Source organism: Janthinobacterium sp. ROICE36 (assembly GCF_002869965.1).
Lineage (GTDB): Bacteria > Pseudomonadota > Gammaproteobacteria > Burkholderiales > Burkholderiaceae_D > Janthinobacterium.
The window spans coordinates 1-112,416 of sequence record NZ_PEBS01000004.1 but is presented as its reverse complement, the minus strand read 5'-3'; the positions used below and the strand labels follow the sequence as shown (position 1 = coordinate 112,416).

Below are 112,416 nucleotides of genomic sequence, written 5' to 3'. Positions count from 1 at the left end.
ATGCGCGCGCGCGATTCTTCGGCCAGCTGGCGGCCGACGGCAGGCTTCATGCCTGCGCCCAGACCGGTATCGCCGATCTGGATAATGTTGTGGGCCTTCGATGTCGACAGGGCCTGTGCGTCGGTGTTGGCGGCAATGAACTCCACACCCGACATGCCTTTGTTGATCATGTGCTGGACTGCATTGCCACCCGCACCGCCGACGCCGACGACCTTGATGACGGTACCTAAAGCTGTGTTATCGACCATATCGAACTCCATGATGTGCTCCTATCAGATGCGGTTTCCAAGCGCCAGGCCTCATATTGGTAGGAGAACTGGAGATTGAAAACTGCGGTTAAATATAAAATAAAGTTATGTTTGTATACCTGCGATGCTGCCAAAAAACCTGACCTGCCGGGCCTGAAATACGCCCTTAAAAATTCCCTAAAAACCATTCCTTCATGCGCTGCCAGACTGCCTTCACCGAGCCGTCCTGACGCGTCACGATGTGGCCGCGCAGGTATTGTTTCTTCGCTTCCAGCAGCAGGCCCAATACCGTGGCATAGCGCGGACTGCGCACCACGTCGGCCAGCTGGCCCCGATACTCGGGCGTGCCCAGGCGCGCCGGTTTCAGGAAAATATCCTCTGCCATTTCCACCATGCCAGGCATGATGGAGGTGCCGCCCGTGAGCACGATACCCGACGACAGCACGCCTTCATAACCGGATTCGCGCACCACCTGATGCACCATTGCGAACAGTTCCTCGACGCGCGGCTCGATCACTGCCGCCAGCGCCTGGCGCGACAGGTTGCGCGGGCCGCGGTCGCCCAGGCCTGGCACTTCCAGCGATTCGCCGGGATCGGCCAGGACCTGCTTGGCCACGCCATAGCGGATCTTGATTTCTTCCGCTTCCGCGGTCGGGGTACGCAAGGCCATGGCGATGTCGTTGGTGATCTGGTCGCCGGCGATGGGAATGACTGCCGTATGGCGGATCGCGCCATCGGAGAATACCGCCACATCGGTCGTGCCGCCGCCGATGTCGATCAGCACCACGCCCAGTTCCTTTTCATCGGGCGTGAGCACCGCATCGGCAGACGCCATCGGCTGCAGGATCAGGTCCGATACTTCCAGGCCGCAGCGGCGCACGCACTTGACGATGTTCTGCACTGCCGACACGGCGCCGGTGACGATATGCACCTTCACCTCCAGGCGGATGCCGCTCATGCCGATAGGCTCGCGCACATCTTCCTGGCTGTCGACGATGAACTCTTGCGGCACCGTGTGCAGCAATTGCTGATCGGTCGGAATGTTAACCGCTTTTGCCGTCTCGATGACGCGCGCCACGTCGGTGGCCGTCACTTCCTTGTCCTTGATGGCCACCATGCCGCTGGAATTGAAGCTGCGGATATGGCTGCCTGCAATGCCCGCATAGACATTACGGATCTTGCAGTCGGCCATCAGCTCGGCTTCTTCCAGCGCGCGCTGGATGGACTCCACCGTGGCCTCGATATTGACCACCACGCCTTTTTTCAGGCCCTTCGATTCGTGCTGGCCCAGCCCGATCACTTCGTGGCGCCCGTCGGACATCACTTCGGCTACCACCGCCACCACTTTCGAGGTGCCGATGTCGAGGCCGACGATCAGGTTTTTCGCGTCTTTTGTCATTTCTGTCGCCTAATTTTTTGGGCTATTGCTAAATTGATTATTAAGTTAAGTCGGTTTTTTAATCGGACTGCCATTTTTCTTCTTGATCGGCGCTGCCGGCTTGCCGTCTTTGCCTTCGGCCGGTATCACCAGGCCGGCGGAACTGAGCGCCAGGCCATTCTGGTAGCGCATATCGATCGTGTCGATATTCTCCAGCCGGCTCGCCAGCTGCGGGTAGATGCCCACCAGCCGGTCGACCCGCGCCTTCAGGGTCGTATGATTCTGCTCGCGCCCTAGCGCCACGCTCATGCCATTATCCAGTTTCACGGTCCATGCATAGCGGCTCGACAGCGACAGGGTTTCCGGCACCATCTTCAGCGGTGAAAACCACTTTGCCAGCTGCACATAGGTGGCCAATACTTCCTTCTCGCTGCCATCGGGGCCGGCGAAGGCAGGCAATTCGTGGTCATCTTCGGCTTCGGCCACATTGGCCGTAAACACGTCGCCCTTGACCGACAGCAGGCGTCCATCCTCGCCCCAGGTTCCCAGCGCTTCGTGCTCTTCCAGCGCCACGATCAGCTGGTTCGGCCACTCCCGTCGCACGCTGGCGCGCCGCACCCAAGGCACCGATTCGAACACGCTGCGTACGCTTTCCAGGTTGGTCGTGAAAAAATTGCCCTTGATGCGGCCCAGAGTGCCGCTGCGCAGGGTCAGGTAATTCACGTGGCGCAGGCCCTTGTCGTCCGCGCTTTCCACCTTGATGGTGCGCAGGTCGAACATGGGACGCTGCGACACCCACCAGACGCCGGCTGCCACGCACACGACCAGAACCGCGGCCAGCAAGCCGTTGGCAGTCGTATTGAGGCTTTTAGCGTCATGCCACATATCAGCGCTGTCCCTTGTGCATTTTCAGGCTTGCGCCGGCGACGATTTCCAGGCACAGGTCTTCATAGCTGGTGCCTTCCGCGCGCGCCGCCATCGGCACCAGCGAATGCCCCGTCATGCCGGGCGAGGTATTCACCTCCAGCAAAAACAGCTTGCTGTCGGCCGCGCGCATCAGCACATCGACCCGTCCCCAGCCTTCGCAGCCGAGGGCGCGGTAGGCTGCCACGGCGATGCGCTCCATTTCCGCCACGATTGCCTGGTCCAGCTGCGGCGGGCAGAAATATTGCGTATCGTCCGTGAAGTACTTGTTCTGGTAATCGTAATTGCCTTGTGGCGCGACGATTTCCACGGCAGGCAGCGCGCGCGCCGTGGCGCCCTTGCCCAGGATCGCGACGGTGAATTCGCGGCCCGTGATGAATTCCTCGGCCAGCACCGAGTCATCGAGACCGGCGGCGATGTCATAGGCGGCCTGGAAGGCGCCCGCCTCGCTGACCTTGGTGATGCCGATGGTCGAGCCTTCGTGTGGCGGCTTGACGATCAGCGGCAAGCCCAGTTCCGCTGCGACCTTGGCCAGGTCGGAACTGTCATTGAGCACCGCGTACTGCGGCGTCGGCAACTGGTGCATCAGCCAGATCATCTTGGTATAGACCTTGTCCATGCCCACCGCGCACGCCATCACGCCGCTGCCCGTGTAGGGAATGCCCAGCTGCTCCAGCGCGCCCTGCAGGCTGCCGTCTTCGCCAAAGCGCCCGTGCAGCGCGATGAAGACGCGGTCAAATTGTTCAGCGGCCAGTTCGGCCAGGCTGCGTTCGCCCGTATCGAAGCCATGCGCATCCACGCCATGGCTTTTCAGAGCGGCCAGCACGCCCGCGCCGGACATCAGCGACACTTCGCGCTCGGCCGAACGGCCGCCGAACAGGACGCCGACTTTGCCCAATTGTTTAACGTCGATAGCTGAAGCTTGGTTCACGTCAGGCCTTTACAGTGTGAGATTGATACGTTGTCAGTTGTTGCGGGATGCCGCTGATCGAGCCGGCTCCCATGGTCAGCACGACGTCGCCGTCGCGCGCAACGCTCATGATGGTGTCGGCCATGTCCGTCATGGACTCGACGAAAATCGGTTCAATCTTGCCGCGCGCGCGCAGCGCATGCGCCAGGGCGCGGCCATCGGCAGCGACGATAGGCGCTTCGCCAGCCGCATACACTTCGGACAGCAGCAGTACGTCGGGCGCACCGAGCACCTTGACGAAATCCTCGAACAGGTCGCGCGTGCGGCTGTAGCGGTGCGGCTGGAAAGCCAGCACCAGGCGGCGGCCAGGATAGGCAGCGCGCGCAGCGGCCAGGGTCACTTCCGTTTCCACCGGATGGTGGCCGAAATCGTCGACCAGCGCAAAAGTACCGCCGCTCGGCAGCGCCACGTCGCCATAGCGCGTGAAGCGCCGGCCCACGCCGGAGAACTCGGCCAGGCCCTGCTGCGTCGCACTGTCGGCGATGCCAATTTCGCGCGCGATGGCGATCGCCGAGCAAGCATTCTGCACATTGTGCATGCCAGGCTGGTTCAACACCACGTCGAGATCAGGATAGCCTTCCTGCAGCACCGTGAAATGCATTTCCAGGCCCACGGCGCGCGCATTGATGGCGCGCACTTCGGCGTCTTCCGCGAAGCCATAAGTGGTGACCGGCTTGGTGACGAACGGGATGATGGCGCGTACGTGCTGATCGTCGATGCACAGCATGGCGCGGCCATAGAAAGGCAGGCGGTGCGTGAACTGCACGAACGCCTGCTTGAGCTTTTCGAAATCGTGCTCGTAAGTGTCCATGTGATCGGCGTCGATATTCGTGATCACTTCGATCATCGGCGTCAGGTTCAGGAACGAGGCGTCCGACTCATCGGCTTCGGCCACCAGGTAGTCGCCCGAACCGAGCTTGGCGTTCGCGCCGGCGCTGGTCAGGCGTCCACCGATCACAAAAGTAGGATCGAGACCGCCCTGCGCCAGCACCGAAGCGACCAGGCTGGTGGTCGTCGTCTTGCCGTGCGTGCCGGCGATGGCGATGCCGCGTTTCAAACGCATCAATTCACCGAGCATCACGGCGCGCGGCACCAGCGGGATCTTGCGCGCGCGCGCGGCCGCCACTTCCGGATTGTCTTGCGGGACGGCGCCCGACGTCACGACGGCATCGGCGTCGCCGATGTTCTCGGCCGCGTGGCCGAGCATGACGGTCGCGCCCAGGCTCGTCAGGCGCTGCGTTGCCGCGTTGCTGCCCAGGTCCGAGCCCGACACCTTGTAGCCGAGGTTGACCAGCACTTCGGCGATGCCGCTCATGCCGCTGCCGCCAATGCCGACAAAGTGGATATTGTTTACTTTATGCTTCACAGAGCTAACCTCATGCCAGTTTTTCCAATACGTGTGCGATCGCCTCATTGGCGTCGCGCCTGCCTGCTGTCAGTGCCGCTTGCGCCATCTGCTGGCAGCTGTCGCGCGTCAAGGACGCCAGCATCGCGCTCAGCGACGCCGCACTCATTTCCGTCTGCGGCAAATGAATCGCCGCGCCCTGCTTCGCCATCCATTGCGCATTGTCGCGCTGGTGGCTGGTGGTCGACGCCACCAGCGGCACGAGCACGCTGGCCACGCCGGCCGCCGTCAATTCCGACAGGGTGATGGCGCCAGCACGGCAAATCACCAGATCGGCCTCGGTATACGCCTTGGCCATGTCGTCGATGAAATCGACCACATTGGCTTGCACGCCCGCCTGCGCATACGCGCCATGCAGGGCGTCGATATTCTTCTTGCCCGACTGGTGCGTCACCAGCGGACGCTCGCCCTCCGGCATCAAGGCCAGCGCAGCGGGCAGATTGTCGTTCAGCGCTTTCGCGCCCAGGCTGCCGCCCACCACCAGGATGCGCAGCGGCCCGCTGCGGCCCGCAAAGCGGGACGCCGGCGGCGCCATGGCGAGGATCTCCGCGCGCACGGGATTGCCCGTGACGACGGCCTTGCCCGCAGCGCTGCCAAAATCGGCGGGAAAACCGAAGCAAACCTTTTGTGCCAGCGGCAGCAGCGTCTTGTTCGACAGCAGCAGCGCCGCGTCGGCATTGACCAGCACCAGCGGCACGCCCTTCAGGCGCGCCATCAGTCCGCCCGGCACGGTAACGTAGCCGCCCATGCCCATCACCACGTCCGGCTTGCGACTGGCGATGAAACGGCGGATGGCAAAAAAGCTCGCCAGCATCTTGAAGCCGCCCTGGATGGTGTGCGCCAGACCCTTGCCGCGCATGCCGGAGAATGCAATGGCATCCATGGGAATGCCGCTTTTCGGCACCAGCTCCTGTTCCATGCCATGGGTCGTGCCCAGCCAGCTCACTTCCCAGCCGCGCGCGCGCATCGTCTGCGCAATCGCCAGGCCCGGGAAAATATGGCCGCCGGTACCGGCCGCCATGATCATCAGCCTTTTCGTCGTTTTCAAGTTCGTCACATTGTTCATAGCCGGCCTCCGCGCATCAGGATCCGGTTTTCATAATCGATGCGCAGCAAGATCGCCAGGCCGATACAGTTAATCAGTACGCCCGTGCCGCCATAACTCATCAGGGGCAAGGTCAGCCCTTTGGTCGGCAGCAGGCCCAGGTTCACGCCCATGTTGATGAAGGTCTGCACGCCGATCCAGATGGCGATACCTTTCGCCGTCAGACCCGCGAAGGTCTGGTCGATGGCGATCGCCTGGCGGCCGATATCGAAGGCGCGCTTGATAATCCAGTAGAACATGCCGATCACGATCAGGACGCCCACCAGGCCCAGTTCCTCGCCGATCACGGCCAACAAAAAGTCCGTATGCGCTTCAGGCAGGTAGTGCAGCTTTTCCACGCTGCCACCCAGGCCCACGCCAAACAGTTCGCCGCGCCCGAAGGCGATCAGCGAGTGCGTCAGCTGGTAGGCCTTGTTGAGCGCATTGTCTTCCTGCCACGGATCGAGATACGCAAAAAACCGCTCGCGGCGGAATTTCGACAAGGCGATGATGGTGACGAAAATCGCCGTCAGCATGGCGCCAATGCCGCCGAACCAGATGGCGTTGACGCCGCCCAGGAACAGGATGCCCATGGCGATGCAAACGATCACGCCGAAAGCGCCCAGGTCTGGCTCCATCAGCAGCAGCAGGCCGACAAAGCTGACGGCCAGCGCCATCGGCATGAAGCCCTTGGTCAGCTTGTGCATGTATTCCTGCTTGCGCACCGTGTAATCGGCGGCGTACAGCACCATCACCACCTTCATCAGCTCGGACGGCTGCGGCCGCAGGCCCGGCAGGTTCAGCCAGCGGCGGCCGCCGTTGACCGACACGCCCAGACCCGGTATCAGCACCATCACCAGCAGCACCAGGGTGCCGATGAACAGCCACGGTGCGATCTTTTGCCAGGTGGCGACGGGGATGCGGAACACCAGCGCGCCGACGATGATGGACACGCCGATGAACAGCCCCTGGCGCACGACGAAATAATTGTTCGTGTAGGCGGCAAACTTGCGCGCGTCCGACAGCGAGATCGAAGCCGAATACACCATCACCATGCCCAGCAACATGAGCAGCAGGACGACCCACACCAGTGGCTTGTCATAGTCCATCATCTTCGACTGCCGCGCACGGCTATCCAGCGGCTTGACAGCCGAGCCGGAACCAAAGCGGAAGGGCAGTTGGAAGGCCATCAGATATCCTGTCCGTTTTCCAGGGCGATGTCGCGCACGGCGTCGACAAACACCTGCGCGCGGTGCGCATAGTTCTTGAACATGTCCAGGCTGGCGCATGCGGGCGACAGCAGCACGGCATCGCCGGCCAGGGCCAGGCTGCTGGCGCGCTTGACGGCTTCCGGCAAGGTGGCGCAGTCGATGATATCCACGCCGGCAGGCTCCAGGGCCGTGCGCAAGGCCGGCGCGTCACGGCCGATCAACACCACGGCACGCACATAGCGCGACACGGGTTCAGCCAGCGGCGAGAAATCCTGTCCCTTGCCGTCGCCGCCGGCGATCAGCACCAAACGCTGTTCCGCGCCGCCAAACGCCTTGCCCAGGCCGAACAACGCGGCCACTGTCGCGCCCACGTTGGTGCCTTTGCTGTCGTCGTAGTATTCGACTTCAGCCACGGCCGTGATCAGTTCCACCCTGTGCGGCTCGCCCTGGTATTCGCGCAAGCCGTGCAGCAGTGGCGCGAATGGCAGACCAATGGCGCGGCACAGGGCCAGCGCCGCCAGCGCATTCGAGGCATTGTGCTGGCCACGGATTTTCAGCGCATCGGCCGGCATCAGTTTCTTTGCCATCGTCGGCACCGGTTCCGGTGCCGGATCGTTCTTCCTGCGTTTTTTCTCGATGACTTCTTCACTGGGCACGGCTTGCGCCAGCCAGAAGATGCCCCGTTCATTGACCAGGCCAAAGCTGTCCACCTCAAGCGGCTCGCCCGTGCCAAAGGTGATGGTTTCCGCAAGCGGATCGGCCATGTGCATCACGGCAGCATCGTCGCGGTTCAGGACGCGCACGGTCTGGCCGCCGAAGATGCGTGCCTTGTCGCTCGCATAGGAGGCCATGTCGCCGTGCCAGTCCAGGTGATCCTGCGACAGATTCAAGACCGTGGCCGCATCGGCCTGCAGGCTGAACGTCGTGTGCAGCTGGAAGCTGGACAGCTCCAGTATCCATGCTTGCGGCAAGGTGCTGGCGACGGGTTCCGCTGCTTCAGCTTCTGTATCCACCGGCAGCGGCGCCGGTTCCGCATCGAGCACTTCGCGCAGCACGTCCAGCGCCGCCGGGCTGATATTGCCGGCCACGCGCGTGGCCAGACCTGCGCGTTCGCACAGCAGGCCTACCAGGCTGGTCACCGTCGTCTTGCCGTTGGTCCCCGTGATGGCAATCACTTTCGGCGCATAGCCGCGCTCCGCCTTCAACGCCGCCAGCGCCTGCGCGAACAGTTCGATCTCGCCCCACACGGGGATACTTTTTTCCAAGGCGGCCGGCGCGATTCCAGCCAGTTCGCGCTGCGGCGCCAGGCCGGGGCTGACGGCGACAAAATCGACGCCGTCGAGCAGGTCGGCCGTGAAGGCGCCTGCGATGAATTGCGCCTGCGGTACGGCGGCCTGCAAAGCAGCCAGGCGCTCTGGTGCCTCGCGCGTATCGGCCACGCGCACGGCCGCACCGCTGCGGGCCAGCCACAGGGCCATGGCCAGCCCCGACTCCCCGAGGCCCAGTACCAGTGCGGTTTTAGCGTCGTACATCATCAGCGCAGCTTCAAGGTGGTCAGACCGAGCAACACCAGCATCATGGTGATGATCCAGAAACGCACGACAACCTGCGTCTCTTTCCAGCCTTTTTGTTCAAAATGGTGATGCAGTGGCGCCATCAGGAAAACCCGGCGGCCGGCGCCATAGCGCTTCTTGGTGTACTTGAACCAGACGACCTGGATAATCACGGACAGCGTTTCGACGACGAAGATGCCGCCCATGATGAACAGGACGATTTCCTGGCGCACGATGACGGCGACCGTGCCCAGCGCGCCGCCCAGGGCCAGCGCGCCCACATCGCCCATGAACACTTTCGCGGGGTGCGTGTTATACCAAAGGAAGGCCAGGCCGGAACCGGCCAGCGCGCCGCAGAAGATCACCAGTTCGCCAGCGCCCGGGATATGCGGGATGAACAGGTAGCGCGCATACGTGGCGTTGCCCGTCAGGTAGGCGAACAGGCCCAGGGCCGTGCCCACCATCACGGTCGGCATGATGGCCAGGCCATCCAGGCCATCGGTGAAATTGACGGCATTACTGGTGCCGACGATGACGCAGTAGGTCAGCGCGATGAAGCCCCACACGCCCAGTGGATAGCTGATGGTCTTGAAGAACGGGACGATCAGATCGGCCTTGGGCGGCAAATCCATGGCGAAGCCGGACTGCACCCAGGCGTAGATCAGATTCCACACGTGGCCCGCGTCGGGTTCCGACACGGAGACGGAAAACGCCAGGTAAAAGGCGGCGATGATGCCGATCAGCGACTGCCAGAAGTATTTTTCGCGCGAGCGCATGCCTTCCGGGTCCTGGTGCACCACCTTGCGGTAGTCGTCAGCCCAGCCGACGGCGCCAAAGCCCAGCGTGACAATCAGCACTGGCCAGATGAAGCGGTTCGACAGGTCGGCCCACAGCAGGGTGGAAATGCCGATGGCGATCAGTATCAGCACACCGCCCATGGTCGGCGTGCCGTGTTTTTTCAGATGCGTCTGCGGACCGTCCGTGCGCACGGCCTGACCGACCTTCATGCGCGTGAGCATGCGGATCACGGCGGGACCGGCGCACAGGCCGATCAAAATCGCCGTCAGGGTGGCGAAGACGGCGCGGAAAGTGATGAAGTTAAAGACCCGCAATGGGCCAATGTCGTCCTGGAAATAATGAGCGAGCCAGAGCAGCATGATTAGTGAGCTTCCTTGTTATTGTTGTTTGAACCAATCAAATGCTGCACGGCCCGTTCCATCTTCATGAAACGGGAGCCCTTGATTAATACTGTTGCATCCGAACGGCCGGACAAATGCGCATCGAGCGCCGCCAGCAAGCCGTCGAACTGTTCGAAATACTCCACGACCGTGCCCGATTCCTGGCTGGCGGCAGCCTGCGCCGGACTCACCAGATGGCGCGCCAGGCCGCCCGTCGCTAGCACGTATTCGATGCCTTTGATGGCTGCGTAGGCGCCGATCTCTTCGTGGAACTGCTGCCCCTGCGTGCCGACTTCGCCCATCTCGCCCAGCACCAGGATGCGCGGCGCCGCGGCCTGCGCCAGCACATCGATAGCCGCGCGCGCCGAATCCGGATTGGCGTTATACGTGTCGTCGATGATGGTGGCGCCATTGGCGGCACGTTTTTTCTGCAGGCGGCCGTTCACGGGCGCGAACGCCTCCAGGCCCTGCTTGATATGTTCGATGGCGATGCCCGCACCAACGGCGCATGCCGCTGCGGCCAGCGCATTGCGCACATTATGGTCGCCCGCTGCCTGCAAGCCGACAAAGAACTGGCGCAAGCTGCCGTCCTGCGCGCGCACGCTGACGAACATGTCGCTGCCAAAATCCTCGGCCCCACGGTGCGTGCAGCTCACATCGGCGTCCTTCGACAGGCCGAAGGTGATGACGGCGCGCGCGCCGGCCAGCTCGCGCCACAGGGGAGTGAATTCATCGCCATGCGGGAAGACGGCAACGCCATCGTCGGACAGGGCCGCCAGCGCCGCGCCGTTCTCGCGCGCCACCGCTACCACCGTGTGCATGAATTCCTGGTGCTCGCGCTGCGCGTTGTTGACCATCACCAGGGTCGGCGCGGCGATCCCCGCCAGGCGTGCAATTTCTCCCGGATGGTTCATGCCCATCTCGATGACGGCAGCCTTGTGCCCGGCGTTCAGGCGGAACAGGGTCAGGGGCACGCCGATTTCGTTATTCAGGTTGCCGCGCGTGGCCAGCCGGCCTTCTTCGCCAAAAGCAGCCGCCAGGATGGATGCAATCATTTCCTTGACGGTGGTCTTGCCGTTGCTGCCAGTGACGCCGATGACGGGCAGGCTGAAACGGCAGCGCCAGTGATGGGCGATGCGGCCCAGTGCGAGCAGGGTATCGGCGACCACGATGGCTGGCACCTTGCCACTGTCCCAGCCTGCAGGCAAGCGCTCGACCAGCACGGCGGCGACGCCGCGCGCGGCCACCTGGTCGAGGAAGTCGTGCGCGTCGAAACTCTCGCCACGCAGGGCAACGAAGAGCGAACCGGCTTGGGCGCTGCGGCTGTCGGTGCAGACGCCATCAAAGACGGCGTCGCCTGTCAGCTGCGCGCCGTCCAGCGACGGCATCAGCTCTGCCAGGCCTGCATGCATGAGGTGATCCATCACCATCAGTTCGTCCTCATCATGGTCAGGCGCGCGGACAGGGCCAGCTGCGCATGGTCGGCATCGGAGAACGGCAGCTTCTTGCCCTTGATTTCCTGGTACGGCTCATGGCCCTTGCCCGCCAGCAGGATCACGTCCGGCTTGGCCGCGTGCTTGATGGCCGACAGGATGGCCGCGGCACGGTCTTCGATGGCCTGCGGCTGCGGGCCGTCTGCACGCATGCCGGCGACGATCTGCGCGATGATGGCGTGCGGGTCTTCGCTGCGCGGATTGTCGCTGGTGACCAGCACGTGATCGGCCAACTGCGCGATGGCGCCCATCTGCGGACGCTTGCCCGGATCGCGATCGCCGCCGCAGCCGAACACGCACCACAGCTGGCCACCCCGTTCCTGCGCCACCTGGCGCAAGGCTGCCAAGGTTTTGGCCAAGGCGTCCGGCGTATGCGCGTAATCGATGACGACCATCGGCGCTTCCTGCCCACCCACCTGCTGCATGCGGCCTGGGGCCGGCTGCAGGGATTCGATGCCGTCGATGGCGGCGCGCAGGCCGGTGCCATGCGCCAGCAAGGCGCCCAGCACGGCCAGCGCGTTGCTGATATTGAAGTGACCCACCAGTTGCGTCTTGATCAGCGCCACGCCCAGCGCGCATTCCAGGTGGAAGTCGGTACCTGCATTGCGGCTACGGAACTGGCTGGCGCGCAGCATCAGCACGCCAGGCAGGTCCGGCTGGCTGGCGGCATCCTGCAAGGTATAGCCAATGACCGGATACTCGCCCGTCAGCTTGCCATCCACGTGGCGCGCCAGGCGCAGACCCATGGGGTCATCGAGGTTGATGACAGCCGTTTTCAGGCCGGGCCAGTCGAACAGCTTGACTTTGGCCGCCTCGTAGGTGGCCATGTCGCAGTGGTAATCAAGATGGTCGCGCGTCAGGTTGGTAAACATGGCGACATCAAAATGCATGCCGGCCGCGCGCTCCTGGTCCAGGCCGATCGACGACACTTCGATGGCGACGGCCTTGGCGCCGGCGTCGCGCATGGCGGCCAGTTTACGCGCCAGCAGCACGGCGTCAGGCGTGGTGTAGCCGGTCACGTCGAATTCGATGGCGCCGCGCGGCTTGCACAGGCCCATGCCCAGAGTCCCGATGACGGACGAGGTTTCTCCGAGGCGTGCCAGGGCCTGCGCCAGCCATAGCGCGCACGAAGTCTTGCCATTCGTGCCCGTCACACCGGCGCTGAAAATGGCGCTGTCGGGCATGTTGTAAACAGCATGTGCCACGGGGCCAGCCAGGCGTTTCAGGTCGCCGACCAGCAGATGCGGCACATCCCATGCGGCGTTCCATTCAACGGCATCATGCACGATGGCGACGGCGCCCTGCTGAATGGCGGTATCGATGAATTGGGTGGCGCCCGCGTAGGCGAAAAACACGTCGCCGCGCTGCACGCGGCGCGAATCGGACGTCAGCTGCCCGGACGGGGCAGCCGCTTTGATCCACAAACTGATGTCTTGTATGGTCATGAGTGACTTCACATGGCCTCCGGGCCGGCATTGGCCGGGACCACGATTTCGGTAACGGAGGAATCGGGCGGTACGTTCATTGCGCGCAGCGCGTTGGTCGCAATCGCTGCGAAAGCGGGAGCGGCGACTTGGCCGCCATAGTGGGCAGCGCCGGTCGGTTCATCGATCATCACGGCAATGATGAAGCGCGGCGCCGACATCGGCACCATGCCCACGAAAGAGCCGATGTATTTGCGCGGCATTGCGTAGCGCCCGTTTTCCACCTTGTAGGCGGTACCCGTCTTGCCGCCCACGCGGTAGCCGGCGACCTGCGCGCGCTTGGCCGAGCCGTGCGCGCCGGAGACCACCAGCTCCAGCATGGCGCGCATTTCGGCGGCCGTCTTCGGCTTGATCACCTGCTGGCCCACGGGCAGTTCATTGACCTTCTGGAACGATAATGGAATCGTATCGCCGTCGCGCGCGAACATCATGTAAGAACGCGCCAGCTGGATCAGCGAGACGGAAATGCCGTTACCGTAGCTCATGGTGGCCTGTTCCACAGGGCGCCACGATTTATACGGCCGCACGCGGCCAGCCACGGCACCGGGGAAGCCCCATTTCGGCTGCTGGCCGAAGCCCACCTTGGTAAACATTTCCCACATTTCCTGCGCCGGCATGCCCAGCGCAATTTTCGAGGTGCCGATGTTCGACGACATCTCGATGATTTCGGAGACATTGATTACGCCGTGCGGCTTGGTATCGGTAATCGTGCGATCGGCGATGGTGTAGCGGCCAGGCCCCGTATCGATCAGGGTGGTCGGCTTGACGCGGCCCGTGTCGAGCGCCAGCGAGACCGTGATCGGTTTCAGGGTCGAACCAGGCTCAAAGGTATCGGTCATGACGCGATTACGCAGCTGTTGGCCCGTGAGCTTTCGGCGGTCGTTCGGGTCGTAGCTGGGGTAGTTGGCCAGGGCCAGCACTTCACCCGTGTGCACGTCGAGCACCACGGCGCCGCCAGCCTTGGCGTTGAATTTCTCCACCGCCTCCTTCAATTGCGTGAAGGCGATGTACTGGATCTTGCTGTCGACGGACAGGGTCAGGTCCTTGCCGTCATGCGGTTCGTGGATGAAGCCGATGTCTTCGACGATGTGGCCCAGGCGGTCCTTGATCACGCGGCGGCTGCCGGTGGTGCCGACGAGGGTTTTCTGCTGCGCCAGTTCCATGCTTTCCTGGCCCACGTCTTCCACGTTGGTAAAGCCCACCACGTGGGTCATCACTTCGCCCTGTGGATAAAAGCGCTTGTATTCCTTGCGCTCGTCGATGCCGTCGATGCCCAGCTTGGAGATTTTATCGGCCACGTCCATCTCGACCTGGCGCTTGAGGTAGACGAAGCTGCGGTCCGAATCGAGCTTCTTGCGCAATTCGTTGACGTTCATTTCCAGCAGGCCGGCCAGCGCATTGATTTTCTCGGGCGACGCCTGCAGCACGTCGTCGGGAATGGCCCAGATGGCTTTTACTGGCACGGACGACGCCAGCACCTGGCCATTGCGGTCGGTGATCTTGCCGCGCGTGGCCGGCAGTTCCAGCGTGCGCTCGTAGCGCGCCTTGCCCTGCTTTTGCAAAAACTGCGTCGATACGCCCTGCAGCCACAGGGCGCGCGCGCCCAGACCGGCGAAAGCGAAGAACAGCAGGAACAGCACGACGCGCGAACGCCAGACGGGCAGACGCACTGCCAGTACGGGGTTCTTCGAGAATGGCACGCCTTTCGATGCAGCCACCCGGCCGTTGCTGTTACCGCCCAACTTCATTATTCACCCTCCGTCAGGTATTGCGTACGCGCCGCCGTCAGCGGCGTCATGCTCAGGTCGCGCCGTGCTATCGCTTCGATGCGTTCATGCTTGCCCAGGGTCGACTGGTCTAGCTGCAGCTGCGCCCAGTCGATGTCGAGCTGGCGCGACAGCGCTTGCGCGCGTTCCAGGTCGATCAACAGATGGCGCGACTGATACTGCGCGTTCACCAGCGACAGGCCGCAGCACACCAGCAGGGCCGACAGCACGACACACAGCTTGCCAGTCATCGGGATCCGCCATTGGCAGGGGCTACCAGCGGCAGGCGCTGCGCCACGCGCATCACGGCCGAACGCGAGCGGGGATTCCCCTCGACCTCGGCATCGGACGGCTTCATCTTCAAAATCAGCTTCATTTCCGGCTGCGGCAAGTCCACCGCGCGGATCGGCAGGCGGCGGTCAGGCTGCTCCACGTTCGCCTTCGAGGCGAAGAAGCGCTTGACCATGCGGTCTTCCAGCGAATGAAAACTGATCACGGCCATGCGCGCGCCGGGCGCCAGGCAGGCATACGCCTGGTTCAGCCCGATCTCGAGATCCTCGAGCTCTTTGTTAATGAAAATGCGTATGGCCTGAAAGGTGCGGGTAGCGGGGTCCTTACCCTTCTCGCGGGTCTTGACGGCGCCTGCCACGATGCTGGCAAGCTGTCGTGTGCTTGAAATTGGCTGGACTGCCCGGCCAGCAACAATCGCCTTTGCAATCTGAAAAGCAAACCGTTCTTCCCCATAATCGCGTATCACTTTCTCTAAATTCTGCTCGGTCTCCACCGCCAGCCATTCGGCCGCAGAGATGCCGCGCGTGGTATCCATGCGCATGTCCAGCGGTCCGTCATTGCGGAAGCTGAAACCGCGCGCCGCATCGTCGACCTGCGGCGACGAGATGCCCAGGTCGAGCAGGATGCCGTCCACCTGCTGCACGCCACGTTCGGCCAGGCTGGCCGTCATGGTGGCAAAGCTGTCGTGGACGATCTGGAAACGCGGGTCGTCGATCTGTTCGGCCGTGGCGATGGCCTGCAAATCCTTGTCGAAGCCGATCAGGCGCGCGTCGGGCGCCAGGCGCGACAAAATTAATCGGCTATGGCCGCCGCGACCAAACGTGCCATCGACGTAAATGCCGTGCGCGCGGTCGCCCGACAGATCGAGCGCATCGACCGCTTCATCGAGCAGCACCGTGCGATGCTGAAATTCCGGCACCGTGAGTTGTGTCATTACGGAGCCTTAGAAAGAAAAATTGGAAAGTACATCGGGGGTGCCGGCATCAATCGCCTGCTGTTCTTTGTCGGCCAACTTGGCGGCATCCCATATTTCAAAGTGACTGCCCATGCCGATCATCATGACTTCGCGCGACAGCCCAACGGCGTTGCGCAATTCGGGCGAGATCAGCACGCGGCCTGCCGAGTCCAGCTCGACGTCAACGGCGTTGCCCAGGAAGATGCGCTGCCAGGCGCGCGCCGACATGGGCCAGGCGGCGATTTGCTGGCGGTGGCTTTCCCACACGGGACGGGGGAAAAACAGCAGGCAGCCATCGGGGTGTTTGGTCAGGGTCAAACGGCCTTCGCATTGAATCGCCAGCGCGTCACGGTGCTTGGCAGGGATAGACATCCTGCCTTTGGCATCGAGATTGATTGCGGACGCGCCTTGAAACACGAAAGACCTTTTTTGAGCTTGGGTTGCGACGCTTGTGCATCACGATGAAAAGGGAAAATTTCCCACAAAAACACACTTTTTCACACAGTTGCCCACTTTAGAGGAAGCAAAGATAGTGGTCAAGCGGTTTCCGATTGGCAAAACAGGAATTTTATTAATGAAATTAAGGACTTAGCGCATATCGTTGAAGGAGTCTCAAATAAAAATATATCGATAAATTAGATACTTATGAAAGATAGTGAATGTGCTACCTCATCTGCACACATGTGTTTTCCTACCGTAAACATCGAAAAAAACGAAATCGAAAAATGGAATTTTTTACAGTTAGTTGACATATGACAATAGTTTCGTCATCCAGGCACAACAGCAATTAGCCGCAGAGAAAGACTTGGTTTAAAGCAAAAAAATTGCGTCCATCGCGCGTATCGGCCCTGTTTCGCGGGGCCGGCCTGTCGCAGGAAAACTTTTTTTGCATTGCAGCAATTAATTCGATTCAAGAAACTTTAACCAATTGTTCATTTTATTTGTATATACAACTTTATCTTGAATGCTATCATTTTAGAAACAAAAAAAGCCCCGTCGCGGGGCTTTTTTGGCGGCGCGCAGCAGGCAAACCGCTGCGGCCGATACGCTCCCCGGCAGGCCAGGGAGCAGGAATTCAAGTGAAGCAGGCCGGTAGGCCGGATTTTGTTACGGCGCCTTCCCTTGCAGGTTGGCGCTATGACAGTCATTCCTCTAGGCGCCAGATTACTCGGGCGCTCAAGCTTTCTACCCGCACGCTCCGCGAGCAGCATCATCGCGTGCCTATTTGAAATTGCACCAGGTGGAGGTTACCGCGTTTCACCGTAACTTAATACGCTCGTCTCTGTGGCCCTATTCCTCGCCTTATACCATGGGCTAACTGCGCTTGCGGCTTTCAGCGGACGGCCGTTAACCGTCACCCCGCTCTATGGAGTCCGGACCTTCCTCCCGCCAGCGCATTGCTGCGCCGGCCAGCGACTGTCTGGCCTGCTTCACCCGCCATTGTACCGCGCCGCAGCATGTTTCTGCAAAAGCGCAGTGTGACAGTCGAGGGATTGTGTAATTCGGTGTCGCCATTTCAAAAGCCGGGCCAAATCGGCTCACATAGAATGGGGCAAGCTGCTTGCATGCAAGCGCATGCGCAGCGCTTGCCCGATTTTCTTTGCCACCCCACTAGAATATAAAGAGCCGAACATGACGCAACAATCCCGTACCGGCGGCCAGATCCTGGTCGATGCCCTGCAGATCCACGGTGTTGACACCGCTTTTGGCGTGCCAGGCGAAAGCTACCTCGACGTGCTCGACGCCCTGCACGATTCGGGTATCCGCTTCATCATCAACCGCCAGGAGGGCGGCGCCGCCTTCATGGCCGAAGCCTACGGCAAGCTGACGGGCAAGCCGGGCATCTGCTTCGTCACGCGGGGACCGGGCGCCACCAACGCCTCGATCGGCGTGCACACGGCTTATCAGGATTCCACACCGATGATCCTGTTCATCGGCCAGGTCGGCAATGATTTCGTCGACCGCGAAGCGTTCCAGGAAATCGACTACCGCCGCATGTACGGCCAGATGGCCAAGTGGGTGGCGCAGATCGACCGCGCCGAGCGCATCCCGGAATACCTGGCGCGCGCTTTCCAGGTCGCCACCAGCGGGCGCCCCGGCCCCGTCGTGCTGGCCCTGCCGGAAGACATGCTCATTTCCATGGCGACTGTCGCCGACACGCGCGCTTACCAGCCCGTGCAGGCGTCCCCCTCAGACGCCCAGGTGCGGCAGCTGCGCGCCATGCTGGCCGCCGCGAAACAGCCGCTGGTCTTGCTGGGCGGCACCACCTGGACACCGCAAGCCTGCGCCGACCTGCAACAGTTCGCGGTAGCGAACCACTTGCCCGTCGCCTGCGCCTTCCGTTTCCAGGACTTGCTCGACAATGCCCACCCGAACTACATCGGCGACGTCGGCATCGGCATCAACCCGAAACTGGCCGCGCGCGTGAAAAATGCCGACCTGGTCATCGCCATCGGCCCGCGCCTGGGAGAAATGACGACGGGCGGCTACACCCTGTTCGACTCGCCCGTGCCGCGCCAGCGCCTGGTGCACATCCATACGGATGCCGAGGAGCTGGGCAGCGTTTACCAGGCCGAGCTGATGATCAACAGCGGCATGCCGCAAGTCTGCGCCATGCTGGCCGCCATGGCAGCCGTCGACGCTTCCGTGTGGAAACATACGCCAGCCGAAGCCAGGGCCGAGCTGGCCGCCTACCAGGAGCAGCCGCCCATCTTCCAGGATGGCCAGGCGCCGCTGGATCTGTGGCAAGTGACGCAGGAAATCATGGCGCAGGCACCTCTTGATACCATCCTGACGAATGGCGCCGGCAATTACGCCTCGTGGGCGCACCGCTTCTACCGCTACGGCGGCATGCGCACGCAGCTGGCGCCGACCAACGGCGCCATGGGCTATGGCGTGCCGTCGGGCGTGGCGGCGAAGATCGTGCATCCGGAGCGCACCGTGATCACCTTTGCCGGCGACGGAGAATACATGATGAATGGCCAGGAACTGGCGACGGCCGTGCAATACCAGGCGGGCGTGGTCATCATCGTCTTCAATAACCAGATGTTTGGCACCATCCGCATGCACCAGGAACGCGATTACCCGGGCCGCGTCTCGGGCACAACGCTGCACAACCCGGATTTTGCGGCACTGGCACAGGCGTATGGCGCGCATGGCGAAGTGGTGAATACGACAGAAGAGTTCGCCCCTGCGCTGCAGCGGGCCCTGGCGCACGCCAAGGCGCACAACTTGCCAGCCTTGATCGAGCTGCGCTATGACGGCAACCTGATCACGCCGAACGCGACACTCGCCACCATCCGCGCCACGGCGGAAAAGGCGCAGTTGGCCAACTAAGCCGCTTGCAAGGCGAGAAATAACAAAGGCCCGGTCGATACCGGGCCTTTTTCTTTTTGACAGCGGCAATCGCTCAGGCTGCGGGTACTGGCGCGCCCTCCTCGGCAGGCACGGCCTCGGCCGGAGCTTCCGGCACCGGCGGGCATGGCGTGCAATTTTTCAAGGGACGGCCAAAATCGCGCACGCGGCTCAATTTCATGGGCATGCGCACGTTGCCGCCGCAATAGTCGCCTTCCAGCGTCAGGGTCTGCCCATCCTGGGAAAACTTGCCGACGATGGTGCGCTCTTCATTGTCGGCGCCGGCAATGGTGAAGTCGAAGGCGCCCGTGGCGGTGTCAAGATTGACGTCGTTGGCGACGATGGGCCAGCTCAGGGCGCCCGCCGTAAATTCATAGATGACGGAATCGGCCTCGGCGAAGCGGTGCAGGGTCACGCGCTGGCCGCCGATTTCGCCGCTATCCTTTTGCAGGCACAGGTCCGAGTAGACGGCCACGCCGTAGCGCTCCAGTCCGGCCGGCTTCTTGCCCTTGACGGCGGCGACAGCGGCACCCGTGGCGCCGGCGAGCAACAACGCGGCCAGCATGACCGCCAGGCGCGGCGAGGTGTATGAATTCATGGCATTCCTTTACTTGAGTAACGACGCCATTATAACTGGTGCCGCCCATGCAAAAACGCGCCGCCAGGACTAGCCTGGAGACGCGTTTTCATGCTGAAAGACATCCCCGAAGGGATGCCTGCAGCGGTACTAAGCTTCGCTTGCGCGAATATTAGAACGAGTGACGAACACCAACGTTGAAGGCTTTGTCGCCCGTACCAACATTGCTGTTGTTACCAACGGTGTAGCCAGCGTTGTTTTTGTTCGAGATCTTGGCGTACGAAGCGTAGGTGCTGGTGCGCTTCGACAGAGCGTACGAGTAGCCCACTGCGAACTGGTTCGCATCGGCGTTCAGGCCCGATTTGTCGTTGACGTGGATGACCGAAGCCATCACGGTGCCGGCTGGACCAACTGGTACGGTTGCGCCGATCAGGGCGGTGGTGCTGTCGTCGCTGGTATTAGCCGAAACATAGTTGAACGCATTCAGGTTACCGTTGTTACGGGTGGAGCTGTTTGCGCCTTTGTTCACGCCGTAAGCTGCATACGCTTTCGCTACTGCGAAGTCGTAGTTAGCGGCTACCAGCCAGTTGCGGGCGCTGCCTGCTTCAGCAACGGTCGTGGTCGCGCCCACCTGTTTGTCGTTCGACGTGGTGTTGTAGGCCAGACGTGCGTTCAAAGGACCGTTAGCGTAGCCAACCGACGCGCCGATTTGGCGGCCGATACGGCTCGACACCAGGCTTTCGGTACCGTTGTTGGCGGTGCTGTAAGCAACGTCAGCATCGAAACCGTTGAAGTTAGGCGAGGTGTACAGCACGGTGTTGCTGGTACGGGTCGTGTTCGCTGGGAACAAGTTCTTAGCGGAACCAGCGTAGCCAGCTGCGAATGGATCAGCAACTTTCGACAGGGTGTTGTACCAAGGCGTGTATTGACGACCCAGGGTCAGGGTACCGGTGGTTTTGCTGCTCAGGCCAACGTAGGCTTGACGACCAAACAGGGCTTCGTTATTACCTTGCGCGCCGCTGTCAACATTGAAACCCGATTCCAGAACGAACAGTGCCGACAGGCCGCTGCCCAGATCTTCGGTGCCTTTGAAGCCCAGACGGGAAGCCGAAGCAACGCCGCTATCGATTTTGTTAACGTTGCCGTTAACACCGCCGCGCTCGCTGACGAAACCAGCGTCAACGGTACCGTAGATAACAACGCTCGATTGAGCTTGGGCTACGCCAGTGGCTGCTGCCAGGACTGCCAGGGTGATCAGAGTTTTTTTCATTGCGATTTCCTTTAATTTTGAAGCAAAAAGTAATACAGCCTATGCATCTCGAGCTGCGCTCTAGCAGAGCGCTTTTTATGAGTGAGGGCAAGGTCTCCACCTGCCACATTGCTGTTCCGGTCAGAGGAACATTCATATCGGTATCGGCACGCTATTGCACCGATAAGCTTGAAGCCTGCGTAAAGACCGTCATTCATGCGCCGGTTCGGTGCTCAAAGGGCACCGGAATCGGCACTATAACGACCGTTTCACATTCCATCAAGTTCCAACATGTTACTTCCGGTACCAGGCCAGGTGCTTTTTCAGGCATCCCGACCATCGCCAACCGTACTACGCGACAGAGCCAGTGCCCCTTGCCAACCAATGCATTGGCCTGATTGACCCTTCCATCATAGCGCATGGCTTGTTGGCACCCGTTGTATTAGTGCAACAGTATCAGACGAGTGATTAAAACATCAACATGCTTTACCCATCATTTTCCCTCCAAGACTTACGCGACAAAGCGCACAATTTGTCAGGTGATAATGGATAAACGGGACGAAGCATACACGGCATCGCCGATGTTTGCTGCCAGATGCCCAAAAACGGGAAATAATGCGCGCTGTTTTGGTGCATTGCCGCATTATTCAGGGGCGTAGACGCCAATTCGCACGTCGGCATACGCGTCCAAAAAATAGCCAGAGTGCCAACTAAATTACTGACTTTCCGGTAATTTAAATTGCTCACATTGAAATGTTTTCCAGTTTTTGCCATGCAGGCGTCCGCTTACCGATAGCAACGCATGAGGACGACTCTTGCTTGCAAATTGCGCATCAATTGAAACAAATTCTTACAATGTTGTCTTCTCAATATTTTGACATATTTGTGTCTAAAAAACGACATTTTGACCAAAATCAAGTTTTCCACTGCTCACTTCACACAATTTATTTTTTCTTTTTTTGATTTTTTTGCTGAGAAGCATCAAGAAACAAGCTTAGCGCTGGCTTGCGCGCCGGAGCATGCGCATGAAACCGCCCAGCAGAGGCAGTTTTTCATACAATTCTTCTGCGGCATCCCAATAATCGCGGTGCAAGACTACCCTCCCTTGCGTATCGAAGCGCACATGTGTTGCCCCACGAATACATTGTTCGCCATATACCAGGCGTTTCATGCGAAAACGAAACTCCCACGTCAGGAAGGCTTGCGCCCCCTGCCCCAGGCTTTCCAGCACGACAAACCTCGGCGCATCGACTTGCACAAACATGTGCTCGAAGATGGCCAGGATGGCGGCATGCCCCACCACCTCGTTGAACGGGTCCTTGAAATGGGCATCCGGCGCGTACACGGCGCCCAGTTGGGCCAGGCTTTCAATGCTCAAGTGTTCGTAAAACGCCACCAGGCGCGCCAGCGCGCCTTCCGTCTGCCCCGCATCCTGCCTGGTGGCGCTCATACGCCCGTCACCTTGCGGATCAGCCAAAAATACGCCCGGTACGGTAACAGTCGCGCCAGGCGCAGGGTATTCGTGAAGCGTTTGGGGAAGTGGATGTGAAACTGGCCTCGCTCGATGCCGTCGAGCATGGCGGCGGCGGCATCGCGCGCCGTCATCAGGGCAGGCATCTTGAAATCATTGTCCGCCGTCAGGGGCGTGGCGACAAAACCGGGATTGATTTGATACACATCAATCCCACGCCCATGCAAATCCAGGTACAGCGACTCTGTCAGGTTGATCAGCGCGGCCTTGCTGGCGCCATACGCGAGCGCCTTGGGCAAGCCGCCATAGCCGGCCACCGAGGCGACGATGCCGATGCCGCCGCTGCCCTGGCGCAACAGCCACGGCAAGGCCTGCTCCAGGCAATTGAAGACGCCGCCTACATTCAGGGCCAGCAATCCCTGCGCCGCTTCCAGGTCAAAACTATCGGCGCGCATGGCCTGATAGCCGCCAGCGACTACGAGTATCAGGTCGATATGCGTCCACTGCTGCTGCAAGTCCGCGCAGACGGCCCGCAACTGCGCGGGCTGGGTGATATCGAGCGGCAATGCCTGCGCCAGCGGCTGCCCCTCGCACAGCAGTTCCAGGCTGGCGCGATGACGCGCCGACAAGGCCACGCACGCACCCTGTTCCAGCAGCAAGGTGGCGCACGCGGCGCCGATGCCGCTGGAGGCGCCGATGATCCACACGCGCTTGCCGGCCCAATTGCTAATCTTGCGATTCATGGGGCCGCCTGTGGACGTTTGCTGAACGATAAAGTGACGGCGCCCAGGCTGAAGCCGAATTTGCTCATGGCGGCACGGTTGAGCATGACCTTGTCATCCATCAGGAACATCCAGTCCTCGAAGTCGACATGGTAGAGCGTGCCATCGACGGGCAGCGCCAGCACGTATTGCCAACGCAGCGCATTGCCGGCCACTTCGCCGATGGCCTCGCCGACCACGTCGGGCGCCGTACCGATGAAGCGCCCGGGCGCCGTCTTGCGCAGGGTCCAGACGCGCCGTTGCCGGCTGCCATCCGCGTACGTGAAATCCTCGTCCAGGATGCCTGTTTCGCCCACCCAGCTGGCCCGCATCACCACCGTGAAGCGCTTGACCACCTTGCCCGAGCGATCCTGGAAGATGCCGTGGGCATCGAGCGTGCCATTGAAGTACTGCTGCAGGTCCAGCTTCGGCAATTCCTGTGCGTACATGGCAGGCGTGGGCGGCGTGGAACAGGCGGTCAGCGCCAGCAGCAAGGCGGCTGCCGTCATGCCGCGCCGGCAGCATTTCATGAGGTACATGGTCGATACTCCCTGGTTTCACTATATATATGTTGTAAAGGCGCGCGCCACAGCAACAACGCCGCCAGCAGTTTCAGGGCGCAGGGCAGCAAGGCGTAGGCGACAGACAGGGCCGGCAAGCCTTTGCTGCTGCCCGGCACATAGCCAAGCCAGGCCAGCAGGGGCAAGGCGATGCCAGCCGCCAGTGCAAGGCTCATTTGCACGCCCCAGTTCCACCAGCCGAAATACGCCGCCTCATGCCGCCCGGCATGGCCGGCCGCGCCGATCAGCCCTGCCAGCAAGGCCGGCGGCAAGGCCAGGTCGGCGCCCAGCGCCAGGCCCGACAGCAGGCAGATGGTGGCAAAGCCCCAGGCGGCGCCTGCGTCGAGGCCATAGGCCCAGACAAACACGCTGGCGGCCAGCAGCATGGCGCCACCCCAGGCGCGCGCTTCGCCAAAGCGCCGCGCCAAAGCCACCCACAGGGGGATCGAAGCGGCCGCCGCGCAAAAATACACGATCAGAAACGCCCCCGCGTAATGGCCCAGGCGCAGGTAATCGCCGGCAAAGAACAGGAATAAGGTGGCGGGGATGGCGGCGGCCACGCCATTGACGAGCAAGACGGCGAACAGCCAGCGAAATGCGCGCTGGCGCAACGGGATTTTCCAGCCACTGGCGGCGACCACGTCCCCGGCACTGCGCATGGCCGGACGCGGCGCGCGCGCCAGCAGCAGCGCGCCCGTCGCCAGCAGGCAGACGGCAAAGGCCAGCGACAAGCCGTCATAGCCCAGCACGGAGGTCAGGGCCGCCGCCAGGATAACGCCGAGCAAGCCGCAGCCTTCGCGCACGGCCGCCACCCGCGCCCGCTGCGTGGGCGCCTGGCTCAGCGCCGCGCCCCAGCTCTGGTGCGCGATGCCGGCCAGGCCATAGGCGGTATACACGAGCAGCAAGGCAGCCAGGAACCAGGCCAGGGCAGCCCCATGCGACAACGATGGCGGATGGAACAGGGCGCCAAAGCCCAGCAGCAGCAACGGTAGCGCGGCGCCGACATAGGCGGCATAGCTGCGTCCGCCGCGCGCCATCCAGGCGCCCAGGGCCGGGTCGATGAAGGCGGCGGCGATGCGGGCCGCCAGCAGCACGGCGCCGATCTGCGCCAGATCAAGACTGCTGCGCTGTGCATAAAACGGCGCCACATATATATAGATGGGCAGCGCCAGCATGGCCAGCGGCAAGCCGAACAGGCCATATTGGAACAAGGCCGGCAAGGTCAAAGCGCTGGTCCCGCTACTCATGGCAGTGGCGCCGCACTCTGCAGCAGGGCCGCGCGAAGCTTGGGTGCCGTCGACTCGGGCGACAGCCAGATGGCGAAGAAGGCGCGCGCAAAGTCGCCATCGCTAACGTCGGCCAGCACCTTGCCATCGAGATAAAAGCGCACGCCGGGCGCGATGCCGGCCCGGTAGGCGCCCGCGATGCGCTGGTCTTCCTTGACGTCAGGAAAGATGCGCTGCATGGTGGCCAGCCACGCCAGGCGCTGCGCCCCGGTGCCCGCGCCTATCTTCTGCATCTGTTCGTAGCTGGCCTCGGCGATCTTCTTGCCATCGAGCGCGCGCGCGTAGCGCAATTCCAGCACAAAAGGCGCCGTTGCCGACGCTGCGCCCTGGTAGCCCTGGGCGCCCACCCACAGTTGCGCCCGATAAATACGCATGCCGAACCACGTATACTCGCCCTCCCCCGCCAGCCGCGCTTCGGGCACGTCCATAGTCACAAAGGCCGGGGGCGCGGCCACGGCACCGACCATGCTCAAGGACAGCACAACGGTGGCAAACAGCTGGCGCATGGTCACTCCTTGATCAGGGTAAATTGCATGACATCCGTGTTGTGCGCCTGGAAGGCGGCCTCGCAATACGCCAGGTAAAACTCCCAGGTCAGCAGGAAACGGCCGTCGAAACCCTGTTTTTCCAGTGCCGTGCGCTGGACCAGGAAGCTGGCGCGCCACTGGCGCAGGGTTTCCGCATAATCGAGGCCAAAACTGAAGGCGTCCACCACGCGCAAGCCCTGCGCCTCGGCAGCGCGGCGAAACTCGGCTGGCGATGGCAGCATGCCGCCCGGGAAAATGTATTGCTGGATGAAATCCGTGCTCTTGCTGTAGCGCTCGAACAAGGCGTCGGCGATGACGATGGTCTGGATGCAGGCGCGCCCGCCCTGTTTCAGGTTGCGTGCCACGCAGGCGAAATAGCCGGGCCAGTAGCTTTGCCCCACGGCTTCGAACATCTCGATCGAGGCGATGGCGTCGTACTGGCCATGGCTGTCGCGGTAGTCGCACAGTTGCAAATCGGCCTGTTGTGCCAGCCCCGCGTCCTGAAGGCGCTGGCGCGCATACGTCAGCTGTTCGCTCGACAAGGTCAAGCCCGTCACGTGCGCGCCGTAGTCGCGCGCCGCCGTTTCCGCAAAGCCGCCCCAGCCGCAGCCGATTTCCAGCACGCGCTGGCCCAGCTGCGGCTGCAATTGCAGCTGGTCGGCGATGCGCGCGTATTTCGCCCCCTGTGCCTGTTCCAGGCTGGCGCCTGCACTGAACAGGGCGCTCGAATACGTCATCGACGGATCCAGCCACAGCTGATAAAAGGCGTTGCCGATGTCGTAATGGGCGTGGATATTTTTCTTGCTGCCGGTGCGCGAATTGCGGTTGAGCAAATGCCTGACCTTGTAGACCAGGTTGCCCCACCAGTTGCCATAGATCAGGGATTCGATGTGCGCGCGGTTGCGTATCATCAATTCGATCAAGCCCGGCAAATTGTCGGTGCGCCAGTCGCCCGCGATAAACGTTTCGGCAAAGCCGATGTCGCCCGAACGCAGCACGGCCGAGCACAGGCGCCAGTTGTGCAAGTCCAGGGTGACGGGGTGGCTGCCGTCGCCGTACAGCAAGATACGGCCATCGGGCGTGCGCAGGCGCAGGGCGCCATATTGCAATTTTTCCAGCAGGCGCACAATCATGCGTCCGGTGGCGGGCATATCCGAATGGTCATGCACGGGCACGGGAATGGGCTTGCTGCGCGCATGCATGCCGGTCGGCAGGGAATCGGAGCTCATCGGGTCACCTTTTCTTGTGGGGGAAGGGGTTTGCTGAAAAACGGCACGCGACGCAGCCACAGGCGCAAGGCTTGCCAATGGATGCGCGCCATCACGCCAAACGTCATCAGGGGGTAACGCAACAAAGCCCAGGCGATGGCGCCATCGCGCAGCGGCTGCGCAGTACCGGACAAGCTCGTTTGCAGCAGCGGACCGTCGAGGTCGTCGTAATCGACCCGGGCCAGGTGGCGCTCGCCATCCTTGTCGTGGTTGCGCAGGAAACGGAAACGATAATTTCCTTCCACCTTGCAGAACGGCGATACGTGAAAAATTTTCTTGGCAAGCAGTTCGCTGCCATACGCGATGGCGCCGCCCTGCTCGAGCAAGTACAGATGACGCTCACCGAAGGTATTGCGTACATCGCAGACCACGGCGCGCAGCACGCCATCAGGGCGATGGCAAAACCAGAAACTGACGGGATTGAAGACATAGCCAAACATGCGCGGCATGGTTTGCAGCCAGATTTCACCGCCCGCGTCCGGCACGCCATGCTGGCGCAGCAAGCCATCGATCCACTCCAGCAGCGGCGTTGTGCCATCGCCATGGTCGCTGTCGCGGAAGGCCAGCACGTTGACCCGGTTGCGCGAGATCAAACGGGCGGGAAAATCCTGCACGCCCAGGCTGCGCAAGGGCAGGCGCAGATAGAACATGCCGTAACTGAAAGCATGCGGACGCGGGCGCAGCCGCGCATGACGCACCCGTCCCAGGCACAGCTGGGGCTGCGGCTGCACGGGCGGCGAGAGCTCACGCGGCATGACCGAGCTCCGCCGACGCCATGCCGTTCAACGCTTCTGCCACGGCCAGGCCAGACTTCAAGCCGTCTTCATGGAAGCCGTAGCCCGTCCAGGCACCCGCAAACCACGTGTGCTGCGCGCCCTGGAAGCCGGCCAGGCGCGCCTGGGCGGCAATGGCCGCGCCATCGAACACGGGATGCGCATATGAAAACTCGTCGAGGATGCTTGCCGGAGCGGGCTCGTCGAGCGGATTGAGCGAGACGATGACGGGCGTGCTGAAGGGCAAAGGTTGCAACTGGTTCAGCAAATAATGCACGCATACTTGCGGCGCCTCGCCGTGAGCGGCCGGCCGGCCCTGGTAATTCCAGGCCGACCAGGCACGGCGGTGCTGTGGCAGGCAAGACGCATCCGTATGCAGCACGGCCCGATTGGGCTGGTAGCGCACGGCTTCGAGCACGGAGCGCTCGTCGTCGCGAATATCGGCCAGCAGGGCCAGCGACTGGTCGCTGTGGCAAGCGAGCACAACGTGATCGACATGCTCGACGCCGGCGGCCGTATGCAGCTCGACCATGCGCGCGCCGCCGTGCGGCTGGCGGCGCACGGCCAGCACGGGGCACGCCAGGCGCTGCTGCGGGATGCCCGCCAGCAGTTTTTCCACATACACGCGCGCACCGCCCCGTACCGTGCGCCATTGCGGGCGGTCACTGACTTGCAGCAAGCCATGGTTGTGGCAGAAGCGGATGAAGGTGGCCAGCGGAAAGGCCAGCATCTGGCGCGCCGGGCACGACCAGATGCAGGCGGCCATCGGCAGCAGATACCAGTGACGGAACTCGTCGCCATAGGCATGCAGATCGAGAAACTCGCCCAGCGACATGGCCGGCGCCGGCAAGCTGGCCGTGGCCAGGGCGCTGGCCTGACGGTTGAAGCGCACAATGTCGCGCAGCATGCGCAAGAAGGCGGGGCGCAGCAGATTGCTGCGTTGGGTAAACACGGTGTCCAGATTGGCGCCCGCCCATTCCAGCACGCGGGCATCGGACGTGGTGCCCAAAGGCATTTTCACGGAAAACGACATATCGCTGTCGGCCGCCTCGACACCGAGTTCGTCAAAGAGTTGCACCAGGTTCGGATACGTGGCGTGGTTAAACACGAGAAAACCCGTGTCCACGCCATGCGTGACGCCATCGAGCATGACATCCACAGTATGGCTGTGGCCGCCAAAATAGTCACCCGCCTCGTACAAGGTGACGTCCTGGCCTGCTTGCGCCAGGCGATAGGCACACGACAAACCTGCAATTCCTGCTCCGACGACAGCAATTTTCATGAATACACCTGTGTTAAATTTGTCCTGGACAAAACGAGCCTCATGGATAATCGATGAAATATTGATTTATGTCAATGAGTGCCCTCAGCCGTTCAAAAACTTATACGTCGGCAATTTCTAATCGGATTCAGCTATTTGGTAAGGGGCGGCGGAAGGCGTAAAATGCATGCCACGTTCTTCCGCAAGCGAGCAAAGCCCCCCTGGTATGGATACTGAACTGCAACCCACTTCCGCCTTCAGCATCAGCGATGTCGAACGCGATACCGGACTGGCCAAGGAAACCTTGCGCGTGTGGGAGCGCCGCTACGCCTTTCCCCAGCCACAGCGCGATGTCTTTGGCGAGCGCAGCTACCCGGCCGAGCAAGTGCAAAAATTGCGCATGGTCAAGCGCCTGCTGGATCTCGGTTTTCGCCCGGGTAAAATCATGCAGCACAGCACCTTGCAACTACAGCAGCTGGCCAGCGCGGGCGGCGCGGCGGCACCTGCGCCGCAACCGCAACTGGCGTACTACCTGTCCCTGTGCCGCAGCCACCAGATGGCGGAACTGGGCGATGCCCTGCGCCACGCACTGGCTGTGCTGGGCTTGAAAGCCTTCACCATCGACGTCATCGCGCCCCTGACGAGCCTGGTGGGAGAAGCGTGGGCTTGCGGCGACCTGGCCGTGTATGAAGAGCATCTGTATAGCGAAACCCTGCAGACGGTGATGCGCCATGCCATTTTTTCCCTGCCGCAAGCAAGCAGCCCGTCCACGCGCACGCCGCGCATCGTCCTCAGTACCTTGCCGCAGGAGCGTCATGGCCTGGGCCTGCTGATGGCCGAAGCGCTGTGTGCGGCGGCCGGCGCCCATTGCATGTCGCTGGGCGTGGAAACGCCGCTGCCGGACATCGTCGCAGCCGCCCGCGCGCAGCGGGCCGACATCGTGGCGCTGTCGTTTTCCAGCGCCAGCAAGCAAAAGCAGACGCGCGACAGCCTGCAGCAACTGCACGCAAGCTTGCCGCCAGACATGGAATTGTGGGCTGGCGGACGCAGTCCCGTGTTATACAAGCAGCCGCCGGCGTTCCTGCATGTGCTGGACTTGCGGCAAGTCGAGGAAAGCATCGCCGACTGGCGCCGCCGCCATCAGACGCGCGCCCTGCAAACCCACTGAACCGGCTGGAACGCGGGGCAACTGCGGCGATCTCCGTGGATAGCCGCGCAATGTTGCCAATCGAACAGTAAAGCATGAAGGGCCGGGCGCGCTCTGGTAGAATAGCCCGTAACAACAGTGTCCGGCGCCGCCGGGCCTTAGGTCAGCACCCGCCACCACATATCCATGTTTAGTTTCTTCAAGAAAAAACCCGTCACTCCCGAGGCTGCGCCAGCCGCGCCCCTCGTTCTTCCTGCCGCCACGCCGCCTGCCCCGCCAGCAGTTGCTCCCTCCGCTGCGCCCCTGAGCGGCGCGCCGGCCGAGCTCGTGCCCGTGATCGTGGCCGCCGAACCCGAGAAAAAATCGTGGATGACGCGCCTGAAGGCCGGCTTGTCGAAAACCTCGAACACTTTATCCGTGCTGTTCGTCGGCGCGAAGATCGACGACGCCCTGTACGAAGAGCTGGAAGCAGCCTTGCTGATGTCCGACGCGGGCATCGACGCCACCGAATTCCTGCTCACGGAATTGAAGAAAAAGGTCAAGGAAGACAAGCTGCTGGACGCCGCCGCCGTCAAGGCCGCGCTGAAGGTGCTGTTGATCGACCTGCTCTCGCCGCTGGAAAAACGCTTCGAACTGGGCCGTCACAAGCCGCTGGTAATGATGATTTCCGGCGTGAATGGCGCCGGCAAGACCACCACCATCGGCAAGCTGGCCAAGCACATGCAGTCGAATAATCAATCCGTGCTGCTGGCCGCAGGCGACACCTTCCGCGCCGCCGCGCGCGAACAATTGATGGTCTGGGGCGAGCGCAACAACGTCACCGTCATTTCGCAGGAATCGGGCGACCCGGCCGCCGTGGCCTACGACTCGGTGCAATCGGCGAAAGCGCGCGGCATCGACTTGGTGATGGTCGACACGGCAGGCCGCTTGCCGACGCAGTTGCACCTGATGGAAGAATTGAAGAAAATCAAGCGCGTGATCGGCAAAGGCATGGAGGACGCGCCGCATGAAATCCTGCTCGTCATCGACGGCAACACGGGCCAGAATGCCCTCACGCAAGTGAAAGCCTTCGACGATGCCCTGCAGTTGAGCGGCCTGGTAATCACCAAGCTGGACGGGACCGCCAAGGGCGGCGTGCTGGCGGCGATCGCCCGCGTGCGCCCCGTGCCCGTGTATTTCATCGGCATCGGTGAGAAAATTGAAGACTTGCAGCCTTTCGTGGCTGCCGAATTTGTCGAAGCGCTGCTCGGATAAGCCTATACATGATTGAATTTCAGCACGTCTCCAAGCAATACTCCTCCGACGCCGTGGCGCTCAGCGACATTTCGCTCAATATAGCCAAAGGCGAACTGGTCTTTCTGGCCGGCCCCTCCGGCGCCGGCAAGTCCACCCTGCTGAAAATGATCGCCGCCATGGAGCGCCCCAGCTCAGGCAAGCTGATCGTCAATGGCCAGGACATGGCGAAGATCAAGCCGGCCGGCGTGCCCTTTTTGCGCCGCAACATGGGCCTGATCTTCCAGCAGCAAAAACTGCTCAACGACCGCTCCATCCTGGCCAACGTCATGCTGCCGCTGCTCGTCGTCGGCGCCCACAAGGCGGCCGCCGAGCAACGCGCGCGCGCCGCCCTGGACAAAGTGGGACTGCTGGACCGCGCCATGGCGCGGCCCCTGTCGCTGTCGGGCGGGGAACAGCAGCGCGTCTCGATCGCGCGCGCCATCGTCAACCGGCCGCAGATCATCCTGGCCGACGAACCGACGGCCAACCTGGACCGCGCCAGCGCCAACAAGGTGCTCGACGCCCTGAAAGCGTTTCATTCGGTGGGCGTGACCTGCCTCATTTCCAGCCATGATGAACAGATGCTCGACGCCGCCGCCCGCGTGATCCACCTGAAAAACGGCCAACTGGTGGCCATCGACAAAGCCACGCAGGCGCCCGTCTTCGCCCCGCCCGATCCCGATTTTGCGCCATCCCCCGACCCGGACGATGCGCAGGGAGAACAGGCATGAGAGGCTGGTTCCGTCAACACCGCTTCGCCCTGGGCTCGGCGCTGATTCATTTGCGCAAGTCGCCGGGCGGCTTTGTATTGAACGTGCTGGTCGTCGCCATCGCGCTGTCGCTGCCATTCGCCGGCTTGACCATGCTCGACAATGTACGCCCCATGTCGGAACAGATGTCGGTCGACCCGGAAATCAGCGTTTTCCTGAAGATCGACACGCCGCGCGAGCAAGCCGTGGCCCTCGCCAGCCCCATGCGCAAGGTCGTGGGCGCGCAAAAGGCGAAGATCGTCTTCATCCCGCGCGAACAGGCGCTCGACACCCTGAAAAACAAGAACGGCCTGGCCGACGTGCTCAGCACCCTGGGCGACAATCCCCTGCCTGACAGCTATGTGCTGAAACTCGATGCCTTCAGCAGCGCCAGCGAAGCGCAGGATGTCGATGCAGTGGCGGAACAATTGCGCCAGCTGCCATTCGTGGAATCGGCGCAAGTCGATTCGGCCTGGGTCAAGCGCCTGGCGGCCCTGCTGGGCGTGCTGCGCCTGGTGCTGTTGCTGCTGGCCATGACCTTGGGCGTGGCCGTGATCGCCGTGGTCTTCAACACCATTCGCCTGCAAGTGATGCAGCAGCGCGATGAAATCAGCATCTCGAAATTGATCGGCGCCACCGACACCTTCATCCACCGCCCCTTCTATTACACGGGCGCCCTGCTGGGCCTGTGCGCCGGTGCGCTGGCACTGGGTGCCGTGGCGCTGGCCTTGCAACCGCTCAATACCGCGATTGCCGAGTTTGCCCGCCTGTATGCGTCCGAGTTCCAGTTAGTGCTGCTGGCGCCGCTGCCGATGGCTGGCTTGCTGGCCCTCAGCGCCGGACTGGGCCTGATCGGCGCCTTCCTCTGCGTGCAGCGCCACCTGGCGCGCCTGAACTGACCTTCCTTTCCATGGCGGCGCTCCTGGCGCCGCCATGCGCCCCTCCCCTTGTTTTTTTATATCCACTGCGTACTGTGGTTATCTTGATATTTAGCAAGTATTCTTAAGGCTCGCTTCAGCTTGCGGCCGTAGACTATGTCCCTTGTCGTCAAGAGCCGTGTGGCCCTTTCAGGCGCGGCCAAACAGGTGCACACTGCAGTGTCCATGCACCCTGGCGGCGTTTTTTAGATAAAATATCAACTAGTAAATCGCCATAGCATTTAGGCTATCAGGACGATTAAATGTGCTGATTGGCACTCTCAGGCAGAGAGTGCTAATATAGGGACATACCAACAGCAGCACCGCCATGAGCGCCAGATATAGATGGAGCCGCGATCTGCAAAGTGCAAGACCGAATACGCAAAACCGAACAGACAATCAGGCCACGTCGCGTGACGTGGCCAACTGGAACAAAGCAAGACTACGAGGGAGAAAACATGACTATGATGTCCGCAACGTCCGCATTGGTGCCGACCAAAAATAATGCGCTGGGCCTCGGGTTCACTGGCAATCTGGGCAATATCGACGCCTATATCTCGGCCGTGAATCGCCTGCCCATGTTGACCCACGACGAAGAAATTTCGCTGGCGACACGCCTGCGCGAAAAAAATGACCTGGCCGCCGCGCAAGAACTGGTGCTGTCGCACCTGCGCCTGGTGGTCTCGATTGCCCGCGGCTACCTGGGCTATGGCTTGCCGCATGCCGACCTGATTCAGGAAGGCAATATCGGCTTGATGAAAGCCGTGAAACGTTTCGATCCGGACCAGGGCGTGCGCCTGGTGTCGTACGCCATGCACTGGGTGAAAGCCGAGATGCATGAGTACATCCTGAAAAACTGGCGTCTGGTCAAGGTCGCGACGACAAAAGCCCAGCGCAAGCTGTTCTTCAACCTGCGCAGCCACAAGACGGGCCTGGACGCGATGACGCCGAAGCAAATCGATGCGCTGGCCAAGCTGCTCGACGTGAAACGCGAAGAAGTAATCGAGATGGAAACGCGCTTGAGCGGCCGCGACATCGCCCTGGAATCGCCCACCGACGATGAAGACGACAAGTTTTCGCCGATCGCCTACCTGTCGTCGGAACAAAGCGAGCCGACCAAGGTACTGGAAGCGAAGCAAGTGACGCGCCTGCAATCGGAAGGCCTGGAAACGGCCCTGGGCAAACTCGACGCCCGCTCGCGCCGCATCATTGAGGCACGCTGGCTGGCCAACGACGACGGTTCCGGCGCTACGCTGCACGCTTTGGCAGAAGAGTTCGGCGTATCGGCCGAGCGCATCCGCCAGATCGAAGTGGCGGCGCTGAAAAAAATGAAGGGCGCTCTGGCCGCTTACGTGTAATCGAAAGCAAGAGACGCAATGCAAAAGGCGCCGCAAGGCGCCTTTTAGTTTTACAGTTTGATGTTTATCAACAGATAAACATTGTCAGCCTTTATGCTGCAGCCAAGCCCTTGGTGATCAGCTCGGCGACCAATTCATTCAGATCCGTGTCGCGCTCCTTGGCCAGGGTCTGCAATTGCAACACCAGATCGCTGTTCAGCTTGACGGCGAAGGGCACCAGGCCCAGGGCCTGATCGCGCTTGCGCTGCTCGCGGCGGTCGACGACCACCGCTTCCTTACCGAATGCACCGGCGCCGGGAACATTCATCTTTCCCATCAGTTTCTTGGCATCGCTTTTCGCCAGGGCAGTTTTTTTCATGGTTGTTTCCTGATTTTCAAAACAGCCATTCTACGCAGTAATCGGCGCGCCGCGTGGCCGGCGCATCAATTCATCCTCAGCATGCCTGTGGTGCGCCGGGAAAATATCATTTTGTTATTATTATCCCATGCGCGGAGGCCGCGCCGGGGACGCTCCACCTGAAAGGAAAAATATGCATTACCTCCATGACTCCTATCGTCGCTGGCTATTACCCATAGTCATCGCCTGCCTGGCCGTGCTGGCCGGCTGCGGCGCGGCCGGCAGCGCCGGCGACGCAGAAAACACGCCGCGCAACGTCAGCCACGTGCTCTCGCCGGGCGAACAAGTCGCCATCACGGCCACCGATACCCTGAAACTGGAGCGCGTCAACGACAGCCGCTGCCGCAAGGGCGCCGTGTGCGTGTGGAAAGGTTACGTCAGCTACAGTTTCAGTTTGCTCAACAGCGCGGGCGCCACGGATATCGTGCTGTCCGATTCCATGCCCGGGGCCGCCAGTTCCGTCACCGTCAAGCACCTGACGTTCACCCTGCTCGACGTCGACCCGGCCACGCCGCCCGCCCTGAACGCGGCCGAGCCCACCTATCGGGTCAAGGTGAAGATCACGCAGGGCGCGCTGCCCCGCTAAACGCTAGGCATCGTGGCGCTGGCGGCTGTCGCCGGGCGCCTGCTGCCGCTCAAGCATGCCGTAATCGCGCACCACGCCGGCGATGCGCAGCCGGTAATCATCAAACACGCCGTGCCGGCCGGCCGATTGCGCCGCGCGGTGCGCTTCCAGTTGCCGCCACTGGGGCAGCGCCGCCTCGTCGCGGAAAAACGAGAGCGACAACAATTTACCCGGCTCACTCAGGCTGCTGAAGCGTTCGATGGAAATGAAACCGTCGACCTCATCGAGCAAGGGCCGCAGCGCGGCGGCCAGTTCAAGATACTGCTGGCGCCCTTCGGCGCTGGGTCAGACTTCAAAAATCACGGCGATCATGTCACTTCTCCCGGGAGAAAGACCGGGATGCGCGCGTTCAGCGATGGCAGATAAGACCACGCCAGCGGCAAGCGTTCCAGCGCACCGGCCCACGCCTGCAGGCAGGCCGTGGCGATGGTGTGCGCGATGGACTGGCCCGGACAGACGTGGCGGCCATGGCCAAAGCCTGGCGCCGCAAGCCCGCCAGCATCATGGACGGCGCTGGCCAGCACGACGACGATCATCTGCCCGGCCGGCACGCGCACGCCATTGAACTCCACGTCTTCCGCCGTGTAGCGGCGCGTGTTGTGAATGGAGGGATTATGCCGGCTGACCTCGCGCAGCATGGCCGGCCACTGCTCGGGCGCGGCACGCGGTTGCGTGGACAGTTCCGGTTGCGCGCGCAAGGCCACGACGGCATTGCCCAGCAAGCCGGCCGTGGCGTCGCAGGTCTGCGACAGCAAGCCCACCAGATTGGCCGCCATGCCGCCCGATGCGTGCCAGCCTGCCTGCCCTGCCCCGGCCACGACGTCGTGCAACAAACTGCCGGGCAAGGCCTGCCCCTCGCGCAGCAGCACCGAGAAGCGTTGCAATAGCGCCTCGGCTGCCGCCTGAGCGCCGGCCAGTTGCGCGCCATTGCTCAGCGGCGACAGACAGGCAACAAATTCGCGCGTCCAGGCGGCCAGCGCCGGCCATTGCGCTGGCGCAAAACCCAGCAAGTCAGCCACGGCAAACAGGGGCAGTTCGAAAATCGCATCGTTCAGCCGGGCAGCGCTGCCGGGCAGCTGCGCTTGCGCCAGATGCAGGGTGCGCGCATGCAGGCGCGCCAGGTCCACCCGGTCCAGCGCGCGCGCCAGCACCTGTTTCGGCACGGCATGCCGCTCGCCATCATTCATGCGCACCAGTTCGGCGAAGATCGTGCCGCACGGCGTGCCGGCCAGCGTGTGCGGCACGGCTAGTGCCGGTGGGCGCACGCGGCAAGCGGGATGCGCCAGCACGGCCCGCACGCCGGCTGCGCCCGTCGCCAGCCAGCAGTCGAGTGACGCATCGAAGCGCAGGGCCGGGCCATCGGCCAGGCGGCGATAGTAGTCATACGGCGCCGCGTGGGTGACGGCGGAAAAAGGGTCGGTGGGGTCGATAACAAAGTCGGTGGGCGGCATGCGCATTCCATTGCAGTGAGGTGGGGACACGAGTATGCTGCCCCTTCCACCACAACACTTCGCCCACGAACGAATCATGGATGACAGCCCCCGTCGCCACACGGCCGATGTACGCCTGGCGCAGCTGGCCGGCGCCATCGCCGAACCGGCGCGCGCGCGTATGCTGTGCAGCCTGCTCGATGGCCATGCGCGCACGGCCACGGAATTGGCAGCGCTGGCCGAGGCAGGCGCCTCGACGGCCAGCGCCCATCTGGCGCGCCTGCGCGATGATGGCTTGCTGTCAATGGTGGCGCAGGGCAAGCACCGCTATTACCGCCTGGCCAATGCAGAGGTGGCACGGGCGCTGGAAGCGCTGCTGGTGGTCGCCGGCGTGCCGGCAACGCCCTTTACGCCCACCACGCCGGACCGCTTGCGCCATGCGCGCACCTGTTACGACCACATGGCAGGCACCGTCGCCGTCACCGTGCACGACCAGTTGCACGCGCAAGGCTGGCTGCTGGACGATGGGGGAGAATATCGATTGTCGGAAGCGGGTGCGGCCGGCATGGCGGCGCTGGGCATCGACGTGCCGCAGCTGCAGCTGCAGCGCCGCCGCTTCGCCTGTGCCTGCCTGGACTGGAGCGAACGGCGCGCCCACCTGGGCGGCGCGCTGGGGGCCGCCATTCTGCAGCTGGCCCTGCGCCAGCGCTGGGCCGAGCGCGAACTCGACAGCCGTGCCCTGCGCCTGACGCCCGCCGGCGAGCGGCGCCTGCTGGCCGCATTTACCTGCCCAGAGCCATGTGGCAGCTGAATCCGAGCGGAACATTCGCTACCATCTGCCGCTGGCTGCTGCCGATAGCGGCATCCGGCCTGAGCATGCGCGTGTCCATCGTCGCCGGCATCGCCACGGCTGTCATGCTGCGCCATTGACTGGCGCTCCCCGCCCCGCTTTTGAGCAGACGCCAGGGCGAGGAAGTATTCATCTGCCGGGATAGCGTCCAAGCACCGACAAGTTTGCTAGAATCGCACACGTTTCCGTCCGTATCCCAAGCCATGACTACGCACAGATCGCGCATGCATCCACACTGGTTCACCCCATTTTTCCTCCTTGCACTGCTGAGCGGCTGCACGGTACTCGCCCTGCGCCCCAACAGCGGCGTCGAAAACCGCACGTTTACCGTGCAGGAAACACCGTGCCTGCGCATTGACGCACCCAAGGCGCGCATCCAGAATCCCATGCCCAGCGACCATTTCATCGGCATCGCCCTGTCCGGCGGCGGCAGCCGCGCAGCCAATTTCTCGGCCGCCTCGCTGGAACAGCTGGAGCAGTTCGGCCTCGTCAGCGGCGCCTCGGCCATCTCCGGCGTCTCGGGCGGCGCCATCGCGGGCGGCTACTATGCGCTGCATGGCAAGCAAACGGACTGGCCCTTGCTGCGCAGCAAGCTGAAAACGGATTTCTTCGGCCAGACCATTTTGAAACCCGCCAACCTGACAACGATGTTGTTGACGAACAAGACGCGTACCTCCTTCCTGTCCGACGTGTTCGATGATGTGCTGTACGACAAGAAAACCTACCAGGACTTGCCGCATGACGGCCCCATCTTCCTGGCCAACGCGACGGACGCCACCGATGGCGGCAAGCGCGTGGTGTTTTCCTATGAGTATTTTTACGCCACCCTGCATTCGCCGATCCAGGATATCCGCCTGGCCACGGCCGTGGCCACCTCGGCCGCCTTTCCCGGCGTGTTCGATTCCGTCACCTTCGAGCGTTTCCGGCCGAAAAACAGTTTCGTGCCGGAACTCGGTTCCGAATCGCGCGAATCGCCGTCCTATGTACATCTGTTCGACGGTGGCGCGGCCGACAACCTGGGCGTGGAAACCCTGTGGGACGTGGGCCTGACGCAGCTGTACGGCAACGACATGGCCGTCGTGCCGCCGCGCCTGAACAGCAAGCCCTTCATCCTCATTTCCATCGATGCCAACGCGCCCAATTCCAGCGCCGTCTTTGAAAAAATGTCGGACGAGCGCCAGCCGCTGGACCGCATCTTCAACAAGAATATCTACGATGCCGTCGACGCCCTGTTTTCGCGCCAGCGCAAGGAAAACCTCGTCAAGATGGGCTTTGGGCAAGCCCGCTTCGATACCATCACGCATGAAAACTTTGGCGACCTGAGCCAGAAATTCGTCAAGGGCAAGCGCACCTCGGCCTTTGCCATTCCCGTGCTGTGCCGGCCCCATCTGGGTCAGTACCGCTGCGAAGTGGATGCAGCCGATCCCTTGCCGGGCCAGATCCGCACGCGGCTGGAAGGTTTTGCCTGGCATATTTCCATCGACCAAATCGCCTCGCTGGCGCTGCGCCTGTCCAGCGGCGATGCGCAAGTCGACGGCGCGCGCAAGGAAGAGCGCGCCGCCCTGGTCAAGCTGCAACGTCTGGCCACGCAGACGAAAACCCATCTGAAGCTGACGGGTCCGGAAAACTGCAGCCCGGACGTCTTGCAAGCAGCCCTGTACAGCGCCGCGCGCGTGCTGATCCTCGACGACGAGGAATCGCGCTTCGCCCTGTGCGACTACATGCTGGCGGGCCAGCTGATCAATGACGACACCGTCTGCAAGCAGCGCTATGTGCACGCCGTGCCGCGCTTCGCCATCGAAAGCGAAGATTTGCAGTACCGCAACCTGAGTTCGGATGGCAATTCGGTCAACGTACCCATCCGCTGCAAGAAGTGAGCGCGCAAAAGAAAACCCGCACGATCGCTCGTGCGGGTTTAGCGCAAGGATTCCAAGCGCCCGGTTGACTTAGATCAACCGACTACGCCTGCGCATGTAGCTGCGGCTTAATGCGCCTTCCAGTTCCTGCTCCGTTTTATGCTGGTTCACCGTGTACATGGCCCACAGGGCCGCCGGCGCCCAGCCGATCACAGTGCACTGCAAGATCAAGGCGGCGGCACCGGCCAGCGGGCGCCCCAGCATGAAAAACGTGAGACACGGAAGTAGCAAGGCTATCAGCAATCGCATCACGACATACTCTCCTAAACTTAGAGCAGCGGACAAGGGCCGGTATCCGGTCCGTCCCCCGCCCGCTGCGTACTGCTCCTTATAGATGCACGGCTATCTGCGGCATCAAGTCGTCGAAAGTGCGACCGTTGCCGTTTTCGCCGATGGCGTGCATCTTCCATTCGCCGTTATGGCGGTACAGCTTGGCCATGATCTGTGCCGTGTGAGTTCCTTGCACAGACAGGTTGAAACGCGCGACTTCCTGGTTATTGCTGGCATTCAAGATGCGGCAATAGGCGTTTTCCACCTGCGAGAAGTTCTGGCCAGTAAAGCTGTTGACGGTGAAGACCAGACTTTTCACGTGCGCCGGCACTGCCGACAGATCGACATTTATCTGTTCGTCGTCGCCATCGCCCGCGCCCGTGCGGTTGTCGCCCGTGTGAACGATGCTGCCGTCCTTGCTTTTCAGCTGGCGGAACCAGACGATGTCCGACGTTCCCTTGTTTTCATCGAACATGACGCACGAAGCGTCCAGGTCGACGGCTTCCGTCTTCGAACCGAAACCAAGGAAACCCTTGGTCTTGACGGCATCCCAGCCCAGGCCCATGGTGATACGGGTCAGGGTGGCACCAGCTTCTTTGTCCAGAGAAATCTTCTGGCCTTTGCTCAATTTGACAGACATACGCATTGCTCCTGTTTGGTTAATTGCATCAAGTAATCATTACGCCGGCTTGCTTTGCGTCCAGGCGAGGAAGGCCGCGCGGTTGCGCGAGCACACGAGGATTTTCCCAGTGCCTGAAAACTTCAGCACCATGCCTTCGCCGCTGGTCTGGCTATTGATCAAATTGCCCAGAAAGCCGCCGCTGCTGCCGGTCGTCATGGAAATGTCGTATTGCAGGCGGTTGTCCCAGCACACGACGTGCGAGTTATCGATCACCACGTCCTTGCCAGGCGTCACTTCGAGTATCGACATCGCGCCAAAACCGGACACCGCCAGCTGGCCGCTGCCTGCCGTCTCGGTGATGAAAAAACCACCGCTCTGGGCAAACAGCGCATTGCCAAGGCTTTGCGTGCGCACCTTCAATTCCACGCCAGCACTGGCCGCCACGAAGGCGCCGTCGCTGATCATGTATTGCTGGACGCCCACCTCGAGCACCCGCATCGCGCCAGGCAAAGTGGGTGACAGCAGGCAGTCGCCGTCGCCCCGCATGGCCTCGATATGCTGCTGAAAGAACGATTCCCCGTTGGCAAAGGTGCGCATCAGCGCAGCGCCTATGCCGCCCGTCATCTTGCCTTTCAGCTCAAGATTGGTTTCCATCATCACCATCGCGTTCGATTCACAATAAATCTTCTCGCCCTTGGCCAGCGACACATGCAGGAAGGGATCGACGTCCCCGGTAATATTGAACACTGGCATATCTGTTCCTTCCTCAACGCAGTGATGATGGGAGCGCTCCAGACAGCGGACCGCCCTGATCGTTTACAACTTAAACACCGACGCCAAAGGAGGCGGCGAGTGGGCCCAGGCCGCCCTGGTAGCCCTGGCCGATGGCCTTGAATTTCCAATCGGCGCCATTGCGGTAGATTTCACCGAAGACCATGGCCGTTTCCGCCGAACCGTCTTCCGACAGATCGAAGCGGGCGATTTCCGTGTTGCCATTGGCGTTGACGCAGCGCACGTAGGCCTTCGACACCATACCAAAGTTTTGCTTGCGCGCTTCGGCATCGTGTATCGTCACGCAGACGGCGATCTTGTCGATCTCGGCTGGCACCGCAGCCAGGTCGACGATGACGGTTTCATCGTCGCCATCGCCGGCGCCGGTGGTGTTGTCGCCCGAGTGGGTGACGGAACCGTCGCTCGATTTCAGGTTGTTGTAAAAAATCATGTCGACGTCGGCGCGTACCTTGCCGTCGGCCTTCAGCAGGAACACGGAGCCGTCGATGTCGAACGCGGCGCCATCGGTGGCGCGGGCATCCCAGCCCAGGCCGATGATCATCTTCGAAATGCCGGGGGCTTCTTTGCTCAGGTTGACGTTGCCGCCTTTTTGCAGACTGATTGCCATGATGTATTTCTCCTATGTGGGTTGTGTATGACCAAACACCTGGCGCCCTCCACCGGCCTGACTCCCCAGGCCGGCGGCGACGCTTGCTACAACTTGCCGACAAACGGGTGTATCGTTTGCCGCGCATTCTTTACACTGCTGTTGCCTTGACCGGCTCCAGCGCTTGCGTCTGGCCTTCTTCGAGGGCCATCCTGCGCTTGTAGCGGATCGACGACCACAGCGAGGCGAGAATGAAGGCCACGCCAATCAGACCCGTGAAGATCTCGGGAATGTGGAACTTCATGCTGACCAGCATGATCACGGCCAGGATACCGATCGCATAGTGCGCGCCGTGCTCCAGATAAACGAACTCGTCGAGCGTGCCCTTGCGCACCAGGAAGACCGTCATCGAACGCACGAACATCGCGCCGATTGCCAGGCCCAGCATGATGATCACGACATCCTTGGTGATGGCAAACGCGCCGATCACGCCGTCAAAGCTGAACGATGCATCGAGCACTTCCAGGTACAGGAAGCCGCCAATACCGCCGCGCTTGACGATGTCGCCCATGTTGCCGTCGCCGTTATCGCCTTCCAGCAAGCCACTGATCACATCAACGCCCACATAAGTCAAAATACCCCACAGGCCGGCCGTCAAGACCACCAGCTTCTGGCCTTCGTCGATCATCGACAGGCTGGCCATCAGGGTACCCAGCGCGATCATCACGGAAATCGACGAGATCTTGCCCAGGGCGCCCAGTTTTTCTTCAATACGGCCCAGCCAATGCGTTTCTTTTTCCGCGTCCAGCAAGAAGTTCAGGAACACCAGCAGCAGGAAGATGCCGCCGAATGCCGCCACTTCCGCGTGGTGATTCGTCAGGTGCATCGAATACTGCTCCGGATTGCTCAAGGCCAGATTCCATACTTCCAGCAAGCCCAGGTCCGCCGCTTGCGCCACGATGACCAGCGGGAACAGCAAGCGCATGCCGAAGACGGCGATGATGATACCCACGCCGAGGAACAGGTTTTGCCAGAACTTGTCCCAGTTCTTTAACACGGAAGCATTCACCACCGCGTTGTCAAACGACAGCGAGACTTCCATCACGCCCAGGATCACCGCAATGCCCAATGCCGACAGCATGGTCGACACGCCACCGTGCGTGTAACCCCACCAGGCGGAAATGCCCAGGCAGATAAATGTCACTAGAAATGACATTCTGAAGTGTTTCATCGATAGTTCCCCTTTATCCACATTCAATGGAACGTAGTATAAGGACATGTGGCACATTTAAAAATGGAAGATAATGGAAGCATTACTTCGTAAAAACAGAAGATAGAGGATGCAGCGATGAAAACCACGGGTTTCAATTACCGCCATTTGTACTTCTTTTGGGTGGTCGCCAAGGAAGGCGGCGTGACGCGCGCGGCCGAACGCCTGGGACTGGCCGTGCAAACCATCAGCACCCAGTTGGCCCTGCTGGAAAAGGAACTGGGCAGATCCCTGCTGCAGCCGCAGGGAAGGCGTTTGGTGCCGACGGAAGCGGGCCGGCTGGCGCTCGGCTATGCGGACCAGATTTTCCTGCTGGGCGAGCAGATGCAGGATGCGCTGGCAGATACCGACGCGGAAAAGATGCGCCTGACGGTGGGCATTTCCGATTCCCTGCCGAAACTGATGGCCTACCGCATGCTCGACGCCACGCGCAGCCTGGACCAGCCCGTCAAACTGGTGTGCCTGGAAGACGAATTTGAGTCCCTGCTGGCCGACTTGGCCCTGCACAAGCTGGACCTGGTGTTGACGGACCGCGCCGTGCCGGCCGGCGCCAGCCTGCGCGTGTCCAGCCACCTGTGGGGGGAAAGCGCCATGAAGCTGTTCGCCATCCCCGCGCTGGCCGCGCAATACCGCGACAATTTCCCGCACAGCCTGCACGGCGCGCCCTTTTTACTGCCGGCGCGCAATAACGCGCTGCGCGGGCGCATCGACGAATGGATGGTGCAGCAAGGCGTGCGCCCCGACGTGGTCGGTGAATTCGAGGATAACGCCATGCTCAACGCGTTTGGCCGCAAGGGCCTGGGCCTGTTCTTTGCCTCGGCCAGCCTGGCCGACGAGATCGAGGAGCAATTCGGCGCCGTGCTGGTGGGCGACGCCTCGTCCCTGCGCGAACAGTTTTACGTCATCTCGAACGAGCGCAAGATCATGCACCCGGCGCTGGACGTGATCCTGGCGGCCATCCAGCGCTCGCCGAAGATTCACAAGGAAACCTGATAAATCCATTCGAAAATAACGTTTGAATAATCAATCAAAAGCGATTGTAATGAAGCCTGAGACAAACACGCGCCTGTCCCTCGCCGGAAAGGCGCGATCACCATAAAAAACAGGAGCGGCAGCATGTCCACGGCAGACAAGACGATCGATATACCCGATCTCATCAATAACAACAAGATCGGCTCCTTCCAGATCGGCATGCTGATACTGTGCGGGCTATGCGTCATCATGGATGGCTTCGACGTGCAAGCCATGGGTTATGTGGCGCCCGCCATCATTGCCGACTGGCATGTCAGCAAGGCCAACCTGGGCCCCGTGTTTGGCGCGGGCCTGCTGGGCATGCTGGTCGGCTCGCTCGTCTTCAGCATCACGGCCGACAAGTTCGGCCGCCGTCCCGTGCTGATCGGCTCGACCATCTTCTTTTCGCTGTGCATGCTGGTCACGCCGCTGGCCACCAACATCGAGCAATTGCAGCTGATCCGTTTTATCACGGGACTGGGCCTGGGCGCCGTGATGCCGAACGCCATGGCGCTGGCGGGCGAATACAGCCCCCTGCGCAAGAAAGTCACGCTGATGATGCTGGTCTCCTGCGGCTTTACCTTGGGCGCCGTGCTCGGTGGGCTGTTGTCCGCCGCGCTGATTCCCGCCTTCGGCTGGCAATCCGTGTTTTACGTGGGTGGCGTGGTGCCGCTGGTGATCGGCGTGCTGATGTTCTTCCTGCTGCCGGAATCGATGCAATTCCTGGTATTGAAGAAACGCAAGCTGGACAAGGTGGCGCAGTGGTTGAAACGCATCGACCCGACGGTGACCATCACGGCCGACACGCAATACGTCGTGCATGAAAAGGCACACAAGGGCGCGCCCGTGCTGCAATTGTTTACGGACGGCCGCGCGAAGATGACGATCTTGTTGTGGGTCATCAACTTCATGAACTTGCTCAATTTATATTTCCTGTCGAACTGGCTGCCGACGATCGCCAAGGAAGCGGGCCTGTCCACGGCCAACGCCGTGCTGGCCGGCACGGCCCTGCAAGTGGGCGGCACCATCGGCACCCTCGTCATGGGCCAGCTGATCGACCGTTCCAGCTTCCGCCGCATCCTGCTGCCGTGCTTCCTCGTTGCCGCAGTCGCCATTGCCCTGATCGGCCGTCCCGACGTGTCGCTGGCCTTCCTCTTCATCACCATCTTCATCGCGGGCTTTTGCGTGGTGGGCGGTCAACCTGCCGTGAATGCCCTGGCGGCCAGCTATTACCCGACCACCCTGCGCTCGACGGGCATAGGCTGGAGCCTGGGCATCGGGCGCATCGGCTCCATCATCGGCCCCGTGCTCGGTGGCGAGCTGATCCGCCTGAACTGGCCCAACAGCACGATTTTCCTCGTCCTCGCCATCCCCGCCATCGTCTCGGCCGTCATGGTCTTTTGCATGCGCGGCGGGCCGCAAACGGCCGCCCAAGAGTAAGGTCCCCGGCCGCGCGCCCGCCGCTACCAGGCGGCGTGCGCGGCTAAATTAGGCTATGGTGGCCTTCGTCGTTTAAGATGACGTTTTACCAGCCCATCTTCTGCGCCCCCATGCACAATGTCTTGCTAGTCCTGCTCGCCCTCTTCCTGGTCGCGCTGAACGGTTTTTTTGTTGCCGCCGAGTTTGGCATCGTCACATTGCGACGCACGCGCATCCGCGCCATCGCCAAGACACAGGGATTGCGGGGCAGCATCCTGGCCAAGGTGCATGGCCAGCTGGACGCCTACCTGTCCGCCTGTCAGCTGGGCATTACCCTGGCGTCGCTGGGCCTGGGCTGGGTCGGCGAACCGGCGTTTGCCGGCTTGCTGGAACCCGTGTTCGGCGCCGTCGGCATCACCTCGCAAGAGCTGATACACGGCGTCTCCTTCGTCGTCGCCTTCAGCGTCATTTCCTTCCTGCACATCGTCGTGGGCGAACTGGCGCCCAAATCGATGGCCATCCGCAACCCGGAAGCCGTCGGCCTGTGGAGCGCGATTCCCCTGTATGGTTTCTATTGGGCCATGTATCCGGCCATTTACCTGCTCAACGCCAGCGCCAACTGGGTGCTGCGCATGGCGGGCCTGTCCGGCAAGGGCGGCCACGATGCCCATTACTCGTCCGAAGAACTCAAGCTGATCCTGCGCACCAGCCAGCCCGGCGAGAAGTTTACGCGCGACGAACGCAACATTCTGGCCCAATCGCTCGATTTCGAACAGATGACGGTGTCGGACCTGATGCGCCCGATCAATGAAGTGATCGCCCTGCACGCCTCGAGCACGCTGGAAGAAAATCTCGACACGGTGCTGCGCAACCGCTTCAGCCGCTACCCGTATTTCGACATGAATGAAGACGATGTGCTGGGCGTGGTGCACTTGAAAGACCTGTTTTTTGCCCAGCAGGCGGGCAAACCGATCAGCTCGCTCACGCCGTTTTTACGTCCCGTGGACATCATTTCCGCGCGCACACCGGCGCTGGAACTGTTCCGCCGTTTCCGCGATGGAGCGCCCCACTTCGCCCTGATCGGCGAAAAGGGCAAGCGCCCGCTGGGTTTCATCACGCTCGATAACTTGCTCGGCGCCATGGTCGGCGAAATCCGCGATGAATTCCGCCGCAATGAAAACGACTGGCTCAAGCAAAGCGACGGCACCCTGATCGGCAAGGCCAGCATGCCCATCTTCTCGCTCGAACGCATTCTCGGCATCGATATTGAAAACGAGGAGCTGGGACTGGATGATGTGGAATCGGTGGGTGGCTTGATCATGGTCAAGCTGGGGGATATTCCGAAGCAGGGCCAGCGCATCACCTTTGTCGACTTCGACATCGTCGTCAAGAAGATGAACGGGCCCCGCATCGTGCTCATCAAGGTGATCCCCAAGCAGGAGCGGGATCTGGATGCGGACTTACGCGATTAATCTTTTTTCAAGGTAAGCGTATCTTTGCCCTGCGGCACGGTGGTCTCGCCCAGCGTCCACGTTTGCAGCAGGCTGTACAGCACCGCCAGCAGGGTCGGCCCGATGAAGATGCCGACGAAGCCGAAGGCCAGCACGCCGCCCAGCACGCCCAGCAGCACCAGCAAAAACGGCAGGCTGCTGCCGCGGCTGATCAACATGGGTTTGACCACATTGTCCACGCCGCTGATCAGCAGCGCGCCCCATACCAGCATGAAAATGCCCCAGCCCGTCTGCCCGTCCGTAAACAGCCAGATGGCGGCGCCGCCCCAGATCAGCGGCGGCCCCACGGGGATCAGCGAAAAGATGAAGGTGGCCACGCCCAGCAGCGCCACGGCGGGCACGCCGGCGATCAGAAAACCCACCACGGCCACCAGGGCCTGCGCCAGCGCCGTGCCCAGCAAGCCGTACATGACGCCGCGCACGGTGCGGCTGATGGTCAGGCCCACGCCCGGCGCGCTGTTGCCGATGATGCGGCCGGCGCCCGTCATCAGGGCACGGCTCAGTTGCTGGCCATCGCGGTAGAGGAAGAAGCTGACAAACACGGCCAGGCTGGTCTGCGCCAGGCCCGTGCCCAGCAAGATGCCGCCGGAAGCGAGGAAATGGCGCGCCGGCTCCAGCATGGTCTTACCCAAATTCAATAATTCCTCGCGGTCGTCCAGCAGGCGGCGCACGTAACCATCGACGGTTTCGCCCACCACGGGGATGCTTGCCAGCCAGGCCGGCGGATGCAGGCCGCCCGATTCCAGCGCCGTGCGCAACTGTTCATAGATGCGCGAGACATTGTCGGCCAGGTTGTAGGTGACGAGGGCCAGCGGCAGCACGATGACCAGCACCAGGGACAGGGTCATGATGGCGGCCGCCCAGTTGCGCCGGCCTTTCAGGCGCTCGAGCAGCAGCAGATACAGGGGCCAGCTGGAAATGCCCACGCAGGCGGCAAACAGCATGGCGGCCAGGAAAGGCCGCAAGACGAAAAAGCAGCCTATCAACAAGAAGATGATGGCTGCCAGGCGGGCGTGAGGCTCGAAACGTTTGTCCATGTACCGCATATCCTGAAGATGGCGCCTGGGGGCGCGACCGGGTCAGGATAGCAGAAGTTTAAGATCGTGCGCGATGGCGGCGGGTTTTTCGCCGTGGCGCACGAACAGGCGGATCTTGCCTTCGCGGTCGAATACATAGGTGCCGGCCGTGTGGTCGACCGTGTAGCTGCTATCCGTTTCGCCCTCGACCTTGGCGTAATACACCTTGAATTCCTTGGCCACCTTGGCCGTCGCGGCCGCATCGCCATACAGGCCCACAAAACGCTTGTCGAAGGCGGGCACGTATTGCGCCAGCAAGGCTTGCGTGTCGCGCTCGGGGTCGACGGTGACGAACAGCACTTGCACCTGGTCCGCCTGCGGGCCCATTTCCTGCATCACCTGTGCCATGTCGGCCATGGTCGTGGGGCACACATCCGGGCATTGCGTGTAGCCAAAGAACATCAGCACCAGCTTGCCCTTGTAGTCGGCCAAGGTGCGCGGGTGGCCCGTGTGGTCCGTCAGTGCGAACTCGCGCGCGTAGCCCAGGCCCGTCACGTCCGTATTCTTGAATTCCAGCTTGGTCGCGGCAGGTTTGCCGCAACCGGCGAGGACGGCGACCAGGGCGGCGGCCAACAACAAGGTCAGGTATTTTTTCATGTTCCGAGGGGAATGTAGTGGTCGACCAGCAGGGCCGCGAACAGCAATGCCAGGTAAATGATGGAATAGGTAAACGCTTTGCGCGCGATCAAATCCGTGTAGTGGCGGTACATCTTCCACGCGTAATACAGGAAGCCGGCGTTCAGCAGCACGGCCGAGGCCAGGTAGATCAGGCCGCTCATGCGCACGGCAAAGGGCAGCAAGGTGGTGGCGGCCAGCGCGATCGAGTACAGCCAGACGTGGAATTGCGTGAATTTCAAGCCGTGCGTGACGGGCAGCATGGGCAAGCCCGAGCGCGCGTAATCGTCGCGGCGGTACATGGCCAGGGCCCAGAAATGCGGCGGCGTCCAGACAAAAATGATCAAGACCAGCAGCCACGCCTGCATCGGCACGTCGTTGGCCACGGCAGCCCAGCCCAGCGCGGGTGGCATGGCGCCGGACAGGCCGCCGATGACGATGTTTTGCGGCGTGGCCGGTTTCAGCACCATGGTGTAGATCAAGGCATAGCCAACAAAGGTGACAAAGGTCAGCCACATGGTCAGCGGATTGACGAGGTTGTACAAAATCGCCATGCCCAGGCCGCCGATCACCAGCGCGAACACCACCGTCTGCTTGACGCTGATGTCGCCCATGGCCATGGGGCGGCGCGCCGTGCGGGCCATGCGCGCATCGATTTCACGCTCGGCCAGGCAGTTGACGGCAAACGCGGCGCCGGCCAGCAGCCAGATGCCCAGGGTGCCGAACACCACCGCGCGCCAGTCAGGCAACTCCTCGCTGGCCAGGAACATGCCGATGACGGCGCAAAACACGGCCAGTTGCGTCACGCGCGGCTTGGTCAGCGCCCAGTACTGGGCGATGCGGGGGGAAGGTTTACGGCGGATGGTCTGAGTAGTCATTTATGCGGTACGGGAAAGACTGGCTGGTGCCGTGGGCACTGTCGCGGAGGCGCAAGCGCGCTCAACAGTGCGCGCAACATCGAGTTGGAATTTAGCCTTGTAGTTTAACATGGTCAGCAACAACACGAGCAGCGCCGCCCCGCCGTTATGCAGGACGGCAATCGACAATGGCCAGCTCAGGTAAATCGTCGCCAGGCCCGTGGCTGCCTGCAAGGCCAGCACCAGCGCAAGCCAGCGCGCCGTGCCGCGCAGGGACGGCAGGCTCCACGCGCGCAACACCGTATAGCCGACACCGGCCAGCACGATGAAGGCGAAGTTGCGGTGCACCCAGTGGATGGCCGTCAGCGCCGAAAACGGCAAGTAATGGCCGGCGGCCGTCTTGCCCAGCTCGCGCCACAAATGGAAACCATGCTCGAAATCCATCTCTGGAATGACTTTTCCGCCGCACAAGGGGAAATCCGTGCAAGCCAGGGTGGCGTAGTTGGTGCTCACCCAGCCGCCCAGCGCGATCTGCACGGTCAAGAGCAGCAGCGACAGGACGGCCAGCGCGCGCACGGGACGCAGCACGGCAGCGTCCGCATCGGCGCGCAGCAGAGGTTTGACGGCGTGATCCTGGCGCCCGCCCAGCCACGTCAGCATGGCCAGCAAGCCCATGCCCAGCAGCAAGTGGATGGTGACGATGACCGGTTGCAGCTTCAGGGTCACGGTCCAGGCGCCGAACGCGCCCTGCAGGCAGACGAACAGGAACAACGCCGTCGGCAGCGCCGGGGCGAACTCTGCGCGTTTGCTCTTGCGCCACTGGCGCCACGCCTGCACCATCATCGCCACGATCAGCACGCCGATGGCCATGGCCAGGTAGCGGTGCGTCATTTCGATCCACGCTTTCACCACCGTCACGGGTCCCGTCGGCATCAGGGTTTGCGCCGCCACGATGTGCTCGTGCGCGAGGAAAGGATTGGCCGAGCCATAGCAGCCTGGCCAGTCAGGACAACCGAGACCGGAATCGGACAGGCGCGTAAAACCACCAAACATGATCAGGTCGACCGTCAAAAAGACGGCGATCCACACCAGCTTGCGGTATTTATTGGCGTCTGCGGATACCCACACCATGGTCAAGGGCAGCAGCGCCACCAGCAAACCTGTCAAGCCCAGCTGGGCCAGCGCGGAGAGATGCATCGTCGGCATGCAGACTCCTCAACCGATCGCCGAAGCTTTGAGCAGCTTGGCGATATCTTTCTTGATCTTGTTCGGGTCCGCATCTTTCGGGAAGCGCATCATCAGATTGCCCAAGGGATCGATCAAATACAAATGCTCGCTGCTCTTGCCGCCCGCCTCCACGGGCAACCAGGCTTTCAGGGCGTCATTATTCACGCGCAGCATGCTGGTGCCGTCGAATTCGCGCATCACCAGGGTGTCGAGCGGCTGCGCATCGGTCACCAGCCAGACTCTTTCCAGGCGTTCGCGTTCCTTGCCTTGCATGAGGCGCAATTGTTGCATGTCAAACAATTGCTTCTTGCACGCGGCTTGGCAATCGGACGGTCCCGTCTGCAGCAGCACCCACTTGCCCTTGAATTGCGCCAGCGGAGCGGCCTTGCCGTCGAGTTCCGTCACCTGCAGCTGCGCTTCGGGTATCGGGTGCAAGCGGGGATCGATCAGGGCGCCATAGTTGTTGCGGCCCGTGGGCTTGATGATGTAATACGTAAAATACGAGGCGATGATGGGGAAGGCGCACACAGCCACCACGGCCAGCAGTTTCCAGCGTCCGCTGTTCTGCGTCTGTTTCTCGGGGCTGTCTTGCGTTGCTTCAGGGCTGTTTGTTTGCACGTCGAAATCCTGTAAAGACAAAAAATAAAAAAGCCATCAGTGCCAGTGCGTACCACTGGAATGCATAGCCGCGGTGCTTGTCTGCGCCCAGGTCGGGCGCCGGCCAGTCGCGCACGGGAAGCGCGCTGGACGCTGGCGCCGCAGCCAAATCCATTGTTTGTTCGAGAAGGAAGGGCTGCAAGGCCAGGCCGCTCGTCTGGGCCAGCTGAGCGATATCGGCATTTTGCACGATGGCGTGCGGCGCCAGGGCCGGCGCCGTGCCCAGTTCCATCACGTGACCGGCGTTCAGGCGCGCGATGCCGCTAATGGTGACTGTGCCGGTGGGCGTGGCGTAATCGGGGATGCGCGTGCGCTCGGCATTGTTGCGCGGCAACCAGCCCTGCGCCACCAGCACGTGCATCTGGGAACCGTCGATCTGGAACGGCGTGAGCACGTGAAAACCCGCCTGGCCCTTGTACGGGCGGTTGTCCAGGTACACCGTCCAGGCGGGCACGAAGCGGCCCGTGACGGTGACGCGGCGATATTCGATGGCGTGCGCATCGGCCGGCAGCAAGGGCGCGGCGCTCAAGGCCAAAGGCGCGGCCTGGTTGCCCGCCGCGAGCCGGGCGGCGCGGGCGAGTTTCTCGTCGCCACGGCGCTGCTGCCATTGCGCCAAAGAGACACCCAGGGCCACCAGTAGCAGCATTACAACAAATGGAATCCATCTAAAATGGAAGCGGATACGCATTACAATGAAACCTCCTCAAGCCTGGCGCTACCATCCATGAAAATCCTCGTTGCCATTGCCTTCATCCTGATCCTGGGCAGCCTGGGCTCGGCCCTGTTCTTCCTCATGCGCGACAAGGGCAAGAGCAACCGCACCGTGCAGGCGCTGGCGCTGCGCGTGGGGCTGTCGATCACCCTGTTCCTGCTGATCCTGCTGGCGCATCATCTGGGCTACATCCAGCCGACGGGGATTCATTAAGCCCGCTCTTGCCTGATTGGCAAATTCTTCACACTAAGAAAAAAGCCGTAGCCAGGATCTCCCGGTACGGCTTTTTTTATGGTGCAGGCCGCCTAACAACGGCGCGCGCCTTGCCCCGCCATTATAACCAATACACGACCACGTACAGGCCCAGCCAGACGACGTCGACAAAGTGCCAGTACCAGGCGGCACCTTCGAAGCCGAAGTGATGCTCGGGCGTGAAGTGGCCTTTCAGCACGCGGTACAGGATGACGGAGAGCATGATGGCGCCCAGGGTCACGTGGAAGCCGTGGAAGCCCGTCAGCATGAAGAAGGTGGCGCCGTAGATGCCGGACGTCAATTTCAAGTTCAGTTCGCTGTAGGCGTGCATGTATTCGTAGACCTGGAAGCCCATGAAGACGGCGCCCAGCACGATGGTGGCAAACAGGAACAGGGCCGTCATGGCGCGGTGGCCGGCGCGCAGCGCGTGGTGCGAGATGGTCAGGGTGACGCCCGACGTCAGCAGCAAGGCCGTATTGATGGTCGGAATCCAGAACGGCGTCATGGTGGTAAATTCCTGCACCGTGCCGGCCGGGCCCGTATTACCCCAGTGGGCGGCGAAATCGGGCCAGATCACCTTGTGGTCGAGGTCGGCCAGCCACGGCATGGAAATGCTGCGCGCATAGAACAGGGCGCCGAAGAAGGCGGCGAAGAACATGACTTCCGAAAAGATGAACCAGCTCATGCTCCAGCGGAAGGAGTGGTCGATGCGCTCGCTGTACAGGCCCTGTTCCGATTCGCTGATGGCGTCGCCGAACCAGAAATACAGCACCAGCAGGATACCGGCGATGCCGATGAAGTTCAGATAGGGTCCCCACGACACGTCGTTGACCCAGGCCGAGGCGCCTACCATGGTCAGCAGCAAACTGGCGCCGCCCAGCATGGGCCAGCGCGAGGGGCCGGGCACGAAATAATAAGGTACGGCGGCGTGGTTGGAACTCATCATCATCTCCTCAAAAACTGATACGGTGGTTTTTTATAATTTATAAAACGACGAATTTAACAATCGAAATCAGGATGCCGATCAGGCAAGCCACCACCAGGAAGCCGGCGATGACGATGTGCACGGGATTGAGCTTGGCCGAATCCGTGTCGAAATCGCTCTTGCGGCGCAGACCCGTGAATGACCACACGACGGCGCGCAGCGAATACAGGAACGACGCTTTTTCAGGCTGCTTGGATTCGCCCATGGCACTCTCCTATTGGACGGCCGGCGTCTGAGCCTGGCTCAAACCGGCAATCTCGAAAAACGTGTACGACAGGGTGATGGTTTTTACCTCTTTCGGCAGGGCCGGATCGAGGAAGAACACCACCGGCATCTGCCGCGCTTCGTGGGGTTTCAAGGTCTGCTGCTTGAAGCAGAAGCACTCGACCTTCTTGAAATGCGGCGTGGCACTTTGCGGCGCATAGCTGGGGATGGCTTGCGCGTTGACGACGCGGTTTTGCGTGTTGACCACTTCATACAGAACGGTCACCAGTTCGCCCGGATGCACTTGCATGCTCGACACGGTCGGGCGGAAGCGCCAGGGCCCCTGCGCATTGCCGTCGAACTCGACGGTGATGCTGCGCGTCTTGTCGACCTGCGTATTGTTATCGTAGGCCACCGTGCCATCTTTTTGCGTCAGCACGTTGATGCCCATTACTTCGCAAATCTGCTTGTAGACGGGAATCAGGGCATAGCCAAAGCCAAACATCAGGATGGCAATGACGATCAGCTTGCCCAGCATCTTGCGGTTCAGGCCGCGTGTTTCCTGTTGCATCGGCGTCGTCACGTCAGAGCCACATGTGCTTGACGAATACGGACAGGAAGAAGAAGGCCGCCAGGGCGGCCAAGATCAGCCCGGTACGCAGATTATTCGGTTTTTTACGTTCGGTCATGACAGGCACTTTATTCAAGACGGGCCGCGCAACACGCCGGCCCGGGATACCTTATTTCACTGTCGGCGGCGTTTCAAACGTGTGGAATGGTGCCGGGCTCGGCACGGTCCATTCCAGGCCTTCCGCGCCTTCCCATGGTTTCGCTGGCGCAGCCTTGCCGCCGCGAATGGTCGGCAAGACCACGAAGAACAGGAAGTACACCTGCATCAGGCCAAAACCGAAGCCGCCGATCGAGGCGATCATGTTGAAGTCCGTGAACTGCGCCGGATAGTCGGCGTAGCGGCGCGGCATGCCGGCCAGGCCCAGGAAGTGCATCGGGAAGAAGGTCACGTTGAAGGTGATCAAGGACAGCCAGAAGTGAATCTTGCCGCGCGTCTCGTTGTACATATGGCCCGTCCATTTCGGCGACCAGTAGTAGAAGCCGGCGAACAGGGCAAACAGCGAACCGGCCACCAGCACATAGTGGAAGTGCGCCACCACATAATAAGTATCCTGCAGCTGGATGTCGATCGGCGTCACGGCCAGGATCAGGCCCGTGAAGCCGCCCATGGTGAAGACGAAGATGAAGCCTACCGAGAACAGCATCGGCGTCTCGAACGTCATGGAACCCTTCCACATGGTGGCGATCCAGTTGAACACTTTCACGCCCGTCGGCACGGCGATCAGCATGGTCGCGTACATGAAGAACAGCTGGCTCGTCACCGGCATGCCGGTGGTAAACATGTGGTGCGCCCAGACGATGAAGGACAGGATGGCGATCGAGGCCGTGGCGTAGACCATCGAAGCGTAGCCGAACAATGGCTTGCGGGCAAACGCGGGCAGGATCTGCGAGACGATGCCGAAAGCCGGCAAGATCATGATGTAGACCTCGGGATGGCCGAAGAACCAGAAGATGTGCTGGTACATGACAGGGTCGCCGCCACCTGCCGCGTTAAAGAAAGACGTGCCGAAATGGCGGTCTGTCAGGGTCATGGTAATGGCGCCAGCCAGCACGGGCATGACGGCGATCAACAGATACGCGGTAATCAGCCAGGTCCAGCAGAACATCGGCATTTTCATCAGGGTCATGCCCGGTGCGCGCATGTTCAGGATGGTGACGATGATGTTGATCGAACCCATGATGGACGAGGCACCCATCAGATGCATGGCGAAAATGGCCATGTCCATGCCAGGGCCCATTTGCGTCGACAGCGGCGCATACAGGGTCCAGCCGGCAGCCGTGGCGCCGCCCGGCACGAGGAAGGATGTGGCCAGCAGCAGCGCGGCCGGCGGCAGCAGCCAGAACGAAAAGTTGTTCATGCGGGCAAACGCCATGTCGGATGCGCCCACTTGCAGCGGGATCATCCAGTTGGCATAGCCCACGAAGGCCGGCATGATGGCGCCAAACACCATCACCAGGCCGTGCATGGTGGTCAGTTGATTAAAAAATTCAGGGTGGAAGAATTGCAAGCCCGGGTGAAACAGTTCCGTACGGATCATCAGGGCCAGCACGCCGCCCGACAGCAGCATGATGAACGAAAACCACAGGTACAGGGTACCGATATCCTTGTGGTTGGTGGCAAACAGCCAGCGGCGGTAGCCAGTCGGGTGGTCGTGGGCATGGTCGTGATCGTGACCGGCGTGGTCCAAGGTGCTCGTGCTCGTACTCATATGCGGCTCCTAATTACTTGCGTGCAGCCACGACTTCGGCTGGTTGAACGATGTTCTCTTCGGCCTTGTTCGACCAGGAATTGCGCGTGTAAGTGATTACTGCGGCAATTTCCGTGTCGGACAGCTGTTTCCAGGCGGGCATTTCCGCTGGATACTTGCCGCTCTTTTGCCCGTTCAGCAAGACATGCAACTGTGCCGCTTTCGGACCGTTCACCACGGCAGAGCCGTCCAGCGCTGCAAACGCACCGGGCACGCCCTTGCCGGTCGCCTGGTGGCAGACCACGCAGTTGGCCGTGTACACTTTCTCGCCCTTGACCTTCAATTCGTCGATGGTCCAGACCTTGCTCGGATCATCGGCCAATGCCGCCATTTCTTTTTGTTTTACATCAACCCAGGCCTTGTAGTCATCGTTTGATACGACCTTGACGACGATGGGCATGAAGGCGTGTTCCTTGCCGCACAGTTCGGCGCAATTGCCGCGGAAGGTGCCGATATGGTCGGCCTTGAACCAGGTGTCGCGCACGAAACCGGGAATCGCATCCTGCTTCACGCCAAAGGCGGGCACGGACCAGGCGTGGATGACGTCGTTGGCTGTCAGCACCACGCGGATCTTCTTGTTGACCGGCACCACGACTTCATTGTCGACTTCGATCAGGTAGTTTTCACCGCGTTTTTCCGTCGGCGGCACGCCTGGCGCACCCACTTGCGAGCGCGGCGTGGCCAGGTTGGAGAGGAAGGAAATGCCTTCGCCCTCGCCTTTCAGGTAGTCATAGCCCCATTTCCATTGCATGCCGGTGGCCTTGATGGTGATATCGGCGTTCGAAGTGTCCTTCATGCCCAGCACGGTGCGCGTGGCAGGCAGGGCCATGCCGATGACGATCAGGAAAGGCACGACGGTCCAGGCGATCTCGACGGTGGTACTTTCGTGGAAGGTGGCCGGTTTGTGGCCCAGGGACTTGCGGTGCTTGAAGATGGAATAAAACATGACGCCGAACACAGCCACGAAGATCACCAGGCAGATGATCATCATCAAGGTGTGCAAATCGTAGATTTCATGGGCGATCTGTGTCGCCGGCGGTTGCAGATTCATTTCGAACGGCACGGGACCACCTGTACCGGGATAGGTGCCGGCAGCCGGTGCCGCCGTGGCCCATCGCCCGATGCCAAACGCTGTCAAAGACAGCCCGAGCAGCAACGATTGAAGTCGCTTTGCATGTGTCATGTTTTCCCCAACCACCCAAAAATAATGATATTTTAAACGGCTGCGGATTTCTCCGTACTGGACCGCTGCCGCTCCTCCATGAAAGCAACACGGCCAGAATACGGCCATGTGCGTCAAGCACCAGCGAATTCCATGCTGGCTGCGGCAGCCAAAACGCTGACGGACAACCATGCTGGAACCCTGTTTTTCTTCCCCACCTTGAAATGGCTTCGTGTGGAAGATGGTTACTATACTAATGCAGTAACTTCGAATTAGTCTTGCTTTGTTTTTTTTATTTTGTATGCAGCCCTTGTTTTTTCAAGCTTGGCAAGCTGACAAACAATCAACGATTATAATCAAGTAAACTTGAATCCATCAAGCAATAATCGGCTTTGTGCGCGCCCTTCTCCTGGCCGCCGCGCGCTTTGCAACGCTTACTGCAGCATTGACGCGCGGATGCCGACCAAGTATCGGTTTCTTCAGCCTTTTATGTGGGTTTTCTGGGTAAATCAAATCGGATGATGGCCTCGCCATTGCGCGTCACGCGCGGCGCGGGACGGAAGGCGTGGCCATAGATGACCTCGAAACTCAGGCCCAGCTTGCCGTCGGGACGGCGCATTGCTTCCAGCGCGTCCAGCATGCGCTGCCAGGCCGCCTTGCCCATCAGGCCACGCCGGCGCGTGGTGAGCGGGTTGCCGCCAAAGGCGCGCACGTCCGCCAGCAGTTTTTCCGCCGTATCGTAGGTCACGGTGATGATCTCCATGTCCAGCACGGGCGTGGAAAAACCCGTCTCGACCAGCATGTCGCCAAAGTCGTGCATGTCGACGAAGGGCAAGGCGTGCGGATATAGGTCCGCCTCGGCAAATGCGTCGCGCACTTCGCGGAAGGTGTCGGGACCGAAGCAGGAAAACATCAGCAAGCCATCGAGGCGCAGCGCGCGCCGCCATTCGGCAAACACGCGGTCGGGCTGGGCATGCCAGTGCAGCGCCAGGTTGGACCATACGAGGTCGATGCTGCCCTGCGCCAGCGGCAAGTCGCCCAGATCGCCACACAGCAAATCCAGGCCCGCCTTGGCCGGCAGCAACTTGCTGAGGAACTGGTTCAGGCTGGCCAGTTTCGACGCGGGCGCGCGCGCCGCCTGCATCATCGCTTGCGCTGCATCGAGACCGATAATCTGCGCGGCCGGATAATCCTTATGCAACTGCGCCAGGTCCGCGCCGGGGCCGCACCCGGCGTCAAGCACGCGCAAGGGCGTGATTTTCACCAGTTCCAGGCGCTCGTGCATGCGCTTTGATACTTCGCGGCGCAGAAAGTCCGACGGCGCGATGCGCGCCGGACGGGAAAAGAAATCGCGTACTTGCACCGCATCGATGGGCGCACTCATTTTGGGCGGACTGCTGGGAACTGGCATGTTGAAACCGGTGAGGTGAGATAATGTCGGCAGTGTACATGGAAGGACGCCATCGCGATGCCATGCGCCATCCAGCCCCGCCTTGATGGCGCATGGCAAGCGCTGCGCCAGTGGCTGGGCGCCACGGTGTTGCCGGCGCAATGCGCGCTGTGCGGCATCGGCTGCCCGCAAGTGCTGTGCCCGCCTTGCCGCGCGCAGTACCTGGGACAGTTGCGCCCGCGCTGCCGCCAGTGCGCCAATCCGCTCGCGGACATTGAGGTGGCGCTGCTGTGCGGGCGCTGTTTGCTTCACAGGCCCGCGTATGACACTACCGTCACGGCATTTGATTATGTGGCGCCCGTCGACCAGTTGCTGTTGCAACTGAAATTCGGCGCGCGCCTGGCGCTGGCGCCCCTGTTGGCAGAACTGCTGCATGTTGCCATTCAGCAACAACAAGCGTGGGAAGCGCCGCATCTGCTGTGCCCTGTGCCGCTGGGCCCGGCCCGCCTGGCCCAGCGGGGTTTCAACCAGGCACTGGAAATTGCCCGTCCGCTGGCGCGCCTGCTGCACGTACACTTGCAACCCCGCCTGGCGCTGCGCGTGCGCGAAACGCGGGCGCAAAGCGGCGTGGCGCCGCAGGAACGGCAAGCCAACCTGGCGCACGCCTTCGCCATCGCGCCGGAACACGCAGCGTTATTGCAAGACTGCCATGTGGGCATCGTCGACGATGTGATGAGCAGCGGCCATACCGTCAATGCCCTGGCCACCGCCTGCAAGCGCGCGGGGGCTGCCAAGGTCAGCATCCTGGTCGTGGCGCGCACGCCGCCGCATTAGATAGATTAGTTACCTATATGAGGAGAACATTTTGTTTCACGTTGTTTTGGTAGAACCTGAAATCCCGCCCAATACGGGCAACGTCATCCGCCTGTGCGCCAACACGGGCGCGCAACTGCACCTGGTCGAACCGCTGGGCTTTCCGCTCGACGATGCCAAGATGAAGCGCGCCGGCCTCGATTACCACGATTACGCCAAGATGAAGGTGCACAAGAACTGGGCAGCGTTCCTGGCCGACACCCAGCCCGACCCGGCGCGCATGTTCGCCATGACCACGCGCGGCTCGCGCCCGTTCGGCGACGTGGCCTTCTTGCCGGGCGACGTGTTCGTGTTTGGCTCGGAAACAAAAGGCCTGGACCCGGCCCTGCGCGACGGTTTTCCTGCCGAGCAACGCATCCGCCTGCCCATGCGCCCCGACAACCGCAGTTTGAATTTGTCGAATACGGTGGCCGTTGTCGTGTATGAAGCCTGGCGCCAGCACGGCTACCAGGGCGGGGCTTAACGCAGCGCCAGCTGCGCCGCGCCGCTATTGTCGTCCAACATCACCAGCTGCGTGCGCAGGTCGCGCGTGGCGGCCAGCTTGCCGTTCACGTACAGGTTCGTCTTGACGCCATAGATGCCTTGCGACACGCCGGCCGGCAAGGTCAGCTCGAACGAGTTTTCAAAACGCCCGCCCGATTTGTTGCTGCTGGCCAAGGCTTTCGAGCCGGACTTGAATGGCTGGCCCTGCGGATCGAGCACCACCAGCTCTTCGCGCACGTCGTTGACGCTTTGCGCGCTGCCATTGACCAGTTCCACCACCGACGTGACCTTGAACGGCTGGCCGCGCTTGACGGTCGACGCGCTCAGCTGTGGCGTGTACGACACCACTTGCGGCTCGCGCGGCAGCGCGCCGCGCGCGCGGATATAGTCGCGGTCCGCCTGCGCCGCCGTCTTGGTCTGGCGCGAATTGACATTGATGGCCAGGCAACCGGCCGCCGCCAGGCCGCCGCCGATGGCCGCGCCCTTCAGCGCACCATTCTTGCCGCCCGCCAGCGCACCCAGCAGCGCCCCCACGGCCGCGCCGGCCGCCGCCGTCGTGCCTACGCTGCACGGGTCTTCATCCGTGGCCGCCTGGGTACCACCTTGCGGATAGGCACTGTCCTGGCGCACGCCGTTCGGATTCACTGGCGCCGTGGCGCAGCCGGCCAGCATGGCCGCGATGGTCAGTGCAGCAGTGGCGCGCAAGGTGGTGTGATTCAGCATGGTACCTCCCAGATGACTAATTGGACTAATTGATCGTTGTTTCCGTCTGCAGCACTTGCCGTTCCCGTTCGCGGATGCGGCGCGACAGATTGTCGATGCGCGCATTGCCAGGATCGACGCGGCGCGCGCTTTCCAGATACGTCTTGGCCGCATCAAACTTGCCTTCCAGTAAAGACCGCTCGGCATCGCGCAGGAACGATTGCGCCATCTCGCTGCGCATGGCCGCGCCGCTATCGACGGGCGACGTTTCCAGCGGACGGCGTTCGGCCATCGCTGAACGTTCGACCGCGCGCGCGGGTGCAGGTTCCGTTGGCACGACGCGGGCCGCTGCCGTTTCTACCGGCACAACAACGGGCGCAGGTGCCGCAGCCGCCGACAGCGCTTGCACGTCGGCCTTCAACTGCGGCAATTCCGCCGCTTCGCGGTCGATCGCTTCCAGCCTGGCGATGCCATTCCTTGCCGTAGCCGCATCCTTGCCATCGAGTGCCTGGCGCACCCCCACCAGCACGGACGCGGCTGCCGCCTGCTGGCGCGCCAGTTGCTTGCGCAAGGATGCCACGCTGGCAGCGCCCGCGCAATCGGCGTCGAGCGCGGCGATACCCTTGACGGCACTTTGCAATTGATGGCCATCCATGGCGCGCTCGATGGCGCGCACGCCGCGCTGGCAACTGCCTGATGCGGCGCCCGCCTTGCCGATCGCCGCCTGCAAATCGTCCGCCTTGGCGCTGGACTTGCCCGTACACACATTTTTCGCCGTCGCCAGCTTCTGGCGGGCGCCGTCCAGGCTGCCATTCGCTACCAAAGCGAGGCCGCTGTCGATGGCGTCATTGCAAGCCGCAGCGTTCTTGCCGCCCGGCTTGCCATTCATGTAGACGATGACGGCCGCCAGCACGGCGATACCGCCCAGCCAGCGCAGCCACTTGCGCGGCGGTGACGGCGGTACTGCCGGTGCAGGCGCCGGTGGAAGCACAGGCACGGGCTTCGGCGCGGCTTGCCGCTGCGCCGGTGTCGGCGGCGGTTTCGGCGCAGGTGCCGGTGCCACCGGCACGGGCGGCGGCTTGAGCGCCACTGGCGGCGCTACTGGCATAGGCGCGGGCACGGGTGGCAGCGGTGGCGGCACGGCCGCAGCTGGCCGTGCCGCGCCAGCCACGGCGTGACCGCAGTAGGGACAATGGCTGACAGCGCTGAACAGACCGCCCTTGCATTTGATACAGATATCCAAAACTAATCCTTCATTCCAACGTCATTCCAGCACTCAAGCCAGGGGCGGCGGCATCAACGGTGGCGGCGCGCTGAGGAACAAGGGCGCCAGCTCGGCAAACTGGAGCAGATCGACCCAGGCCGGCAAGCCGGCGCGCCACACCTTGGCGGTGGCCGGCACCACTTGTCCCGCCTGCACATACTGCACGATCTGCTGGGCCGTGAACGGGCCCTGCTGCTGGCCATTGATGCCCAGGAAATACTGGTATTCCACCAGCGGCGGCGGCATGCCGAACGCAGGCGCCGCTGCAGCCGCTACGCTACCGGCCGGGCGCAGCAATTGCTCCAGGCGCCCCGCTTCCAGCATCTCCCCCTTGATCGCGTATTTCAGACGGGGCTGGCCGTCCGCTTCCGGCTCGCGCACTTCCCAGTCGTAGGCATCGCTGTCGGAGTCGCCGATGACATTCGCCCATTCCTTCAAGCGGCCCAGCAGCGCTTGCACCGTGCGGTCGAGCTCATCGCTGGACATGCCCTTGCGGCGCGCCGACTCGCGCAAACGCGCGCCCACTTCGGCTGAAATGGCGCTGCCAAAGCCGATATACGGCAGTTGCGAGCCATCGGCCTGCGCCACCAGCTTCGGCGCATACACGCCCCGTTCATAGTATTTTGCCAGCGCCGCCATGGCCGCCGTCTGCACGGCGTCAAGCGCAGCGAGTTTTTCCTCGATGCGCAGGGCGATATTTTTCTCGTACGAAGCGGGCATGCCGTTCTGGCGGATGGCCCGTTCATTGCCGATGCGGCGCACATCGCCCGGTTCGACGGCAAACTGGTACTGGCCCGGCGGCACGACGCGGCCCGTGTGGCGCGTCAGCACGCCCAGCATGATGGCTTGCAGGAATTCGCCGAAATCTTCCGCCAGGCGCTTCATCTCGTCCGTGTTCGGCGCGATCGGGTGCGTGAATTGCGTTGGATCAATATGCGTGTGGGTCGGCGCCTTGTCGTTGTCGCCTTCCTTGCGGTAGCTGGTACGCCAGCCTTCCAGGCCGCGCAGCACCGTCATCGGCACGCCGGCCAATTCGCAATAGCAGACGGCGCGCCCGCGGATGCCCGTCTCGACGATTTCCAGCTGGCTCACCGTGATGCCCACCTGGGTCGGCACGCACGATTCGAGCTCGGCGCCGAACTTCTCCTTGAAGGCGGCCGCGTTGGCCACGCCGATCACGCACTTGAACTGGTCCGACACGACCGTAAAATCGCCCGCCATATTGGCGTCGATCCACGGCATGGAGCAGGCCAGCAGCTTGCGGAAACGGTCCAGGCGTTCGGATACATCCATCTGTTCCAGCGCCTCGAACAGGGGGTCGGGCGTGCTCGTCGCCCCTTCCACCAGGCCCGCCGTGGCGATCATGTTCTCGGCCATGCGCGTCACCTTGGCCAGGATCAAGCCCCGTTGCGCCGGTTCACCCAACATGGGGAACAGCGCTTTCGAACCGCCCATGTCCTTGAATGCTTCATCGGCCCACTGGCGAAAGGTGGCTGCCGAGGGCAGTGCAATGTCTTTTTCCGTGACAGGAATGACGATCAGGGTCGCGTGTTCCTTGTCCAGGTCCTTTTGCAGGATGATATTGGCCGTTTTGAGTTCCGCCAGCATGGCCAGCACGCCTTCGCGGCCCGTTTGCAACTCGCCCACCAGGCCATTCCATTGCGCGCGCCCTTGCGCATCGACGCCGATACGGTTGCCCAGCCAGCGCGACAGTTCGCCCAGCAGGATGACGGACTCGTCCGCCGCCTTGGCGCGCAAATGGAATTTCAGCGCATTGGCCATTTCCGTGCGCAAATGGTCCATCACCACGCCAGCCTGCTTTTCGCCATTGCTGAGGAAACCGAAGGTGCTGCGCGTCTGTTCCAGGTTGTTCAACAGACGCTCGTATTCGCGCGAACGCACGGCTTCCTTGATTTCGCGGTAGCGCTCGGCATTCGCGCCGATCTGCGCCGTCAAGCCGCTGCCCGGCGCCTCGATGCGGTCCTTGATCTGTTCCACCAGCGACAACACGTATTCCAGGCCGCCGAACTCTTTATTATCAAGATAGCCATACAACTCGTCGCGCACGACTTTCTTGACATCGTCGAGCACTTCGCGGCGACGCTTGCTGATGCGGTCTTCGGTCGTATCGGCCGTGGAATCCTGGTCGCGCACGGCGTCGCGTTCCAGATGCTTCATGGCGTCGCGCACCTGCGCCGGCCATTCGCTGCGCTCAAAACCCGTGCGGATATCGTTGATGCGCGTGTTGACCCGGTTTTCCACGCCGGCCAGCAAGTGACCGTGGCGGTCTTCCAGCAATTCGTCGACGACGCGGAAATCGATGAAGTCGCCGCTGGAGCGCTTCAGTTCGATGCTCTTGTCGGAAAACTCGGGGAAATCGCTGAACGGCGTGCCCTTCAAGAACATATTGGCAGAAAGGAAGTTATCGCGCTGCGTATCGGTGGCGCGGTTGGCGCCCGCATCCGTGCCGCCCACCCCAAAGAACGCTTGCAGCATGGCGCCGGCCCAGCGGTGGGCCCGCTCGTCGCGCGCCGCTTCCTGGCGCGTATCGAGCACGGCCATGCCGAACGAGGAAAAACGCTTCGAAAAATACAGGCGCATGTCGCCGAAGCGGTCTTGCGGCACGGGCGCGTTGTACAGCGAGTTCTTGTGCTGCGCCTGGTTGACGGCGATCGAGCGCTTGGCGCGCGCAAAGTCGGCCGAGGCGAAATCCTCGAACAGCGAATCGGCCACCATGTGGTACACGTCGCTGACTTCCTTGGTGTGCTGCTGGGCAAGATTCCCAGAATCGATGAGGTAAACCTCGCTGTACGGCTCGCGCGTCAGTTCCGGCCTGTCATACGCATCCCAGCGGCCCACATAGCCCTTGTTGCCCATCATCGCCGATTCCAGCTCCATCAGCGCCGCATAGCCGTTGGCCTCGACCCTGTCCTTGTTGGCCTTGGTATAGCCGGTCGGCAAGAACAGCATCAGCTCGACGTCGGCCGCGCCCACTTCGCTGCGCGCCAGCCAGCGCGCCAGCAAGCCCATGTCCAGGAAGGAGCCGGAACCCGTGCCGCCCGCCACGGAACCGACGATGACGATGCGGAAACGGTTCGTTTCCATGCGTAAACCCAGTTCGGCCAGCTGGCGCTCGTGCGACAGGCCCGCTTTCAAGGCTTTCAGTTTCAAACGGATCTTGTCGCGGATCTTGGCATACTTGTCGAAGAAATACAGGCGCGAGACGGCGCGGATCTGGCCGGCGCCACTGCTCATGTCGAAACGCAATTCGCGGATGCGCTGCGGCGTCAGCGGCAACCATTCCTTGATGTGCGGATATTTCTCCAGAGAATCTTCATCGCGGCTGTACTTGTCCATATCGAACGATTCGACCACCTTGTCGTCGTCCGTGAACTTCACCTGGTCGAATTGCAAGTCCTTCGCCTGCGATTCGCCGCTCTCGATCACGGCGCCATTGTCGAGGTCGAAATGGATGAATTGCGCGATGGGAAAGTCCGCCAAGCCCTCGATGCGCGTGCGCTTGCCCGCGCCACCCCACAGGGTGTTGAGGATGCGCCGGCGCACGCGCATCAGTACCTGCATGCCCGTGCCGCCGATGCCGATGAACAGGGTCGGGCGCAGTTCGATGATCTTGTCCTGCTTGCGCTCGCTGGCGCCGCCGGTGATGGTTAGCTTCAGGTTCTCTGTCATGGTGATTCCTTCGATGGTGCGTACGACGGCGTGTTCTTAGCGGCGGCTGGAAGTAAATGTCAACAGTAACGCTACCAGGCCCACCAGCACCAGCGGTCCCATGAACAGTGGCGCGAGGAATTTATGCGCGTTCACGGCGGCCAGCACCACGCCCGTGGCCAGGCTGGCCAGGAAGATGAACAGCCACCAGCCCGAGGCATTGGCCTTGTTGGGCGGCACGCGCTTGGCCACCAGGCCATTCGCATACGCATTCTTGGCAAAGAAAAAGGCGATGAACAACAGCAACAGCACCACGCCGCCGACCAGGGTGTCGCGCGACGAGGTATCGGTGGTGCTGGCAGGATCGAGCGCGGGCGCAGCTTCGGTCATTGCGATGCTGGCGGCAGCGCTGGCAGCAGGGGCATCTGCCGCCGGTGGCGCGGACGCCGGAGCCGGCAAAATAAAACCAGTGTTGTCTTTGGGAGTGTCTTGCGCCATGGTATGCCTCAGTTGAATGGAAGTTTTTTTAAAGAATGGTTGTTCAGGCCAGGCTCAGGGTATGGCCTTCGGCCACGCGCACGATGGCTGGCTTGCCCAGGCCACGCTTGAGTTCGCCGATATCGCGGCCGTCATCATCGCGGATCTGCACGCTTTTGAACGGCTTCAATAACACTTGCCGCTGCACGCCGTCGGCCGTCACCTTGTAACGCGTGGCGCGCGTGCCCAGCAAACCCAGCGCCAGCAAGCCCAGCACGAGCGCCAGGACGCCGCCCAATATCACCAGCACGGGCAGCAGCGGATACTGTATGCGCACCAGCAAGGGGATCGTCGCCTGCGAGGCGCGCACGCTGTCGGGCGGCGTGAACATGTCCGAGATCGGATCGCCGGGGAACAATTCCTGCAAATCCTTGCCAAAGCTGGACGCCAGCGCCAGTCGCTGTTCCGACAGGCCCACCTGCGCCTGCATGGGCAGCAGCACTTGCTTGCCCATGGCGGTGATCGCCTGCGCCGACCACGGCGACGCAATCTGCGCCATCGGCAGCGCAAACTGTACCTGCACGGACTGGCTGGCGCCCGGCTGCAACTGGCGGATTTGATCTGGCGCAACGCGCAGGGGCGCATTCTGGCCCACCAGGCTGGCGTGCACTTTGGCGCTGTCGATCACATACGGGAAAAACATGTTTTGCAAGGACGCCTGCAGCACCACTTGCGGCACCAGATTCGCCGCATCGACGTCGAGCACGATGGTGCGCCCGTCGCGGCCCAGGCTGGCGTGCACGTTGGGACTGTTCTTGACGGATTGGGGCACGATGCGCACGGCATCCTGGTCCACCGGTTTCAATCGCGCGGGCGGGCGCGTCAGCACTTGCGACAGCCGCCCTTCGGCCAGGATGCGGTTCAACGCCTCCGACGCGGGCTGGCCATATGCGAGCGCATACACCATCAAGCCCTTGGCGCTGTACAACTTGCCCTGCACCGGCATGCGCAGCGGAAACACCAGCGTCTTGGTGATCGATGGCTCCAGATGCAGCAAGCGGTAAAAGTCGCGGTTGCGTTCAGCCGTCTGGCTGTCGTTGTTCGGGCTATTCTTGTTATTGGTAAAGATCCACACGATGCCGGGCGCAGACTGGAACGGGCCCGTGATGGTCTTGGTGACGGCTTCCTGGAAGTCCGTGTCGGCCAGCGCGCCGCCGGCGCTCTTGCGCGCCAGGCCCAGGCCGGCCAACTGGCCCGCCACGCCCCCGCCGCCCTGCCCCTGCCCCAGCAGCGACGGCGACACGTGCGCGCCGCTGCTCTGGCTGAAGGCCAGGGTATAGACTTTATCGGACGGCTTCGTGGCGGCCTGCGCCACGGCGCCCACCAGGGCCTTGAGCTGCGAATGCTCATCCGTGTAGAACGGCTCCATCCAGCCCGAGTTTTGCACCAGAAACGCTTGCTGGATGCCGGCCGCATGCGTGGCGGCGGCACTGAAAAACGCGGCGCAGGCCACGCTCAGTAAGCGCGCCTTCATGCCTGCAAGGTCCAGCCATCGATGCGCGACAGCAGCGGGTGGTAAGCCCACAGCATGCGTTCATGGATAAACAGGCGTACGCGCCACGGCTCGCTGACGGCAAAGGTATGAAACACGGTTTCGCGCAATTCATCGTCCTGCACCAGTTGGGCCGCCAGGCGCTCGTTCGAGCGCAGCACGCTGGACAAGCCGGCGCTGGTGGCAAACTTCACGCCAAACACGCTGTTGCCAGCACTCGATTCCAGCAGCGGCATGACGGCCTGGTTCTTGCCGCCATCGTCGCCGTGTTCGGGCTCTTCCCACGGCGCCGTTTTCAGCTTGGTGGCGAAGCGGTAATTGAAGCTGCCCGAACACAGGCGCGGCGCCAGTGCATCGGCCTTCTCGACCTGGCCGCCCAGTTTCACATACACATAGGTGCCGCGGCGGCTTTCAAAGCACAGTTGCCACAAGCCACCATCGCGCGACAGATAGGGGCTGCCGAATTCGAAATGCGGCACCAGCCCTTCGGGCCAGGGCGTAAACGAAGCGGCCACGTTGCCGTCCGGCTGCAGTTGCAAGCGCAACTGGCCGTTGGCGCAGGGCCACACGGCCATGCGGTTGTAGGCCACGGGCACACTGACGGCGCCCAGTTCCACGACGCCGTCGAGCAGCACATCGCTGCCCGGCTTTTGTTGCGCGTCAAGGTTGACGAAGCGCATGCGGCCATCGTCATCGCGCAGCGGCGCCCACAGGCGGTTCTGGAACCAGACGGGCGCGGCCGCGCACGGCGCCTTGCCCACATGCTCGACCACGTAGGAAAGCGAAGGCAGGTCGGGACGGATGCAGGCCAGGCCATGGCTGGTCGGCAAGACCAGCACGCTGTTGAACTCCGGCACCAGCTCGGCGCGCCAGGCGCCGTGGGCCAGGTCCGATTCGGCCAGCAAACCGCCATACTCGGGGTCCAGCGCCAGCCAGCGTTTCGAGGCGGGCAACCAGGCGTGCAAGACGGCCTTGCGCGGATCCAGCGCCAGCAGCGCGGCGGCGCTGGTGCCGAACTGGGCAGAAAAGAATTCGTACTCGCCCGGCGGCGGCATGGGCAGCGAGGCGTCGGCCTGCGCATGCTCTTCGCGCGCGCGCTGGTCGGCCAGTTTCAAGGGCACGCTGGCCTGGCGCAAGCCGGCCGCGCCAGCCGGCGGCACATCGCTGACGGGCTGCGCACCGTAGGGCGGCACCCAGGGCGGCGTGACGGCCGTGTCGGGTGGTATTTGCAAGGCCGCGCCGGAGGCGGGGTCGAACGAGAATTCAGGCGGAAACTGCCGCACGGGCGTGCCGGCGGCTGCGGGCAGGCGCCGCGCATGCATCAGCAGGCCGATATCGGCAGAGCTCAGCAAGGGCGAGACGTTCTGGCCCTCCGCGCTGCGCTGCATGGTCCACGCGCCATCGTCATCGACGTACCAGACGCCAGAGGGCACTGCCCAATCCCCAGAAGTTTTAAGATCCATGTATTTTCTATGACTAGCAATGCATTCAGACGGTGTAACGTGTGCTGGGGCTGACGCAACGAGGTCGCAACCCTGGCAGTTCTCATAGTAACGTCTTTTTATCTGTATGGAAACATTGACGGCGCTCTTCAGCCCTGCTGCGTCCGCACTTTCGTCAACAGCTTCGTGGTCGAGCGGTCGTGCGCGAAATCGATGGCCACGGCCTGGCCGCCATACGCCAGCACGGCCTGTCCTTCAGGAATGGCCGCCATGTCGTAATCGCCGCCCTTGGCATAGATTTCCGGCGCGATCTCCTGCACCACTTCCAGGGCGCTGTCTTCCGAGAACGGCACCACCAGGCTCACCGCTTCCAGCGCGGCCAGCACGGCCATGCGGTCTTCGCAGCTGTTCAGGGGACGGTCATCGCCCTTGCCCAGGCGTTTCACGGAGGCATCGGTATTCACGGCCACCACCAGCGAGGCGCCCAGCGCGCGCGCCTGCGCCAGGTAAGTGACGTGGCCGCGGTGCAGAATGTCGAACACGCCATTCGTCACCACCACCGGTTTCGGCAGGGCTTGCGCGCGCGCATGCAGTTCTTCACGGCCGCACAGTTTGTTTTCAAAATCAGGCATGAATATCTCTTGTTGGGTTAAATATGGTCACCGTCCAGCGCGGCTATCACCTTGCATGTCGCCGCCATCGTGGCGCCAGGCATCGATCAGGGCCAGGATGGCCGGCACCAGCGCCTGCAGCCATTTCCCTTCGCTGCCCAGTCCCGCATTATAGGGGGCGATCCGCTACAATACGCCATCGGCGCTACAGTTTCACGTTTGCGCCACCTTTCATTCATTGCAAGTAAACACTTCCTGTGTTTCAATCAAACTATGACACTGACTGAACTGAAATATATTGTTGCAGTCGCGCGAGCGAAGCATTTCGGCCATGCTGCCGAGGCTTGCTTCGTGGCCCAGCCCACCTTGTCAGTGGCCATCAAGAAACTCGAAGACGAACTGGGCGTAGTCCTGTTCGAACGGGGCGGCGCGGAAATCTCCGTCACGCCCCTGGGCGCGCAGATCATAGCGCAAGCCGAGCGCGTGCTGGAACAGACGGCCGCCATCAAGGAACTCGCCAAGCAAAACAAGGATCCGCTAGCCGGCCCCCTGCGCCTGGGCGTGATCTACACGATCGGCCCCTACCTGCTGCCGCCCCTGGTCAAGGCCATGATAGACCAGGTGCCGCAAATGCCTTTGATCTTGCAGGAAAACTTCACGGTTCGCCTGCTAGAATTACTGCGCCAGGGCGAACTGGACGTGGCCATCATGGCCCTGCCCCTGCCCGACCACGGCATGGCCATGCAGGAACTGTATGACGAACCGTTTGTCGTGGCCATGCCGCGTCAGCATCCGTGGACGGCGCGCGAAAAAATCGCCGCGCAAGATTTGAAATCGGAAACCATGCTGCTGCTGGGCAATGGCCACTGCTTTCGCGACCAGGTGCTGGAAGTGTGCCCCGAAATGGCGCGCTTTTCCTCACCCGGCAACGGCATGCAGCGTACGTTTGAAGGTTCCTCGCTGGAAACCATCCGCCACATGGTGGCCAGCGGCATCGGCCTGACGGTCTTGCCGCGCGCCTCCGTGTCCAATATGCATGCCACCGAAGGCATGCTCGAATACCGGCCATTCGCCGCGCCCGTGCCATCGCGCAGAGTGGTGATGCTCTGGCGCAAGAGTTTTACGCGCAAGGCGGCCATCGATGCCCTGTGCGCGGCCATCGCCAGCTGCGACTTGCCTGGCATCACGCCCTTGTGCGAAGACGCAGCCTAGCGGCCAGGCGTCAAAATAGTACATAGCCATACTATTTGCGATAATCGACCTTTCTCTTCAACAAGATCGAGTCTTCCATGAACAAGCTGGCGCTGTATTTCCGCCTGATACGGCTGGACAAGCCTATCGGTACCGTATTGCTGCTGTGGCCTACCCTGTGCGCGCTGTGGCTGGCGCAGCAGGGCGTGCCGGACTGGCGACTGCTGCTCATCTTCACCCTCGGCACTTTCCTGATGCGCTCGGCAGGCTGCGCCATCAACGACTACGCCGACCAGGATATCGACAAATTCGTCAAGCGCACGGTGGAGCGTCCCATCACCAGCGGGCGCATCAGTGGCAAGGAAGCACTGGCCGTGGCCGGCGTGCTCACCGTGCTGGCCTTCTGCCTGATCCTGCCCTTGAATGCGCTCACCAAGCAGCTGTCGGTGGCCGCCGTCATCATCGCCGCCACCTATCCCTATTTCAAACGCTTCTTTGCGATTCCGCAAGCCTACCTGGGCATCGCCTTCGGCTTCGGCATTCCCATGGGCTTTGCCGCCATCACGGATTCCGTGCCCGTCGTCGCCTGGCTGCTGCTGCTGGGCAATGTCTTCTGGGCCGTGGCCTACGATACGGAATACGCGATGGTCGATCGCGACGACGACTTAAAGATCGGCATCAAGACCTCGGCCATCACCTTTGGCCGCTACGACGTGGCCATCATCATGCTGTGCTATGCCGCTTTCCTGCTGCTGTGGCTGGTATGCGGCTGGCACCTGGGCTTGCGCTACTGGTATGTGGCGGGCTTGCTGGTGGCGGCCGGCTGCGCCGTTTACCACTACACATTGATCCGCGCACGCGAGCGTCTGCCGTGTTTTGCGGCGTTCCGGCATAATAACTGGCTAGGAGCAGCGGTGTTTGCGGGCGTGGTGCTGGACTTTGCTTTCCGCTAATCAATAGTCCTTGCGCTGCGGCAGTTCTTGAGGCGGCGCAAGACTAGCCTGTCCGCTGCTACCTACACTGGTATTTCACTGTGCAGTTTCACTTCCATGAGGTAATACATGAGCTCGATACATACGGGAAAATCCAGCAGCGACAGCATCCTCGCCGACGCCGACAAGGCCCGCGACAAACTGGTCGGCGACTTGAAAACCGTCATCAATGAAGCGGAAGGCTGGCTCGATGGCGCCAAGGATCAGACGGGCGAGAATGTCAAAGCCGTCAAGGACAAGTTCATCGCCACCCTGGAAACGGCCAAGAAAGACTTGATCAAGCTGGAAGAAGACTTGCTCGAACGTACCAAGAAGGCGGCCAAGGCCACCGACGAATACGTGCAGGACAATCCCTGGAAAGCTGTCGGTGCGGGCGCCGTCGTGGGCGTGCTGTTCGGCCTGCTGCTTTCTTCGTCACGCCGCTAAGTAGCACCGACGCAGTACCGACGGCGTGGGCCGTCTCCTGACGCGAAAGGCAGCATATGGCTATCGTGCACCATGTCGCCCAAGTCGCAGCGACTCTCGCCGCCATCGTCCAGACCCGTCTGGCACTGGCGGCCGTGGAAATGGAAGAAGAGTCGCTGCGCTTCCTGTCCTATCTGGCGCTGGCCATGCTGGCACTGTTGTGCCTGTTGGTCGGCCTGGTGCTGCTGGTCTTCCTCGTCATCGTGCTGTTCTGGGATACGCACCGCATCGCCGCCATCGCCATCACGGCCGCCATCTTCATCGTTGGCGCCCTCGCCATCTTGCTGGGCGTGCGCGCCCGTTTCCGCAGCAAGCCGAAACTGCTGTCCTTCACACTTTCCGAACTGAACAAAGACCTGGACGAGCTTCAACTGCTGGCGCGCCGGGAATCGGAGCGGCCATGACAACGCATCCTACCAAGTTGTCGCATGTCCACACGGCCGCCAGCCTGGCGCAGCGGCGCGACGCGCTGCTGGCCGAATGCGCGCTGCAGCGCCTGGCCCTGGGCGTGCAGACGCGCCAGTTGCTGGAACCGTTGACGGGCGGCAATCTGCGCCACACCCTGGCCACGCGCTTCAAATTTCCCCTGATGCTGGGCGGCGCCGCGCTGGGCCTGCTACTGGTGCGCCCGCGCCGCTTCCTGCCCCTGCTGCGGGCCAGCGGCGCGCTGCTCAAGCACGCCACCACCGCCATGCCCGTCATACTGGCGCTGGCGCAGCGTTTCAGCAAGAAAGAAACGCCGCCTTAAATATTTTTTGCCTGGCTGCATCCAAATGGCAGGCCCATGCGTAGTAATGACATCAACCAACCGGTTGAGCCAACTACCAGGAGTTCGCCATGCTTGCCTTCACCGCCCCACGCCACGCCATTCCCGCCCTCACTATGCTGGGCGCCGCCCTGCTGCTGAGCGCCTGCGCCCCCATGAACGCGCGCTATTCGCAAGAACAATTGCCGAACGCCGTCAAAGTGCCCGATGGCCATCAAGTCGCCATGCAAACGGTGGGCGTGGGCAAGATCGCCTACGAATGCAAGGCGAAAAAAGACATGACGGGCCACGAATGGGTCTTCGTGGGACCGGACGCGGCCCTGAACGACCGCAGCGGCATGCAAGTGGGCACATATGTCGGTCCACCAGCCACCTGGGCTAACCTCGACGGTTCGAAAGTGATGGCCACGCAAATGGCCGTGGTGCCTGCCGGCGCGGGCAATATCCCGTATCAACTGGTGAAAGCCAACCCGGCCACGGGCAACGGCGCCATGCAGGGCGTCAGCTACATCCAGCGCGTGGCCACCAGCGGCGGCGTGGCGCCAAGCAGCCCCTGCGGCATGGAATCGATCGGCGCCAAGCAATGGGTGCCCTACCAGGCCGATTACATCTTCTGGAAAGCAGCATAAATACGACAGCGTGACGGTTGGCAAGCCGGTTTCTGGCCTATACTCGGCCTTAAAAACTTGCTAACCCTTACCCCTGACGATTGCGCCAACCTTGCCAACGCTAGCCGCCCCTTACGATTACGATGCCGCCCTGCGCGCCTGCGCCAGGGGCGAGCAGCAGGCATTGCATGGCCTGTACCAGCAGGAAAGCCGCTACCTGCTGGGCGTGGCCCTGCGCATCGTGCGCCAGCGGGCCTTGGCCGAAGACGTGCTGCACGACGCCTTCCTGAATATCTGGCGCCGCGCCGGCAGCTTCGATGCCACGCGCGGCAGCGGCAAGGGCTGGATCTATGTCGTGGTGCGGCACCAGGCGCTGAACGTGGCGCGCGCCCGCGCGCATGAAGTATCGGCCGACGAGGATAGCGTGGAAACCCTGCTGCACGAACGACAAGGCCATGATGCCGGTGATGCCTACGCCCTTCAGGCGGACATGGGCAAGCTGCACGATTGCCTCGCTCACCTGGACGAATCCAAACGCAACAGCATCCTGTATGCCTACGTCGATGGCTGTTCCCACAGTGAAATCGCGCAGCGCCTGCAAGCACCGCTGGGCACGGTGAAAGCCTGGGTCAAGCGGGGCCTGGCCGCCTTGCGGGAGTGCATGGGATGATGGATAGCGACGAGCAATTGCAGCGGCTGGCCAGCCAATACGTGTTGGGCACTTTGGCGCTGAGCGAGCGCGCGGAAGTGGAACAGCGCTTGCCGCGCGACGTAGCCTTGCGCGATGCAGTGGCCGCCTGGGAGCAACGTTTGCTGCCATTGACGACCCTGGCGCCGCCCGAGCAGCCATCGACCCAGCTGTGGCCGCGCATCAGCGCCAGCCTGTTCACGCCCAAGACCGTGCAACAGGCGGGCGGCTGGCAGGCGTGGTGGAACAGCCTGGCGTTCTGGAGACTACTGGCCGGCGGCGGCTTGGCGGCCACGGCCGCGCTGGCCGTGCTGGTCAGAGTGCAACTGCAAGCACCGGGCGGACCCGGCTATCTGGTGGTGCTGGTGGCGCCGCAGGACAAGTCGCCGGGCTGGATCGTGCAGGCGGGCGGACGCGGCGGCAAGAACCGCGACTTGAGCCTGATCCCGCTTGGGCCAACAAATGTGCCGCAGCAAAAAGCCCTGCAATTCTGGACCAAGGGCAAGGACTGGGGCGCGCCCGTCTCGCTGGGCCTGGTCAAGCCGGGCCAGAGCCTCAAGTTGACCTTGGACAAGCTGCCGCCGCTGCAGCCCGAGCAGCTGTTTGAAATCACGCTGGAGCCGGCAACGGGCTCGCCCACGGGCCGGCCGACGGGGCCGGTGCTCTACATAGGCCGCGCCGTCAAGGTCATCTAGTTACTTGGCAAGCTCCTCGCCCATCTCGCGCCCGCGCTGCGCGGCCGCTTTGATGCCCTTGACGATGGCCGCCTTCACGCCGCTCTCTTCCATGCTGGTCAGCGCCGCATACGTCGTGCCGCCCTTCGACGTGACTCTTTCGCGCAACAGCGACACGGCTTCGCTGGAGTTCGCCGCCAGCTGCGCCGCGCCCGTAAAAGTGGCAATCGCCAGTTGCGTGCCCTGCTCCGGCGTCAAGCCCAGTTCCGTGGCCGCCTGCTGCATCGCTTCGATAAAGTAAAACACATAGGCGGGACCGCTGCCGGACACGGCCGTGACGGGATCAATCTTCGCTTCGTCGTCGAGCCAGACGGTCTGGCCGACGGCGCGCAGGATGGCGTCCGCCGTCTTCTTTTGCTCGTCGCTGACGCCGCTGCTGGCCACCATGCCGGTGATGCCCATGCCGATCAGGGCCGGCGTGTTCGGCATGCAGCGCACGATGGCAGGGTAGTCACCGAGCCAGCGCGACAGGTCTTGCGCGCGGATGCCGGCGGCGATCGACAGGACCAGCGGCGCCCCTTCCCCGTCGAGGAAGGGCAGCAATTGCGCCGCCACTTCGCGCATGCTTTGCGGCTTCACGGCCAGCACGATCACATCTACTGCGCGCAGCGCCTCGCCGGCGGAAGTGGCCGTCGTGACGCCGAATTGCGCCTGCAATTTTTCCAGTGCCGGCGCATGCGGGTCGATCACGTGGATGTTGCCGCCCAGCGTCAACTTGCCCGCCAGGCCGGCGATCAGGGCCGCCGCCATGTTGCCGCCGCCCACAAATGCGATATTCAATTCTGTCGTCATGGCTGTACTTTCAAAAAAATCAGGAATAGTTGCGTGAACCGAAGATGGCACTGCCCACGCGCACGATGGTGGCCCCTTCCAGCACGGCGGCGCGCAAGTCGGCCGACATACCCATCGACAGGGTATCGAGCGCCAGCCCGTCGGCCTTCAATTGTTCATACAGCGCGCGCAATTGCGCAAACGCAAAGCGCTGAAGGTTGACCTCCGTTTCCGGCTCGGGAATCGCCATCAGGCCCCGCAAACGCAAGCGGGGCAGCTGCGCCACGGCGCGCGCCAGCGCCGGCAATTCAGCCGGTGTCACGCCGCTCTTGCTGGCCTCGCCGCTGATATTGACTTGCAGGCAGATATTCAAGTCCGGCAAGCCGGCCGGGCGCTGTTCGGACAGGCGCGCGGCGATCTTTTCCCGTTCCACCGTATGCACCCAGTCGAAATGCTCGGCGATGGGGCGCGTCTTGTTGCTCTGGATGGGGCCGATGAAGTGCCAGATGGGCCCGCCTTGCGGCAGCGCAAGCTTGATGGCGACAATCTTGTCGAGCGCTTCTTGCAGATAATTTTCACCAAATGCCGCCTGGCCCGCGCGCACCGCTGCCAGCACGGCGTCCGCGCCGAAGGTCTTCGAGACGGCCAGCAGGGTCACGTCGTCCGGCGCGCGCTGCGCGTCAGCGGCGGCCTGCGCAATACTGTCGCGCACGGCTTGCAAGTTCTGTTCGATTGTGGACATAATCATTTTCTAGTGTATAGGGGCGGCGGCACAGTGCGCCAGCCCATCAATGCAGGCACAGGGATTATAAATGGACATCTCCGAACTACTCGCTTTCTCCGTCAGCAACAAGGCTTCCGACCTGCACCTGTCTTCCGGCCTGCCGCCGATGATACGCGTCCATGGCGACGTGCGCCGCCTGAACGTGGCTCCGCTCGAGCACAAGGAAGTGCACAGCATGATCTACGACATCATGAACGACAGCCAGCGCAAGGTCTATGAAGAAGCGCTGGAATGCGATTTCTCGTTCGAGATTCCCGGCCTGGCCCGCTTCCGCGTCAACGCCTACAACCAGGAACGGGGCGCTTCGGCCGTGCTGCGCACGATTCCGTCGAAGGTGCTGACCCTGGAAGAGCTGAACGCCCCGCGCATCTTCGGCGAGCTGGCCATGCGCCCGCGCGGGCTCGTGCTGGTCACGGGCCCGACGGGTTCCGGCAAGTCGACCACGCTGGCGGCCATGGTGAACCACGTCAACGAACGCCTGAACCACCACATTCTGACCATCGAAGACCCGATCGAATTCGTGCATGAGCCAAAAAAATGCCTGATCAACCAGCGCGAGGTGGGTTCGCACACGCATTCGTTCAGCAATGCGCTGCGCTCGGCCCTGCGCGAAGACCCGGACGTGATACTGGTGGGCGAGTTGCGCGACCTGGAAACCATCCGCCTGGCGCTGACGGCGGCCGAAACGGGGCACCTGGTGTTCGGCACCCTGCATACCTCGTCGGCGGCGAAATCGATCGACCGCATCATCGACGTCTTCCCTGCCGAAGAAAAGGAAATGGTGCGCGCCATGCTGTCCGAATCCTTGCAAGCCGTCATTTCGCAAAATTTGATCAAAACCAAGGACGGCAACGGCCGCGTGGCCGCGCATGAAATCATGCTGGCCACGCCGGCCGTGCGCAACCTGATCCGCGAAGCGAAAGTGGCGCAAATGTATTCGGCCATCCAGACGGGCAGCAATGTGGGCATGCAGACGCTGGACCAGTGTCTCTCCGAGCTGGTGCGGCGCGGCACGATTACGGCCGAAGCGGCCCGCGCGGCCGCCAAGTCGCCTGAAAACTTCCCCGGATAAGCCCATGCAGACGACGCACGAACACTATGGCGCCATGCACGCGCTGCTGGCGCAGATGCGCGCACGGGGCGGCTCCGACCTGTTCATCACGGCCGGCTTTCCTGCCGCCATCAAGCTCGACGGCAAGCTGACGCCGCTGGCGGGTGCCGCGCTAGCCCCGCAGCAGGCGGCCGGCTACGTGCGCGCCGTCATGAATGCGCGCCAGGCAGCCGAGTTCGAGTCCAGCCGCGAAGCCAATTTCGCCATCAGTCCGGACGGTCTGGGGCGCTTCCGCGTGTCCGCCTTCGTGCAGATGGGCCAGGCAGGCATGGTCTTGCGATTGATCAATACCGCCATCCCCACCCTGGATGGACTGGGCTTGCCGGCCATCCTGCAAGACATCGTGATGAGCAAGCGGGGCCTCGTCATCATGGTGGGCGCCACGGGCTGCGGCAAATCGACCACGCTGGCGGCCATGGTGGGCCACCGCAACGCGCACAGCCACGGCCACATCATCACCATCGAAGACCCCGTGGAATTCATCCACCCGCACGGCAACTGCATCGTCACCCAGCGCGAAGTGGGCGTCGATACGGACGACTGGGCCACGGCCCTGAAAAACACCTTGCGCCAGGCGCCCGACGTGATCCAGATCGGTGAAATCCGCGACCGCGAGACCATGGACCACGCCATCGCGTTTGCCGAGACGGGGCACTTGTGCCTGGCGACCTTGCACGCGAACAACGCCAACCAGGCGCTGGACCGCATCATCAACTTCTTCCCCGAAGAGCGGCGCCAGCAACTGCTGATGGATCTGTCGCTCAATTTGAAGGGCATGATTTCGCAGCGATTGGTCCCCAACAAGGAGGGTAGCGGGCGCAAGGCGGCGCTGGAAATCCTGCTCAATTCGCCACTGATGAGCGAGCTGATCTTCAAGGGCCAGGTACACGAAATCAAGGAATTGATGAAAAAATCGCGCGAGCATGGCATGCAAACCTTTGACCAGGCCCTGTTCGACCTGCACGAAGCGGGCACCATCAGCCATGAAGACGCGCTGCGCAATGCGGACTCCGTCAACGACCTGCGCCTGGCAATCAAACTCCAGGGCACGACGATGCCCGAACCCGCCCCGAAAACGGGCGCCGCCACACTGGGACTGCTCTGACATGCGCAGCATCCACGAGTTCCAGGCCGAGGCGTTGGACGGCACGCCCGTCGATCTGGTGCGCTACCAGGGCAAGGTGCTGCTGATCGTCAACACGGCCAGCGCCTGCGGTTTCACGCCACAATACGCGGGCCTGGAAGCGCTGTACCGCGAGTTCCAGGAGCAGGGCCTGGTCGTGCTGGGCTTTCCCTGCAATCAATTCCGCCAGCAGGAACGGGGTTCGAACGGGGAAATTGGCGCCTTTTGCGAAAAAAACTTCGGCGTCACCTTTCCCCTGTTTGCCAAGATCGATGTGAATGGCCCGCATACCCATCCCCTGTTTGCGCAATTAAAACAGGCGACACCCGGCATATTGGGCACGCAGTCGATCAAATGGAATTTCACCAAGTTTTTGGTGCGCAAGAATGGCAGCGTATTTCGCCGCTACGCGACGGCCAGCAAACCGGCCAGCCTGGCGGCTGACATTCGGCAATTACTACAGGAATAGCACGCGAGGTCTTGATTTAAAACAAAAAACAGTGGAATCAAGCTATCCGTGTTTATTTCATGCTTGATATCAATATTGTGTTTCCAATAGCAAATTTCGGTGATAATGTTGACATAATTATTCGCGTATATCGATCAAAAACGATGCCAGTCTCTGGGAAATTAATATCTTCATGGATGCGGATGGGCATTTATTCCCGCCTGTTCATTCCTATTTTCTTCCTGATACTCGCCGTTTCCGCTATCCGTTATCATGCCCTGCTCGGCTCGGAAAGCGCGCTGGCCAATACGCGCTACCAGAGCGACGCCCGGCAACTCGACCTGTTCCTGGCCAATAGCGTGCTGCCGCTGGCCGTGCGCACGGACAGTCACACGATGCACGACAGCGTGCGGCAGGTGCTGCGCAGCGCCCTGCCGCTGAACCGCAGCCTTGCCTCCGTGCGCTGGTATACGGCTGGCGGACATCTCGAAGTGCTGGCCGACAAACCGCTGGCCGACAGCGTGGCGGACACGGTGCCGGCGTGGTTCGCGCGCCTGGCCGGCATCACAGCCATCCGCAGCCGCCTGACGGTGGCGCTGCCGGACGGCGGCGACGGCATCCTCGACCTGCACTACACGCCCGGCCTGCCCCTGGCGCAGGTATGGCACAGGGTTCGCGAGCAGGCCGTGCTCAGCACCATCAATATCGTGCTGGTCTTTCTCCTGCTGGGCTTGATCCTGGCCACGCACCGCAGGCTGCTGGCGCGGCTGGTGCAAGCGACAGACCGCTTCCGCGAAGGCAACTTCGCCGTGCGCCTGGCGGCCGGCGCCACGCCCGAAGCGCAAGCCGTGTCGCACTCGTTCAACAGCATGGCTGGCGACGTCGAAGAACTGTTGACGTCGCTCAAGACCAGCCAGCACCAGCTGAGCGAACAGCTGAACGAAACCGTGCACATGCAGCAGGCGCTGCAAAAACTGTCATGGCAAAACTACAATGATGTGCTGACAGGCTTGCCCAAACGGGCCGCGCTGGCCGCCCGCTTCGAACAGGAACTATTCCTGGCGCGCGAACGCCAGCGCCTGCTGGCCGTCTGCCTGTTCGACCTCGACCACTTCCAGGCCATCAACGACCGCTACGGCGCCGAGGCGGGCGATGAAATCCTCAAGCAGGTGGCGGGCCGCCTGCACAGTTTTACAGGCCAGGTCCACTATGCGGCGCGCCTGGGCGGCGATGAATTCGTCATGCTGCTGTGCGGCCAGGCCAGCATCGCCAGCATCGAACAGAACGTCACACAGTTGATGCAGGAACTGAGCCGCCCCTACCACTGCGACCAGCAGGCGCTGCACATGACGGCCAGCGTCGGCATCGCCGTGTATGCGGGCAAGGACCTGAATACGGAAAGCCTGCTGCGTCATGCCGACCACGCCGTCTACCAGGCCAAATTGACGGGGCGCAACCAGTACCACTTCTTCGACACCAACCTCGATGAAGAAGTGCGCACGCACCACAACCAGCGCACGGAAGTGCGCCAGGCCCTGATCAACGGCGAACTGCGGCTGTACTACCAGCCCAAGGTGAACATGCGCGCCGGCACGGTAGTAGGCATGGAAGCGCTGCTGCGCTGGCAGCATGCGCGCCGCGGCGTGCTGGCGCCCGCGCAATTCCTGCCACTGGTGGAGCAGACGGACCTGATCATCGACATCGGTGAATGGGTGCTGCGCCAAGCCTTGTGGCAGATGCAGCGCTGGAGTGCCGCTGGCAAGCACTGGGTGGTCAGCGTGAATATCGCGGCGCGCCACTTCCAGCAACCGGACTTCGTCTCGCGCCTGGAAACCATCCTCGGCGAATTTCCCGGCGTGCGCGCCAGCATGCTGGAACTGGAAATCCTTGAATCGTCAGCCCTGCACGACATCGAGGACGTGCGCCGCATCATCCGCGCCTGCCAGGCGCTGGGCATCACGTTCGCGCTCGACGATTTCGGCACCGGCTACTCGTCGATGTCGTATTTGAAGCGCCTGCCAGCCAACATCGTCAAGATCGACCAGAGCTTCGTGCGCAATATGCTCAACGACCGCGACGACCTGCACCTGGTGCGCGCCGTCATCGGCCTGGCCCGTTCATTTTCCCTGACGGTGATCGCCGAAGGCGTGGAAAGCGTCGAGCATGGCGCGCGCCTGATCCAGCTGGGCTGCGACCTGGCGCAAGGCTACGGCATCGCCCGCCCCATGCCGGCCGACGCCGTGCTGGAGTGGGCAGCCAACTTCGTGCCGGCGCCGCAATGGCGCATGGCACAGTACAGCGAGATACCTATTTGACGGGCGTCAAGGCGGAATCGATCAGCTCAATCCAGTGCCGCACGGGCGTCTGCGTGCCCGACTGCAGGTGGCTCAGGCAGCCGATATTGGCGGACACAATCTCATCGGGCTCGCACGCTTCCAGGTTCGCCACCTTGTTGTCGCGCAGCTGCTGCGACAGTGCCGGCTGCAAGATCGAATACGTGCCCGCCGAACCGCAGCACAGATGGCTGTCGGCGCACAGGCGCACGTCGACACCGACGGCGCGCAGCACCTGCTCCACCTTGCCGCGCACCTGCTGGCCATGCTGCAGGGTGCAGGGCGGGTGATACGCCACTCGTTTGCCGATGCGCCCTTCCAGCTGCGCCACCAGCTCCGCTTCGAAGTCCGGCATGATCTCGGACAAATCGCGCGTCAGTGCGGCGATACGCCGCGCCTTGTCCGCATAGTGGGCGTCGTGTGCCAGCAGATGGCCATATTCCTTCACCGTGGCGCCGCAGCCCGACGCCGTCATGACGATGGCTTCGGCGCTGTCGACATACGGCCACCAGGCGTCGATATTGCGGCGCATGTCGTCCAGCGCCGCTTCCTGGTCGTTCAGGTGATGGCGCAGCGCGCCGCAGCAGCCGGCCTTCGGCGCGACGATCAATTGCACGCCCAGCGCATCGAGCACGCGCGCCGTGGCCGCGTTGATGTTGGGCGACATGGCTGGCTGCACGCAGCCATCGAGCAGCAGCATGGTGCGCGCGTGCTGGCGCGTCGGCCATGCGCCGGCGGCGGCGCCCGGGCGCAGCTTGTCCTGCAAACTTTTTGACAGCAAGGGGCGCAGCGCCTGCCCCGCCTTGTACACGGGAGTAAACAGCCAGCGGCGCGGCAAGGCTTCCTTCAGGGCGAAGCGCAAGGCGCGTTCGCGCAAGGGGCGCTGCACGCGCTGCTCGACAACATGGCGGCCGATATCGACCAGGCGCCCGTACTGCACGCCCGAGGGACAGGTCGACTCGCAGTTGCGACAGGTCAGGCAGCGGTCCAGGTGCGTCTGCGTCTTGGCGGTGACGGGCGCGCCTTCGAGCACTTGCTTGATCAGATAAATGCGTCCGCGCGGGCCATCGAGTTCATCGCCCAGCAACTGGTAGGTGGGACAGGTGGCCGTGCAAAAGCCGCAATGCACGCAGGCGCGCAGGATGGCTTCGGCTTCGTCGCCTGCCGGCGTATTCTTGATGAAATCGGCGAGATTGGTTTGCATGCGCGCTCAATACATTCTGTGCGGGTTGAAGATGCCGGCAGGGTCGAAAGCCTGCCGCAGGCGCTGGTGGATTTTTTCAACAGCGGGCGCCAGCGGGTGGAACACGCCCACCGCCTTGTCGCCGCCGCGGAACAGGGTGGCGTGGCCGCCGGCGGCCGCCACCGCCTGACGTATGTGCCGTACGCCTTGCACATCGGCGTCGCCATCGAGCTTCAGCCAGCGCTGCGCGCCGCCCCACTCGATCAGCTGACGCCCTGTCAGTATCATGGCGCTGGCGTGCGGCGGCAGCGACAGCCGCCACAGGCTGCCCGCGCCCGCAAAAAAAGCATGCGTCTGCTCGCGCACGGCCAGCCAGAAGGCGGCCGCGTCTTGCGCTGCCAGCACCTCGCCGCCCAGCGTGTGCAGCGCCGCCGACACGGCAGCTTCAGCGCCGGACAGGCGCACCGTCAGCACGCCGTCATGCCAGCAACTGGCGGAGATCGGCAGCGGCTTGCCCGCCCATTCATTGAGCATGCGCAAGGCGGCGATTTCCGCGCAAGCCACGCGCAACGTCGCTTCGCGCAGCGGCACGGGCAGGACCTTCAGCGACACTTCCAGGATCAGGCCCAAAGTGCCCAGGGACCCCGCCAGCAGGCGCGAGACATCGTAGCCGGCCACATTTTTCATCACCTGCCCGCCAAAGGCCAGGCGCTCGCCGTGGCCATCCATCAGCACGGCGCCCAGCACAAAATCACGCAAGGCGCCCGCGCTGGCCCGGCGCGGACCGGACAGCGCACTGGCGACGACGCCGCCCAACGTGGCTTTCGGGCCGAAGTGCGGCGGCTCGAAAGCCAGCATCTGGTTGCGCGCGTCCAGCGCCGCCTCGATCTCGGCCAGCGGCGTGCCGCAGCGGGCCGTGATCACCAGTTCCGTCGGTTCATAGTCGATGATGCCGGCATACGCGCGCGTGTCGAGCACCTCGCCATCAAACTGCTGGCCATACCAGTCTTTCGTGCCGCCGCCGCGCAGGCATAACGGCTTGCCCGCCGCGCTGGCCGCCAGGATCTGCTGCCTGAATTGTTCCACTATCGCTTGCAAAGGAGTCTCCGGCGGTTAAAAACGGGGCAGGTTGGCGAACGGCAGGCGTCCCGCCGTCACATGCATCTTGCCGAATTCGGCGCAGCGGTTCAAGGTGGGTATCGCCTTGTCCGGGTTCAGCAAGGTGTGGGGATCGAAGGCGCGCTTGACGGCAAAGAAGGCATCGAGTTCGGCGCGCGTAAACTGCACGCACATGGAATTGATCTTTTCCATGCCCACGCCATGCTCGCCCGTGATGGTGCCGCCCACGGCCACGCACAGGGCCAATATGTCCGCACCAAACGCTTCTGCGCGCTCGAATTCACCGGGCTTGTTGGCGTCAAACAGGATCAATGGATGCAGATTGCCATCGCCCGCGTGGAACACGTTCGCGCAGCGCAAGCCATGCATCGTTTCCATGCCGGCGATACCCGTCAGGACTTCCGCCAGGCGCTTGCGCGGGATGGTGCCGTCCATGCAGTAGTAGTCGGGCGAGATGCGTCCCGCTGCGGGAAAGGCGTTCTTGCGGCCGGACCAGAATTTCATGCGCTCCGCTTCCGACTGCGAAACGGCGATGGCGCTGGCGCCCGCCCCTTCCAGCACGGCCGTCATGCGGGCGATTTCCTCTTCCACTTCCTCGTGCGTTCCATCCGCTTCGCACAGCAAAATGGCCGCCGCGTCGATGTCGTAGCCAGCCTTGACGAACGGTTCGACCATGCGCGAGGAGGTCTGGTCCATCATTTCCAGGCCGGCCGGGATGATGCCGGCGGCGATCACGTTGGCCACCGCATTGCCGCCCGTGACGACGTCGCCGAACGAGGCCATGATGACACGCGCCGTGGCCGGTTTCGGGATCAATTTGACCGTCACTTCCGTGACGATGCCCAGCATGCCTTCGGAACCGATGAAGACGGCCAGCAGGTCGAGGCCCGGAGCGTCCAGGCATACACCGCCCAGTTCCAGCACGTCGCCATCTATGGTAACGACGCGCACGCGCAGCACATTGTGCACGGTCAAGCCGTATTTGAGGCAATGCACGCCGCCCGAGTTTTCCGCCACGTTGCCACCGATGCTGCAGGCAATCTGCGAGGATGGATCGGGCGCGTAGTACAGCGCGTAGGGCGCCGCTGCTTCGGAAATGGCCAGGTTGCGCACGCCCGGCTGCACCACGGCCGTGCGCGCGTAGGCGTCGAGGCGCACGATGCGGTTCAGGCGCGCCGTCGACAGCACCACGCCATCGGCGATCGGCAAGGCGCCGCCCGACAAGCCCGTGCCGGCGCCGCGCGGTACGATCGGCACCTTCAGTTCCCGGCAGACGCCAAGGATGGCGATGACCTGTTCTTCCGTGTCGGGCAGGGTGACCACCATCGGCAATTGGCGGTAGGCAGCCAGGCCGTCGCACTCATAAGGGCGCGTATCTTCGGCATCGGACAGCACGCAGCGCGCCGGCAGCACGGCCAGCAGGGCCGCGACGACAGTTTGTTGGCGCGCGGCGGTCAAGCCGGATTCAGGGGCAACATTGAGCATAAGATGGGGGCGGAAAGGCATGGGCGTGCAACGATTGTAAGCACAAAAGTGGCGCGCAGCGCATTTTTTGTCCATTTCGACGCCAAATCCGGGGCCAGGCGGCGCGCAGTGTCGTATGCTGCCCCATTCTTCTTTGACAGGATCCGCATCATGGGTAATCGACTTTCGAAAATCGCCACGCGCACGGGCGACAATGGCAGCACCGGCCTGGGCGACGGCAGCCGCACCAGCAAGGACAGCGCGCGCATCCACGCCATGGGCGACGTGGATGAACTGAACTCGAATATTGGTTTGCTGCTGTGCGAAGCCATGCCCGACGCCTTGCGCGAGGAGCTGGTGGCCATCCAGCACGATCTGTTCGACCTGGGCGGAGAAATCTGCATCCCCGGCTACCAGCTGATCAAGGAAGAGCACGTGCTGCGCCTCGATGATTTACTGGCAAAATACAATGCGGATTTGCCGGCCCTCTCTGAATTCATCCTGCCGGCCGGGTCGCGCGCCGCCTCGCTCGCGCATGTGTGCCGCACCGTGTGCCGCCGCGCCGAGCGCAGCATCGTCGCGCTGGCGAATGCGGAAACCATCCATGAACATCCGCGTCAATACGTGAACCGCCTGTCGGACTTGCTGTTCGTGCTGTCGCGCGTGCTGAACCGCTTTGCCGGCGGCAGCGACGTGCTGTGGCGGCATGAGCGCACGCGGGGATAAGCCGCCACTGCCGGCCTGGCCGGAGTCCTGGCCAGCCGGCAAACTTTATTGAATGCTAGTCTTGAGCGCAGCGGTCGTAGCACATCTGATGAATCTTGGTGCAGGCGCCTGGCGCGGTCGGATGTTTAATCATGCACTGTTCCAGATTGTCATCGCATTGCGAATAGCATTCCGACCCGCCGCCAGCGATCGCATACGAGGCGCTGACACCCATGGCAAACAAAAAGAAACCCAGTTTTTTAAACATAAGCACTCCTGTTGAATTGACAGACGATGGGCAACATCCATGGCGCGCCGTCTCTTACGCGCCATCCGGCAATCAGATTTTCTTCAGCGCCGCTTCCAGCGCGCCCGTATTGAACCCCTGTATCTTGCGGTTGCCGATCAGCACCACCGGCACGCCGCCGCCGCCGAGTTCCTCGTGGGCTTTTTTCGCTGCCGGGGATTTCTCGATATCGAGATCGACGAATTCGATCTTGTTTTCCTTGAAGTACGCGCGCGTTTTGGCGCAATAACCGCACCAGTGCGTGCCGTACAACACCACCTTCGCCTGGGCATTCGGGAAATACGCGGCGTAATTACCCTCAGTGTCATTCGACTTGAGCAAGCCGGGCAGCAAGGACAGGGCATAACCGCTGCCCAGGCCAGCGACCAGGATCAAGCCATACATGGCGATCGTCTTCATTTTTTTCTGCATCATAGGTAGTATCAGAGGCGTAGAGGATCGAAGTCGGCCGACGTAGCTTGCGCTTTCCAGCAGCTCCTGCAGAATAGGCGCGCTGACACCGACGGCGAACAGGAAAAGTGCAATCTTTTTCATTCACGACTCTCCATGTCAGCTATTGCACCCGGCAAGCCAGGCAATCGCGTCAGATCAGTCGTCAGAAATTTCACCTTTGCTTGCTACAAAACCCAATATAGACCGCACTTATTTTAGAGTCAACGTTTCCTTTCGATAATTTTCCAGTATGGAAAATATAGTGGGAAAGCCCTTTAAATGTGGACTTTGGAGAGATTGGGAGACGCCAAACGTCTATACAATATTGGCGCCGCAAGCAGAGCGAACGGCTGACACGCCGGAAAAACGCGACAGCGCGAGAAAGTTAGCGCGCGCCGCTCTGCATCGCCAGCACATGCTCGCGCAGCAAGCCGCGCAGCAGTTGCACCTGGGCCACGGCATCGGCTTGCAGCGCAGTCAAGCCCTCGGCAACGCAGGGACCAGGCGCGCTGGCATCGGCTGCGCCGCGCAGCAAGGCATCGATTTCCCCGCTGACGGCGGCAATCCAGCGTTGCAGCTCGGGCGGCGCCGGCTCGGCCTGGGGACTGAGGCTGATGCGCGCCGTGCTGCCCGCCACGCGGCGCAGCAGCGGCAAGGTGCGCAGCGCCGCCAGGCCCACGCCGCTGCTGCGGTCCAGGCGGCGTTCGATGCGCAGGCGCTGCAGCACTTGTTCGGCGTTATTGCTGGCCAGCCCCGCCTCGCGGCGCAGGCGGGCGATGGCGCTATCCCAGCGGCCGCCTGCCGCCAGCACGGCCAGCAGGTATTTCAGGTTGGCCGACACGGCCTTCGCCAGGCGCTGGTCCAGGTCGTCCGCCTCGCGGTCGGGCCACAGTAAAAACGTGGCCAGCAGGGCCAGCATGCAGCCGAGCACATTGTTGCCCAGGCGGCTCGCGGCATACACCATTTCGCTGGCCGGCGCCGCATAGTCGGCCACCAGCACAAAGGCCGGCGTCATGAACAGCACGTGCAGGCTGTAGCTGACGCGGCGCAAGGCCATGGTGGCGACGATCAGGGGAAACACCACCAGCGAGATCGCCAGCGGCGTATGGACCGCCAGACCGATCAGCACGGCCAGCACGGCGCCCAGCACGCTGCCAGCGACCCGTTCGATGCCGCGCGGCCAGGTGGTCGACACGGACGGCTGCAGTATCAGCAAGGTCGCCATGGTGGCCCAGTAGCCAAACGGAATGTGTAGCGCCTCGACCAGCAGGAAGCCGGCCGTCGTCGCCAGCGACACGCGCGCCGCGTGGCGCCAGCTCAGCGACTGTGGCGTGGCGTTGACTTTCGCCGTTTGCCATGCCTGCCCCAGCGCCAGGAAAGCCGCCTCGCGCCACGGCAGCTGCGTCGCGCGCGGCAAGCCCAGTTCCATGAATTCCACGTTCAGGCGCAGCGGCAGCAAGGCGCCCAGCGCCGCTTCCAGGCGCCGTCCGCACGCGGCCAGGCGGCGCTGCAAGGCCAGGGGCGGCGTTTCCGGCTGGCGCTGCACGGCTTGCCCCAGGCGGCGCAGCAGCACGGCCATCACTTCCAGGCTGCGCCGCGCGCGCGGGTCCTGGCGCAAACGCTGCTGCTCGCGCTCGCAGGTATGCGTGACGGCGATCAGATAGGCGAAGATGCGCTCGGCGTCGCTGAGCGCCAGCAGCAGGTTGTCGTACAGGGCGCTGCGGCCCGCGCGCGCGGGCGGCACGGCGGCCCGCGCCACGCGCGCCGCTTCCAGCGCGGCGCGCGCCTGAGAACGGTAGCTGGCGCCATGCGCGGCGGCGTCCGGCAACGCGGGGTCCTGCGCCAGGAAACGCGCATTGTCGCGCGCAATGCCGGCCAGGCGCGAATACGCGGCGCGTATCGCGCGCCGGGCCGGGCTAAACGGGTGGATGCGCCAGACGGTAAAACTGAGCACGGTGGCAAACAGGCAGCCAAACATGTACAGGCCCAGGAAAGGCGCCGTCTGCGTCATCGATGCGAGCGGATGCGTGACCATCACCACGCAGGCCGTGGCCGCCAGGATGGCCACTTGCCCCGTGGCCGCGCCCCAGATGCGCGCCAGCGCGCCGGCCCAGGAAAACAGCAGCACGGCAATGGCGGCCGTCGCCAGGCCATGGCCAGCCGCCAGCGCCGTCAGGCCGCCGGCGACCGTCGACAGCAAGCCGAAACCCAGCATCGAGACAAAACGCATGCGCCGCGTGCCGGCCGCGTCAGCCAGGCAGGTCCAGAAGGCGCCGATGGCGGCCCAGGAAAAATCGGGGTGGTCGAACAGCAAGCCCAAGAGCAGCATGGCACTCGAGGCGCAGGCAGCCCGCAGTCCCTCGGACAGATTCGTTTCGTCGATGGCCAGCGTGACCATCCATAGCGGACGGCGCTGCGACAGGGTATCGGTGTAGGCGTGCATGCCCGCCAGCCAGCGGCCGGCCAGTGCGCGCACACGGCGGTGGAGTTTCCTGAAATGCAAGGTGGACTTTGAGTAGGTATCAAAGCGTCATCGTAGCATTCCCGGGCTAACAATGTTGCAGTGCAGCGTAAAATTCCTGCGCACCAAAAAAACGGCACCGCAGTGCCGCTTCTATGCGCGTACCGATACGCTTAGCTGACCATCGCCAGGCGCGGACCTGCGGCCGGGAAACGCTGCTCGATCGACGCGGCGATGCCAGTGGCATCGAGGCCCACGCTTTTCAGCAGTTGCACGGGGTCGCCATGGTCGATGAAGACGTCCGGCAAGCCCAGCATCAAAATCGGCTTGACGATGGCCTCAGCCGCCAGGGCCTCGGCCACGGCCGAACCGGCGCCACCCATGATGCAGCCCTCTTCCACCGTCACCAGATAATCATGCTCAGCGGCAAGCTGCTTCACCAGCGCCACGTCGAGCGGCTTGACGAAACGCATGTTGGCGACCGTCGCGTCGAGCTTCTCGCCGGCCGCGACACTCGGCGCCACCATGGAACCGAAGGCCAGGATGGCGATGCGCTTGCCGTGGCGTTTGACTTCGCCCTTGCCAATTTCAATGCTGGTGAGTTCCGGCACGATGGCCACGCCGGCACCGGCGCCGCGCGGATAGCGGATGGCTGCCGGGCCCGGATAATGGTAGCCCGTGGTGAGCATTTGCCGGCATTCGTTTTCGTCCGACGCGGCCATGATGAGCATGTTCGGGATGCAGCGCAAGAACGCCATGTCGTAGTTGCCCGCATGCGTGGCGCCATCGGCGCCCACCAGGCCGGCGCGGTCCAGCGCGAACGTCACGTCCAGGTTTTGCAGCGCCACATCGTGAATCAACTGATCGTAGGCGCGCTGCAGGAAGGTGGAATAGATGGCCACGACGGGTTTGAGGCCCTCGCAAGCCAGGCCAGCGGCAAACGTCACCGAGTGCTGCTCGGCAATGCCGACGTCAAAGTAGCGGGCCGGGAATTGCTGTTCGAACTTGACCATGCCCGAGCCTTCGCGCATGGCCGGCGTGATGCCCACCAGGCGCTTGTCGTGCGCGGCCATGTCGCACAGCCAGTTGCCGAACACTTCCGTGTACGTCATCTTGCCCGGCGCCGTGGCCGGCTTGATGCCCTCTGCCGGATTGAATTTCGGCGTGCCGTGGTACAAAATCGGTTCCGCCTCCGCCAGCTTGTAGCCCTGGCCCTTCTTGGTGACCACGTGCAGGAATTGCGGGCCCTTCAATTGCTTGATATTTTGCAAGGTCGGGATCAGCGAATCGAGGTCGTGACCATCGATGGGGCCGATATAGTTAAAACCGAATTCCTCGAACATGGTGGCGGGCACGACCATGCCCTTGGCGTGCTCTTCAAAACGCTTCGCCAGTTCCAGCACGGGGCCGGGCAAGACAGACTTGCCGACATTTTTTGCCGCCGCATAGAACTGGCCCGACATCAAACGCGCCAGGTGGCGGTTCAGCGCACCCACAGGCGGCGAGATCGACATGTCGTTGTCGTTCAAAATCACCAGCAGGTTGATGTCTTCCTGCACGCCCGCATTGTTCATCGCCTCGAAAGCCATGCCGGCCGTCATCGAGCCGTCGCCGATCACGGCGATCGCGTGCAGCGGGTCGCCCTTGATCTTGGCGGCCTGCGCCATGCCCAGCGCGGCCGAGATCGACGTCGACGAATGCGCCGTGCCGAAGGTGTCGTACTCGCTCTCGTCGCGCTTCGGGAAGCCGGAAATGCCATCTTTCTGGCGCAGGGTATGCATGCGCTCGCGCCGGCCCGTGAGTATCTTGTGTGTATAGGTCTGGTGGCCCACATCCCACACGATGCGGTCGTGCGGCGTGTTGAACACGTAGTGCAGCGCGACGGTCAGCTCGACCGTTCCCAGGTTGGACGACAGGTGGCCGCCCGTCTTGGAAACGGAATCGAGCAGGAAGCTGCGCAGTTCCTGCGCCAGCGGCACCAGTTGCGAGCGGGCCAGCTTGCGCACTTGCGCTGGTTCATTGATGGTTTCTAACAGTTTCATTTATGCCTTCCGCTGCACGACCAGGTCCGCCAGCTCGCGCAAACGGCGTGCCTTGTCCCCGAATGGCGCCAGCGCCGCATGGGCGTCGCACCGCAATTGTTCTGCCAGGGCTCTCGATGGTTCCAGCCCCAAAATCGATACGTAGGTGGGCTTGTTGGCGGCCGCATCCTTGCCCGCCGTCTTGCCCAGGGTGGCCGAGTCGGCCGTGGCGTCGAGCACGTCGTCCACCACCTGGAACGCCAGTCCGACGGCGCGCGCATACGCATTCAGCGCCGTCATCTCGTCTGGCATCAAGTCCTTGCCGGCCAGCGCACCAAGGATCACGGCCGCGCGCAGCAAGGCACCCGTTTTGAGTTGATGCATCTGTTCCAGTTGCGGCAAGCTCAAGGCCAGGCCGACACTGTCGAGGTCGATCGCCTGGCCGCCGCACATGCCGGCTGAGCCCGCCGCGTGCGCCAGCAGCTTGAGCATCGCCATTTGCCGCGCGGGTGGAATCGCCGCGCCATCGGCCAGCAGCATGAACGCCTGCGATTGCAGCGCGTCGCCCACCAGCAGCGCCGTCGCGTCATCGTAGGCGATGTGCACGGTAGGCTTGCCACGGCGCAAGGCATCGTCATCCATGCACGGCATGTCATCATGCACGAGCGAATACACGTGAATCATTTCCAGCGCGCAAGCGGCGCGCGCCAGGGTGTCTTGATCGGCATCAAACAATTCACCGGCCGCCATCACCAGCAGCGGGCGCACGCGCTTGCCGCCGCCCAAGAGCGCATAGCGCATGGCCGCGTGCAGCTTGTGCGGCACCACATCTGCCGAAGGTAAAAACTGGTCGAGCCGGCCTTCCACGCCGGACTGGGTGGCTTGCATCCAGTCGCCGAAGGTCACGCCGTCTTGCTGCATGCTGGCCGTCATAGCGCGGCCTCGCCAGCATCCACGAACGGTTTCAACATGTCGCCTTCCAGTACTTTCACCTGCGCTTCGACACTGTCGAGCTGGGTGGCGCAATACTTGACCAGTTCCGAGCCGCGCTGATACGCCGCGACCGATGCTTCCAGCGGCAACTGGCCCGCTTCCATTTGCGTTACCAGCTGCGCCAGTTCCGCCATTGCCTCTTCAAACGAGGCCGGCGCTGCGGCAGCGGCAGTTAATTTCTTCGACATAGACTCAGATCTCTTCGTGGCACGTGGGGTATGTAGGGAGACGCCGGGGACTCCCGGCCAGCATAGAAGCGTTATTTTAGAACAAACCACACTATTAAGTGAAAACTAAAGCGCAATCGGCGTGCTCGAAGGGGAAGACGTTGCCAGCTTGGCAGTCAATTCTAGCGCAATCGCCCCCATCGGCCGGAAATTGCGCGGTAAATGACAATCTTTCTCATTAATAGACTATTTGCCGGAGGGGTTTGCCAATGCCGAGGCCGATACGCGCTATAATCGCCGGTTCTGTCCGAAATACCGTTTCAACAAATTTGAATTCAGGTCTTTGCGGATTCTTTCTCTCTGTAGCGGTTGCCCAGGGAATGGCCTGGGGCACTGCTGACCGTTGTACATTTATGGGGGGTTGGGATGTCCGATCTGGCTACTCACGCCAAGCTGGCGCGTTCAAACGCGCAACTTCCGGTCCACGTCTATTTTGACGAAACGCTGTTGCAGCGTGAAATGCAGCAATTGTTCCAAGCCGGCCCGCGCTATGTCGGGCATGCGCTGATGGTGCCGGAAACCGGCGATTTTGCGACCCTGGCGTCTGAGAACGAAGGGCGCATGCTCGTGCATAACGCCAATGGCATCGAAGTGCTGTCCAACGTGTGCCGCCACCGGCAGGCGCTGATGTTCAATGGCCGCGGCAATGCGAAGCATATCGTCTGCCCGCTGCACCGCTGGACCTACGACCTCAAGGGTGAATTGATCGGCGCGCCGCATTTCCCCGAGACGCCGTGCCTGAACCTGTCGAAAACGCCGCTGCAAAGCTGGAATGGCTTGCTGTTCGAGCAAAATGGCTACAACGTGATGGAAAAATTGAAAGATTTGTCCGTCTCGAAAGACCTCGATTTTTCCGCTTACATGTTCGACCACGTGGAAATCCACGCGTGCGACTACAACTGGAAGACCTTCATCGAAGTCTACCTCGAGGATTATCACGTGGAACCGTTCCACCCGGGCCTGGGCAGCTTTGTCAGCTGCGACGACCTGCGCTGGGAATTCGGCAAGGATTACAGCGTGCAAACGGTGGGCGTGCACCGCGGCTTGCAGCAGGCCGGTACGCCCGCCTATAAAAAATGGCAGGAGCAGGTGCTGCAATTCCGCGGTGGCGAAGTGCCGCCGTATGGCGCCATCTGGCTGACCCTGTATCCGAACATCATGGTCGAATGGTATCCGCACGTGCTGATCGTCTCTACCCTGTGGCCGGACGGCCCGCAAAAAACGCGCAATGTGGTGGAGTTCTATTACCCAGAGGAAATCGTGTTGTTCGAGCGCGACTTCGTCGACGCAGAACGGGCTGCCTACATGGAAACCTGCGTCGAGGACGATGAGATCGCCCTGCGCATGGACGCGGGCCGCAAGGCCCTGATGGCGCGCGGCGAAAACGAAGTGGGCCCTTACCAGTCGCCCATGGAAGATGGCATGCAGCACTTCCATGATTGGTACCGCAACAATATCGAACTGTAATATCAGTAGAGGGGCCGCATGACGCGGCCCTTTTTTTATCCTCCCATTTCCCAGGAATCCAATGCAATCGTTGTGGATGCTATTTGCCAGTTTCATGTTCGCCATCATGGGCGTGTGCGTAAAACTGGCGTCGGAGTTGTATTCGACCTCCGAAATCGTCATGTACCGCGGCATCATCGGCATGACCGTCATGAGCTGCACCATCCTGTACCAGGGCGGCAGCTTTAAAACCACGATGCCGGGCCAGCATCTGTGGCGCGGCGTGGTGGGCGTGATCGCCCTGTGGCTGTGGTTTTATGCCATCGCCATCCTGCCGCTGGCCACCGCCATGACCCTCAATTACATGGCGCCCATCTGGATCGCCGTGATTCTGCTGGCCGGTGGCTGGTGGAAAGCGACGAAGCAAGTCGAGTGGCCGCTGGTGGCGGCGATTGCCATGAGCTTTGTCGGCGTGACCCTGCTGCTGCAACCCGTGTTCCAGACCGACCAGGTAGGTGGCGCCGTCACTGCCTTGATTTCCGGCATGCTGTCGGCCCTCGCCTACTTGCAGGTGCGCAAACTGGGCTTGCTGGGCGAACCCGAATACCGCGTCGTCTTCTATTTCTCGGTCGTCAATTTCCTGGCCGGCGTGATCGGCCATGTGGCCAGCGCCGGCGGCGGCCCCGTGGTCTGGCATGCGCACACGAGCGGCTATGGCATCGGCTTGCTGGCCGCCATCGGCCTGTGCGCCACCATGGCGCAGATGGCCATGACGCGCGCCTATCGCCTGGGCAAGACCCTCGTTGTTGCTAATTTGCAATACACGGGCATCGTCTTTTCCAGCTTCTGGGGCGTGGTGATCTTTGGCGACCTGTTCGACTGGCATGGCTGGGCCGGCATCGGCGTCATCCTCGCCTCCGGTATCGCGGCAACCTATTACAATACCCGCAACACGGCCCGTGGCGCCGCCATCGCGCGCACGGATCCCATCGCCAGCGAAGTCTAAGGAGTGCTTACCTTGTATACAACCTTAATCCAGGCCAAGGAACTGGCCAGCCAGTTGCAGGACAGCAACTGGGTGATCCTCGATTGCCGCCACGACTTGCTCAATCCCACGGCCGGCAGCGATGCGTTTGCCGCCGGCCACGTCCAGAACGCGCAGTTTGCCGATATCGACACGGCCCTGTCCGGCTCCAAGACGGCACGCGGGCCCCAATTTACCGGACGACATCCCTTGCCCGAGCGCAATGTCCTGCTGGCCACCTTGCGCGGCTGGGGCATCAATGAGGACACGCAAGTCATCGCCTATGACGGCCAGGGCGGCATGTTCGCCGCCCGTCTGTGGTGGCTGCTGCGCTGGGTCGGCCATCCGGCCGTTGCCGTGCTGGACGGCGGCCTGGCCGCCTGGCAGGCACAAGGCTTGCCGCTGGTCACGCCCGTGGCACCGCGCCCTATCGGCAAGCTCACGGAAAAACCCAGCCTGACGCGCACGGTCAGCGTGCAGGACGTGATGACCAACCTGGAAACCCAGGCCTTGAGTGTCATCGACGCGCGCGCGCCCGACCGTTATCGCGGCGAAAACGAAACCATCGATCCCGTGGGCGGCCACATCCCCGGCGCGAAAAATCGTTTCTTCAAGGATAACCTGCAGGCGGACGGTCGTTTCAAATCCGCTCAAGAACTGGAGCAGGAATTCGCGGGCCTAATCAGTACGGCTGAATCTACTATCCTGCAGTGTGGCTCCGGCGTGACGGCCTGCCATAACTTGCTGGCTCTGGAAGTGGCCGGCTTGCCTGGCGCGGCGCTGTATCCGGGCTCGTGGAGCGAATGGTGCGCAGATCCGGCGCGACCCGTGGCCACGGGCAATTAAAAAAAAGGCGAACCATCTGGTTCGCCACCTTTATCAGTGGATAACTACGACGTTATCCCCAGCGCTTGATTCAGCCGTTCCAGTTCCGCCTGCCACGCCTGCTGGCTGGCCGGCTTCTGATGGCGCGGTTTTCTCGCCAGGTCTTCCGCCAGCAATTGCTCCAGTTCGCACAAACGCTCCAGCTGCACGTCGATGTCCGTCAGCACCGCAGACGCATGCTCCACGCGCGGCGCGGGCAACGACGCCTGCCCGTCTTCCGCGCTCAGGCGTGCATACGCGCTGGCCGCATCCGGCCACTCTTCCAGCTGGCCAGCGGCCACTACCCAAAAACGGTTGCAGGCCGTCTCGATCAGGTCGCGGTCGTGCGATACCAATAAACAGCCGCCTGCAAAGCCGCGCAGGGCTTGCCCCAGTTCCGCCTTGCCCTGCATGTCCAAGTGGTTGCTCGGTTCGTCGAGCAGCAGCAAGTGATAACTGGCCAGCGACAGCCCCAGGAACAGCAGCCGCGCCCGCTCGCCGCCGCTCAGAGTCGCCACCGTCTGGCCATGGCGCGCATACGGGAAACCGGCTGAAATCAAGGCTTGCTTGCGCGCTACCTGACTGCGCGCCACCTCGTTTTGCACGGCAAACGGATACAAGGCGTCGGACAAATCGGCAGCGTCGGCCAGTTGCCTGAGCGACTGGTCGTAATAGCCGATATTGGCCGCGTGGTGGTAGCGCAAGTCCGCACGTTCCTCCTGCGCCTGTATCGATTGCCAGCACAGGCGCAGCAGCGACGACTTGCCGCTGCCGTTGGCACCCAGCAAGGCGACCCGGTCGCCCGGTTTCAGCCAGACCTGGCCGACCTGGAACAGCAGCGGGGAAACAGGTACGGCGCGCACGTCCAGCCCATCGAGCGCCAGCAGCTGGTCGGCCGCCAGCGCCTTGCCGCGCAGGCTCAAACGCCAGGGCGCGCCATCGCTGACGAACGATTGCTCGTCCTGCAGCTTGTCGATGCGCCGCTGCATGCTTTTAGCCTTGCGCGCCATGCCGACGTTATCGTAGATCTTGCCCCACAGCGCCAGGCGGGTGCTGCTGACGGCCAGGCGGTCGATTTCCTTCTGTTCGGTCGCATGCCGGGCGGCAGCGGCCACGTCCGCCTCGGCCAGCGCCGCCAGCGCGGGGCCGCAGGGCAGGTCGACATCGTACAGCCGGCTATCGCGCAAGATCCAGCTGCGCGTGGCCACGTTGTCGAGCAGGCGCTGGTCGTGCGAGACGAGGATGAAGGCGCCGCGCCATGTCAACAGGAATTGCTCCAGCCACAGCAGCGATGGCAAATCCAGGTGATTGCTCGGTTCGTCGAGCAGCAGCACGTTCGGTTCCTGCAACAGGGCGCGCCCCAGCAGCAGACGCGTGTGCTGGCCGCCGGACAGCGAATGCACGGGCACTTGCGCCGTTTCAAGGTCAAAGCCCAGTTCGGTCAGCAGACTGTCGACGCGCCAATGCAGCTCGGGCTGCTCCAGCACGGGCGCCAGCAAGGCATCGTACAGGCTCAGGCTGGCAAGTTCGGCCGGCAAGTGCTGCTCCACGTGCTGCAAGCGGCAGGCACGAGCGACATGGATGGTGCCGGACGTGGCCTCGCGCGTGCCGCTGAGCAAGCCCAGCAAGGTGGATTTGCCGCAGCCATTGTGGCCGATCAGGCCGATGCGGTCACCCTGGCGCAAGGTAAAGGCGAGTTCGTTGAAGAGGAAACCGTCGTGGGTCTCCAGCTGTAAAGCTTGGGTAGAGATAAGGGTTGTCATGGCTCTTGTCTTTGTTCGGGATGCAAGCATCCGCGTTAACAGGAGCGCTAACGAAAACCGTGAGCCGAGAAAGAACTCTAGAGAAAAACTCTATTCAGGAGGGTGGCTTTGCTCTGGCCAGGTTATCGCAGCGCGATAGAACGTGGGCAAGAGCTGGCAAATGTGCTTAAAGAACGCGCATCCCATAGGGCGAGCATAAAAATTTCCATATTTTCCTCCTTTCTGTGCAAGTTAGTCAGAAAGGCAATACTACACGCGTCGCGTCAGTACATCAACCACCGTGGCGCTTATGCGTCAGGAACAGCACGATGCACACGCCCAGCGCGATCAACAGCACTTGCGGAATGGTTTCGCGCAGGGTGGCGCGGCGCTGCATCTGCGGCATCAGGTCGCTCAAGGCGATATAGATGAAGCCGGACGAGGCGAACACGAGCACATAAGGAATCAAATTGCTGGCGCGGTCCAGGGTGAAATAGCCGAGCAAGCCCCCGGCCACCGCCATCAGGCTGCACAGCAGATTGAAGATGTAGGCGCGCAAACGCGAGAAGCCCGCATTGAGCAGCACGATGAAATCGCCGATTTCCTGTGGAATTTCATGCGCGATGATGGCCAGGCCCGTCACCAGGCCCAGCTTCGGGTCGGCCAGGAAGGCGGCGGCGATCAAAATGCCGTCCGTAAAGTTGTGCATGCCGTCGCCGACGAGGATCATCCAGCCGGCCTTGCCCGCTTCGTGCTTGTCGTGGCCATGGGCATGGTGATGTCCATCGCCTTCGTGGTGGTGCGAATGGCGCAGGATGGCGAATTTTTCCAGCATGAAAAAGGCCAGCAAGCCCGCCAGCAAGGTGGCGAACAGGCTGCGCGGATCGGCCTGCGATTCGAACGCTTCGGGCAAGGCGTGCAGCAAGGACGTCGACAACATGATGCCGACGGACAAGCTGACCATGCGCTCGACCACTTTGGATAAGAATGCAAACGAAAAGATCGCCGCCGCAGTAATGCTGAACACGCCCGCGATCGTGGTCGCGAGCAAAATGGATATAAGGACGGGATCGATGATTTTCTTACCTCAAAATGGCGCCGGGTCACTGGCGCCGCGATGCTGGCGTCTGGCCTGATGAATGCGTTGTTATCTATTGTTTAATTTTTTGCGCGTTTGGCGGCAGCGTAGCGCGATGAAGATGCAATTGTACTGCATTGACGCGTACCGGGCATTTTACAGCCCGGTACGCCTTTCGGTTCAACTTCTGGAAAATTCAGGTATTGAGCTGTTGCGGCGTCACGCCACGCCGTGTGTCTTGAACCAGGCCAGGCAGCGCGCATAGCCGTCTTTCGCATCGGCGGCCACATAACTGGGGCGGTAATCGGCGTTGAAGGCATGTCCCGCATCGGGGTAGACGACAAATTCCGACTTGTTGCCGCCCTTGGCCAGCGCGTCCTTCATCTTGGCGATCGATTCCTGCGTGATGCCCGTATCCTTGCCGCCGTACAAGCCCAGCACGGGGACTTTCAAGCTGGCGGCGATATCGATGGGGTTGCTCGGCTGCAAGGGGCTCGTTTCGCCCACCAGGCGGCCATACCAGGCCACGCCCGCCTTGACGGCCCGATTATGCGCCGCGTACAACCACGTGATGCGCCCGCCCCAGCAAAAGCCCGTAATGCCCAGGCGGCTGGTGTCGCCGCCATTCTGTTTCGCCCACGCAACAACGGCATCGAGGTCCGCCATCACTTGCGCGTCCGGCGTCTTGGCGATGATGCCTTTCATGAGTTCCGGAATGCTGGCCACCTTGCTAGGATCGCCCTGGCGCACGAACAAATCGGGCGCCAGCGCCAGATAACCGTGTTTGGCGAAGCGGCGCGCCATGTCGGCGATATGTTCATGCACGCCAAAGATTTCCGAAATGACCAAAACCACGGGCAAGCCCGTCTTGCCCTCCGGCTGCGCCGCATACACGGGCACGGCCTGGCCATCGACCATCACCGACATGGTGCTCGTGACGAGGCCGGCGGAATCGGTCTTGATGACGTTTTGCGCCGCCACGGGCAGCACAGCCACGGCAAAGCCCGTTCCCAGCGCCACCTTCAGGAAACCACGCCGGCCATCCGGCCCGGACAAGCTGCTCTGGCCCAGCAAACTTTCACAATCGGTGATCATGTCGCTCATGCGTTTCTCCTGAAAATGTTGCGTTTATAAATTAGTGCGCTTCGTCCCAGTTCTTTCCAACGCCCACCTCGGCCGTCAGCGGCACTTTCAGCGCGGCCACGCCCGCCATCAGTTCCGGCAGCTTGCGCTTGACCAATTCGAGCTCGGCGTCCGGCACTTCCAGCACCAGTTCATCGTGCACCTGCATGATCATCTTCGTCTGCAAGCCGTCCGTTTCCAGCCAGCCTTGCACGGCAATCATGGCCAGCTTGATCAGATCGGCTGCCGTGCCCTGCATCGGTGCGTTAATCGCCGCCCGTTCCGCGCCCTGGCGGCGCGGGCCGTTCGGCGAGTTAATTTCCGGCAACCACAGACGGCGGCCAAATACGGTTTCCACGTAGCCGCGCGCCTTGGCTTGCTGGCGCGTATCTTCCATGTACTGTTTCACGCCGGAAAAACGCGCGAAGTAACGGTCGATATAGCTTTGCGCGGCCGTGCGGTCCACGCCCAAGTTACCGGCCAGGCCAAACGCGCTCATGCCGTAGATCAGCCCGAAGTTGATGACTTTGGCGTAGCGGCGCTGTTCGTTCTGTACTTCCGCCGCCGGCACGCCGAAGATTTCGGCCGCCGTGGCGCGGTGAATATCGATGCCGTCGGCAAACGCGCGCAGCATGGCTTCGTCGCCCGAGATATGCGCCATGATGCGCAATTCGATCTGCGAATAGTCGGCCGAGACGATATGGCTGCCCGGTGGCGCAATGAAGGCTTCGCGGATGCGGCGGCCTTCCGCGCTGCGGATGGGGATATTCTGCAAGTTCGGGTCATTCGACGCCAAACGCCCCGTCACGGCCACGGCTTGCGCATAGTTCGTGTGCACCCTGCCCGTGGTGACGTTGATCATCTTCGGCAATTTGTCCGTGTAAGTCGATTTCAGCTTGGCCATGCCGCGGTATTCCAGCAGCACTTTCGGCAGCGGATAGTCCTCGGCCAGCTTTTGCAGCACTTCTTCATCCGTCGATGGCGCGCCCGTCGGGGTTTTCTTGACCACCGGCAGCTTCAGCTTTTCAAAGAAGATTTCGCCGATCTGCTTGGGCGAACCTAAATTGAACGGCTGCTCGGCCAGCTCATATGCCTTCTTTTCCAGCTCGAGTATCTTGACGGCCAGCTCGGCCGACTGGATATTGAGCAACTCGTCATCGATCAGCACACCGTTGCGCTCGATCTTTTGCAAGACCACGGCCGTCGGCATCTCGATCTGTTCATAGATGAAGGTCAGCTTTTCATCGTTCGCTACATTGCCCCACATATTATTGTACAAACGCAAGGTGATGTCGGCATCCTCGGCCGCATATTTCGCCGCCTGCGCGACTGCCACCTGGTTGAAGGTGATCTGCTTGACGCCCTTGCCGCACACATCCTCGAAGGGAATCGTCGTGTAATTCAGGTGGCGCAGGGCCAGGCTGTCCATGTCGTGCTTCTTGTGCGATTCGAACACATACGATACCAGCAGGGTATCGTGGGCGATGCCGCGCAAGGTCACGCCATGGTTGGCGAAGATGTGGCTGTCATACTTGAGGTTCTGGCCCAGCTTGGGCTTGTTCGCGTCTTCCAGCCACGGACGCAGTTTCGCCAGCACGTGTTCGCGCGTCAACTGGTCCGGCGCGCCCGCGTAATCGTGCGCCAGCGGGATGTAGCAAGCACTGTGCTCGGCCACGGCGAGGGAAATGCCGACCATTTGCGCCGTCATCGGTTCCAGCGAGGTGGTTTCCGTGTCCACGGCCGTCAGAGCCGCCGCATCGATCAGGGCGATCCATTTGTCCAGCTGCTCGTCGGTCAGCACGGTTTCATATACGGCTTCCACCTGAGGTGCGGCATCGGCAAACATGTCGCCTGTCGTGTTGGCAGCAGCGCCACCGGCGACAGGGGCGCCGACGGGCGACATCGGCGGCGGCGTGGCGCCCAGTTCGCGCAGCAGCGCCTTGAAGCCATAGCGGTTGAAGAAGGCCAGCAAGGCTTCCTTGTCTTCGTGTTTCGCCACCAGCGAGTCGGCGATCGTTGTCATGTGCTGCGACAAATCGCAATCGGTCTTGACGGTGATCAAAGCGCGCGCCTGCGGCAGCCAAGGCAGGGCCGTGCGCAGGTGTTCACCCACGGCGCCGCCCACCTTGGCCGCGTTTTCCATCACGCCTTCCAGGCTGTCGTACAAGGTCAGCCATTTGACGGCCGTTTTCGGGCCGCATTTCGACACGCCCGGCACGTTGTCGACCGTATCGCCGATCAGCGACAGATAATCGATGATGCGGTTCGGCGGCACGCCGAACTTGGCCAGCACGGCCGCTTCGTCGAGCGTTTCATTGCTCATGGTGTTGATCAGGGTCACCTGGCTGTTGACCAGCTGCGCCAGATCCTTGTCGCCCGTCGACACCACCACGTTCATGCCGGCGGCCGCCGCCTGCACGGCCAAAGTACCAATCACGTCATCGGCTTCCACGCCGTCGACCATCAAGATCGGCCAGCCCATGGCGCGCACGGCTTCGTGTATCGGTTCGATCTGCAAACGCAGGTCGTCCGGCATCGAGGCGCGCGTGGCCTTGTATTCGGGATACATATCGTCGCGGAAGGTTTTGCCCTTGGCATCGAACACGCAGGCGATGTAGGCGGCCGGGTAATCGGCGCGCAGGCGGCGCAACATATTGACCATGCCGTGCATGGCGCCCGTGGGATAGCCGTCCGGGCTGCGCAGGTCGGTCAGCGCATGGAAGGCACGATAAAGGTAACTGGAACCGTCGACTAACAGCAGGGTGTTTTGCATAATGCCAATAAAATGAGGTGAGCCGCGCCGGCCGGGAAGAAACTGCGGCAGGCGGGTGAAATATCGCCCAATTATCGCAGAGTTTAGGCCCGCGCCACCGGGGACGCGGCCCGCGTTTTTTGCGCAGTTTGCCACGGCTGGCGCCCCGCTTGGCCGCCCGACTGACAGCCGGGCCCTATTTCCGCTCATTTAAACAGCATTGCCACCCAGTTTGTTACAATGCCTTATAGATAAATTGACGGCAATACTCCACTGCATGCGCTGCAGTCCCACACATGGAAGCGAACCCATCATGATGCGTACATCGACACTCTGGACATTCCTCGCCCTGCCCCTGCTGGCATGTTCGGCCCTTGCCAGCGCCCAGACGCCGGCCAAACCGAGCGAAGCGCCACCACAGCTCGAACGTATCGAGGAAATGGGCGAAGCGCCCATCACCGTGACACCGGCCGCCGCCAAGCAGCAGATTACCGAGAAACGCGAAGCGGGCGTGACGTCCGAAGTGAAAGTCACCAGCGGCGGCAGCACCTATTACATGAAACCGGCCGCCGGCGCCGACCAGGCCAACGGCAACGCCCTGCGCGGCCCGCAATGGAAAGTGCTGGAATTCGACCTGGGCAAGAAGAAACAGAAACAACGCGATGAAGAGGCCGCAGACGCGCCAGCACCGCCCCCGGCAGCGAAGTAAGCAGCCACTCTCTTCTGCCCTGCCCCGGCCACCTGCGGGGCAGCCGGCTTTTTTTGACCTTTTAGACCATTCCTCTCTTTCCCATGGCAGTTTTTACCGCGCTACACCTGGACGATATCGGCCAGTGGCTCACGCAGTTTCCACTCGGCAAACCTCTGGCGCTCAAGGGCATCGCGTCCGGCATCGAAAACAGCAATTTCTTCCTGAGCACGGAGCGCGGCGAATATGTGCTGACGATCTTTGAGAATCTCAGCTTCGAGCAATTGCCGTTTTATCTGCAACTGATGCGTCATTTGGCGGACCGGGGCGTGCTGGTGCCCGCGCCGATCGCCAATGCCGATGGCGAACTGGTGACGGCCTTGCAAGGCAAGCCGGCCGCCATCGTCAGCAAACTCGACGGCAGCTCGCAGATGCTGCCGCAAGCCGTGCATTGCACCGCTGTCGGCGCCATGCTGGCGAAGATGCACCTGGCGGGCCGCGATTTCCCTTTGCAGCAGCCGAATCTGCGTGGCCTGCAGTGGTGGAACGCCACCACGCCGCTGGTCTTGCACCACCTCGATGATGCCAGGGCGCATCTGCTGCGCGCGGAAATCCATTTCCAGGACGCCTTTGCTGCCTGCGATACGTATAAAGCCATCCCGCGCGGTCCCGTGCATGCCGACTTGTTTCGCAATAATGTCATGTTTGACGGCGAGCAACTGACGGGCTTTTTTGACTTTTACTTTGCCGGTTGCGACACCTGGCTGTTCGATGTCGCCGTCACCGTCAACGACTGGTGCGTGGACTTGGCCACGGGCGTGCTCGACACGGTGCGCGCGCGCGCCCTGCTCGACGCCTACCGGGCCGTGCGCCCGTTCACGCACGAAGAACAGACGGCATGGCAAGCGATGCTGCGCGCCGCCGCGCTGCGCTTCTGGCTGTCACGCCTGTACGATTATTACCAGCCGCGCGAAGCGGAAATGCTGACCCCGCACGATCCGGCGCATTTCGAACGCATTCTGCGCGAACGTATCGCCACATCTGCTCCGGAACTGTTTTAAACATGGAAAAATTACCTGCAAGTACAGGTTGGCAATGGGTGAAACAAGGCTTCGGCCTGTTTCGCAAGCAACCTGGCGGCATGTCGATGCTGTTTCTCGGCTATATGTTCTGCATGCTGGCCGTCAGCATCGTGCCCCTGCTCGGCCAGTTGCTGCCTGTCATCCTGGTGCCCGTGTTTTCCGTGGCCTTCGTGCAAGGCTGCCTGCATATCGACCAGGGCAAGCGCGTCTTGCCCAGCCTGCTGATCTCGGGCTTCCGCAAGCCGGCGTTTCCTTCCCTGCTGGGCCTGGGCGTGCTGTACATCCTGATGGCCATCGTTGCCATCGGCGCCTCGACCCTGGTGGACGACGGCTTGCTGTGGCAACTGGTCACCGGGCAACTGTCGGAAGAAGCGGCGCGCACCGCCATCCCCGAATCGCGCCTGGGCCTGGGCATCCTGCTGGCCATCGTGCTGTATGTGCCGGCCGCCATGGCCTTCTGCTTTGCCGCGCCGCTGATCTACTGGCGAAAAACCGGCCTGGGCAAGTCGCTGTTCTTCAGCTTTTTCGCCGTCTGGCGTTCGCTGTCGGCCTTTATCGTCTTCGCTTCCACCTGGTTCGCCATCAGCGTCGTCACCAGCCAGTTGCTGGCCGTCATCTTTGGCCGCACGCCGCTGATGATGCAGGTGATGATGCCGCTGTCGATGCTACTCACCATCATCATGCATTGCTCGTTCTACGCCGCCTACCGCCAGATCTTCGGCGTTCCCGCCGAGGACAGCAAGACGGTGTCGCTGGACAAGCAGTAATCCCACCAGCAAAAAACTGGGGGCAGCTAACTTAGCGTCCCAGCCGTTCCAGTTTGGCGATGCCAAGATCGAGCACCTTCATGCCGTGCTGGCCGAAATTGATTTGCGCGCGCGCATTGCCGCCACCGCCTTCGATATTGACGATCACGCCTTCGCCGAATTTGGCGTGCGCCACCGATTCGCCGATGCGCCAGCCTCCGCCCGTGGTTTTTTGCGCGATCTTTTGCGCAATCGCATTGTCCGAACCCAGGCTGGCCACGCGCGGCGCCTCGTCCCAGGCCGACTTGCGGTTGCCGAACCAGTTCGCCTGCACCTTCGGCGACAGCCATTTCAACGCTTCTTCCGGCAATTCGTCGAAGAAGCGCGACTTCATGTTGTAGCGCGTCTGGCCATGCAGCATGCGCGTCTGCGAAAAACTCATGTACAGCCGCTTGCGCGCGCGCGTGATGGCCACGTACATCAGCCGGCGCTCCTCTTCCACGCCGTTGTCTTCCTTCGAACTGCTTTCGTGCGGGAACAGGCCCTCTTCCAGGCCGGTGATGAAGACGTTGTCGAATTCCAGGCCCTTGGCCGAGTGCACGGTCATCATCTGCAACGCATCCTGACCCGCCTGCGCCTGGTTATCGCCTGCTTCCAGCGACGCGTGCGATAAAAACGCGGACAGGGGCGACATCACGGCCGGCAGCGGCGCATCGGCATCCAGAATTTCGATGCCATCCTGGTTCACCACGGCTGCGCCGGACTGCGCCTGGGCGGCCGGCCCCAAGTGGGCCGGTGCAGTCTGGCCGAAACCTTCTTCGGAAACGAACTGGCTGGCCGCGCTGACCATCTGCTCCAGGTTTTCAATGCGGTCGGCGCCTTCCTTTTCATTCTGATAATGCTGCAGCAAGGTACTCGCCTCCAGCACGACGCGCACCATTTCCGGCAACGACAGTTGCTGCGTTTCGAAACGCACGCCTTCGATCAGCTTGACGAAGCCAGCCAGCACGCTGCCCGCCTTGCCCGCCACATAGGGCACGGACGCGTACAGCGAGATGCCGTACTGCTCCGACGCGGCCTGCAATTGCTCGATCGAGCGCATGCCGATGCCACGCGTGGGGAAATTGACCACGCGCAAGAAAGCGGAATCGTTGTGCGGATTGTCCATCAATTGCAAGTAAGCAATCGCGTGCTTGACCTCGGCGCGCTGGAAGTAGCGCTGGCCGCCATACACGTGATAGGGAATGCTGGCTGAAAACAGCGCATGTTCGATCACGCGCGACTGCGCGTTCGAGCGGTACAGAATGGCGATTTCACTGCGCGAGGCACCGTCGGCGATCAGACTTTTCGCCTCTTCGATGATCCACTGCGCTTCCTGCAAGTCGGAACTGGCTTCGTACACACGCACCTGCTCGCCATGGCCCGCGTCCGTGCGCAGATTCTTGCCCAGGCGCTTGCTATTGTTCGCAATCAACACGTTAGCGCTGTCAAGGATGTGGCCGTGCGAGCGATAGTTCTGCTCCAGCTTGATCAAGTTCTTGACCTGAAACTCGTGCTCGAAGGCACTCATATTGCCCACATTGGCGCCGCGGAAGGCGTAAATGCTCTGGTCATCGTCGCCGACGGCAAACAGGGCGCCGCCATCGCGGCTGCCGTGGCCGGCCAGCAACTTGAGCCAGTTGTATTGCAGGTTGTTCGTATCCTGGAACTCGTCCACCAGAATGTGGCGGAAGCGCGCCTGGTAGTGCTCGCGCAAGGGCTGGTTGCGACTCAGCAATTCGTACGTGCGCAGCAGCAATTCGGCAAAATCGACCACGCCTTCGCGCTGGCACTGGTCGTCGTAGATCTGGTACAGCTCGACCATCTTGCGCTCGTGCGCGTCATATGCTTCCACGTCCGTGGCGCGCAAGCCCTGGTCCTTGGCGTTGTTGATGAAATACATCACCGTCTTCGGCGGGAATTTTTCATCGTCAATGTTATTTGCCTTCAACAAGCGCTTGATCACCGACAACTGATCCTGCGAATCGAGGATCTGGAAGGTCTGCGGCAAGGCGGCGTCGCGGTAGTGCGTGCGCAGCAAGCGGTTGCACAGGCCGTGGAAGGTGCCGATCCACATGCCGCGCGTGTTGATCGGCAGCATGGCCGACAGGCGCGTGAGCATTTCCTTGGCGGCTTTATTCGTGAAGGTCACGGCCAGGATGCCGGGCGGCGATACCTGCTGGGTCTGGATCAGCCACGCGATGCGGGTGGTCAGCACGCGGGTCTTGCCCGAACCGGCGCCAGCCAGGATCAGCGCATGCTGAGCCGGCAAGGTGACGGCAGCCAATTGTTCGGGATTGAGGTTGTGAAGAAGATTTTGCATCCGGTGATTATACCGGCATGGCTAAAAATACTGTGCATTTGTCCAGCGGTCGCGCCAGTTTTCCATGGGCGCGCTACAATCGGCGTCCCGCCACAGTGCCGCCTATCCCCATGACACCACCCACTCACCTCGACGGCGCCCGCGTACTGGCCTGGGCCTGGTCCGACTTGCCGTTCGGCCATGTCGCCGCCGAAGATGGCGCCGCCTGCATCGCCATCCATGGCCTGGCGGTGTGCCGCTACGGCGACGAGGCGCGCGCCTACCGCTTCAGCTGCGATGCACACTGGGAAACGCTGCAGGATGAGGTGTATGCCAGCGTGGACGAGGCCAGGCAGCAACTGCCGGCGCAATACCGCGCCGTGGCCGCCACCTGGAAGCAGGCCTAGCGCAACAGCCTGGCCTTGCCTTCGCTGAGCGCCTGGGCGATCACCTGGCGCGTGGTCTTGTCGGCCGCTTTCGATGCCTTTTCCTGCTGGCGTCCCAGCACTTCCATTTGCTTGCCCAGGGTTTCCATCGGCTTGCCGCGCTGATCCATCTGGCGCGACAGCGCGTCCGCCTTGGCCGCTTCGACTTCTTGCTTAGCGGCAATGCGGTCGTTGCCGTCTTCCATGGCGTCCTGCGCATCTTCCATCTGCTGCTGCAAACGCTCCATGTCGCGCACGGCCGCGCGGCGCGCCGTTTCCGTGCCCGCCTGCGCCTGGCGCCGCGCTACCTCGCCCAGCTTGCGGCCCAGTTCCTGCTGCTGGCGGCCCAGCGTTTGCAACTGCTCCGCGTCGCGCGTGCCGCCGTTCGCCTGCGCCTGGCCATGAGCGCCCATCTTGCTGCCCAGTTCGCCCATCGCCTTGCCATGCTCGCTCATCTGCTTGCCAAGACCGCTCATCTGCAAGCCCAGCTGCTGCGACGGCTTCCAGGCCTCGCGCACGCGTGCCAGCAGCGCGGCATCCTGCGTTACATAACCCTTGCCCTGGTCGCGGAACCACAGGAAATGTCCCTTGAGCGTACGCTGCAACTGCTTGATCTGCTGGCCATCGACATCGGTGCCTGCCATGGTGACGTTATCTTCGCTGCTGTCGACGAGCGCATAGCCATCGCCGCTGCCCATGGAGATATTGATTTTCTTGCTGGGTGCGACCGGTGCGGCCGGTGGCGCGGGCGGCTCGGGCGGCTGCACGGCCAGCGCACTGCCGCCAAGCACGATACCGGCCAGGCTGAGGATCAAACGGTGGGAAGTGGACATGGCTGCCTCGTCGCAAAAGTAGTGGAGTGTTGACTGTAGCGACGGATGGCTCACGGCTCCAGCACGCTGCGACAGGCTGCACAAAGGCTGGCCTGGACGGCAGGCTTGCGCGATGAATGGCAAATCACGCACGAAAAAAAACGGAGGCCGCAGCCTCCGCAAAACGCCGTGGTACGGCGTATTTCAATCAGTACAGTACGACGGAGCGAATCGATTCGCCGCTCTTCATCAAGTCGAAGCCCTGGTTGATATCGTCCAGTTTCAAACGGTGCGTGATCAGGTCGTCGATATTGAGCTTGCCTTCCATATACCAGTCGACGATCTTCGGCACGTCAGTGCGGCCCCGTGCGCCGCCGAAGGCGGAACCTTTCCACACGCGCCCCGTCACCAGCTGGAATGGACGGGTGGAGATTTCCTGGCCGGCTGCGGCCACGCCGATGATGATGGACTGGCCCCAGCCCTTGTGGCAGCACTCGAGCGACTGGCGCATGGTGGTGGTGTTGCCGATACATTCAAAACTGTAGTCGGCGCCGCCGTCCGTCAGCTGCACGATGGTGTCAACCACGTTGTCCACCTCGTTGGCGTTGACGAAATGCGTCATGCCGAACTTGCGCGCGATGGCCTGGCGCGCGGGGTTGATGTCCACGCCGATGATTTTATCGGCGCCCACCATCTTGGCTGCCTGGATCACGTTCAAGCCGATGCCGCCCAGGCCGAACACCACCACGTTGGCGCCCGCCTCGACCTTGGCCGTGAACAATACGGCGCCCACGCCTGTCGTCACGCCGCAACCGATGTAGCAAACCTTGTCGAACGGCGCGTCTTCGCGGATCTTCGCCAGGGCAATTTCCGGCACGACGATGTAGTTCGAGAAGGTGGACGTGCCCATGTAATGGAAAATGGGTTTGCCGTCGATGGAAAAGCGCGAGGTCGCGTCCGGCATCAGGCCGCGGCCCTGCGTCGAACGGATCGACTGGCACAAGTTCGTTTTTTGCGACAGGCAGAATTTGCACTGGCGGCATTCCGGCGTGTACAGGGGGATGACGTGGTCATCCTTTTTCAGGCTTTTCACGCCCGGGCCCACGTCGACGACGATGCCGGCGCCTTCATGGCCCAGAATGGATGGGAAGATGCCTTCCGGATCGGCGCCCGACAGGGTGTAGTAATCGGTGTGGCAAATGCCCGTGGCCTTGATTTCGACCAATACCTCGCCCTCGCGCGGGCCGGCCAGGTCGACTTCTTCAATCGTCAGCGGTGCGCCCGCCTTCCATGCAATCGCTGCTTTGGTTTTCATGTGTGTCCTGTGTATGGTTGAAACGCTTACTTGGCTTTCGCGCGGTTGAGGAAAGCGCCATGCAAGCCGTTCAGGGTTTCCTCGGCCAGCAGCAGCTGGCTGGCGATTTCATTGATCTTGCGGCGGCTGGAGCGGGCATGGTCGCGCAGCACTTCGAAAGCCGTGTTGCGGTCCGTCTGGAACTTGCCCATCAGCAAACCCACGGCCAAACTCGTTTCGCGGCCGGCGGCCAGCGCCGCGTTCAGGTTCAGCTCGGTGCGACGCAGCTGGCGGATTTCATCGGCGCGCGCCAGACCCGCTTCGAAGGCGGGCATCAAGCGGCCTTCATCGACGGGTTTCACCACGTAGCCGACGGCGCCGTAGGCGGCCGCCTGCTTGCCCGATTCGCTGTCGCCACTGCCGGACAGGAACATGAACGGCACGCCCGTCTCGCCATGCAGGCGCTTGGCCAGTTCCAGACCGGACATGCCCGGCATGTGGATGTCGAGCAAGGCCAGGTCCGGCTCGCGCTGGGCGACCATTTGCAGCGCCACTTCGGCCGAATTGGCCAGTGCCGTCTCGTAGCCGGCATGGCGCAGGATTTCGCCGAGGAATTCCAACAGGAGCTGGTCATCGTCAACGATCAGGATAAGGCGTTTCGCGGCGGCTGGCTGACTCATGGGTAAAGGGACCTCGGTAATGAAGTAGGGTAGGAGAATCCCATTACTGGAAACTCTCCCCCCTAAGAACCGTGCGTGCGACTTTCACCGCACACGGCTCAAGCATAATAAAAGTTCCTATACAGGAACCGGCTTTACAACTTCTAGTTTTTGGCTATGCACTTGAGCATGGCAGTTTGGATGCAATAGTACTCGATTTTCTAGGGCATCAGAGCCACCTGCCAAACGATATTCTATGTGGTGGTCATGCCATCCGGTTTCCATGTCCATCTCGTATCCACACATTGCGCACAGGCCACGTTGGTCAAGGTAAAGTCTCGCCCACTCGCGCCGGTACTGCATGTTTTTCAACATACGTTCCTGGCGAAGGGTTTCCCCATACATTTCCCATTGCAGATCATAGGGATGGTACTCCCCTTTGATTTTCGTGTGACGCACGATGGCTGTACCCGGCAAAGAGTACATTTCCAATACGCCCTTACTGCCTTCTTTCGTGACAACGTCCGCTGCAAATACCTGACTTCTAAGCTCAATCGGGCGCCAGTACCTATGGCGTATCCAATCACTGCTTTTCATCGGATGTCTGCGTGCAGCCCACCGACGGAGCCGCCAGAACAATAGCGACTCCATTGCCGAAAACGCCTCCTTCGCGACCACGGGGCTGTGATACTGCGCCCAACCTCGTAGCATGGGGTTCAGCAGTCGAATAAGATTCTCTTGCCTTGCCCCAACGTTTTCACTGATCGTCTTGCTAAGCTTGGCATAGAACGTTTTCACGTTCTTCTTACTAGGCTTAATGAGCAGTTTTCCGGAATATTTTCGGAAGTTCCACCCCAAGAAGTCGAAGCCGTCATCAATGTGCACGATCTTGGACTTGGCTACGGATAGTCGTAGACCCCTGACTGCGAGGAATCCTTCAATCCATGGCCTAATTTCGTCCTCCAACAGTTCTTTCGAAGCGCCAGTTACAACAAAATCGTCCGCATATCGAACTACTCCGACTTTTAACCTTCCCGCCTTTGTCTTTCCGAATTTCGCACTAAGGTGCGCCATAAGTCCAGATTCGAGGCCGTTCAGTGTCCAATTTGCAAGGGCAGGGCTGATAATGCCACCCTGTGGTGTTCCAGCTGTGGTTGCCATCAATTGCTGCCGGTCAACAACTCCGGATTTCAACCACTTCTTTAAAATCAATTTGTCCATGCGGACATTCTCGATCATCCAGTTGTGATTGATATTATCGAAGAATCCCTCAATGTCTGCGTCCAATACCCATTTTGCCGAGACTTTCCGGCAAGTCTGGAGGAATATCTGCGACATAGCGTCGGCCGTCGAACGATTTTTCCTGAACCCATAGGAATTCGGGTCACTCAACGTTTCCAAGATTGGATCAAGAGCTAGCAGATGAAGCGCTTGCATTGCCCTGTCACGCATGGTTGGATGCCCAACGGGCGCATCTTTCCATTTGACTTGGGAATATAGACCCTCCGTAGTGGCAAGGGTCTGTAGCTGTTTAGAATTGGGTGATCATATTCCTATTCGCAGCTTGCCCTACTTCAAAGCCAGGCGCCTGTTGAGTACACTGTTGATTCCTGTCACCTCACCGCCAGCGCCATGACCCAAGCCCTTCACAGCCG

107 protein-coding genes, 1 other RNA gene and 2 pseudogenes (1 of these 110 only partly in view) are annotated in these 112,416 nt (G+C 62.0%); 36 read left to right on the top strand and 74 right to left on the bottom strand.

Features of this window, described 5'->3' with window-relative positions; all coding sequences use genetic code 11:
• The 16 genes from ftsZ to rnpB form a co-directional block, all read right to left on the bottom strand.
• Positions 1-260, bottom strand: partial view of a cell division protein FtsZ gene (gene ftsZ, locus CSZ94_RS03155; RefSeq protein ID WP_102120163.1) — the start only. The gene continues 949 nt to the left of window position 1, outside the view; 260 of the gene's 1,209 nt are visible here — the first part of the coding sequence; the start codon lies at positions 258-260; its stop codon lies beyond the left edge, outside the window.
• Between the two features lie 154 nt (positions 261-414).
• Positions 415-1,647: a cell division protein FtsA gene (ftsA, locus tag CSZ94_RS03150; protein ID WP_010394955.1), complete on the bottom strand. Its 1,233-nt coding sequence runs from the start codon at positions 1,645-1,647 to the stop codon at positions 415-417.
• A gap of 45 nt (positions 1,648-1,692) precedes the next feature.
• Positions 1,693-2,511: a cell division protein FtsQ/DivIB gene (locus tag CSZ94_RS03145; RefSeq protein ID WP_102120162.1), complete on the bottom strand. Its 819-nt coding sequence runs from the start codon at positions 2,509-2,511 to the stop codon at positions 1,693-1,695.
• A 1-nt stretch (position 2,512) separates the two neighbouring features.
• Positions 2,513-3,481: a D-alanine--D-alanine ligase gene (locus CSZ94_RS03140; RefSeq protein ID WP_180977342.1), complete on the bottom strand. Its 969-nt coding sequence runs from the start codon at positions 3,479-3,481 to the stop codon at positions 2,513-2,515.
• 1 nt (position 3,482) lies between these two features.
• Positions 3,483-4,886: a UDP-N-acetylmuramate--L-alanine ligase gene (murC, locus tag CSZ94_RS03135; RefSeq protein WP_102120160.1), complete on the bottom strand. Its 1,404-nt coding sequence runs from the start codon at positions 4,884-4,886 to the stop codon at positions 3,483-3,485.
• Between the two features lie 10 nt (positions 4,887-4,896).
• On the bottom strand, positions 4,897-5,991 hold the full coding sequence (gene murG, locus CSZ94_RS03130; RefSeq protein ID WP_102120159.1) for an undecaprenyldiphospho-muramoylpentapeptide beta-N-acetylglucosaminyltransferase: 1,095 nt from the start codon (positions 5,989-5,991) through the stop codon (positions 4,897-4,899).
• Positions 5,988-7,199, bottom strand: a complete 1,212-nt coding sequence (ftsW, locus tag CSZ94_RS03125; RefSeq protein WP_102120158.1) for a putative lipid II flippase FtsW — start codon at positions 7,197-7,199, stop codon at positions 5,988-5,990. The genes murG and ftsW overlap by 4 nt, the downstream gene beginning before the upstream one ends.
• The gene (gene murD / locus CSZ94_RS03120; RefSeq protein WP_102120157.1) at positions 7,199-8,755 is read right to left on the bottom strand and encodes a UDP-N-acetylmuramoyl-L-alanine--D-glutamate ligase; all 1,557 of its coding nucleotides are present in this window, start codon (positions 8,753-8,755) and stop codon (positions 7,199-7,201) included. Before murD ends, ftsW begins: the two co-directional genes overlap by 1 nt.
• Positions 8,755-9,930: a phospho-N-acetylmuramoyl-pentapeptide-transferase gene (gene mraY / locus CSZ94_RS03115; RefSeq protein ID WP_102120156.1), complete on the bottom strand. Its 1,176-nt coding sequence runs from the start codon at positions 9,928-9,930 to the stop codon at positions 8,755-8,757. The genes murD and mraY overlap by 1 nt, the downstream gene beginning before the upstream one ends.
• 2 nt (positions 9,931-9,932) lie before the next feature.
• Entirely contained in the window at positions 9,933-11,363 is a 1,431-nt protein-coding gene (locus tag CSZ94_RS03110) for a UDP-N-acetylmuramoyl-tripeptide--D-alanyl-D-alanine ligase (RefSeq protein ID WP_102120204.1), read from the bottom strand.
• A 17-nt stretch (positions 11,364-11,380) separates the two neighbouring features.
• A complete protein-coding gene (locus tag CSZ94_RS03105; protein ID WP_102120155.1) occupies positions 11,381-12,889 on the bottom strand; it encodes a UDP-N-acetylmuramoyl-L-alanyl-D-glutamate--2,6-diaminopimelate ligase in 1,509 nt (502 codons plus the stop codon).
• A gap of 8 nt (positions 12,890-12,897) precedes the next feature.
• The gene (locus tag CSZ94_RS03100; RefSeq protein ID WP_102120154.1) at positions 12,898-14,676 is read right to left on the bottom strand and encodes a peptidoglycan D,D-transpeptidase FtsI family protein; all 1,779 of its coding nucleotides are present in this window, start codon (positions 14,674-14,676) and stop codon (positions 12,898-12,900) included.
• On the bottom strand, positions 14,676-14,945 hold the full coding sequence (ftsL, locus tag CSZ94_RS03095; protein WP_010394930.1) for a cell division protein FtsL: 270 nt from the start codon (positions 14,943-14,945) through the stop codon (positions 14,676-14,678). Before ftsL ends, CSZ94_RS03100 begins: the two co-directional genes overlap by 1 nt.
• Complete coding sequence (gene rsmH, locus CSZ94_RS03090; RefSeq protein WP_102120153.1) at positions 14,942-15,919, bottom strand: 16S rRNA (cytosine(1402)-N(4))-methyltransferase RsmH; 978 nt, start codon at positions 15,917-15,919, stop codon at positions 14,942-14,944. The genes ftsL and rsmH overlap by 4 nt, the downstream gene beginning before the upstream one ends.
• Positions 15,920-15,928: 9 nt before the next feature.
• Entirely contained in the window at positions 15,929-16,357 is a 429-nt protein-coding gene (gene mraZ / locus CSZ94_RS03085; RefSeq protein WP_071079390.1) for a division/cell wall cluster transcriptional repressor MraZ, read from the bottom strand.
• Positions 16,358-17,017: 660 nt separating this feature from the next.
• Positions 17,018-17,372, bottom strand: an RNA gene (gene rnpB, locus CSZ94_RS03080) — RNase P RNA component class A.
• Positions 17,373-17,572: 200 nt separating this feature from the next.
• Here rnpB and CSZ94_RS03075 point away from each other — a divergent pair.
• Positions 17,573-19,276, top strand: a complete 1,704-nt coding sequence (locus CSZ94_RS03075) for a thiamine pyrophosphate-binding protein (RefSeq protein WP_102120152.1) — start codon at positions 17,573-17,575, stop codon at positions 19,274-19,276.
• Positions 19,277-19,349: 73 nt separating this feature from the next.
• Here CSZ94_RS03075 and CSZ94_RS03070 read toward each other — a convergent pair whose 3' ends face one another.
• The 10 genes from CSZ94_RS03070 to CSZ94_RS03025 all read right to left on the bottom strand — a co-directional run bounded on the left by CSZ94_RS03070 (position 19,350) and on the right by CSZ94_RS03025 (position 29,048).
• The gene (locus CSZ94_RS03070) at positions 19,350-19,892 is read right to left on the bottom strand and encodes a hypothetical protein (protein WP_102120151.1); all 543 of its coding nucleotides are present in this window, start codon (positions 19,890-19,892) and stop codon (positions 19,350-19,352) included.
• Between the two features lie 151 nt (positions 19,893-20,043).
• On the bottom strand, positions 20,044-21,141 hold the full coding sequence (locus tag CSZ94_RS03065; RefSeq protein ID WP_102120150.1) for a porin: 1,098 nt from the start codon (positions 21,139-21,141) through the stop codon (positions 20,044-20,046).
• Between the two features lie 973 nt (positions 21,142-22,114).
• The gene (locus CSZ94_RS03060) at positions 22,115-22,570 is read right to left on the bottom strand and encodes a nuclear transport factor 2 family protein (RefSeq protein WP_102120149.1); all 456 of its coding nucleotides are present in this window, start codon (positions 22,568-22,570) and stop codon (positions 22,115-22,117) included.
• Positions 22,567-23,334, bottom strand: a complete 768-nt coding sequence (locus CSZ94_RS03055) for an SDR family NAD(P)-dependent oxidoreductase (protein WP_102120148.1) — start codon at positions 23,332-23,334, stop codon at positions 22,567-22,569. Before CSZ94_RS03055 ends, CSZ94_RS03060 begins: the two co-directional genes overlap by 4 nt.
• Complete coding sequence (locus CSZ94_RS03050) at positions 23,331-23,891, bottom strand: DUF3833 domain-containing protein (protein WP_102120147.1); 561 nt, start codon at positions 23,889-23,891, stop codon at positions 23,331-23,333. Before CSZ94_RS03050 ends, CSZ94_RS03055 begins: the two co-directional genes overlap by 4 nt.
• Complete coding sequence (locus CSZ94_RS03045) at positions 23,879-25,159, bottom strand: MFS transporter (RefSeq protein WP_102120146.1); 1,281 nt, start codon at positions 25,157-25,159, stop codon at positions 23,879-23,881. Before CSZ94_RS03045 ends, CSZ94_RS03050 begins: the two co-directional genes overlap by 13 nt.
• Positions 25,156-25,704: a chalcone isomerase family protein gene (locus CSZ94_RS03040; protein ID WP_102120145.1), complete on the bottom strand. Its 549-nt coding sequence runs from the start codon at positions 25,702-25,704 to the stop codon at positions 25,156-25,158. Before CSZ94_RS03040 ends, CSZ94_RS03045 begins: the two co-directional genes overlap by 4 nt.
• A gap of 2 nt (positions 25,705-25,706) precedes the next feature.
• Positions 25,707-26,954 carry a class I SAM-dependent methyltransferase gene (locus tag CSZ94_RS03035; protein ID WP_374703557.1) on the bottom strand — a complete coding sequence of 416 codons (1,248 nt, stop codon included), beginning with the start codon at positions 26,952-26,954 and terminating at the stop codon, positions 25,707-25,709.
• Entirely contained in the window at positions 26,951-27,748 is a 798-nt protein-coding gene (locus tag CSZ94_RS03030; RefSeq protein ID WP_102120144.1) for a DUF1365 domain-containing protein, read from the bottom strand. Before CSZ94_RS03030 ends, CSZ94_RS03035 begins: the two co-directional genes overlap by 4 nt.
• The gene (locus CSZ94_RS03025; RefSeq protein ID WP_102120143.1) at positions 27,738-29,048 is read right to left on the bottom strand and encodes an NAD(P)/FAD-dependent oxidoreductase; all 1,311 of its coding nucleotides are present in this window, start codon (positions 29,046-29,048) and stop codon (positions 27,738-27,740) included. Before CSZ94_RS03025 ends, CSZ94_RS03030 begins: the two co-directional genes overlap by 11 nt.
• A 205-nt stretch (positions 29,049-29,253) precedes the next feature.
• On the opposite strand from CSZ94_RS03025, the gene CSZ94_RS03020 reads away from it, so the two are divergent.
• From CSZ94_RS03020 to rpoH, 5 genes are all read left to right on the top strand, one after another.
• Positions 29,254-30,195: a MerR family transcriptional regulator gene (locus CSZ94_RS03020; RefSeq protein WP_102120142.1), complete on the top strand. Its 942-nt coding sequence runs from the start codon at positions 29,254-29,256 to the stop codon at positions 30,193-30,195.
• Positions 30,196-30,360: 165 nt separating this feature from the next.
• Positions 30,361-31,428, top strand: a complete 1,068-nt coding sequence (gene ftsY / locus CSZ94_RS03015) for a signal recognition particle-docking protein FtsY (RefSeq protein WP_102120141.1) — start codon at positions 30,361-30,363, stop codon at positions 31,426-31,428.
• A gap of 8 nt (positions 31,429-31,436) precedes the next feature.
• Complete coding sequence (locus CSZ94_RS03010; protein ID WP_102120140.1) at positions 31,437-32,180, top strand: cell division ATP-binding protein FtsE; 744 nt, start codon at positions 31,437-31,439, stop codon at positions 32,178-32,180.
• On the top strand, positions 32,177-33,097 hold the full coding sequence (gene ftsX / locus CSZ94_RS03005; RefSeq protein WP_102120139.1) for a permease-like cell division protein FtsX: 921 nt from the start codon (positions 32,177-32,179) through the stop codon (positions 33,095-33,097). The genes CSZ94_RS03010 and ftsX overlap by 4 nt, the downstream gene beginning before the upstream one ends.
• A gap of 482 nt (positions 33,098-33,579) precedes the next feature.
• The gene (gene rpoH / locus CSZ94_RS03000; RefSeq protein WP_102120138.1) at positions 33,580-34,473 is read left to right on the top strand and encodes an RNA polymerase sigma factor RpoH; all 894 of its coding nucleotides are present in this window, start codon (positions 33,580-33,582) and stop codon (positions 34,471-34,473) included.
• Positions 34,474-34,564: 91 nt separating this feature from the next.
• Here rpoH and CSZ94_RS02995 read toward each other — a convergent pair whose 3' ends face one another.
• The gene (locus tag CSZ94_RS02995) at positions 34,565-34,831 is read right to left on the bottom strand and encodes a hypothetical protein (protein WP_102120137.1); all 267 of its coding nucleotides are present in this window, start codon (positions 34,829-34,831) and stop codon (positions 34,565-34,567) included.
• 172 nt (positions 34,832-35,003) lie between these two features.
• On the opposite strand from CSZ94_RS02995, the gene CSZ94_RS02990 reads away from it, so the two are divergent.
• Positions 35,004-35,456 (top strand): hypothetical protein, encoded by a 453-nt coding sequence (locus CSZ94_RS02990; protein WP_102120136.1) that lies wholly within the window; start codon positions 35,004-35,006, stop codon positions 35,454-35,456.
• Between the two features lie 3 nt (positions 35,457-35,459).
• Here the strand turns inward: CSZ94_RS02990 and CSZ94_RS02985 are convergent.
• Positions 35,460-35,807 (bottom strand): annotated as a pseudogene (locus tag CSZ94_RS02985) (antibiotic biosynthesis monooxygenase family protein).
• On the bottom strand, positions 35,804-36,946 hold the full coding sequence (locus tag CSZ94_RS02980) for a cytochrome P450 (protein ID WP_102120135.1): 1,143 nt from the start codon (positions 36,944-36,946) through the stop codon (positions 35,804-35,806). The pseudogene CSZ94_RS02985 and the gene CSZ94_RS02980 overlap by 4 nt, the downstream one beginning before the upstream one ends.
• A gap of 76 nt (positions 36,947-37,022) precedes the next feature.
• Between CSZ94_RS02980 and CSZ94_RS02975 the strand changes: the two genes are divergently transcribed.
• The 3 genes from CSZ94_RS02975 (at position 37,023) to CSZ94_RS02970 (ending at position 39,652) form a co-directional block, all read left to right on the top strand.
• A complete protein-coding gene (locus tag CSZ94_RS02975) occupies positions 37,023-37,736 on the top strand; it encodes an ArsR/SmtB family transcription factor (protein WP_102120134.1) in 714 nt (237 codons plus the stop codon).
• Positions 37,724-37,855, top strand: a complete 132-nt coding sequence (locus CSZ94_RS28440; protein ID WP_258000747.1) for a hypothetical protein — start codon at positions 37,724-37,726, stop codon at positions 37,853-37,855. The genes CSZ94_RS02975 and CSZ94_RS28440 overlap by 13 nt, the downstream gene beginning before the upstream one ends.
• A gap of 144 nt (positions 37,856-37,999) precedes the next feature.
• A complete protein-coding gene (locus CSZ94_RS02970; RefSeq protein ID WP_180977340.1) occupies positions 38,000-39,652 on the top strand; it encodes a patatin-like phospholipase family protein in 1,653 nt (550 codons plus the stop codon).
• Between the two features lie 69 nt (positions 39,653-39,721).
• Here the strand turns inward: CSZ94_RS02970 and CSZ94_RS02965 are convergent, their stop codons facing one another.
• From CSZ94_RS02965 to CSZ94_RS02945, 5 genes are all read right to left on the bottom strand, one after another.
• On the bottom strand, positions 39,722-39,940 hold the full coding sequence (locus tag CSZ94_RS02965) for a YqaE/Pmp3 family membrane protein (RefSeq protein ID WP_102120132.1): 219 nt from the start codon (positions 39,938-39,940) through the stop codon (positions 39,722-39,724).
• 79 nt (positions 39,941-40,019) lie between these two features.
• Positions 40,020-40,601, bottom strand: a complete 582-nt coding sequence (locus tag CSZ94_RS02960) for a TerD family protein (RefSeq protein WP_102120131.1) — start codon at positions 40,599-40,601, stop codon at positions 40,020-40,022.
• Positions 40,602-40,640: 39 nt separating this feature from the next.
• Positions 40,641-41,336, bottom strand: coding sequence for a TIGR00266 family protein (locus tag CSZ94_RS02955; RefSeq protein WP_102120130.1), 696 nt, complete (start codon positions 41,334-41,336; stop codon positions 40,641-40,643).
• Positions 41,337-41,406: 70 nt separating this feature from the next.
• Positions 41,407-41,982, bottom strand: a complete 576-nt coding sequence (locus CSZ94_RS02950; RefSeq protein WP_102120129.1) for a TerD family protein — start codon at positions 41,980-41,982, stop codon at positions 41,407-41,409.
• 130 nt (positions 41,983-42,112) lie between these two features.
• The gene (locus tag CSZ94_RS02945; RefSeq protein WP_102120128.1) at positions 42,113-43,192 is read right to left on the bottom strand and encodes a DUF475 domain-containing protein; all 1,080 of its coding nucleotides are present in this window, start codon (positions 43,190-43,192) and stop codon (positions 42,113-42,115) included.
• A gap of 117 nt (positions 43,193-43,309) precedes the next feature.
• Between CSZ94_RS02945 and nhaR the strand changes: the two genes are divergently transcribed.
• From nhaR to CSZ94_RS02930, 3 genes are all read left to right on the top strand, one after another.
• The gene (nhaR, locus tag CSZ94_RS02940) at positions 43,310-44,224 is read left to right on the top strand and encodes a transcriptional activator NhaR (protein ID WP_102120127.1); all 915 of its coding nucleotides are present in this window, start codon (positions 43,310-43,312) and stop codon (positions 44,222-44,224) included.
• 123 nt (positions 44,225-44,347) lie between these two features.
• Positions 44,348-45,682 carry an MFS transporter gene (locus CSZ94_RS02935; protein ID WP_102120126.1) on the top strand — a complete coding sequence of 445 codons (1,335 nt, stop codon included), beginning with the start codon at positions 44,348-44,350 and terminating at the stop codon, positions 45,680-45,682.
• A 110-nt stretch (positions 45,683-45,792) separates the two neighbouring features.
• Complete coding sequence (locus tag CSZ94_RS02930; RefSeq protein ID WP_102120202.1) at positions 45,793-47,133, top strand: hemolysin family protein; 1,341 nt, start codon at positions 45,793-45,795, stop codon at positions 47,131-47,133.
• Here CSZ94_RS02930 and CSZ94_RS02925 read toward each other — a convergent pair.
• From CSZ94_RS02925 to CSZ94_RS02900, 6 genes are read right to left on the bottom strand one after another with little or no spacing between them, the layout of a single operon-like run.
• Entirely contained in the window at positions 47,130-48,209 is a 1,080-nt protein-coding gene (locus CSZ94_RS02925) for an AI-2E family transporter (RefSeq protein ID WP_102120125.1), read from the bottom strand. The genes CSZ94_RS02930 and CSZ94_RS02925 overlap by 4 nt on opposite strands.
• Positions 48,210-48,251: 42 nt before the next feature.
• Positions 48,252-48,845 (bottom strand): SCO family protein, encoded by a 594-nt coding sequence (locus CSZ94_RS02920; protein ID WP_102120124.1) that lies wholly within the window; start codon positions 48,843-48,845, stop codon positions 48,252-48,254.
• Entirely contained in the window at positions 48,842-49,741 is a 900-nt protein-coding gene (gene cyoE, locus CSZ94_RS02915) for a heme o synthase (protein ID WP_102120123.1), read from the bottom strand. The genes CSZ94_RS02920 and cyoE overlap by 4 nt, the downstream gene beginning before the upstream one ends.
• Positions 49,742-50,917 carry a COX15/CtaA family protein gene (locus CSZ94_RS02910; protein ID WP_102120201.1) on the bottom strand — a complete coding sequence of 392 codons (1,176 nt, stop codon included), beginning with the start codon at positions 50,915-50,917 and terminating at the stop codon, positions 49,742-49,744.
• 18 nt (positions 50,918-50,935) lie between these two features.
• Positions 50,936-51,565 carry an SCO family protein gene (locus CSZ94_RS02905; RefSeq protein ID WP_102120122.1) on the bottom strand — a complete coding sequence of 210 codons (630 nt, stop codon included), beginning with the start codon at positions 51,563-51,565 and terminating at the stop codon, positions 50,936-50,938.
• A complete protein-coding gene (locus CSZ94_RS02900; protein ID WP_102120121.1) occupies positions 51,546-52,292 on the bottom strand; it encodes an SURF1 family protein in 747 nt (248 codons plus the stop codon). Before CSZ94_RS02900 ends, CSZ94_RS02905 begins: the two co-directional genes overlap by 20 nt.
• Before the next feature lie 36 nt (positions 52,293-52,328).
• Between CSZ94_RS02900 and CSZ94_RS02895 the strand changes: the two genes are divergently transcribed.
• Positions 52,329-52,529 carry a twin transmembrane helix small protein gene (locus tag CSZ94_RS02895; protein WP_046683386.1) on the top strand — a complete coding sequence of 67 codons (201 nt, stop codon included), beginning with the start codon at positions 52,329-52,331 and terminating at the stop codon, positions 52,527-52,529.
• A 121-nt stretch (positions 52,530-52,650) separates the two neighbouring features.
• On the opposite strand, the gene CSZ94_RS02890 is transcribed toward CSZ94_RS02895, so the two are convergent.
• The 7 genes from CSZ94_RS02890 to CSZ94_RS02865 all read right to left on the bottom strand — a co-directional run bounded on the left by CSZ94_RS02890 (position 52,651) and on the right by CSZ94_RS02865 (position 58,681).
• A complete protein-coding gene (locus CSZ94_RS02890) occupies positions 52,651-53,511 on the bottom strand; it encodes a cytochrome c oxidase subunit 3 (protein WP_102120200.1) in 861 nt (286 codons plus the stop codon).
• Positions 53,512-53,551: 40 nt separating this feature from the next.
• Entirely contained in the window at positions 53,552-53,758 is a 207-nt protein-coding gene (locus CSZ94_RS02885; RefSeq protein ID WP_034749002.1) for a DUF2970 domain-containing protein, read from the bottom strand.
• A gap of 9 nt (positions 53,759-53,767) precedes the next feature.
• Entirely contained in the window at positions 53,768-54,328 is a 561-nt protein-coding gene (locus CSZ94_RS02880) for a cytochrome c oxidase assembly protein (RefSeq protein ID WP_102120120.1), read from the bottom strand.
• A gap of 13 nt (positions 54,329-54,341) precedes the next feature.
• Positions 54,342-54,446, bottom strand: coding sequence for a cytochrome oxidase small assembly protein (locus CSZ94_RS28250; RefSeq protein ID WP_219725958.1), 105 nt, complete (start codon positions 54,444-54,446; stop codon positions 54,342-54,344).
• Between the two features lie 51 nt (positions 54,447-54,497).
• The gene (gene ctaD / locus CSZ94_RS02875; RefSeq protein WP_034749009.1) at positions 54,498-56,096 is read right to left on the bottom strand and encodes a cytochrome c oxidase subunit I; all 1,599 of its coding nucleotides are present in this window, start codon (positions 56,094-56,096) and stop codon (positions 54,498-54,500) included.
• 13 nt (positions 56,097-56,109) lie between these two features.
• Positions 56,110-57,318 (bottom strand): cytochrome c oxidase subunit II, encoded by a 1,209-nt coding sequence (gene coxB, locus CSZ94_RS02870; RefSeq protein WP_102120119.1) that lies wholly within the window; start codon positions 57,316-57,318, stop codon positions 56,110-56,112.
• Between the two features lie 466 nt (positions 57,319-57,784).
• Positions 57,785-58,681 carry a methyltransferase domain-containing protein gene (locus CSZ94_RS02865; RefSeq protein ID WP_102120118.1) on the bottom strand — a complete coding sequence of 299 codons (897 nt, stop codon included), beginning with the start codon at positions 58,679-58,681 and terminating at the stop codon, positions 57,785-57,787.
• 84 nt (positions 58,682-58,765) lie between these two features.
• On the opposite strand from CSZ94_RS02865, the gene CSZ94_RS02860 reads away from it, so the two are divergent.
• Complete coding sequence (locus tag CSZ94_RS02860) at positions 58,766-59,521, top strand: ComF family protein (protein WP_102120117.1); 756 nt, start codon at positions 58,766-58,768, stop codon at positions 59,519-59,521.
• 31 nt (positions 59,522-59,552) lie between these two features.
• On the top strand, positions 59,553-60,023 hold the full coding sequence (gene trmL, locus CSZ94_RS02855) for a tRNA (uridine(34)/cytosine(34)/5-carboxymethylaminomethyluridine(34)-2'-O)-methyltransferase TrmL (protein ID WP_034784868.1): 471 nt from the start codon (positions 59,553-59,555) through the stop codon (positions 60,021-60,023).
• Here the strand turns inward: trmL and CSZ94_RS27875 are convergent.
• The 7 genes from CSZ94_RS27875 to rfaE2 form a co-directional block, all read right to left on the bottom strand.
• Positions 60,020-60,766, bottom strand: a complete 747-nt coding sequence (locus CSZ94_RS27875; protein WP_180977339.1) for a hypothetical protein — start codon at positions 60,764-60,766, stop codon at positions 60,020-60,022. The genes trmL and CSZ94_RS27875 overlap by 4 nt on opposite strands.
• A 25-nt stretch (positions 60,767-60,791) precedes the next feature.
• Positions 60,792-61,988, bottom strand: a complete 1,197-nt coding sequence (locus tag CSZ94_RS02845; protein WP_180977338.1) for a hypothetical protein — start codon at positions 61,986-61,988, stop codon at positions 60,792-60,794.
• Positions 61,989-62,021: 33 nt separating this feature from the next.
• The gene (locus CSZ94_RS02835; RefSeq protein WP_102120114.1) at positions 62,022-65,699 is read right to left on the bottom strand and encodes a tubulin-like doman-containing protein; all 3,678 of its coding nucleotides are present in this window, start codon (positions 65,697-65,699) and stop codon (positions 62,022-62,024) included.
• Positions 65,700-65,735: 36 nt separating this feature from the next.
• Positions 65,736-66,068: a hypothetical protein gene (locus tag CSZ94_RS02830; RefSeq protein WP_258000746.1), complete on the bottom strand. Its 333-nt coding sequence runs from the start codon at positions 66,066-66,068 to the stop codon at positions 65,736-65,738.
• Positions 66,069-66,219: 151 nt separating this feature from the next.
• Positions 66,220-67,689, bottom strand: a complete 1,470-nt coding sequence (locus tag CSZ94_RS02825; RefSeq protein ID WP_102120112.1) for a hypothetical protein — start codon at positions 67,687-67,689, stop codon at positions 66,220-66,222.
• Positions 67,686-69,140 carry a hypothetical protein gene (locus CSZ94_RS02820; RefSeq protein ID WP_146009721.1) on the bottom strand — a complete coding sequence of 485 codons (1,455 nt, stop codon included), beginning with the start codon at positions 69,138-69,140 and terminating at the stop codon, positions 67,686-67,688. The genes CSZ94_RS02825 and CSZ94_RS02820 overlap by 4 nt, the downstream gene beginning before the upstream one ends.
• 158 nt (positions 69,141-69,298) lie before the next feature.
• Positions 69,299-69,781, bottom strand: a complete 483-nt coding sequence (gene rfaE2 / locus CSZ94_RS02815; RefSeq protein WP_102120110.1) for a D-glycero-beta-D-manno-heptose 1-phosphate adenylyltransferase — start codon at positions 69,779-69,781, stop codon at positions 69,299-69,301.
• A 252-nt stretch (positions 69,782-70,033) separates the two neighbouring features.
• On the opposite strand from rfaE2, the gene CSZ94_RS02810 reads away from it, so the two are divergent.
• The 8 genes from CSZ94_RS02810 to CSZ94_RS02775 all read left to right on the top strand — a co-directional run bounded on the left by CSZ94_RS02810 (position 70,034) and on the right by CSZ94_RS02775 (position 75,165).
• Positions 70,034-70,972, top strand: coding sequence for a hydrogen peroxide-inducible genes activator (locus tag CSZ94_RS02810; protein ID WP_102120109.1), 939 nt, complete (start codon positions 70,034-70,036; stop codon positions 70,970-70,972).
• Positions 70,973-71,049: 77 nt separating this feature from the next.
• Positions 71,050-71,904, top strand: a complete 855-nt coding sequence (gene ubiA / locus CSZ94_RS02805) for a 4-hydroxybenzoate octaprenyltransferase (protein ID WP_102120108.1) — start codon at positions 71,050-71,052, stop codon at positions 71,902-71,904.
• Positions 71,905-72,012: 108 nt separating this feature from the next.
• Positions 72,013-72,369 carry a glycine zipper domain-containing protein gene (locus CSZ94_RS02800; protein WP_046683402.1) on the top strand — a complete coding sequence of 119 codons (357 nt, stop codon included), beginning with the start codon at positions 72,013-72,015 and terminating at the stop codon, positions 72,367-72,369.
• Positions 72,370-72,425: 56 nt separating this feature from the next.
• Complete coding sequence (locus CSZ94_RS02795; protein ID WP_102120107.1) at positions 72,426-72,812, top strand: phage holin family protein; 387 nt, start codon at positions 72,426-72,428, stop codon at positions 72,810-72,812.
• Complete coding sequence (locus CSZ94_RS02790; RefSeq protein ID WP_102120106.1) at positions 72,809-73,156, top strand: hypothetical protein; 348 nt, start codon at positions 72,809-72,811, stop codon at positions 73,154-73,156. Before CSZ94_RS02795 ends, CSZ94_RS02790 begins: the two co-directional genes overlap by 4 nt.
• Before the next feature lie 89 nt (positions 73,157-73,245).
• Positions 73,246-73,803: a DUF3455 domain-containing protein gene (locus tag CSZ94_RS02785; protein ID WP_180977337.1), complete on the top strand. Its 558-nt coding sequence runs from the start codon at positions 73,246-73,248 to the stop codon at positions 73,801-73,803.
• Positions 73,804-73,894: 91 nt separating this feature from the next.
• Positions 73,895-74,452 (top strand): sigma-70 family RNA polymerase sigma factor, encoded by a 558-nt coding sequence (locus CSZ94_RS02780; RefSeq protein ID WP_102120105.1) that lies wholly within the window; start codon positions 73,895-73,897, stop codon positions 74,450-74,452.
• Complete coding sequence (locus tag CSZ94_RS02775; protein WP_102120104.1) at positions 74,449-75,165, top strand: anti-sigma factor; 717 nt, start codon at positions 74,449-74,451, stop codon at positions 75,163-75,165. The genes CSZ94_RS02780 and CSZ94_RS02775 overlap by 4 nt, the downstream gene beginning before the upstream one ends.
• On the opposite strand, the gene proC is transcribed toward CSZ94_RS02775, so the two are convergent.
• Both proC and CSZ94_RS02765 read right to left on the bottom strand, forming a co-directional pair.
• Positions 75,166-75,996 carry a pyrroline-5-carboxylate reductase gene (gene proC, locus CSZ94_RS02770; protein WP_102120103.1) on the bottom strand — a complete coding sequence of 277 codons (831 nt, stop codon included), beginning with the start codon at positions 75,994-75,996 and terminating at the stop codon, positions 75,166-75,168.
• 19 nt (positions 75,997-76,015) lie between these two features.
• A complete protein-coding gene (locus CSZ94_RS02765) occupies positions 76,016-76,717 on the bottom strand; it encodes a YggS family pyridoxal phosphate-dependent enzyme (protein WP_102120198.1) in 702 nt (233 codons plus the stop codon).
• 70 nt (positions 76,718-76,787) lie between these two features.
• On the opposite strand from CSZ94_RS02765, the gene CSZ94_RS02760 reads away from it, so the two are divergent.
• The 4 genes from CSZ94_RS02760 (at position 76,788) to CSZ94_RS02745 (ending at position 81,756) form a co-directional block, all read left to right on the top strand.
• Positions 76,788-77,831: a type IV pilus twitching motility protein PilT gene (locus CSZ94_RS02760; RefSeq protein ID WP_102120102.1), complete on the top strand. Its 1,044-nt coding sequence runs from the start codon at positions 76,788-76,790 to the stop codon at positions 77,829-77,831.
• Positions 77,832-77,835: 4 nt separating this feature from the next.
• Positions 77,836-78,975, top strand: a complete 1,140-nt coding sequence (locus tag CSZ94_RS02755) for a PilT/PilU family type 4a pilus ATPase (protein ID WP_180977336.1) — start codon at positions 77,836-77,838, stop codon at positions 78,973-78,975.
• A gap of 1 nt (position 78,976) precedes the next feature.
• Positions 78,977-79,462: a glutathione peroxidase gene (locus CSZ94_RS02750; protein ID WP_102120101.1), complete on the top strand. Its 486-nt coding sequence runs from the start codon at positions 78,977-78,979 to the stop codon at positions 79,460-79,462.
• A 182-nt stretch (positions 79,463-79,644) separates the two neighbouring features.
• Entirely contained in the window at positions 79,645-81,756 is a 2,112-nt protein-coding gene (locus tag CSZ94_RS02745) for a putative bifunctional diguanylate cyclase/phosphodiesterase (protein ID WP_102120100.1), read from the top strand.
• On the opposite strand, the gene glcF is transcribed toward CSZ94_RS02745, so the two are convergent.
• From glcF to CSZ94_RS02730, 3 genes are read right to left on the bottom strand one after another with little or no spacing between them, the layout of a single operon-like run.
• Positions 81,749-82,978: a glycolate oxidase subunit GlcF gene (gene glcF, locus CSZ94_RS02740; RefSeq protein ID WP_102120099.1), complete on the bottom strand. Its 1,230-nt coding sequence runs from the start codon at positions 82,976-82,978 to the stop codon at positions 81,749-81,751. The two genes, CSZ94_RS02745 and glcF, sit on opposite strands and share 8 nt — an antisense overlap.
• A 6-nt stretch (positions 82,979-82,984) precedes the next feature.
• The gene (gene glcE / locus CSZ94_RS02735; protein ID WP_102120098.1) at positions 82,985-84,055 is read right to left on the bottom strand and encodes a glycolate oxidase subunit GlcE; all 1,071 of its coding nucleotides are present in this window, start codon (positions 84,053-84,055) and stop codon (positions 82,985-82,987) included.
• Between the two features lie 15 nt (positions 84,056-84,070).
• The gene (locus tag CSZ94_RS02730) at positions 84,071-85,561 is read right to left on the bottom strand and encodes an FAD-linked oxidase C-terminal domain-containing protein (protein WP_102120097.1); all 1,491 of its coding nucleotides are present in this window, start codon (positions 85,559-85,561) and stop codon (positions 84,071-84,073) included.
• A gap of 150 nt (positions 85,562-85,711) precedes the next feature.
• Here CSZ94_RS02730 and CSZ94_RS02725 point away from each other — a divergent pair, with 150 nt between their 5' ends.
• Positions 85,712-86,266 (top strand): cob(I)yrinic acid a,c-diamide adenosyltransferase, encoded by a 555-nt coding sequence (locus CSZ94_RS02725; protein WP_102120196.1) that lies wholly within the window; start codon positions 85,712-85,714, stop codon positions 86,264-86,266.
• Between the two features lie 55 nt (positions 86,267-86,321).
• Here the strand turns inward: CSZ94_RS02725 and CSZ94_RS02720 are convergent, their stop codons facing one another.
• From CSZ94_RS02720 to CSZ94_RS02695, 6 genes are all read right to left on the bottom strand, one after another.
• Entirely contained in the window at positions 86,322-86,513 is a 192-nt protein-coding gene (locus CSZ94_RS02720; protein ID WP_102120096.1) for a hypothetical protein, read from the bottom strand.
• Between the two features lie 72 nt (positions 86,514-86,585).
• A complete protein-coding gene (locus tag CSZ94_RS02715; RefSeq protein ID WP_258000745.1) occupies positions 86,586-86,966 on the bottom strand; it encodes a glutaredoxin family protein in 381 nt (126 codons plus the stop codon).
• 403 nt (positions 86,967-87,369) lie between these two features.
• The gene (locus CSZ94_RS02710; RefSeq protein WP_258000744.1) at positions 87,370-89,460 is read right to left on the bottom strand and encodes an FUSC family protein; all 2,091 of its coding nucleotides are present in this window, start codon (positions 89,458-89,460) and stop codon (positions 87,370-87,372) included.
• 158 nt (positions 89,461-89,618) lie between these two features.
• Positions 89,619-91,487, bottom strand: a complete 1,869-nt coding sequence (dxs, locus tag CSZ94_RS02705; protein WP_102120095.1) for a 1-deoxy-D-xylulose-5-phosphate synthase — start codon at positions 91,485-91,487, stop codon at positions 89,619-89,621.
• Complete coding sequence (locus CSZ94_RS02700; RefSeq protein ID WP_258000743.1) at positions 91,488-92,399, bottom strand: polyprenyl synthetase family protein; 912 nt, start codon at positions 92,397-92,399, stop codon at positions 91,488-91,490.
• Positions 92,396-92,647, bottom strand: a complete 252-nt coding sequence (locus CSZ94_RS02695) for an exodeoxyribonuclease VII small subunit (protein ID WP_010394784.1) — start codon at positions 92,645-92,647, stop codon at positions 92,396-92,398. The genes CSZ94_RS02700 and CSZ94_RS02695 overlap by 4 nt, the downstream gene beginning before the upstream one ends.
• A gap of 405 nt (positions 92,648-93,052) precedes the next feature.
• Between CSZ94_RS02695 and CSZ94_RS02690 the strand changes: the two genes are divergently transcribed.
• The 3 genes from CSZ94_RS02690 (at position 93,053) to CSZ94_RS02680 (ending at position 96,002) form a co-directional block, all read left to right on the top strand.
• Entirely contained in the window at positions 93,053-94,153 is a 1,101-nt protein-coding gene (locus CSZ94_RS02690) for an aromatic ring-hydroxylating oxygenase subunit alpha (RefSeq protein ID WP_102120094.1), read from the top strand.
• A gap of 61 nt (positions 94,154-94,214) precedes the next feature.
• The gene (locus CSZ94_RS29410; protein ID WP_102120093.1) at positions 94,215-95,138 is read left to right on the top strand and encodes a DMT family transporter; all 924 of its coding nucleotides are present in this window, start codon (positions 94,215-94,217) and stop codon (positions 95,136-95,138) included.
• Between the two features lie 12 nt (positions 95,139-95,150).
• A complete protein-coding gene (locus CSZ94_RS02680; RefSeq protein ID WP_102120092.1) occupies positions 95,151-96,002 on the top strand; it encodes a sulfurtransferase in 852 nt (283 codons plus the stop codon).
• Between the two features lie 44 nt (positions 96,003-96,046).
• Here the strand turns inward: CSZ94_RS02680 and CSZ94_RS02675 are convergent, their stop codons facing one another.
• The 4 genes from CSZ94_RS02675 to polA form a co-directional block, all read right to left on the bottom strand.
• Positions 96,047-97,783 (bottom strand): ABC-F family ATP-binding cassette domain-containing protein, encoded by a 1,737-nt coding sequence (locus tag CSZ94_RS02675; RefSeq protein WP_102120091.1) that lies wholly within the window; start codon positions 97,781-97,783, stop codon positions 96,047-96,049.
• Positions 97,784-98,054: 271 nt separating this feature from the next.
• Positions 98,055-98,813, bottom strand: a complete 759-nt coding sequence (locus tag CSZ94_RS02670) for a ZIP family metal transporter (RefSeq protein ID WP_052140365.1) — start codon at positions 98,811-98,813, stop codon at positions 98,055-98,057.
• A 246-nt stretch (positions 98,814-99,059) separates the two neighbouring features.
• The gene (locus tag CSZ94_RS02665) at positions 99,060-99,944 is read right to left on the bottom strand and encodes a dienelactone hydrolase family protein (protein ID WP_102120090.1); all 885 of its coding nucleotides are present in this window, start codon (positions 99,942-99,944) and stop codon (positions 99,060-99,062) included.
• A 31-nt stretch (positions 99,945-99,975) separates the two neighbouring features.
• Positions 99,976-102,735 carry a DNA polymerase I gene (gene polA, locus CSZ94_RS02660; protein ID WP_102120089.1) on the bottom strand — a complete coding sequence of 920 codons (2,760 nt, stop codon included), beginning with the start codon at positions 102,733-102,735 and terminating at the stop codon, positions 99,976-99,978.
• Positions 102,736-103,027: 292 nt separating this feature from the next.
• Between polA and CSZ94_RS02655 the strand changes: the two genes are divergently transcribed.
• The 3 genes from CSZ94_RS02655 (at position 103,028) to CSZ94_RS02645 (ending at position 105,251) form a co-directional block, all read left to right on the top strand.
• Positions 103,028-103,423: a hypothetical protein gene (locus CSZ94_RS02655; protein WP_102120088.1), complete on the top strand. Its 396-nt coding sequence runs from the start codon at positions 103,028-103,030 to the stop codon at positions 103,421-103,423.
• 83 nt (positions 103,424-103,506) lie between these two features.
• Positions 103,507-104,463 carry a homoserine kinase gene (locus CSZ94_RS02650; protein WP_102120087.1) on the top strand — a complete coding sequence of 319 codons (957 nt, stop codon included), beginning with the start codon at positions 103,507-103,509 and terminating at the stop codon, positions 104,461-104,463.
• Positions 104,464-104,465: 2 nt separating this feature from the next.
• Positions 104,466-105,251, top strand: a complete 786-nt coding sequence (locus CSZ94_RS02645; RefSeq protein ID WP_102120086.1) for a BPSS1780 family membrane protein — start codon at positions 104,466-104,468, stop codon at positions 105,249-105,251.
• A 31-nt stretch (positions 105,252-105,282) separates the two neighbouring features.
• On the opposite strand, the gene CSZ94_RS02640 is transcribed toward CSZ94_RS02645, so the two are convergent.
• Positions 105,283-107,592, bottom strand: a complete 2,310-nt coding sequence (locus CSZ94_RS02640) for a UvrD-helicase domain-containing protein (RefSeq protein WP_102120085.1) — start codon at positions 107,590-107,592, stop codon at positions 105,283-105,285.
• 110 nt (positions 107,593-107,702) lie between these two features.
• Between CSZ94_RS02640 and CSZ94_RS02635 the strand changes: the two genes are divergently transcribed.
• Positions 107,703-107,978: a hypothetical protein gene (locus CSZ94_RS02635; RefSeq protein ID WP_102120084.1), complete on the top strand. Its 276-nt coding sequence runs from the start codon at positions 107,703-107,705 to the stop codon at positions 107,976-107,978.
• Here CSZ94_RS02635 and CSZ94_RS02630 read toward each other — a convergent pair.
• The 4 genes and pseudogenes from CSZ94_RS02630 to ltrA form a co-directional block, all read right to left on the bottom strand.
• Positions 107,975-108,829: a DUF4175 domain-containing protein gene (locus CSZ94_RS02630; protein WP_146009720.1), complete on the bottom strand. Its 855-nt coding sequence runs from the start codon at positions 108,827-108,829 to the stop codon at positions 107,975-107,977. The two genes, CSZ94_RS02635 and CSZ94_RS02630, sit on opposite strands and share 4 nt — an antisense overlap.
• Before the next feature lie 187 nt (positions 108,830-109,016).
• A complete protein-coding gene (locus CSZ94_RS02625) occupies positions 109,017-110,123 on the bottom strand; it encodes an S-(hydroxymethyl)glutathione dehydrogenase/class III alcohol dehydrogenase (protein ID WP_102120082.1) in 1,107 nt (368 codons plus the stop codon).
• A 26-nt stretch (positions 110,124-110,149) separates the two neighbouring features.
• Positions 110,150-110,782, bottom strand: a complete 633-nt coding sequence (locus tag CSZ94_RS02620) for an ANTAR domain-containing response regulator (protein WP_102120081.1) — start codon at positions 110,780-110,782, stop codon at positions 110,150-110,152.
• Positions 110,783-110,899: 117 nt separating this feature from the next.
• A pseudogene (gene ltrA, locus CSZ94_RS02615) lies at positions 110,900-112,287 on the bottom strand (group II intron reverse transcriptase/maturase); the annotation flags it as partial.
• Between the last annotated feature and the right edge of the window lie 129 nt (positions 112,288-112,416).

Excerpts from the sequence above, each read along its gene's own strand:
- ftsA (WP_010394955.1), bottom strand. The coding sequence starts at position 1,647 with ATGACAAAAGACGCGAAAAACCTGATCGTCGGCCTCGACATCGGCACC.
- CSZ94_RS03145 (WP_102120162.1), bottom strand. The coding sequence starts at position 2,511 with ATGTGGCATGACGCTAAAAGCCTCAATACGACTGCCAACGGCTTGCTG.
- murG (WP_102120159.1), bottom strand. The coding sequence starts at position 5,991 with ATGAACAATGTGACGAACTTGAAAACGACGAAAAGGCTGATGATCATG.
- ftsW (WP_102120158.1), bottom strand. The coding sequence starts at position 7,199 with ATGGCCTTCCAACTGCCCTTCCGCTTTGGTTCCGGCTCGGCTGTCAAG.
- murD (WP_102120157.1), bottom strand. The coding sequence starts at position 8,755 with ATGATGTACGACGCTAAAACCGCACTGGTACTGGGCCTCGGGGAGTCG.
- mraY (WP_102120156.1), bottom strand. The coding sequence starts at position 9,930 with ATGCTGCTCTGGCTCGCTCATTATTTCCAGGACGACATTGGCCCATTG.
- CSZ94_RS03110 (WP_102120204.1), bottom strand. The coding sequence starts at position 11,363 with ATGCATGCAGGCCTGGCAGAGCTGATGCCGTCGCTGGACGGCGCGCAG.
- CSZ94_RS03105 (WP_102120155.1), bottom strand. The coding sequence starts at position 12,889 with ATGACCATACAAGACATCAGTTTGTGGATCAAAGCGGCTGCCCCGTCC.
- CSZ94_RS03100 (WP_102120154.1), bottom strand. The coding sequence starts at position 14,676 with ATGAAGTTGGGCGGTAACAGCAACGGCCGGGTGGCTGCATCGAAAGGC.
- ftsL (WP_010394930.1), bottom strand. The coding sequence starts at position 14,945 with ATGACTGGCAAGCTGTGTGTCGTGCTGTCGGCCCTGCTGGTGTGCTGC.
- rsmH (WP_102120153.1), bottom strand. The coding sequence starts at position 15,919 with ATGACACAACTCACGGTGCCGGAATTTCAGCATCGCACGGTGCTGCTC.
- CSZ94_RS03075 (WP_102120152.1), top strand. The coding sequence starts at position 17,573 with ATGACGCAACAATCCCGTACCGGCGGCCAGATCCTGGTCGATGCCCTG.
- CSZ94_RS03070 (WP_102120151.1), bottom strand. The coding sequence starts at position 19,892 with ATGAATTCATACACCTCGCCGCGCCTGGCGGTCATGCTGGCCGCGTTG.
- CSZ94_RS03065 (WP_102120150.1), bottom strand. The coding sequence starts at position 21,141 with ATGAAAAAAACTCTGATCACCCTGGCAGTCCTGGCAGCAGCCACTGGC.
- CSZ94_RS03060 (WP_102120149.1), bottom strand. The coding sequence starts at position 22,570 with ATGAGCGCCACCAGGCAGGATGCGGGGCAGACGGAAGGCGCGCTGGCG.
- CSZ94_RS03055 (WP_102120148.1), bottom strand. The coding sequence starts at position 23,334 with ATGAATCGCAAGATTAGCAATTGGGCCGGCAAGCGCGTGTGGATCATC.
- CSZ94_RS03050 (WP_102120147.1), bottom strand. The coding sequence starts at position 23,891 with ATGTACCTCATGAAATGCTGCCGGCGCGGCATGACGGCAGCCGCCTTG.
- CSZ94_RS03045 (WP_102120146.1), bottom strand. The coding sequence starts at position 25,159 with ATGAGTAGCGGGACCAGCGCTTTGACCTTGCCGGCCTTGTTCCAATAT.
- CSZ94_RS03040 (WP_102120145.1), bottom strand. The coding sequence starts at position 25,704 with ATGCGCCAGCTGTTTGCCACCGTTGTGCTGTCCTTGAGCATGGTCGGT.
- CSZ94_RS03035 (WP_374703557.1), bottom strand. The coding sequence starts at position 26,954 with ATGAGCTCCGATTCCCTGCCGACCGGCATGCATGCGCGCAGCAAGCCC.
- CSZ94_RS03030 (WP_102120144.1), bottom strand. The coding sequence starts at position 27,748 with ATGCCGCGTGAGCTCTCGCCGCCCGTGCAGCCGCAGCCCCAGCTGTGC.
- CSZ94_RS03025 (WP_102120143.1), bottom strand. The coding sequence starts at position 29,048 with ATGAAAATTGCTGTCGTCGGAGCAGGAATTGCAGGTTTGTCGTGTGCC.
- CSZ94_RS03020 (WP_102120142.1), top strand. The coding sequence starts at position 29,254 with ATGGATACTGAACTGCAACCCACTTCCGCCTTCAGCATCAGCGATGTC.
- ftsY (WP_102120141.1), top strand. The coding sequence starts at position 30,361 with ATGTTTAGTTTCTTCAAGAAAAAACCCGTCACTCCCGAGGCTGCGCCA.
- CSZ94_RS03010 (WP_102120140.1), top strand. The coding sequence starts at position 31,437 with ATGATTGAATTTCAGCACGTCTCCAAGCAATACTCCTCCGACGCCGTG.
- ftsX (WP_102120139.1), top strand. The coding sequence starts at position 32,177 with ATGAGAGGCTGGTTCCGTCAACACCGCTTCGCCCTGGGCTCGGCGCTG.
- rpoH (WP_102120138.1), top strand. The coding sequence starts at position 33,580 with ATGATGTCCGCAACGTCCGCATTGGTGCCGACCAAAAATAATGCGCTG.
- CSZ94_RS02995 (WP_102120137.1), bottom strand. The coding sequence starts at position 34,831 with ATGAAAAAAACTGCCCTGGCGAAAAGCGATGCCAAGAAACTGATGGGA.
- CSZ94_RS02990 (WP_102120136.1), top strand. The coding sequence starts at position 35,004 with ATGCATTACCTCCATGACTCCTATCGTCGCTGGCTATTACCCATAGTC.
- CSZ94_RS02980 (WP_102120135.1), bottom strand. The coding sequence starts at position 36,946 with ATGCCGCCCACCGACTTTGTTATCGACCCCACCGACCCTTTTTCCGCC.
- CSZ94_RS02975 (WP_102120134.1), top strand. The coding sequence starts at position 37,023 with ATGGATGACAGCCCCCGTCGCCACACGGCCGATGTACGCCTGGCGCAG.
- CSZ94_RS28440 (WP_258000747.1), top strand. The coding sequence starts at position 37,724 with ATGTGGCAGCTGAATCCGAGCGGAACATTCGCTACCATCTGCCGCTGG.
- CSZ94_RS02970 (WP_180977340.1), top strand. The coding sequence starts at position 38,000 with ATGCATCCACACTGGTTCACCCCATTTTTCCTCCTTGCACTGCTGAGC.
- CSZ94_RS02965 (WP_102120132.1), bottom strand. The coding sequence starts at position 39,940 with ATGCGATTGCTGATAGCCTTGCTACTTCCGTGTCTCACGTTTTTCATG.
- CSZ94_RS02960 (WP_102120131.1), bottom strand. The coding sequence starts at position 40,601 with ATGTCTGTCAAATTGAGCAAAGGCCAGAAGATTTCTCTGGACAAAGAA.
- CSZ94_RS02955 (WP_102120130.1), bottom strand. The coding sequence starts at position 41,336 with ATGCCAGTGTTCAATATTACCGGGGACGTCGATCCCTTCCTGCATGTG.
- CSZ94_RS02950 (WP_102120129.1), bottom strand. The coding sequence starts at position 41,982 with ATGGCAATCAGTCTGCAAAAAGGCGGCAACGTCAACCTGAGCAAAGAA.
- CSZ94_RS02945 (WP_102120128.1), bottom strand. The coding sequence starts at position 43,192 with ATGAAACACTTCAGAATGTCATTTCTAGTGACATTTATCTGCCTGGGC.
- nhaR (WP_102120127.1), top strand. The coding sequence starts at position 43,310 with ATGAAAACCACGGGTTTCAATTACCGCCATTTGTACTTCTTTTGGGTG.
- CSZ94_RS02935 (WP_102120126.1), top strand. The coding sequence starts at position 44,348 with ATGTCCACGGCAGACAAGACGATCGATATACCCGATCTCATCAATAAC.
- CSZ94_RS02930 (WP_102120202.1), top strand. The coding sequence starts at position 45,793 with ATGCACAATGTCTTGCTAGTCCTGCTCGCCCTCTTCCTGGTCGCGCTG.
- CSZ94_RS02925 (WP_102120125.1), bottom strand. The coding sequence starts at position 48,209 with ATGGACAAACGTTTCGAGCCTCACGCCCGCCTGGCAGCCATCATCTTC.
- CSZ94_RS02920 (WP_102120124.1), bottom strand. The coding sequence starts at position 48,845 with ATGAAAAAATACCTGACCTTGTTGTTGGCCGCCGCCCTGGTCGCCGTC.
- cyoE (WP_102120123.1), bottom strand. The coding sequence starts at position 49,741 with ATGACTACTCAGACCATCCGCCGTAAACCTTCCCCCCGCATCGCCCAG.
- CSZ94_RS02910 (WP_102120201.1), bottom strand. The coding sequence starts at position 50,917 with ATGCATCTCTCCGCGCTGGCCCAGCTGGGCTTGACAGGTTTGCTGGTG.
- CSZ94_RS02900 (WP_102120121.1), bottom strand. The coding sequence starts at position 52,292 with ATGCGTATCCGCTTCCATTTTAGATGGATTCCATTTGTTGTAATGCTG.
- CSZ94_RS02895 (WP_046683386.1), top strand. The coding sequence starts at position 52,329 with ATGAAAATCCTCGTTGCCATTGCCTTCATCCTGATCCTGGGCAGCCTG.
- CSZ94_RS02890 (WP_102120200.1), bottom strand. The coding sequence starts at position 53,511 with ATGAGTTCCAACCACGCCGCCGTACCTTATTATTTCGTGCCCGGCCCC.
- CSZ94_RS02885 (WP_034749002.1), bottom strand. The coding sequence starts at position 53,758 with ATGGGCGAATCCAAGCAGCCTGAAAAAGCGTCGTTCCTGTATTCGCTG.
- CSZ94_RS02880 (WP_102120120.1), bottom strand. The coding sequence starts at position 54,328 with ATGCAACAGGAAACACGCGGCCTGAACCGCAAGATGCTGGGCAAGCTG.
- CSZ94_RS28250 (WP_219725958.1), bottom strand. The coding sequence starts at position 54,446 with ATGACCGAACGTAAAAAACCGAATAATCTGCGTACCGGGCTGATCTTG.
- ctaD (WP_034749009.1), bottom strand. The coding sequence starts at position 56,096 with ATGAGTACGAGCACGAGCACCTTGGACCACGCCGGTCACGATCACGAC.
- coxB (WP_102120119.1), bottom strand. The coding sequence starts at position 57,318 with ATGACACATGCAAAGCGACTTCAATCGTTGCTGCTCGGGCTGTCTTTG.
- CSZ94_RS02865 (WP_102120118.1), bottom strand. The coding sequence starts at position 58,681 with ATGAGTGCGCCCATCGATGCGGTGCAAGTACGCGATTTCTTTTCCCGT.
- CSZ94_RS02860 (WP_102120117.1), top strand. The coding sequence starts at position 58,766 with ATGCCATGCGCCATCCAGCCCCGCCTTGATGGCGCATGGCAAGCGCTG.
- CSZ94_RS27875 (WP_180977339.1), bottom strand. The coding sequence starts at position 60,766 with ATGCTGAATCACACCACCTTGCGCGCCACTGCTGCACTGACCATCGCG.
- CSZ94_RS02835 (WP_102120114.1), bottom strand. The coding sequence starts at position 65,699 with ATGACAGAGAACCTGAAGCTAACCATCACCGGCGGCGCCAGCGAGCGC.
- CSZ94_RS02830 (WP_258000746.1), bottom strand. The coding sequence starts at position 66,068 with ATGACCGAAGCTGCGCCCGCGCTCGATCCTGCCAGCACCACCGATACC.
- CSZ94_RS02825 (WP_102120112.1), bottom strand. The coding sequence starts at position 67,689 with ATGAAGGCGCGCTTACTGAGCGTGGCCTGCGCCGCGTTTTTCAGTGCC.
- rfaE2 (WP_102120110.1), bottom strand. The coding sequence starts at position 69,781 with ATGCCTGATTTTGAAAACAAACTGTGCGGCCGTGAAGAACTGCATGCG.
- CSZ94_RS02810 (WP_102120109.1), top strand. The coding sequence starts at position 70,034 with ATGACACTGACTGAACTGAAATATATTGTTGCAGTCGCGCGAGCGAAG.
- ubiA (WP_102120108.1), top strand. The coding sequence starts at position 71,050 with ATGAACAAGCTGGCGCTGTATTTCCGCCTGATACGGCTGGACAAGCCT.
- CSZ94_RS02800 (WP_046683402.1), top strand. The coding sequence starts at position 72,013 with ATGAGCTCGATACATACGGGAAAATCCAGCAGCGACAGCATCCTCGCC.
- CSZ94_RS02795 (WP_102120107.1), top strand. The coding sequence starts at position 72,426 with ATGGCTATCGTGCACCATGTCGCCCAAGTCGCAGCGACTCTCGCCGCC.
- CSZ94_RS02790 (WP_102120106.1), top strand. The coding sequence starts at position 72,809 with ATGACAACGCATCCTACCAAGTTGTCGCATGTCCACACGGCCGCCAGC.
- CSZ94_RS02785 (WP_180977337.1), top strand. The coding sequence starts at position 73,246 with ATGCTTGCCTTCACCGCCCCACGCCACGCCATTCCCGCCCTCACTATG.
- CSZ94_RS02775 (WP_102120104.1), top strand. The coding sequence starts at position 74,449 with ATGATGGATAGCGACGAGCAATTGCAGCGGCTGGCCAGCCAATACGTG.
- proC (WP_102120103.1), bottom strand. The coding sequence starts at position 75,996 with ATGACGACAGAATTGAATATCGCATTTGTGGGCGGCGGCAACATGGCG.
- CSZ94_RS02765 (WP_102120198.1), bottom strand. The coding sequence starts at position 76,717 with ATGTCCACAATCGAACAGAACTTGCAAGCCGTGCGCGACAGTATTGCG.
- CSZ94_RS02760 (WP_102120102.1), top strand. The coding sequence starts at position 76,788 with ATGGACATCTCCGAACTACTCGCTTTCTCCGTCAGCAACAAGGCTTCC.
- CSZ94_RS02755 (WP_180977336.1), top strand. The coding sequence starts at position 77,836 with ATGCAGACGACGCACGAACACTATGGCGCCATGCACGCGCTGCTGGCG.
- CSZ94_RS02750 (WP_102120101.1), top strand. The coding sequence starts at position 78,977 with ATGCGCAGCATCCACGAGTTCCAGGCCGAGGCGTTGGACGGCACGCCC.
- CSZ94_RS02745 (WP_102120100.1), top strand. The coding sequence starts at position 79,645 with ATGGGCATTTATTCCCGCCTGTTCATTCCTATTTTCTTCCTGATACTC.
- glcF (WP_102120099.1), bottom strand. The coding sequence starts at position 82,978 with ATGCAAACCAATCTCGCCGATTTCATCAAGAATACGCCGGCAGGCGAC.
- CSZ94_RS02730 (WP_102120097.1), bottom strand. The coding sequence starts at position 85,561 with ATGCTCAATGTTGCCCCTGAATCCGGCTTGACCGCCGCGCGCCAACAA.
- CSZ94_RS02725 (WP_102120196.1), top strand. The coding sequence starts at position 85,712 with ATGGGTAATCGACTTTCGAAAATCGCCACGCGCACGGGCGACAATGGC.
- CSZ94_RS02720 (WP_102120096.1), bottom strand. The coding sequence starts at position 86,513 with ATGTTTAAAAAACTGGGTTTCTTTTTGTTTGCCATGGGTGTCAGCGCC.
- CSZ94_RS02715 (WP_258000745.1), bottom strand. The coding sequence starts at position 86,966 with ATGATGCAGAAAAAAATGAAGACGATCGCCATGTATGGCTTGATCCTG.
- dxs (WP_102120095.1), bottom strand. The coding sequence starts at position 91,487 with ATGAAACTGTTAGAAACCATCAATGAACCAGCGCAAGTGCGCAAGCTG.
- CSZ94_RS02700 (WP_258000743.1), bottom strand. The coding sequence starts at position 92,399 with ATGACGGCCAGCATGCAGCAAGACGGCGTGACCTTCGGCGACTGGATG.
- CSZ94_RS02695 (WP_010394784.1), bottom strand. The coding sequence starts at position 92,647 with ATGTCGAAGAAATTAACTGCCGCTGCCGCAGCGCCGGCCTCGTTTGAA.
- CSZ94_RS02690 (WP_102120094.1), top strand. The coding sequence starts at position 93,053 with ATGTCCGATCTGGCTACTCACGCCAAGCTGGCGCGTTCAAACGCGCAA.
- CSZ94_RS29410 (WP_102120093.1), top strand. The coding sequence starts at position 94,215 with ATGCAATCGTTGTGGATGCTATTTGCCAGTTTCATGTTCGCCATCATG.
- CSZ94_RS02675 (WP_102120091.1), bottom strand. The coding sequence starts at position 97,783 with ATGACAACCCTTATCTCTACCCAAGCTTTACAGCTGGAGACCCACGAC.
- CSZ94_RS02665 (WP_102120090.1), bottom strand. The coding sequence starts at position 99,944 with ATGAGCGACATGATCACCGATTGTGAAAGTTTGCTGGGCCAGAGCAGC.
- polA (WP_102120089.1), bottom strand. The coding sequence starts at position 102,735 with ATGCAAAACACCCTGCTGTTAGTCGACGGTTCCAGTTACCTTTATCGT.
- CSZ94_RS02655 (WP_102120088.1), top strand. The coding sequence starts at position 103,028 with ATGATGCGTACATCGACACTCTGGACATTCCTCGCCCTGCCCCTGCTG.
- CSZ94_RS02650 (WP_102120087.1), top strand. The coding sequence starts at position 103,507 with ATGGCAGTTTTTACCGCGCTACACCTGGACGATATCGGCCAGTGGCTC.
- CSZ94_RS02645 (WP_102120086.1), top strand. The coding sequence starts at position 104,466 with ATGGAAAAATTACCTGCAAGTACAGGTTGGCAATGGGTGAAACAAGGC.
- CSZ94_RS02640 (WP_102120085.1), bottom strand. The coding sequence starts at position 107,592 with ATGCAAAATCTTCTTCACAACCTCAATCCCGAACAATTGGCTGCCGTC.
- CSZ94_RS02635 (WP_102120084.1), top strand. The coding sequence starts at position 107,703 with ATGACACCACCCACTCACCTCGACGGCGCCCGCGTACTGGCCTGGGCC.
- CSZ94_RS02630 (WP_146009720.1), bottom strand. The coding sequence starts at position 108,829 with ATGTCCACTTCCCACCGTTTGATCCTCAGCCTGGCCGGTATCGTGCTT.
- CSZ94_RS02625 (WP_102120082.1), bottom strand. The coding sequence starts at position 110,123 with ATGAAAACCAAAGCAGCGATTGCATGGAAGGCGGGCGCACCGCTGACG.
- CSZ94_RS02620 (WP_102120081.1), bottom strand. The coding sequence starts at position 110,782 with ATGAGTCAGCCAGCCGCCGCGAAACGCCTTATCCTGATCGTTGACGAT.